This is a genomic window from Parabacteroides sp. AF48-14 (assembly GCF_003477465.1).
Lineage (GTDB): Bacteria > Bacteroidota > Bacteroidia > Bacteroidales > Tannerellaceae > Parabacteroides > Parabacteroides acidifaciens.
Genome location: NZ_QUDI01000017.1, coordinates 1 through 101,989, shown reverse-complemented (window position 1 = coordinate 101,989; position 101,989 = coordinate 1). Strand labels below are relative to the sequence as shown.

Genomic DNA, 101,989 nt, shown 5'->3' with positions numbered 1-101,989 from the left:
TTCGCGAACTGCCCGGGTAGCGACGATGGATATATTTGTTGACATGGAGGGCGGTTCGCGAACCGCCCCTACGAGGCCTGTTTGTTTCATATTTGGCAAATAATGAATCAATAACGGATAAACATCGGTCCTCTATTGTATGTTACGGCTGTATTCTTTCTATGTCACAACTGTCTTCCTTCTATGTTACAGTTGGATTTCTTTTGTTTCACGGCTGTAACATGAATAGCGGGTAGGTATGGAAGTAGTACACATCCCGTATCGTCTATTCTATCTGCCGGGTTATTCATTCCTTTACGGAACTATAACCCCATGAAGTACTGCAATACCATTTCTCAGGCAATCTTGGCAAATCAATTCAAGTGGTTCGGAAGTGTGTGGGGGAGAGAGTCTTTTTGTCTGGGTTTGCTCTCTTCTTCGTTAAGTAGCTCGTTATTGTACAAGGGAGTATTTAGGTGCGTTTATCGTGTAAGAAAATGAGGCTTGTTTGAAAAAGTGTAGGGAAAATATTGCGGTCAAATTGTCCTTTTGCAGGGGCGGTTGCTTTCAATATGTTGATATGTAGTGTGTTGGAAGATAAGAGGGGCGTCTTTAGACTGTACACACTTTTCCAAGGTTTCTTAATGAAAAAGGGGAGCTAAAGCAACCGCCGGTGTTTATGATGGGCAGGCAGAGGGGCTAAGGAGTGGTTGTACTATGAGTATCGTAAACGCAGGGGCGTATCGGGAAGCCATCGCAGGGATAAAATGTGTTCTTTGGTCGGATATAGCTTCCCCCTTGCGCGTCTTTACGAGCGAATTCAAAGTTGTACGAAGCATTGTCATCGCCATTCACATTTCCTGCCGTCCACGAATAGCCGATAGGTTCGCCTATGTTTGCTTGATATGCGTTGGCCCAATCATTCCAGTCACGATAGCCTGTCTCCGGAAATATGATTGACTGAAGTTTGTCGGGATTGGTATAGAATTCGTACAAGCCTTTTGAATATATCCCGTTTTTCCCGCATGCATCGATATTCTGATCATAATCCGCAATGTTTGCAACTTGCACGTCATACCACTCGAAAGGTGTGTTTGTGTTGTCTCCTGTGGTAGTAAAGCCTGTAAAGGCATCAAGTAAGGTACTTGATAACCTACAGGACATGGGTCATAGACCGTCTTGAGACTGGGAATGTTGGGATTCGCCTCAATTCGGCCTTGCCACAAATTGCGATATATATCATTGTCGCTAAGGTAGGGATATGTAATGTTCGGATTGGAATTATCGTTCACTTTACGTTTGGGATTATGCCATTTTTGTGGATTCTGTATGAGGAGGCCTGCGTCTATGGCCGATCGTGTAGTGTAGCGTGCATCATCGGCAACCGTTTCGGCTGAGAGCATTGGAGGATTCGATGGATCAGACCAGGAACCATCACTATTATGAGAATAGTATCGAAGTTTATTAGTTATATTCGCTGTTGCACCAACGAAAGGATCCTTTCGCCCCCATTGATAGTAGGGGTTGTTGCCACGCGTAAAGGCGATGTGTGATTTTTGTTCAAGTTCTATGGTCTTTACCAGTGTACCGGCAGTGAATTTCACCGTACACTTGCGCGCTTTGTAATATTTTATTGTATCGCCGTGATCGGAACACCATCCTAAGTTCACCGGCATGAACAAATTCTTATGAGAGCCATGGTCGGTAACTTCTATATTCTTATCATCTTCCTTAAGATAGCTGAAATTGGTAACCCAAATGTGCCAGCTCCACATCACTGGTGGAAAAGTTATTCCATTTACATTGCCAGAACCCAGTGCTATCACTGCATTCCCTTGCTTTATATTCGATTTGTCAATGCGGAATTGGATTCCTCCATGTCCTCCATAGGCCTCTTGTATATATTTTATATCAGTATTCGGATAAGCCCAGCAATTATATGGTATTAAATTATCCTCATCCTGCCATACCAAGAATGCGCTTTGGGGGGTGTACTCCGTTTTGGTGAGGTCTTGAATATAGGGGCTTGTTATTTCATTACCCAAATAATCCTTAAACTTCTTAAGAATTTGCTCTCCTGTATAATTGCCGGTGTATTTATAGGCATTTTCGTTTGGTTGAAAGTTATGATAAGCGTTACCATACACCAACGGTAAAATGTAGTACCCCGGAGCATCTACTATATAGCAGTTTGCCGTGCATTTTATTGTTGCATTGGCTGGAGTGGCTGTCTGTCCCGGATTGGCGAGGTTGTAAGGATTGGTCTCCGAACCTTTCTGAGGTGCGTTTCGGAGCAGATCATCTATATTTATTTCCTCCTTGTTTAAAGATTTGGGTTTGAATGTGACATGCTTTATGTAAGGAAGGTAACCGTCCGTAATGACAGGGGTAAACCATTTGCTTTCTTTAGCGGGTTTATACCCTTCTCCTTCATCAATTTCCATTTTCCAGTCCACCATTGTGTTGTTTTCCTCTATGTAACTGGTGACTGCGATGGTATTGTCTTCGAAATGATGTCCATAGTTATAATTGACAGTTCCCGGGCGGTCCTCCGGTATGAATACTTTTCCCTGGTAATTCATCACATTAGGCTCTGTCACTTCAAGCACCTGTTGCTTGTATTCAATGTGCCAGTCGACATCATTGCCATACCCCTTAAATTTCAAGGTCAGTTTGTAGTGGCAGTTCCGTGTGGCATTGTAGTCTTGTATCACGTCCTGCCCCAGCATGAAACGATATTTTATGATTCCGACTCCCGGCTTTCCCTGATTTTCCGAACGATAAATCGCATCTATCTCGATGTAGGAACCGTAGGGTACGCCATCTTTCAGCCGGTAAGTACCGTCGCCCGGGAGTCCGGGATAATCCAACTTCCCATCTCCGTTTGCATCTTGCCGCTTGTCGGGCATTCTTTCCCCTGCTCCCTGCCTATTCTCGTAGAAGAAGAGGGATTCGGCTGTTTCTGAATGATCCCCGTATGTCTGTGTCGATATTTGATTATTGACAACGGCCTTATATTTGGTTATAAAATCATCAACACCGGGTTGTACATCCCCCACAAAATATTGTATCATTCCTCCGTCATGTATTAGCGAATCAACGTGGTTTGGTGTGTTCTCTGTTCCTAACGGGCACGATTTAGGTATGTCCTTGATAGAGGCAGCCATGATGTAGATGGATACACCATCATTGAGTTGCGTTCCGTCGTATGCAATGGTCACTTTGGATGCTGCTCGGCGTAGCCATGCATGGAGTTTCGTATTGCTTGCATTCAATGTGAGGGACTCGTCACTCGCTGATAGGGCGGGAGTAGAACTGTCTGTGAAAAAGCCTATCATCTGGCCATTGGCAGCTATGTTTTCGGAATCCCATGCCAAGGAAATGTTTTTGAGCCCGTCTACTGTTTGTATGGCTTCGGAATAATGCTTGTCTATAAGTGAGTCGGGGATGTTCGCCACGGCATACATATAATACTTGCCGAAGTCGATTTCTTCCGGTAGGTTGAATTTGGCGCGTTTGGTACTGGTTTCCGCACTTGCTTTGTTTTCTGCGTCCACATCCGTGCGGTTTTCATCGGTTACGGTATATCCTTCTATTTTCCACTTGTTTATTAATTTGCTTTCCTCGTCATACAACAACACATGCAGGCTGTTAATATCCTTTAAGGCATCTCCTGCCGCCTTTGTCCGGGTAAGCGCGGCGGACATGGGTTTGAAGTCTATTGTGGCGGAGACCTTCGCTTTGCCTTCGCCTATGATTTCTTGCTTCATGAAATCATCCTGGCAGTCGGTTGCTGCCAAGGCTATCAGAGTGACAATAATATATTGTATAAAACGATTCATATTCTTCTTACCTTTTATAGTTTTACAATCCGAAGTCCGGTTCAAGGATTACTTCGCTGTAGGGGATTACATCCACTTCGCATTCAATGTCATGATCTGTAAAGACGATACCTACCACGACATGCGTGTTGCGGAAGAGCGAAGCCAGGTGGGGCAAGGTTTGGGGAGGATATGTTTTTTCCTTTTCCTCCGTTCCGTCTGTGGCTTGCTCTTTCGTACGGACGGTTATGTTGTATTCTTGTAGTTGCAAGGGATCGTTTTCGGCTTTCACCGTCTTGCTTTCCGGCAGGTAGATGGCATCGGATGCTTCGGCCGACGGGTAAGGCCCCGTGCCTGTTGCTGCCGGCATAGATAGCGAGGTGAAAGGGACCGTGGCGGTTCCTGGCATGGCATTATCCGGCACCTCATAGTCGGTCAGCCATTCATTGTCCTTGTCTTCATTTGACTTTTGGGCTTCGTCTCCCATCCAATCGACCCAGTCTTGATTTACCAAGGGTTTGCTGGCATATTGGGGCGTACCGTCCGTTTCCGTTTCCTCGACCACCCAATACTTGTCCTCGCTGTTCTTGTTCACATGAGGCATCAGGTACATCCGGTCGGTGATCACCTGCTGGATGTCGATGCCGGTCACGGTGACTGCTTTCCGGGTCGATTGGTTGGTGAACTCGAAAGATAATTTGGTGGCGGCCCGTACCAGGTAGAGCGGGTTGGGCCATGCAAACTCGCCGTTTGTGATTTGGTCGGCGGACGGTACATCTGTCTCATACAGGGCGGTCATCGGCAGGGCGGAAGGTGTGTATGGATAGCGGGGAGAGGATATGGCAAATACATGATCATCCACTGGCGCTTTGTCCGTAGCGTCCGGGATGAACTGCTCGTCGGAGAAATCAAGCGGTGTTCCTTCGGTATTCACCAAGCCGCTTTCGTTCGCGATCAAATAGATCCTTTTCCGGCTGTCCGCCGCTACCTTGAAGGTGTATTCGAGCGGCCGTTGCGGACCTACGGAAGTGAAGCACGTGTTATGCTCCACCTCCCACTTCGTATCGGCGGGATTGCTTCCCGTTCCTGCTTCCGTAGCCTTCGAAACAATGACGATACGCAGCATCTCGACACGATCATCCGCAGCAGTCTCCGCACCACGGGTGGAAGCTCCTGCCACGTCTGCCTGGAACGTGAGGAATATAGGGGCGTCCTCTTCTTTACGGGGGAGTTCGGGCGATTCGTCCGTACAGGCGACGAACCCCGACAGGCCGCAAAGGAGGAGGCATATACCGATGATATGTCGATGTTTCAAATTCATTTGTTATTGTTTTACAAGTCGAAATCGTTCAGCCGGATCACCCAGTCTTTGACCTGGATGACAAAGCATCTGTAACCGATGATGGGGGCGTCCGGATCATCGGGATTGTCGGGGTTGTCCGGATTGTCCGGGTTATCCGGATCAACGGGATCAACGGGATCGACGGGGTCTACCGGATCTACAGGCGGGCAATCGGGGCAGTAGGTCGGGGTCAGGAAGAAGATGATGGAGTATTCGTCCTGGCGGTCGAGGTATTCCTGCGCCGAGATATTGTGTCCTTCCATCTGCGTGAGGAGGAGGTAGTTGTTGAGGTTGACGTTGATCACGTCGTCTTTCCATTTCTTGTGGCGCACGATGAGGCGGTAGTTCCGGCGGGCCATCAGGCGCATGGTGTTCATCTCGGCGACGGCGACGGTCTGCGTCACCGGTTTGCCCATGAGGCTGTCGCCGGCGGCGATGTCGACGTTTTCCATCAGGTAAGGCAGGTAGGTGATGGCGGGGTCGGCGAGCAGTTGGTTGTCATAGTCCATATAGCCGTTGTCGGCCACGATGCGGAACGTGAAGTCGCGCACGTCCATGCAGTTGCCGTCGGTGTCTTGCAGCACGAGGCGCACTTTGTTGGTGTTCTTGGCGAGCGAGATGGTGTCGGCTTCCGGAGCGTCGCGGGTGACGGTGAGCGTGTCGAGGCTGTGCCACAGGGGCGTCAGCTCGTCGGGGAGCGTCGCGTCGTCGCGCCGGAGGGTCTTCACGCGGCAATCTTTGTCGGCCGAGGTTTCCTGCGGTGCGGGCCATTGGTAACACTTGTCGTCCAGCCCTGCCCAGGTGACCACCCGGTAGGTGCCCGGTTCGAGGTCGAGGGCGATGGAGTTGCGGCTGTCCAGTTCGCTTTTCTCGATGCGCTGCTGGAAGAGGAAGCGGCCGTCGGCATCGTGGAAGAAGAGCGTCAGGTAGTCCACTTCGTGCTGCAAGGCGTCGGCAAACTTCATGTTGTAGTCATATTTGAAATGTAGCCGGTATTCGCATTCGGGCAGCGAATCGTCGTGGATGTAGTTGCACGCACAGAAGCCTGCCACCCAGACGGCTGCCGCGACCAGCCCTTTACAAGTATGAAATATACGGTCCATAATCTTGAATCTTTTTCTTGTTTCTTATTTGTTCCTCCTCCCGGCGTCTCTCCGGCGGGGAGGTGAGGGCTGAAGCCTCCAAAGAGTGAGTTGTGCCAAATGGGGCACAACTCACTCTTGATTGGGGTTGGGGTTATAGGGTGATATCCTGGTTCTTGCGAAGTATCCAATCTTTTACATAAAGATGAACTAAGATCGTGTATGCTTCTTCTTTTTCATCCGGAGTATCCGGGTCGTCTTTTCCCGGTGTATAAGGCAGTGGATCACCCAAGTCGCGGATACCGGTTACGTTCAATTGGTACACGTTGTTACGGACGATGCCATATTCCATTACGCCTAACACTTGGTCTTCACGGGCATTATCTACATTAGATGATGGGTCATGCTGGATCCAATATTTATGATAACTCTTACCTTCTTTGTAGCAAGATACGCCATAACCTTTATAAAGAGTTGCGATATACGTATCGTCTATTTCTCCTGTTGGTTCTTGCAAGGCAGTTTCAGAATCAATAAATTTGTTGTAATTCAAGTTATCTTTTACGTTATCGAAAGTAGCGTCAGTTCCTGCTTTGTCAAGAACTTCTTTCAAGTACTCCTTGAATTTCTTTTCAATACCGTTCTTCTCACTCATGTACTGAACAATTGATCGGACCTTATCTATTGTAGGAGCAGTTGCTGGCCAATTGCTATCCATAAATCCTTTCAGTAAATCTGATGTTACTTTATAATCTACTCCATCGGCTGCTTCTGCAAGTTCTTTGAATGCTGTTGCTGCAATTGTTTTGAAGCCGTCAAAAGTAACATTACCATCATGATTTGCAACGTAGAATGTACCATTGTTTCCAGCAGGTAATGCGGCGGCTTCAACATTACCATTAGTACTATTATAGCTGCTAACTGTTGCGTCGTCTTTAAATGTAAATTTAGATTCAAAAATAAGCCCTGTTGTATAGCCGTTCATTTGAAGAGGTGCAGACATGGTATTCTCGCGAGTGTAGAATATCGGAGTGAAATTATCTGCGGATGTATAAGTACCTTCTTGCCCAAGGGTTGAAGTTTCTTTCCATTCGGTAGATTTTGTATCGTAAGGAAGATCAGCGTCTTCAGCCGCTTGATAAAAGAAGTTATCATATTTGTTTGTAAACTGACTATAGTTACCTCTCGTTTTATTTCTCATATCAACGGAATATACATAATTATATTTGCCAGTCTCCCATAATTCATCGCCCAGCCATTGGTATTCGCCAGAGGAATAATTAGTCTCTGTAGGGAGAGATATACTTATTTCTGTTACTGACGGAGAAACCTGTTTGAACATATTGGTATTACCTTTCCACAAGTTGATAGGCAAATAGCGTAGGACTTTAAATGTACCATCTGTTCTGATGTTGCCTGCCATTGTTTCTGACACTTTTAAGTCGACACGTGCTGCCAAACGTTCAACATAAACGGTTGTTCTGGCTGGATCATCCTTTGATTTGTTTGCTTGTGAGATGTTGACTAAGGAGGCGGAGGCCACTTGCCCTTTCATCATGTGAGTGGACATGACAAACTTATCGTAAGAATTAATTCCTGAAGCTCCACCTGTCCAAGCCTTGCTGGAAAGGTTTTCTCTCAAATCTGAAAGAGTGGTTGGGGTTATTTGTGATCCATTATTCACAACGGCCAATACCCAATAGTCTTTTGATTCAGTCTCAGTGAATGTATCGTCTAATGTGATAGTAACAGTAACCTCTTGGTGATCGGGTTCTCTACCTCCGGAAGGTGTTTCATTTATCCCGGCAAGATAACCATAGCCGGCAATTTGAGTAGTCGTACTGGACTCATCTCTGTTTACAGCTTCCAATCCACCATTCACTTCATGTTCAGTATCTTTTTTCTCAAACAAAAAGATATTGATATCATAGACCTGGTCTTCATTTAACCCTTCAATCTCCGGTAAATAACCATCTCCCTCTTCTCCATAACCTTTAGTGGACACACCTTTTGTTCCGGTGGCTATCTTTACTGCCAGATAAGCCCTTTGTTCGCTCTCTTCCGGCTGGTTGTTTTTGCCCGAATTCTCTAAGTCGTCCGAGCAGGACACCGCCGCGAATGCGAGGGCGAGTGCCCATAATGAATAATGTTTAAGTTTCATATACTTTGTTTTTATGAATGAATATTTTAATATCTCTGTTAATCAGTTGTTTAAGTACTTCGAGAAGTATCCCTCCGGCCATTGCCGCAGTGGCCTCTTGACGACTGCCGCAGTGGTTACCTGACGACTGCCGCAGTGGTCGGAACACGACTGCCGCAGTCGTCAGAGGCCTTCTTCCGGGGTGGCTATCATTCGATTACCGGACGATCGCTACCCCCTCCTTCACGTGGCGGGCAATGTGGCGAGGTAAGCGGTCGAGACACGATTTGACATCGGCACTGGTCAGGGTTGTTTCCTCTGCGATAGCTTCGCATAATTCTTCGAAGCCTACGGTTCCGTTGTTGACCAACTGGGCATAAAGCTTGGTTGAGCCTTCGGGCGCATCCTTCGAAAAGTCTTTGCGCAGAACTAATTTGTACTTAGCACTCATGGCATTACTTTTTTGAGGTTAATAATGTGTATTCAATCATCTGCTTGACTTGCTCCAAATTGGCGGTTGCGGCATCTGCCACTTCGGGGTTGTCGGTCAAACGTGTGAGAGTCTTTTCTGCTTCCGTCCATTGTTCGCCGAGCATCAAGAGGATGGCTTCCGCCAGTTCCTTATGTGCCGAAGGGGTGGCCTTGGCCAGGTAGCGGCGGGCGCGGTCGGGTTGCTTGTTTTGCAGGGCGATGTTGGCGGCGTTGAGGTTCGACACCGGGTCGTCGGGATACATGCGGACGGCTATTTCGAACACTTCCTTGAACTCGTCGCTGCCGGCCGGGTAGCTCAGTGCCACGCGGTGCATCTCTTCGAGGCTCAGTTGCGAAGGGTCGCGATGGATCAGTTCGCGTGCCTCTTCGACGGTAAAGTTGCGTATGTTGTATTCCACCACATAGTCCGAACGGCGCAGGGCGGGATAGATTTCTGCCAGTATCTGCTTGTAGGCGGGTAGCTGTTTCAATTTCGCTTCGCGGGCATCGAAGTCGGCCGGTTCATCGGCACGCACGATGGCGAGGGCTTCCGCTTTCCCGTTGAGCGACGAGGTTTCGAGGCGCGCCTCCAACCCTTCCCAGTCTTCCGGCTCGGAGGTGACGTCGTAGGTGGTCTGGTTGCTGAACTTGTACAATCCCATCACGTAGTTGAGCAATGCCTGTGCACGTCCTTCCGCCAGGCGGCGGTTGTTGGCGTAGGTGCCTTCGGGGGACGCGAAGCCTTTGATGGCCAGGCGGGTGATGGTGGCGTAGTTGTTATCTTTGACGGCATCGATAGTCTGCCGGATGGCGGCCAGTTCGCTGGGGTTCTTGCGGTAGTCGGGGTATATCTCGGTGCGGTTGATCGGGAAGTCGAGATATGCCTGCCCGTTGAGCGTACGGCGTTTCACCTCTTCTGCAGCGGGTGCAAGGAAGGCGGGCACGGGTTTCAACACGATCGGTTCGATGAAGTTGATCGGGAAGAGCGTCGAACGGTCGTTCTGCAACGTTTCCCATCCGCAGCCGCATTCGTCGGTGATGAGGGCGATTTCGGCACGTTTCATCCAGGGGGCCATCGGGGTGCGGGCGGTGTAGCCGAAGGTCTGCTCGTGGCCGTTCGTGCGGCGCAGGGCGTATTCGCCGTGGGTGGCAAAGGTGCGCCCTGTGCGTTCATACAGGATCTGGCGGTCGCGCCCGTTGAGGAGGATCGGGGGGAGCGGGCGGATGCTGTCGCCTGAGGCGACGACCGGGGTGCAGACGACGCTGCGGCCCGCGGGCACCTCCACTTCGCTGAAGTCGAGCGTCATGCCGACGAGCAGCGTGCCTCCCGATTGCTCGACGTTCCGGTCCTTGACTTTGATTTCCTGTGCCTGCAGGGCGGTTGCCGCCAGCAGGCTTGTTGTTATGAGTAAAGATTTGTTTATTTTCATAAGGCTGCGACGGATTAGAATTGGTAAATCAGGTTGACGGCTGCCTGGGTGGGGCCGACGTAGTGCTTCTTTTCGTACCCTTGCCGGCGTCCGCAGTTGGCGCAGGGGTATTTCTCCGATTCGAGGTAGAGGTAGCCCGCGCCGACGGTTGCTTCCAAGTTCCAGTGCTTGGAGAGCAGGAACGAATAGCCGTAGCTCAGTCCCACGCCCGTGCCCCAGCCCTGACGGCGTTTGCCTTCGAGACCGAACATCCGGATGTCCGATACATTATATAATAGGTAGGGGACGTGCAGTCCGATGAAGTGCTTGTAGCCCGTTTCGCAGAACCAGTAGCGCAGTTCGGGATGCAGGCGCAGGTGTTTGAGCGACTTGCCGTAGTTGCCGTCGCCGTTCTTCCCGTCGAACGGGTTGAGGCCCGCTTCGATGTCGAGGCTCCAGCGGCGTGCCAGGCGGAACTCCGCGCCGGCATTGAATGTTCCCATTGCTCCCCAGTAAGGGAGGTTGGTTTTGATTCCGACGGCGGAACCTTTTTGTCCGGCCAACCTGTTTTCCTGGGCGTGGAACAGCAGGGGGAGTGCCGACAGAAATATCATGATGATCAGTTTTCGTGTCATGCCTTCTATCATTTGATTGTTATTGGATTTTCTTTTTCTTTCCGAACCGCCCCGCCGTTCGAGCATCAGGTCGCGGTGCCATTTGCGCAGGTGGTTGCGGAAGCCTTCGAGCGTGACGCCGGTACGGGCGACGACCTCCCGGGCGGTCAGGTCGGTCGTACGGTAAAGCTCGATCGACTCGCGGTATTTCTCATACGTGCCGAAGGCGGGTTCGGAGGCGCGTCCGTTGCCGGCCGGCTTGTCCGGTTTGCGGCTGCCTACCGCTTGCCGGTAGAGGGCGCTTTTCTGTTTCACCAGGTCTTTGTGGTAGAAGCGGAGGTACTGGCTGAGTCCTCCGAGCGAGACTTCGCATTCTTCGGCGATGGAGGGCAGGTTGCGGTCGGTGGTGCGGAACAGTTCGACGGCGCCGGCATATTCTTTCACGCTTTCGGGACGGACGCCGCGCAGAAAATTGTCTGCGAGCCCGAGCCGTGCCCTTGCCTTTTCGCGCCGTTCGAGGATTTCCGGATAGTGCAGCCTCAACTGGTTGCGCAAGGCGGTCCCGTCGTGCCCGAACATGCGGGCGATCTGCGAGACGTTGTATTCGATGTAGTCGAAGTTGTCGCAGGCTTCGATGGCCTGCTTGTATTTTTGGTAAGCGGCAGGTGTCTGGCCCCGCGTGCTGCGCAGTTTGCCGTCCTTCGTGAAGCAGGCGCTTTCTGCCGGTTCGGCATTGTTCCGTTTGAGCACCAACTCGCGGTAATGCCGCCTTAAGTAAATCCTGAAACCGGACAGGCTGACGCCGCATTGCTCGGCAATCTGCTTGCCGGTCAGGTCGGTGGTGGCATACAACAGGACCGCTTGTGAATATTTTCCGTAAGAAATGTCAATGGAAATGTGCTGTTCTATGTTTTTCTTTTCTTCCATCCGAGACCTTTGGGTTGTAACTTATTTATGAAATAAGGTAAGAAATTCCTTATGAAGATATTAAGCAGAAAAATCTGTTGTATTCAAGTATTCAGCCTGTTCTAATTTAGCATTTGAAGTCTTTATATGTCTATTAAAGATTAAATGTGATTAATTTTGATTCTAAAATGTTAAATAATGAAAGGGATGACAGGGATGTTATGTCCATAAATTTCCTATGATCATCAACATAAATTATAATTGAAAAATTAGGCAATAAGAGAGTAAGATGACCTTATTTAGAGTAAAAAAGGCCTTTATAAATTGTATTTTAATATATAGATTTGTACTGTCTTTAGTGACAAAAGAAAGGTTTTTTATTAATCTAAAGGTTGATAAGCCTATTTCATAACTATATGGCTGTCCTCTTTAGATTATAACTTCCTTATTTCATAAATAAGGACAGAATCTCGTCCTATCCTCCTCTTAACAGGCAATTGATCGGAGCTGAAACTATCCGGTTTGCCTTCGTCAATTCCGATACATCCAATTCGCTTAAATAATAACGTGTCGTCTTTTCCGAGCGATGTCCCAATCCTTGGCTGATGATGGCGACGGATACGCCCGATTGCAGAGCTGCTGACGCCCAGCTATGGCGCATTACATAGGAGGTGAAGGGAACGGGGAGGTGGAGTTTGTCGCCGACTGTCTTCAACTCCCGGTTGTGCATCGCCAGGCAATGTTTGTATTGCGAGTGGGTAGGTGAACCGGACGGAAGGATGGGAAAAAGGAACTCACGTTTCCCATCCGCCGGCGCATACTTGTGGATGATTTGCCACATGACGGTGGTGATTTCCATACGGATTTGCGTTCCTGTCTTCCGGCGGTTATAGATCAGTTCGCCGTTTCGGATGTTGCTTGCCGTCAGGTGGGCCATATCGACAAACGGCATTCCGCAGGCCAAAAAGCTGAACAGGCACAGGTCGACCGCTAATTCCTGGCTGTGTGAACCGTCTGTCTTGAGACTTGCCAGTTCGCGGATATGTGTGACGGATATGGCCCGCTTGATGGTGGGTTCGCGTTTGAGCTTCAATCCTTGGAAAGGATGTTCGGCAGGGCGTAGCAGGCCGTCGTAGCAGGCGGTGTTGTAGATGGCGCGCAGGCTGCTCTGGTAGGAGTTGATTGTGTTTGTCGCCAGTCCCTTGCATTGCAAATAGGCGGCAAAATCGGAAATCAGGGTCCGGCTCAACTTTTCCATGCGAAACGCTGTATTTCCTGTAAACCGGAGGAAATGGTTAACGGCGACCTGGTAAAGTTCAGCCGTGCTTGCCTTGTTTAACTTTTTCTTCAGTTCGATACGCGTATTGGCGTATTCGAGAAGGGATAATGAGGAATGCGTTTTCTTTCGTGTCATATCTGTATCTTGTTAAAATGATGGTCAAAATAAGCAAAATACAGTTGACTCGGTTGATCACGTACAAGGAGGTAGTAAAAAAGAGAAGGAGTGTAGAAAAACAAACTGGACGCAGATGTCGCGGATTTCTGTATACCTCTGCGACCTCTGCGTCCGATAAATATCAAAAAGGAGAAATATTCCGATTACATGATACCGCGTTCGCGCAGCTTCAGCTGCCATTTCCAGGCGGAAGCCAATGTATCGGCCAATGTTTCTGTCGCTTTCCAGCCTAAAACTTTATTGGCATGTTCGGGGTTTGCCCACACCTTTTCGATATCGCCTTCGCGACGGCCTACGATCTTGTGCGGTACTTTTACGCCGGTGGCAGCTTCGAATGTGTTGATCAGTTCCAATACGGAAACGCCGTTACCGGTTCCGAGGTTGAAGATTTCCACATTAGCCAGCGACTTGCCTCCTAACATACGGTCCATTGCGATTACGTGGGCCTTAGCCAGGTCTACAACGTTGATATAGTCGCGGATACAAGAGCCGTCAGGTGTGTCGTAATCGTCACCGAATACGCTCAACTCTTTGCGGATACCCATAGCGGTCTGTGTCAGGTAAGGAATCAGGTTCTGCGGAACGCCGTTAGGCAATTCACCGATCTCTGCCGTCGGATGTGCTCCGATCGGGTTGAAGTAACGCAAGATAATGCTCTTGAAAGGAGCGCCTGCGTGGATCGTGTCGCGGATAATCTCTTCGTTGATCTGCTTTGTGTTTCCGTAAGGAGAAGTAGCCGGTTTGATCGGTGCGTCCTCTGTTACAGGCAGGTTTTCCGGATCAGGCTGTCCGTAAACCGTGCAGGAAGAAGAGAACACAATCCCTTCAATGCCGGCTTCCGGCATCAATTCCAGTAGGTTGACCAGCGTAACGACATTGTTGCGGTAGTATTTCAACGGCTGTTGTACGGATTCGCCCACCGCTTTGCTGGCGGCGAACAGGATGATACCTTTGATTCCCGGATGGGCTTTCAACGCTTCGCGGGTTGCTTCTTTATCTTTCAGGTCCAGCTTGATGAATTCAGGACGGATGCCTGTGATGCGTTCGATACCGTCCAATACTTCTATATTGGAGTTAGAGAGGTCGTCGATAATGACTACTTCGTAGCCTGCATTCTGCAATTCTACTGTGGTGTGTGATCCGATGTAACCAGTTCCACCTGCTACTAAAATCTTCTGTTTCATCTTCCTTTTTTATTTAGATTAGTAATTACACAATCCCGGAAAATCCCATGAATGCCATTGCCAGCAAGCCTGCTGTGATAAGGGCGATGGGAGTGCCTTTCATGCCGTCGGGAACTTTTGTCATTGCCAATTGTTCTCTGACACCTGCAAAGATAATCAAAGCTAACGCAAATCCAATAGCAGTTGAGATTGCATATACCACCGATTCCAATAAATTATATTCTTTTTGAATTACGAGGATGGCTACACCCAGGATACAACAGTTGGTCGTGATCAACGGGAGGAACACCCCAAGCGCTTGGTAGAGAGCCGGTGATACCTTTTTCAGGATGATTTCCACCATCTGTACCAAAGCGGCAATGACCAGGATGAAGCTGATGGTCTGCATAAAGCCCAGTCCGAATGCATCCAGAACATATTTCTGTATGAGGAACGTCACAATGGTAGCGATCGTCAATACGAAAGTCACGGCTGCACCCATGCCGGCTGCCGTTTCCACCTTCTTGGATACGCCCAGGAACGGACAGATACCCAGGAATTGTGCCAGTACAACGTTGTTTACGAAGACGGCGGCGATAAAGATCAATATATATTCCATATCATTCGGTTTTTAAGCTTTACGCAGTTTGTTTACAATAGCGACCAGATAACCTAATGCGATAAAGGCGCCCGGGGCCAGTACGAAGATCAGCGAACCGTATTCTTCGGGCATCAGTGTCAAGCTGAACAGTTTGCCTGTTCCTAACAATTCGCGGGCCGCGCCCAGCAATGTCAGAGCCAGGGTAAAGCCCAACCCCATTCCTAATCCGTCGAATGCTGAAGGGATAATGCCGTTCTTGGCAGCGAACGCTTCGGCACGCCCTAATACGATACAGTTTACAACGATCAACGGAATGAACAAGCCCAAGCTGGCATACAAGGCCGGCACGAAAGCTTCCATACACATCTGGACAACAGTTACGAATGTTGCGATCACGACGATGAAAGCCGGAATACGCACCATATCGGGAATCAGATTCTTCAATGCGGAAATCACAATGTTGGAACAGACCAGCACGAACATGGTGGCAAGTCCCATACTCATACCGTTCAGTGCCGAAGAGGTCGTTCCTAACGTCGGACACATCCCTAAAAGCAGTACGAATGTCGGGTTCTCTTTGACGATACCGTTCATCAATATTTTTAGATTACTCATTGTCGTTTCCTCCCTCTTTAGTTGTGTTATCGGATGAAGTGGTAGCTCCGGTCAGTCCGTCGGCACCGGAGAATGCGCTGTAGGCACGGTTCACGGCGTTCAGGAATGCGCGGCTGGTGATCGTGGCGGCTGTGATAGCGTCTACATCGCCACCGTCCTTGGACACTTTCAACTGACCGTCGGCCAGGTTACGCCCCAGTACACTCTGGTGGTTCTTGTCCGCCCGGAACCATTCCTGCATCTTGGCGCCCAGACCCGGAGTCTCGGCATGTTGCAGTACGGAGTAGTTCAGCAGCTTTCCGGCGGCATCGAAACCGACGATTACTTTGATCTCGCCGCTAAAGCCTTTCTTGGTGTTGCTTTCTACGGCGGCACCTACGAATTTACCGTCTTTGGTGGCCGGATATATCTTCAGTGAATCGCCGTCAGCCGTAACAGCCATGTAGGCTTCTTCCGAAGGTTTGTTATCGAAATCCGGCGTGACTGCTTTGATCGCCTCTTCCAGCGCAGCGGCTTTGGTGGCGGCAATCGGGCCGGTGGTGTACATATTCACACCTGCTAATATAGCTCCTGCCACGACACAGATGACCGTGAGCGAAAGGAACATATTGGGTAATGTTGATTTTAGTTTTGCCATGCTTATTTTCCTCCGAAATGTTTAGGTTTCATATAACTGTTGATTAGCGGAGTAACTCCATTCATGATGAAGATGGCAAATGACATACCTTCGGGATAAGAACCGAACAGACGGATCACCGTTGTCAGGATACCAATGCCGACACCGTAAACGATCATCCCGCTCTTGCTCATCGGCGAAGTCACGTAGTCGGTCGCCATAAAGATAGCTCCCAACATGAGACCGCCGGACAGCAGATGGACGAACGGGCTTGCATATTGAACCGGGTTCACCAGGTGCATGATACCGGTGAATACAAATACCGTGGCGAAAATAGACACCGGAACATGCCAGGTGATGATCTTCTTCCATAACATATAGCACATACCCAACAGCAGTGCGATCGCACTGACTTCACCCAGGCTACCGCCCATATTACCGACCAACATATCGCTGAGTGTCGGCATCTTGTCGAGTGCGCCCTCGTTCATCAATGACAGGACGGTTGCACCCGTCGTGGCATCTGTATAGGAAGTCAGTTGTCCGACAACCGGCCACGTAGTCATCTGTGCCGGGAAAGAGATCAGCAGGAAGATACGTCCTGTCAGCGCCGGGTTGAAGATGTTGTTACCCAGTCCGCCGAATGACATCTTACCGATGCCGATTGCGGCCAGTGCGCCGAAGGCGATGATCCATACCGGAAGGTTCGACGGCAGGTTGAAAGCCAGCAATACGCCGGTCAGGATAGCCGAACCGTCGCAGATGGTCGGTTCCTTTTTCATCAGGAACTTTTGAATCAGATATTCGAACAGGACACAGAAGAAAACCGAAACGACGGTTACGATCAGCGCACCCAATCCGAAGAAGTAGAGTGATACCAGAAAAGCCGGAACAAGGGCAATCAGCACACCGTACATATTTTTGCTTATGCTGTCGCCACCATGAATGTGGGGCGAAGGCGATACGTATAATTTGTTTTCCATATTGCTCTTTGTTTTATGACTTTCTTGCACGAATAATACCCATTACTTTCCCCTTGCCCAAACGGATTTGGTCCAGCAACGGACGGTTGGCCGGGCAGGTGTAGCTACAGGAACCGCATTCGATGCAGTCCTGGATGTAGCCCGCTTCCGCCTTGTCCCAATCCTTATACACGGTAAACTTCATCAGGAAAGCCGGATTCAGCCCCATCGGACAGACGTTCACACATTTGGCACAACGGATGCAGTCTTGCATCGGCTTGCGGACGGACTCTTCCTTTGTCAGCAGCAAGACACCCGAACTGCCTTTGGTCACCGGAACTTCGGCGCTCACTAACGCTTTACCCATCATCGGACCACCGCCGATAATCTTGCCTGTATTCTCCGGAATACCGCCGGCCGCTTCGATCAGCATATTGATCGGTGTCCCCATGCGAACCAGGAAGTTCGATGGGTTGGCAACAGCCTTTCCGGTTACGGTCACGACACGTTCGAACAACGGCTTGTTCTTTTGGACCGCCTCATATACGGCATAAGCGGTACCCACGTTCTGTACGACCGCTCCGGCAGAGATAGGCAGTGCACCACTCTTCACCTGACGGCGTATTACGGCGTCGATCAACTGCTTTTCACCTCCTTGCGGGTACTGCACCTTCAGCGGCATGATTTCGATGCCGGAATAGCCGGCTGCCAGCTTCGTCAAGTGGGCGATTGCGTCGGGTTTGTTATTTTCAATGCCGATAACAGCTTTGTTTACGTTTACGGCTTTCATCAGCAAGGTCACGCCTACCAGAATCTGTTCGCCCTTTTCCATCATCAGGGAATGGTCGGAAGTCAGATAGGGTTCGCACTCGACAGCATTGATGATGATGATCTCCGCCTTACTTCCGGGAGGAGGCATCAGCTTCACCTGTGTCGGGAAAGTCGCACCACCCAAGCCAACGATACCGGCGGCGGCAATCTTGTCGACAATCTCTTTGGATGTTAGCGTACATTCTTTTACCAGTGTTTCGCTGCGGTCTATCGTTTCTTCCCATTCGTCTCCTTCCACGTCGATGTAGATGGCCGGGCGTTTGTAACCGCTTGCGTCGAGAGCGCTGTCTATTTTGTTCACTTTACCGGATACCGACGAGTGGATGTTGGCCGAGACGAAACCTCCAGCCTTGGCGACGAGCGTTCCGGCCTTTACCGGATCCCCCTTCTTGACCACTGCCTGGGCAGGAGCCCCGATGTGCTGACTGAGCGGTATGATTACCTGCTTAGGAGCAGCCAACGCGGTAATCTTCTTACCGGCAGACAATTTATTTTCGGGCGGATGGATACCTCCGATTCGAAATGTCCTTAGCATACTATTAGATTTTTATTTTTGATTTGTTTCTTCTTTTGTTTCAACTTTGGGAGCTTCTGTCTTCGGTGTCGCGCTTACTTCCGGAGCTTCTGCTTTCGGGGCAGCCGGTTTCGGAGCTGCAGCGGGCTTCACTTTGTCGGCGTCCACGGCGGGAGCTGCTTCTTTACGCGGCGGGAAGTTCAGTTCGTGGATAGCGCCGGTCGGACATACGGCAACACACTTGCGGCACAGGCGGCATTTGGTGTAATCGATGTAAGCCAGGTTGTTTTCCACGGTAATCGCTTCGAACGGGCATTCCTTTGCACATTTGCCACAGCCGATACAGGCGTTTGCGCATGCTTTCTTGGCGACTCCGCCTTTGTCTTTGTTTACACAGCTGACGAAGATACGGCGGGATTTCGGTCCCTTCTTGCGCAGTTCGATGATACTCTTCGGGCAAGCCTTTACACAAGCCCCGCATGAAGTACATTTTTCTTCGTCTACTTCGGCGAGCCTTGTTTCCGGGTTGATGTGGATAGCGTCGAAGTTACAAACCGACACGCAGTCGCCATAACCCAGACAACCGAATGAACAGCCGGTTTCTCCGCCATACAGGGTGGAAGCAATCGCACAACTCTGTACGCCGTCGTATTGGTTGACGCGCGGACGGGCTGCACAGGTCCCGTTGCATCGTACAACGGCTACCATCGGTTCTGCACTTCCTGCTTCCATACCGAGGATGGAAGCGACCTGGCTCATGACCGGTGCTCCACCGACGGGACATAAGAGTCCGTCCAGCGTGTCGGCCTTTACGCAGGCGGCCGCAAAACCACCGCATCCGGGATATCCGCAACCTCCACAGTTGGCCCCAGGCAGTACCTCCTGGACTTGTGCGATACGAGGATCTTCGTATACTTCAAACTTCTTGGAGGCGGCGTATAGAAAAACTGCACCGATGGCTCCAATCGCTCCTAATGAAATAACGGCAATTAAAATCATGATATTTTTGTCAATTAAGTTTTTTCAAGGTGAAAATGAATCGTCTTTTTAGTTTATCGCGTAAAAAGTATAATATGCAATAATAAGGAACTAAGAGCAGTAGTCCGGTTAACCCGCTTGTGGTTTCTTCCCATTGCATACTGGTACCTGTTACAATAGCCGCAAGTACAATAATCAGCGGAAATACAAATGCCAGAAGTACGGCCAGCAGTCCTAATGAACTTTGCCCGCATAGCTGGACTTCTTCATTGGCATGGAACTTTCCTGAGTTGTCGGGAACCTCGATAATCTTTACCTTACTTTCGGATGCCGCACACATGCTTTGCGCATGGCATCCGGAACAGGCCGATTGCTGGATGATCCGAACGTAGACCGTACCGCCGTCGATCTTCTCTATTATCCCATTGTGTTTGATACTTTCGCTCATATTTGTAATCTCGACATTGCAAAACCGAGGCAAAAGTAAGTAATATTTGGATATTATGTCACGATTAACAAAGTTTATTATGGAAATAATAGACTTTGTCTTACCATTTGTAATTAAAGCCGAAGCTCAACAGCTCGTTGATCTGCAGATAACTGTCAAAATCATCTTTCTTGGCCACCGCATCATCGTAACGCAAATTCAGCGATATGGTAGTCGAGAAGAAACGGCTGATCGCCATCGTCAGACGGTTTTCAAACTCTCCCAACATACGGTCGTAACTGGTAAAATAATAGAAACGGGAATACCAGCTTACGTTCCGGTTGAACTGGAATGTCATGGTCGCGTTGATCGTGGAACCGAACTGGCTCAGTTTGCGCTCGTATTCGTCTGTCCCTTCTATCTTTTTGAAACCGTGACGGCCCAAGTCGATATTTTTGTTCGTGCTATACATAAATGTATAAGAGAGTGGAGCCAAGTTGGCAGACAATGTCAGTTTCTTATGGCGGCTGTTTGCAAAGCTCTTGTTCAGGTCGTATTTCATACCAAGACCGAGGTTGATGCTGAACGGCGAAAGGAACCCTGCCAGCTTGTTGTCTGTGTTTTCGGCAAAATTGCTGAACATCTGCGTCTGGAATGTGGCATCGAATGTGTAGAACCATTTGTTGAAGGCCTTATAACCGATGTTGCTGTGCAGACGCAATACGTCGTCACCGATCTTATAATCGCGCAACGTATCTTTCGGCGCCGTATAGACGTTCGTTTTCCATTCCAGCTCGTTGGTAAACTGTATCTTGTCTTTATTATAATTGTACACGAAATACTGGCGGTTGGTCAGGTTCAGCGTACTCACACCGCCCTTATGCCAGTTCGGGGAGATGTAATTCTGGGCGAACTGTATGGCGCTTTCGAAATGCGAAGTCCAGTAGCGGCGTTCCGGAATGAATTTGACCGGAGCGTCTACGTCGCTGAATGCATTCGGGTCTTTTTCTATTTTGATCAGTTCCGGTTCGTATGTTGGTTTCTTTATTATATGCGTTTGCACGATATCGGTCGGCAGGTCACGTTCCGAGTAACGGAAATATTCCGGATAGTTTATGCGGACATAATCATACGCCATATTCTGCAACTTGTTTTTGAGCACTTCATCCTGGAATAAGGTCGTGTCCGGTTTGAACAATGAATAGTTCGGACGCAGTTTGCTGACGAAGTCTTTGTCGGAAAGCCGGAAATCTTCCGGTATAAGTCCTCCCCTAAACAGGAGCGGGGTGAACAGCGGGTTGACAATCATTGTGTCCCGGAATGTCATCCAGGGACTGATAACAGTCGAAGGGTCCCGTACCCAATCGACCCAATATTGAGCTTCCGGCGAAAGTTCAACCTCGTCTTTTTTCAAAAAACGAAGCAAGTTCTCACTGGGGGCAACGGGAGAAGAGTAGCTGCTGTTCAGCTTCTCAAACTGTGTTCTTAGATCCGGAATTTTCTCCAGTTCGACTTCATCTATCTCCAATAAAGGGAAAGTATCGGGAGCAGCCACCTGAACCGATTTGTTCAACTGGTTTCCACCGATTATATTAACGTCTTGTGCTCCTACCCGGTTACTGCTGAATAACAATACAATAAATAACGCTAAAACAGATCTCTTTACCATTGCCGTATCTTTTTTACATTCATTTAAAATATTGGTGCGAAATTAGTGAAAAGTTATGAGATAGACTAATCTTTGAAAAGAATGCCCTGAACAATTTTGAAAAAAGTATATTTGTAGTCAAAATTCAGTTGCGTAGTTAAGAACTTATAAAATAACAGGATTATGGATTATTTAGAATATAAAGGATACAAAGGTTCTGTTGAATATAGCAAAGCTGACAACTGCCTTTTCGGAAAAGTTCTTGGTATGAGTAAGGATTTGATTCTTTACGAAGGAAATACAATAGATGAACTCCGTGCCGATTTTGAAGCAGGAGTTGATAGCTATCTTGCCGGTTGTGAGGCTGATGGAGTTCAGCCTCGTAAACCTTATAGTGGTACGTTGAATATTCGTATCTCTCCGGAAGTTCATAGCCGGATTGCTATGTTGGCTCAGGAGGCTGGAACTACAATTAACGGGTATATAAAAAGTGCATTGGAGAATCAATTAAAAACGGCTCATTAATATGATTCTCATTTCCGTTAGGGAGGATAATAGGAGGGGACTTATTGTAAAAAACGTCTCGAAAACCTCCTTTAGAGGCTTCATGAAGTGTCTCCCGAACGATTGTTTTCCGGTCGAAAAAGTGCTTTCGGACCGGTTATTTTAGTGAAATATGCGATTTTTTCAAAAGACGACCGTCCTAATCGCCACCGCGACCGTGCTAATAGGTAGTGCACTCGGCACCTCGCGAAGATTAGGACGGTCGTAATGGCGATTAGGACGGTCGTAATGGAAAAGAGCTGCCAGTTTACCGAAAAATAGCCTCCGAATCCTTGCCATATTCCTGTCCCTTCCCCTTCATGCTTTCAAATATTCGATTCTCCGGGAGTTAAGCTTTATCGGAATGTCGGGAAGTCTCTGCTCCGGTTTGACAAATGTCATCCTTTTTGAACGGGCTGCGCAGGCCACCGGCTCGTTTGTCACGAAAAGGGCTGTTTCGGTAGCGAAAAGTCAAATTGAAATCGTTCATTTTTTGAGGTGAAATAGAAAAATAAGGGGTTATTGTAAAAAACGATATGAATGGATGTTCTTGTTGTGAATCTCTTGAAGTAGAAATAAGGATAGTTTCATATAATAGTTTTATCTTTGTGTAAGTAGAAACAAACAAAGACAAGATTTTTATGAAACCGACTCGTATTATCGAAATTTGTGCAAACTCTGCCCAGAGCTGTGTGGAAGCGGAAGCCGGCGGAGCCAAGCGTGTGGAACTTTGTGCCGGCATCCCGGAAGGGGGGACGACACCCAGTTACGGAGAGATCCGGACGGCGCAGGCACTGACTTCGTCTATCGATATAAATGTGATTATCCGCCGCGCGGGGGAGATTTCCTCTATACACCGGCTGAGGTGCAATCGATGTTATTAGATATCGAGATGTGCAAACAACTGAAAGTGCATGGTGTTGTCTTTGGCTGCCTGACGAAAGAGGGAGATATAGACGTTCCCTTGATGCGCCGGCTGATTGAGGCTGCCAAGCCACTGTCCGTCACTTGCCACCGTGCCTTCGACGTGTGTCGTGATCCGTATGAAGCCTTAGAGCAGTTGATTGAACTGGGCTGCGACCGCATCCTGACATCCGGCCAGCAGTCTGACGCCGTGAAAGGTATTCCGCTCATTGCCGAGCTGGTCAAACGGGCGGCAGACCGTATCATCATCATGCCCGGCTGCGGCGTGCGCGAGAATAATATTGCCCGGATCGAGGAAGAGACCGGAGCAAAGGAATTTCATACTTCCGCCCGCAGTATTGTGTATAGCCGGATGGAATACCGGAACGAAAATGTCCCGATGGGCAGCAGCATTGTTTCTTCCGAGTTCGAGACGGTGGAAACGGACCGCCGGAAGGTGGCGGCCTATTTGTAAAGCATATCATTCTTAATACTTAAATATAAACATGAAAAAACAGTTGTGGGGGATATCCCTGTTCTCATTATTTCTGACCGCTCCTGCCTTTGCCGCCGTGCAGCCTTATAAACAGGTCGCGGGAGATTGTAAAGTGGAGTTGAAGCAAGATACGCTGACGCTCGAAAACAGCCTGATCAAGAGATGCTGGCTCTGGAATAACGGTAATCTGATTACCTGTAAGTTAAAAGATAAGAAGAATGGCTTGGAATGGCAGACGCGGAACAGCCAGCCTGATCTTGCTCTTCCCGGGGAGAAGAAGGAGGGTGATGGCGCGACTATCCGTGCCGAGGAAATACCTGCATCTTTGCAGTTCACCCGGCATCTGCGTGTCTTTGTGGAGTATGCAATCGGAGATCTGCAGGTGAGAAAGGTCTTTAAAGTGTACCCGGACTGTCCGGCTATCGCTTGTGAACTGTATCTGAAAGGGAAGGCGTCGCAGAAATGGGTAAAGACTTTGGATAATCCGGCTGACTTGCAGAATATAGAGAAGCTGACGCAGAACTCGCAGGGAGGCAATGTCCCGGTGATGGAACAGCTTGTGCTGGAAGGCAAGCACTGGCAGTTGGAGGCTGTGGAGTTTTTTGATGTCACCGACCGTTTCAATACGTTAGTTCGTCCGGTGCGTGCACTTTCCTACAGGGATTGCCTCTACCGGGGTAACCTGTTGTTTGCGGAGAATACGGAGAAGGAAGCCGGCTTTTTCATGTTGAAGGAGGCGCCTACTTCCAACGTGCAGCTCTATTATCCGGGAGGAGATTTCATGGTTAGTGAAGGAACTTTCCGTATGGTCGGGCTTGGTATTGACAGTGCGGATGTGAAGGCAGATGAATGGACAAAGGCCTATAGCTATGTGACCGGTACCTACCGTTCCGGCGAGAAACAGAAACGGATGGCCCTTCGGAATTACCAGATGCGCATCCGTCCGTTCCTGCAAGACCGCGATGAGATGGTGATGCTGAATACCTGGGGAGACAGAGGGCAGGACACGCGTGTGAACGAGGCTTTCTGTCTGAAGGAACTGGAATTGGCTTCCCGCTTGGGCATTACGCATTTCCAGATAGACGACGGATGGCAGGCGGGGCGCAGTGCCAATTCCGCCTATGGGGGCAGTTTTAAGAATATCTGGGATAATCCGGATTACTGGACGCCCGATCCCGGCCGTTTCCCGAATGGCCTGGCGCCGATTGTAGAGCGGGGGAAAGAGTTAGGTATCGAGGTCTGCCTCTGGTTCAACCCCAGCATCCAGCATGATTATGCCGACTGGCAGAAAGATGCCGATGCATTGATCGCTTTGTATGAGAAATATGGCATCCGGACTTTTAAGATCGACGGTACATTCTTTGATAATAAATTGTCCGAAAGCCGCCTGCGCAGCCTGTACGACCGGGTGATGGAGGCGACCGGATGGAAAGCCGTGCTGAACCTGGATGCAACAGCCGGACGGCGGGGCGGTTATTTCTTCTTTAATGAATATGGAAATATCTTCCTGGAAAACCGGTACACGGATTGGGGTAACTATTATCCGTACTGGTCCTTGCGTAATTTATGGATGCTTTCGCGTTATGTCGCCCCTCAGTCCTTACAGATCGAGTTCCTGAACAAATGGCGTAACGGCGATAAATATAAGGGAGACAGGTTTGCTCCGGCAACTTATTCTTTCGATTATCTGTTTGCCATAACGATGGCGGCCCAACCGCTGGCTTGGTTCGAAGCTTCGAATCTGCCGGATGAGGCTTTCCCGACAGGCGAGGTAATCAAGAAGTATAAGGCAATCCAACACGACTTTCATACCGGCTCCGTTTTCCCGGTTGGGAATGAGCCTTCGGGCAAGTCTTGGTGCGGCTTCCAGTCGATAAAGGAGAAGAAAGGATATTTCCTTGTGTTCCGCGAATACAATGACGCTGAATCCTTCGATATGGATACTTTCTTCGAACCGGGCGACGAAGTCGAGTTCAAACCCGTCATCGGTGCCGGAAAAGCCTTTCGCTCCATCACCAGCGGAAACGGACGAATCCGTTTCTCCCTTCCGCAACCGAATAGCTATGCGTTGTATAGTTATCGGGTTTTATAAGTATATTTGCCGGTAGAATATTATAAAACTAAAATAAAGAAGACGATGGAAGAATCTAAAAAAAGACTTTATCGTTCCAATAAGGGGATGATTGCAGGTGTTTGTGGCGGGATCGCGGATTATTTCGGCTGGGACCCGACATTAGTGCGTATCGGATACATATTATTGAGTATCTTTACGGTGTTTTCCGGGGTGATCGCCTATCTGATCCTCTGGATGGTTATACCTAAACAACCTTATTAATAAAGAATGAATTTTGAATTATCTTCTCCATTCAGTCCGACGGGCGACCAGCCGGAAGCGATTGCGGCTCTGTCCGACGGTATAAAGAGTGGTGTGCCTTTCCAGACCTTGTTAGGGGTAACGGGGTCCGGAAAGACGTTTACAATTGCCAATGTGATCAAGGAGGTGAAGAAACCGACCCTGATCTTGAGTCATAACAAAACGCTTGCAGCACAGTTGTACAGCGAGTTTAAGGCGTTCTTTCCGAATAATGCCGTCGAGTATTTTGTTTCTTATTACGATTATTATCAACCGGAAGCCTACTTGCCGAGTACGGATACTTACATCGAAAAGGATTTGCAGATCAATGACGAGATCGACAAGTTGCGTCTGCGGGCTACTGCTTCGCTGCTCTCCGGGCGGAAAGATGTCATTGTCGTCTCTTCCGTCTCCTGCCTCTATGGTATGGCGGACCCGACTGCTTTTGCCGAGAAGGTGACGCATCTGGAAAGGGGTATGCGCATCGATCGGGACAAGCTATTACGGCGTTTCGTGGATGCCCTTTATGTCAATAATAAACTGGAATTTAACCGGGGCTGCTTCCGGGTAAACGGAGACACGGTCGATATCTTCCCGGCGATTGAAACCTTTGACGGGGCGGCTTACCGCATCGAGTTCTGGGACGATGAGATAGACCGCATCTCTTCGTTCGACCCACAGACCGGACAGGAGATTGACGAGCAGGACGAACTGAATATCTATCCGACGAATCTTTTCGTCACTACGCAGGAACGTATCAATATGGCTATCGGGCAGATCGATGTAGACTTAGGTACGCAGGTGAAATTCCTGCAAGAGATCGGCAAACCTTACGAGGCAAAGCGTTTGTATGAACGGGTTACTTTCGACCTGGAGATGATACGCGAACTGGGACATTGTTCCGGTATCGAGAACTATTCCCGTTATTTCGACGGCCGCCAGGCGGGTGAACGTCCTTTCTGCCTCTTGGATTATTTTCCGAAAGATTTTATGCTGGTCGTGGACGAGAGCCATGTGACAATCCCGCAGATACGGGCGATGTACGGGGGTGATTATTCTCGTAAGAAGAACCTGGTGGAATATGGCTTTCGTCTGCCGGCAGCGATGGATAACCGGCCGCTTACGTTCGACGAGTTCGAATCGTTGACCCCGCTGGCTATTTATGTCAGTGCGACGCCTGCCGATTACGAGTTAGAGAAGAGCGAAGGTATCGTGGTCGACCAGGTGATCCGTCCGACCGGACTGCTTGATCCGGTGATCGAAGTGCGTCCGACGCTGAACCAGATCGACGACTTGATGGAAGAGATAACGAAACGTTCTGCTGTGGACGAACGTGTCCTGGTTACGACACTGACGAAACGCATGGCGGAAGAGTTGACCACCTATTTGATGCGGATGGGAGTCCGTTGCAACTATATCCACAGCGATGTCGACACGCTGGAGCGTATTCAGATTATGGATGACCTCAGGAAAGGGTTGTTTGATGTGCTGATCGGTGTCAATCTGCTTCGTGAAGGGCTCGACCTGCCGGAAGTTTCGCTGGTCGCCATTCTGGATGCCGACAAAGAAGGCTTTCTCCGCTCGCACCGCTCCCTGACGCAGACTGCCGGACGTGCGGCCCGAAACGTGAACGGAAAGGTGATCTTCTATGCCGACAAGATAACCGACAGTATGCGTCTGACAATGGATGAAACGGCACGCCGCCGTGAAAAACAGCTTGCCTACAATGAGAAACATGGCATCACGCCTCGCCAGGTGATCCGGAACAGCGTCTCTCTGATGGCGGAAAAGCAGCAACCTGTTACGGGCGAACCGTATGCTTATGTGGAGCCGGAACCAAGTCTGGTCGCAGATCCGGTGGTTCAGTATATGAACCGTACGCAGCTTGAGAAGGCTATCGAGCGGACGAAGAAGCAGATGATGGAAGCGGCTAAGAAGCTGGAATTTATCGAAGCAGCCCAGTTCCGTGACGATTGGTGAAGTTAGAGGATCTGTTGGGAACAAAAAAGGAATAAAAAGAGCGTTATGAAACTGAAGTATCTGATATTGTTGCTGTTGCTTCTCTCTTTCTCTGCCGGAAATGCGCAGTCTGTCGAAGACAAGGCGGTTTATGACCGGTATTGCCGGGCTATGGAATCGAAGAAGGCTTTACCGACAGGCGAGCTGATGGTGGAAACGGCTCGTTTCTTCTTAGGAACTCCTTATGTGGCCGGCACATTGGAGAAGGAACCGGAAGGACTGGTTGTCAACCTGCTCGGACTGGATTGCATGACTTTGGTCGAGAATACGGCTGCTTTAGTTCGTTCTTTGAAGGAGCAACATCCGTCATTCAATCTTTATATGTCCGCTCTGAAAGGGATGCGTTACCGAAATCCGGATAAGGCTACACAGGATTATACAGACCGCCTCCATTATACTTCCGACTGGATTTATGAGAACGAGCGGAGAGGCTACCTGAAAGATGTCACGAAAGAGATAGGAGGAGAACCGCTTATGTTGGACCTCTTTTTTATGTCTATGCATCCGGGTAGTTACAAACAGTTGAATGGGCACCCTGATCGTGTGGTAATAATGGCGGCGAAAGAGCGGGAGATCAGTGCCCGTCCGTACTATTACATTCCGCAGGATGAGATCAATGCACATGCCGGAGAGATCCGGAACGGCGATATTGTTTGTTTTGTGACGACTATAAGGGGATTGGATATTTCTCATGTCGGCATTATCTGCCGGGAAGGGGAGAAGCTGACCTTTATCCATGCCTCGACTTCTAAGAAACAGGTGATTGTGAATGAGGAACCTTTGCAGGAATACGTGCAGAGCATCAAACGTAACAGCGGCATAATGATTGTCCGCCCGCAATTCTGACGGTTACTGGAAGAGTTCGAATGCAAACTTGAATCCGATGCCGTCATATTTCAGTTTGTCGAACCCGACGAAGGCGGCGACGTTGAATATATGGTTACCGAAGCCATATCCTATTTCCGTATAGCTTGGTTTGATCGGCATCCACAACTGGCTGAGGTAGAAACGTTCCGAAATGATATGTTTGGTTGCTTCCGGTTTGAACAGCTGGATGAGCATAAACGGGCTTTCATACATGAGATGGCCTTGCACGTATTTGTCGGAGGCGTTGAACCATACACTTCTCAGCTGATGGAAGACACCCCCGAAATCATCTCCTCCCCACGACTCAGGGAAGTTATGCCGGGTGAAATACCGGTAATCGGCAAAATAGGTTGATTTCTGGTTTGTGTACATACCTCCGCTGATGTGGTAGTTAAACCGGCGGGACAATCCCAGGTAAATGCTTTGGTGGATGTCGGCTTCTATGCGTCCGTAATTTCCGCTACTCTTCCATACGCCGGGTATGGATTGTCCGAATTCCAGGGAAATAGTAGGATAGTAGGAGTAGAGATACTCTTTACGATAACCGTCCATCCAGTAATACTGCCTGGGTGTATAGGAGAAACCGATCGTTGGTATGAAGTCGTGATAGTTTTCATTGATAATTTCCGTTACGCCGTCTCCCGGATCGATCGCGCTTTTCCGGGTTGGAACACGGCGGTGGTATGAGACACCGGTCGTTAGTTGAAAACCGTTGAACAACTCGATCTGATTTTTGAGCTCGACGTAGTAGTGCTTAAAGTATTCCAGATCCAGATTGTCGAAGTTGAAGGCGGAGTCTTTCAACTGCTCGTTGATTTCCTCCATGATCTTGGATGAGTATCCCTGGTTGGTGTTCCCGATGCTGAGACTTAGGGCGCCTCGCTTTTCCGGAAGATATTCCCAGTCTCCTCCAAACTTGAAAAACAATTCTTTTCGTTTGAAGACGAAACCGATCTCCGGACGGAAACGTAGCTGGCGGTCCCGTTTGAATGTCTTGCTGAAGCGGACCTGTTGCCTGTAGGTAATGCCGTTTCGTCCTGAATAGCCTAACTGAAAAGGATTCAGTATGCCGGAATACTTCAGACGAGTGGTCTTGTAATCCAGATTGATCGTATTGGTTAGCTTTTCCGTTATTTTCAGATACCTCTGGATATTGCCGGTATCGCTTTTTTGCAGGACTGCAATGTTTTTCTTTTCGTATTTTATCGCTTCTTCTTTGGTCAACGGTATGTCCCGTTTCTTGTTCCAGTAGCTGCTGTCGCTTATGATCGGGATCGTGTCGGATGATAGCCGGTAATATCCTGTCAAGTCGAGCGGCTTGTATTTTTTACTTTCGTAATCTTCTTCCACCCATTCGACTGCATTGTACTTGAAAGAGGTGTGATAGGAGCTGGCGATGGCATTCCCTAATACGTGATACCGGAGAAAGAGGTCGGCTTTTTGCGGCAGGATGAAATGGCGGTAATCACGCCCGAATGTCATGACGAGGTTGAACTCGGCAAAGGAGAAGCGTCCGTTTACGTCGATCTTGTCGATACGCCAGTTTTTATCTGTGATATAAAGGTCCCCGCATATGAGTTTCTGGCTCCATAATTTGGGCATGAAGCGTATCTTGTATATTTTCAGATTATCGACAATTTCAATACTCTCCAGGTTGAAGTTGTAGAACTTGAATGCTTCGTTAGCGACCGGCATAATGATTCCCTCATTATAGATGGTTGGTGAGTAGACATTCAGGTTCAGGAATGTCAGGACTTCCTGTTGCTTAGCCCCATTCGGGATGCTGTTACCGTATAGCGCCTCGAAATTGTGTTGGTAATTGTTGGGTGCGTTGAATTTGGATTGACTCACCATCTCGAAAATCATGTCCTTATTCCTTCTGTCTACCGGAAAAAGATGATGGGCAAAGCGCATTAAAATGTTTCGTTTGAGGATTTCCGTTTTGCCTTTGATGTAGATTTCGGCTTCATACCGGTTAACGGCAGTCCTATATTTATCGGCATTTTCGATTACCATTCTCATAATAGAATCTCCTTGCTGGGATGAGACTGTTTTAGGTGTTCTTCCCAGCAATAAAAGATTTCCATAACTACCGTCAGGGTTAGCTAAGGCATTCGCTGCGATAAAAAGCAGAATGATTATATTAATATACTTTTTCAACAAATTATCGTCCCTTTCTTTACAAACGTAATTAATAAAATCGAATTTCCAGGCTAAAGAGTGTAAAATGTTTATGAATTTAGTAAATTATCAGATTAAACATATTATGCTTTTAAAAGAAAAGTATTACATTTGTGCTTCACAAGTATGTTATATAGCAGTCGTGGTTAAACAACAAAAAGAAGAGGTCGATCTATCGGCCAGTTTGGCAGAAGTATGGAGAGTCCTGACCGAAAAGGAACGGGATGTGCTCCGTAATAATTCGACGATCCAGCATTTCAAACGTAATGAGTTGATATATTGCGAGGGCGACGAACCGAGGGATATGATGTGCTTATTAAAAGGCAAGGTGAAAATCTTTAAGGAAGGTGTAGGCGGTCGAAGCCAGATCATCCGGATGATTAAGCCTGTGCAGTACTTTGGTTACCGGGCAAATTTTGCTCAGGAAAACTATCTGACGAATGCTTCTGCTTTTGAGGCTTCGACAGTATGCCTGATTCCGATGACGATTGTTACTGACCTTTTAATGGGAAATGCGAATCTTGCAATGTTTTTTATCCGCCAACTTTCTCTCGATTTAGGAATCGCTGACGAACGTACGGTCAACCTTACCCAGAAACATATCCGGGGTCGTCTGGCAGAATCGTTGTTGTTCCTGAAAGATAGTTACGGCTTGGAAGAAGATGGGGCAACGTTGAGTATTTACCTGTCTCGTGAAGATTTGGCAAATCTCTCTAACATGACAACATCCAATGCTATCCGTACATTGTCTACATTTGTCGCTGAGCGTATTATCGCAATCGATGGTCGAAAGATCAAGCTGATAGACGAAGATAAGCTCAGAAAGATAAGTAAGATGGGATAATGGAATAAATTGAAGATTGAGAGTTGAAAATTGAAAATTAAAAGACTGAGAGGTCTCTGTAATAATTTTCAATTTTCAACTCTCAATTTTTAATTATAAAGCTTCCCTGATACGGACCAGCCGTGTCAGTAATCCTTCCAGTAAATCGAGTTGCAGCATATTAGCCCCGTCTGATTTGGCCTTGGATGGTTCCGGATGGGTTTCGATGAATAATCCGTCGGTTCCGACAGCAATGGCTGCTTTGGCTATTGTCTCAATCAGAGCCGGAAGTCCGCCTGTTACGCCGGAAGTCTGGTTCGGCTGCTGCAGGGAATGGGTTACATCCATGATAACCGGATACCCGAACTGCTGCATTTGAGGAATTCCCCGATAATCCACTACCAAGTCGGTATAACCGAATGTTGTGCCTCTTTCCGTAATCATAATATTGTTATTTCCGGCGTCGGCTACCTTTTGTACGGCAAACTTCATGGCTTCCGGTGAAAGGAATTGTCCTTTTTTGATATTGACGATCTTGCCTGTTTTGGCTGCAGCAACCAATAAGTCTGTCTGGCGGCAAAGGAAAGCCGGGATTTGCAGGACTTCGACATATTCGGCTGCCATTGCGGCTTCTGTCGTTTCATGGATATCTGTGACTGTCGGGATATCGAATGTCTCACTGACTTTGCGCAGTATCTTGAGCGCTTTCTCGTCTCCTATGCCGGTAAAGGAATCCAGGCGTGAACGGTTGGCTTTCCGGTATGATCCTTTGAATACATACGGGATGTTCAGTTTATTCGTGATGCCGACCACTTTTTCGGCAATGCGCAGTGCCATATCTTCTCCCTCTATCACGCAAGGGCCTGCCATCAGGAAGAAGTTATCGTTGTTTTTTAAATCGTTTATTGTTATCATAATCGTTATATGTTGTTTTGTCTCAATAACTCCAATGTCTTCTCGATCTTTTCCTCTGTCGGCAATGTTGCGTCTATCCAATGGATGGTGCTTCCCCGGCGTTCCATTCCGCGGAACCATGTCATTTGCCGTTTGGCGAATTGGTGGATGGCGATTTCCAATTGTGAAACCATTTCCTCATAAGACATTTCGCCTATTATATATAGTGTTAGGTATTTATATTCCAGTCCGTAATAAATCAGGTCTTCCGGCTTTACGCCCGAATCGATGATGCCGCGTACTTCATCTACCATCTTCATCCAGACGGGTGCGCAAGCGGCGGGAAATCTTTTCGCGCCGTAACTCGCGGTCAATGTCGATACCGATGATCAGGCTGTTGATCGGGTCGTATTCGTTTGCATCCGGAGCTTCGTTCCTGTAATATTCTTCAATCTCGATAGCGCGGATGGCGCGTTGGGCCGTATCTACGTCTGTCTTGTTGTGTAAAGTCTTATAGCTGGCAAGTATTTGTTCCAGTTCCGGGAGTGATTTGTCTTTTAATGACTCACGCAGTTCCGGGTTCTGGGGAACATCCAGCAGCTTATAACCTTTCAATACGGCTTCTATATACATTCCCGTACCTCCGCAGAGAACAGGCAGTTTCCCTTTCTCCCGGATTGATTCATAAGCCCGGAAGAAATCGTGCTGATATTCGAATACGTTATACTTGTATCCCGGATCGCATATGTCGATCAGGTGGTAAGGGATTGCTTTTCCGTTTACCGTATAATCGGCCAGGTCTTTCCCTGTCCCGATATCCATCGAACGGTAAATCTGTCTGGAGTCGGCGCTGATAATCTCCGTGTCCAGTCGGGCGGCGAGTGCGGCGGCAAATGTTGTCTTGCCGGAGGCTGTCGGCCCTAAAACAGTGATAAGTTGATAGGCATCCATAGTGGTACAAAGGTAGACAAAAAAAGCCGCAACCCGAAGGATGCGGCTTTTAAACTATATAATCTTATGATTATCCGTTTACAGATGCCATGTGAGCTACCAGGTCAAGAACCTTGTTAGAATAACCGATTTCGTTATCATACCAAGAAACAACCTTTACGAATGTATCTGTCAAAGCGATACCAGCTTTAGCATCGAAGATAGAAGTACGAGCGTCGCCCAGGAAGTCAGAAGAAACAACTGCATCTTCAGTGTAACCCAGGATACCTTTCAGTTCGCCTTCAGAAGCTTCCTTCATAGCTGCGCAGATTTCTGCGTAAGTAGCCGGCTTAGCCAAGTTAACTGTCAAGTCAACAACAGAAACGTCCAGAGTCGGAACACGCATTGACATACCAGTCAATTTGCCGTTCAAAGCCGGGATAACTTTACCTACAGCCTTAGCAGCACCTGTAGAAGAAGGGATGATGTTGCCAGAAGCAGCACGACCACCTCTCCAGTCCTTCATAGACGGACCGTCAACAGTCTTCTGAGTAGCAGTAGTTGAGTGAACAGTTGTCATCAAACCGTCTGTGATACCGAACTTGTCGTTCAGAACCTTAGCGATAGGAGCCAAACAGTTAGTAGTACAAGAAGCGTTAGAAACGAACTGAGTACCTTTAACATAAGTTTTTTCGTTTACACCGCAAACGAACATTGGAGTGTCGTCCTTAGAAGGAGCAGACATTACAACATATTTAGCGCCAGCTTCGATATGAGCCTGAGCTTTTTCTTTTGTCAGGAACAGACCTGTTGATTCAACAACATATTCTGCACCGATTGCATCCCATTTCAAATCAGCAGGATTTCTTTCTGCAGTTACACGGATAGCTTTACCGTTTACAATCAGTTTGCTGTTTTCAACGTCAGCTTCAATAGTTCCGTCGAACTGACCGTGCATAGTGTCATATTTCAGCATATATGCCAAGTAATCAACCGGGCAAAGGTCGTTAATACCTACGATCTGAATATCGCTTCTCTTCTGAGCAGCACGGAAAACGAAACGTCCGATACGGCCGAAACCGTTAATACCTACTTTAATCATTGTAATAAAACTTTTATGGGTTTATTAAAAATAATAATTTTATATCCGAATTAGCGTCTACAAGGAGTAGCACACGAGCTTGAAAAGTTTGTTGTATCTCATTCCTTGTTTTTAACGACTGCAAATTTAGTCATTTTTTTTATTGTTTGGGAAATAGAACGAGAAAAATATGCCCTCTAACATAAATTAATTGTTGAGGCTTATTTCTTTTTCTTAAAAAGTTTCTTTATTATCCATGTCTGGACCTTTTGTATCCCCCAAGCGGTTAGTAATGGGCGCGCAACGTCCCAAGCTACGGGTAGTAAACTCTGTGCAACAGAAAGATAATCGGAAAATCCCAACGACAGGGAGGGCACTTCCGAAACCGGTTGCACGGACTGGCTGTTTTCTGTTCCTTTGGATTTAGCTTTTGTGTTTGGGAATAAAAGAGCGGAGACACCCGAGAGTAGCAGGCTACCGGCATTCTCTTGTATGTATGAGAAATCGGTATTCAATTTCTGTTCCTGTAGCACGCATGCCTGTTGGATGCGGCGGCGGTCAGAAATCAGTTTCTCCAGCGGGGTCTGTTGCTGCTTGTTCATTGTCTGTCGCGTTTGTTTTATCGTCATTTGTTGTCAATGCAGAGATCACAACGTTCAATACCTTGTTGCTGATTCTGTCTTTGTTCATTATAATAATTCCGATCAGTATCAGATAGAGGATGGCGACCACGCCAAACCCCGAGCCGACCGACCCGAACAGGTCACCGAGGAAGAAACCTAAAGCCAGGAAGATGAACAGAATTGCAAAGAAAGCCAGAAACAACAAAATAACACCATACGAAAGGACAGCGATCACTTTCCCCGTCCTCTCGTATGTGTTTAATTTTAGGAGTTCGAGCTTCAACTCCACGTAAGCCGAAAGGTCATCTTTCAGCTCCCGGAAGATTTCTCCTGAGTCTTTCTCCATACAAACTTATTCTGCTACGATTTCTTCTGTAGTTTTTGCAACTTCGGCTTTACCCTCTTTGTATTTAGCAAGAGCAGAATTGAAGCCTTCTTTTACTTTTCCAACTACACCATTCAATTCTTCTAATAGTTGTTCTCTTTTATCTGTTGCTGCCAGATAACCAACTGCAGCGCCAACGGCTGCACCAACTACTAATCCCAGTAATAATTTAGAATCTACATTTTTCATAACTCTTTCTTTTTATAATGTTGCTACTAAGATAACGAATATACTTGAATGATAGTTTACTTCGGCCTTAACTTTTAGGGTTAATTAATGTTATGGTTTTTGAACTTTCACCGCAACCCAATTATTCTTCTCTGTGTGCGACAACAAGGTGAGTCCGTTGCGTTTGCATTCTTCCTCGATAGCAGGAATGTCCTGTGTATAGAAACCACTCATGAAGAGTAGCGCACCCGGTTTCATGCAGTCGTTGTAGTGGCGGATGTCATTCAGCAGGATATTCCGGTTGATATTGGCGAATACGATATCGAATTGTCCGGCAGTTGCGATCTGTTCGGCGCCGCCGAGCGCGACCTGTATGTCGTCTGTATTGTTGAGGCGGATGTTTTCGAGCGCATTGTTATAGGCCCATTCGTCAATATCGATGGCGACAACACGTCCGGCTCCTTTCATGCGGGCAAGGATGGCCAATACGGCTGTTCCGCATCCCATGTCGAGCAGTTCTTTCCCGGCCAGGTCCAGTTTGAGCATTTCGCTGATCATCAGGTAAGTCGTTTCGTGGTTGCCGGTTCCGAAAGCCATTTTCGGATCGATGATAATGTTATAGGTATAGCCCGGTTCGTGTTCGTGGAAAGAGGCGCGTATGATGCAGTCTTTGCCGATGCGGATCGGTTTGAAGTAATTCTTTTCCCACTCTTCGTTCCAGTCCTTGCTTTCCACCAAAGATTCGGTGTAATGGATCTCGACATTTTCCAGCGGGAAAGCGGCAAGTTTCTCCTGCAAGCTCTTTACATTATATAATTGATCGGAAATATACCCAAGCAGTCCGTTTTCGTTTTCGGTAAAACTTTCAAAACCGATTTCTCCCAGTTCGGCGGCCAGCACGTCGTTAATGATGGAAGTCTCGATAGGAGAGTCGTAGGTGAAAGTAAGTTCGTAATAATTCATATCTTTTTGTTTAACCTGTTTATACTGACAAATATAGTAATTATTATCAAAAACATAAGATATAAAATCATTTTTAGGAATGGAATAAGGCCTGAAATCTTTTTCTTTGACTGCAAAAGTCATGCTATTAACAGATTAAATCGCAACGATATGAAAAAGACAACACTATTGCTTTTGATCGCTTTGATTTTCGGTTGGGCGGGATGTACGTCCGATTCGACAGTAAAAGTAGAGAATCTCCGGTTGGAGATGAAAGAAAATCCATTAGGAATTAATGTGACGCAACCTCGCTTCTCCTGGCAAATCGTTTCCGATAGGCCGGATTTGGCACAAGTCTCTTATCAGATACAGGTGGCCGCATCTCCCGAACAGTTAGAATCAGGAGAAGGCCTTTTGTGGGATTCGGGCGTAGTCCGTTCGGATCAATCGGTGCTGGTTCCGTATGCAGGGAAAGCGCTCAAATCGGGAAAGCCTTATTTCTGGCGTGTAAAGTTAGCGACTAATCAAGGCGACAGTCCCTGGAGCGATGTCGGAAGCTGGTCGATGGCCCTGCTCGATGACTCGGAATGGAAAGCGACTTGGATCGGTGAGGATGCCCTTTCCAATCCGGGCGAAGAAATAGGAGTGGCCGGTGGAAACAATAAAACCCGTCTTGCCGCCCGTTACCTGCGTAAAGAGTTTACGGCAGACAAGGCGGTGAAGCGGGCTGTCCTGTATATCTCCGGTCTCGGCTCGCACGAGGCTTATCTGAACGGAAAGAAGGTGAGCGAAGATGTTTTTGCCCCGATGCCTTCCTTATATTATAAGCGTGTATATTATAATGTATATGATGTGACGGATTTACTGGCTGCCGATAAGAATACGCTGGGCGTGATATTGGGTAACGGCCGCTTCTTCTCCATGCGTAATCCGGGTATGAAAACGTTTGGTCTGCCCCGTTTGTTGGCACAGCTTCAGATTGAATATGCCGACGGGTCGCAGGCAACAGTTGTCAGCGATGCTTCCTGGAAAATCACTTCAAAAGGACCGATCGTTGCCAATAACGAGTTTGATGGCGAAGAATATGACGCCCGCTTAGAAATGGCAGGCTGGAACACGAATGGTTATGACGATGGCGCCTGGAAAACTCCCGACGTAATGGAAGTTCCGGCCGGAAAGCTGACGGCACAGCAGAATCCGAATATCCGGGTACAGGAAACCTTGAAACCGGTTGCCATCTTTGAACGTCCCGACGGCAAATATATCCTGGATATGGGACAAAATATGGTCGGTTGGTTGTCCATAAGCCTGAAAGGGAAAAAAGATCAACCTGTCTCTATGAAGTTTGCCGAACTGTTGCAGAAAGACGGTTCGCTCTACCTGGCAAACCTGCGTAAAGCATTGGTGACAGATACTTATACGCCAGCCGAAGACGGCGATTTCAGTTGGCAACCCCGTTTTGTCTATCATGGTTTCCGTTTTGTGGAAATCTCCGGGCTTGATTATAAACCCGAGCTGTCTGCTTTTACCGGCCATGTGATTTATGACCGGATGGCGACGACCGGACGTTTTGAGACATCCAATCCGTTGGTGAACCAGATACATCAGAACTCTTATTGGGGAATCCGCAGTAATTACCGGGGCATGCCGACCGATTGTCCGCAGCGTGACGAACGCCTCGGCTGGCTGGGCGATCGTGCGACGGGCGCTTATGGCGAAGCCTTTATCTTCGACAACTCCCGATTGTATAATAAATGGTTGCAGGATATCGAAGACTCCATGAGTCCGGAAGGCAGCATCTCGGATGTTTCTCCGAACTATTGGACGATTTATGCAGACGATGTGACCTGGCCGTCCGCCTTCTTCTATGTCGCCGATATGCTGTATCGCCAATATGGTGACGACAGTGCGATCCGCACGCATTATCCGGCCATGAAACGTTGGATGGCGCATATGGAAGCGACGACCATGCAGGATTATATCATGACGAAAGACCAGTATGGCGACTGGTGTATGCCTCCCGAATCACAAGAGCTGATCCATTCAAAGGACCCGGCTCGTAAGACAGACGGGGCGATTCTCAGTACGACTGTTTATTATGATTTGCTAAATAAGATGATCGGTTTTGCCCGTATCTGCGGACAGGAAGCCGATATCCCTGGATTCGAGTCGCTTGCCGCTAAGATGAAAGAAGCCTATAATGCTAAGTTCTTTGATAAAGAGACGGCGCAATATGGAAATAACACGGTGACAGCCAATATCCTGTCCTTGCGTCTCGGACTCGTGCCGGAAGGATACGAAGGCAAAGTGTTCAAAAATATAGTGGATAAGACGGAAGGCGACTTCGGCGGCCATGTCAGTACCGGAGTGTTGGGAATCCAGCATCTGATGCGCGGACTGACCGAATACGGACGTGTGGATATGGCTTATAAAATCCTGACAAACGAAACATATCCGAGTTGGGGCTACATGATCAGGAATGGCGCAACGACGATCTGGGAACTTTGGAACGGTGACACGGCAGATCCAGCCATGAACTCGGCCAACCATGTGATGCTGCTCGGCGACCTGCTCATCTGGTATTACGAAGACTTGGCCGGTATCAAATGCGCTCCTGATGCTGTCGGGTTTAAAAAGTTGGTGATGGAACCTGTGTTTCCCGACGGCCTGGACGAAGTCTCCGCTTCCTATCGGTCTGTTTACGGCGAGATCAAGAGCGCTTGGACAAAGAAGAACGGCGACTTTAGCTGGGATATCACATTGCCGGGCAACACGACGGCGATTGTCCGCATACCGAAAGAATACGTTGTGACGGTCGGTAATCTGCCGGGCGTACGGCGAGTTTCGGCGACGGAAGGATATACAGAGATCGAGATCGGTTCCGGAAGCTATCATTTTGGAAAATAGTTTCAAAAAGATTTGGATGATAAATTAAGAAACAGTAATTTTGCACACTGAATTCCGCAGAGGGTAAACAAGTGATGCTTAGATGTGTATCCACCCCCGGGACATAACCTGTTTAAATAGAAAAAAGACAGATGTACGTAATCGTAGAAATCAACGGACAGCAGTTCAAAGCTGAAGAAGGCAAGAAGTTGTTCGTTCATCACATTCAGAACGCAGAAAGCGGTGCTGTTGTGGAATTTGACAAAGTGTTGTTGGTTGACAACAATGGAGAAGTTAAAGTAGGTGTTCCTACTGTAGAAGGTGCAAAGGTAGTATGCGAAGTACTGTCTCCGCTGGTAAAAGGTGATAAAGTGCTGATCTTCCACAAGAAGAGAAGAAAAGGTTATCGTAAATTGAACGGTCACCGTCAGCAGTTCACTGAAGTGAATGTAAAAGAAATTGTTGCTTAACGTTTAAAGGAGAAAAGAAGAAATGGCACATAAGAAAGGTGTGGGTAGTTCTAAGAACGGCCGTGAATCACAAAGTAAGAGATTAGGTGTTAAGCTTTTCGGTGGCGAAGTAGCTAAAGCTGGTAACATTTTGGTTCGTCAGAGAGGAACTGTTCATCATCCGGGTGAAAACGTTGGTATCGGTAAGGACCACACGTTGTACGCATTGGTTGATGGCGTAGTTACTTTCCGCAGAGGTAAAGAAAACCGTTCTTTCGTTTCTGTAAAAGAAATCGTTGCAGAAGCATAAGTACCGGTATTATAGAATAAGAAAAAAGGATATTCGCTTGGCGGGTATCCTTTTTTTGTGTCTGATTATACGGTTTTATCTTTTGTATTCGATAAAATTAGCCTATTTTTATCGAGTATAAAAGATAAAACAGTTCTTTCTGTCCGGTGAATTATCCAGCATCAGCTAATATGTATGTTTTATGCGTTCGATAGCCCATGTTTTGGGTGATTTCGTTGGTGAGGAATTTATCTTTACGAGACCGGTCATATTGTTTATATTTGCCAGTTTTGAACCTTCTGCAAACCTGAATAATTTACAATAACCCCCATTTCTGACATTTTTCTATTTCGTCCAAAATCTTGATCGATTTTGGATTGACTCTTTTCACGGTTTAAGCTCCCCTTTCTGACAATAGGAAAAACGAGGTGCGCAGTCCATTCCGAAAAGCGTGCAATTTGATTGCCGAAAGACGGAAACACCGGCAAAGTGATAAACCTTAACTCCCGGAGAATCGAATATTTGAAAACAAAACGGACGGCGTTCCAAATATCTCAAGGAAATTCAGGTGCTTTTTTGCCTTAAAGACGGTCCTCTTTCCAATTACGACCGTCCAAATCTCCATTACGACCGTGCTAATCTTCGCGAGGTGCCGAGTGCACTACACATTGCACGCGTAATGGCAAAGAGGACGGTCATAATTGCTGGGAACACTCAAAAAAGGCGAAAAAGTCCCTTTTTGAGGTCAAAAAAGCGGATTAACATTTATTTTGTTTCAGATGTCTTTTGGACCTAAAAAATACGTTTTATACAATAACCCCCCCCCTGCGGTTGGGATGATACTTATTGTGTTATTACACTTAAACTTGTGTTGTTAGGTATGTAATCGAAAAAAATCCTATCTTTGTATAAACTGCAAATTAAAACTTGAAATGTAATGACTTACACACCTCCTTTCACCATCAGCGCAAAAGCGATCAACCTGATAGCTGAAATTGCGGCGCAGATTGAGCGTTATGCAATCCGTATGGAGCAAGGAGATGCTCTTATAAAAGATGTCGGTGTAAATGTCGGTGTAAACGAGGGTAAGATTCTTGCCTTGATTCATCTTAATAATCGTATTTCTGCAAAAATGTTGGCAGAACAGTTGGTTTTAAGTATGCGTCAGGTAGAACGTCTCATTACTGGATTGAAAAAGAAAGGATATCTTGTTCGTATGGGAAGTGCCAAAGGCGGATATTGGATCGTGAATAGGTAGATTACGGTATCTGTTGGGTGATATTGAGTAATATATATTTAAACGTTCTAACATTATGAAAACAAAAAAACTCCTTTTATTGGCAACATCCCTCTTTTTAATGGGGAGCCAGGTTGTAAGTTCCCAGTCAAAAACAGGAGACTTGCCAGTATTTGATTTCTCAAAAGATTATCCTCAGAAGAAGGTACGCCTTCAGGAAATTGCAGATATTGAATATGTTCCGTTGGAGACAACCGATGATATTTTGTTAGGCGGGTCATCGTCGCTCTCTGCTGTTACCGATAAATATATTCTTGTGCATGAATCTCGGTTGGGTGATATTTTTGTTTTCGATCGTAAGACAGGGAAACTTTATTCTCAGTTCAATCACACGGGGTCAAGCGGTATGGAATATTCATGGATTAAAAACGGTACGATTCTGGATGAAAAAGCAGGAGAAATATATGTATGCTCTCAATATATTCAGGTTTATTCGCTGAAAGGAGAATACAAGCGGACATTGAAGATTAATGGTACCGAGAATGGTATGAAGATTCTTAATTTTGATGATGAATCTTTACTTATTTACGATGATGTAGTTCTACAACCGGGTCGTGAAAAAGAGACTAAAAAAGATCCTTACCGCCTTGTTTCGAAGAAAGACGGCAGTCTGATTTCTGTATTGGATATCCATTTCTCTAAAAGATATTCAAATGCGATAGTGCAGAAAGATGGTAATATGTATAGACCTTTTAAATTCTATTATCTCCATAACATGCATTATGGATCAGATTTGATGATTATGGATATATCATCCGATACGTTGTATCAGCTATCTGCAAATAGAGAGTTGGTGCCTGTCTTAACCCGTAAACCATCGATTCATGCTTCCGAACCTCGGAATATATGGACGCCCTTTTTAACAACTGATAAATTTATACAGTTTGGAACGCTTCTTTTGGATTTTAATTCGAAAGGAGGAAAAATCCCTACATTTATGTATGACTTTAAAACCGGTGAAATAAGTAAGCTGTCTATCTTGGATGCTGAATTTGCAATTAAACCTTATGGTTTGGGAGAATGGGAAGTCGGATCGACCCCGTCTATCGCCAAAAATATGGCAGCCGAAATGATTCAGGCGTCGTCTATGATAGAGGCTTATCAAAAGAAAAGACTGGTAGGAAATGGGAATGAAGTTGCGAAGAAACTTGTTGAAGATGACAATCCGGTGGTGAGGATTCTTAAATTCAAATAACAGAAAGTTTGATGTGATTCACTATATTTGTACAATTATAATATGAGGCCGGATTTAAAAATATAGCTGTTTATTGATATGGAAGATTTGGTAAATACAAATAGAAAGCAATCGTTTCCTGATGACTATGATGTTTGGCGTAGAGATATTGAGCGATTGATAGAAACCTCAAAGTTACAAGCAGCAATTAATGTAAACGCAGAAATGCTTATGCTTTATTGGAAAATAGGGCATGATATTTTGGAGAAACAGCAGTTACAGGGATGGGGATCGCAAGTTATAGATCGATTGTCCAAGGATCTTACTCACCGCTTTGAGGGAGATAGAGGATATTCTGTTCGTAACCTTAAGTATATGCGAAGTTTTGCTGAAGCTTATCCTGATTTTCCAATTGTGCAAGTGCCGCTTGCACAATCGGGTGAAGGTAAATTAATGCAAGTGCCACTTGCACAAATTACTTGGTATCATCATATCTCATTGCTTACTAAGGTGAAAGATACGTCAGAAAGAGCTTTCTATATTTTAGAAACGGCTCGTAATGGATGGAGCCGGGATGTGATGCTTTTGCAAATAGCCAATGGTTATATCAATGCTAAAGGTAAGGCAATCAATAATTTCGATCATACATTGCCTCCTTATCAATCCGATTTGGCTCGTAGTGCATTTAAAGATCCTTATAATTTTAGTTTCTTAGGTACAATAGCTTTGCAGCGTGAGTTGGATATCGAAAAGAAGCTGGCTGAGAGAATTACTGATTTCTTACTCGAAATGGGGCGCGGATTCGCTTTTATCGGTCGTCAATATCATATTTCGATAGATGGGGATGATTACTATATCGATATTCTGATGTATCATTTGCAACTTCATTGTTATGTGGTTATAGAGTTAAAAGCCGTTGAGTTCATTCCTGAATTTGTCAGTAAGCTCAATTTTTACATTTCGGCGGTTGATGAATATGTTAAAACACAGCAAGATAATCCTACTATCGGACTTTTACTCTGTCGTTCAAAAAGTGATACCAAAGCTCGTTTTGCCTTGCGAGGCATTACTCAACCATTAGGCATTGCTCAGTATGAAACGGATAAATTATTTGCAGATGTCGCTTCGGTATTGCCGGAAATAGACAATATAGAAGAATTGGATGATAAAGACAAAGAAGAATCATGACACGTAGACACTTTATCACATCCTCTCTCGGAATGCTTCTTTTTATCCTGGCGCTTACTTCCTGCGGCGGTAGGAAGCAGCGGGTCGCGTTGCCTGCGGACTTTAAGGGGCCGAAGGAGCTTTCACGGTTGTATGGCGTCCGTTTGACTCCGGATGATAATATTTTCCTTTATAATGAAGGGGCGAGATGGTTGGGTGTTCCTCACCGGATGGGCGGAATGACAAAGAAAGGAGTGGACTGTTCCGGATTTGTAGCGATTGTATATCGCGAGGTGTATGGGAAGCAGTTGGCACGTTCGTCGGCCGATATGCTGAAACGTAACTGTAAGAAAGTCAGCCGGGCCAATTTGAAAGAAGGCGATCTGGTGTTTTTCCGGACAGGGAAAGGAAAGAAGAATGTGCCCAATCATGTCGGGATCTATCTGAAAAACGGAAAGTTTATCCATACCAGCACATCGAACGGCGTTGTCGTGAGCAGCCTGAGTGAACCTTATTATCTCCGGGCGTGGCTTACAGGCGGACGGGTGAGATAAATGTACACTTGTCGTCAATTTTGACTTTTAATTCTTAATTCTTAATTCTTAATTTAAGAACTCTATGTATATTTGCAGCTCAATTAAAAAAACATCATTAGAGTATGTTGACGCTTAAAGTAATTACGGAAGAAACAGACCGTGTGATTCAAGGTCTGGAAAAGAAACACTTTAAAGGTGCGAAGGAATGCATTGCAAAAGTGATCGAGCTGAATGATAAAAGACGTAGTGCACAAAATCAATTAGATAAGAACCTGGCAGAGGTGAACTCCGCTTCGAAAACCATCGGCATGCTGATGAAAGAAAGGTAAAAAGGAGGAGGCCGAGACTGCCAAGCAACGTGTTGCCGAGATCAAGGAAGCCAACAAGGCGATCCAGGCAGAAATGGATCAGGCGGCTGAAGATATGCAAAACCTGCTCTATACGATCCCGAATGTCCCCTATGATGAAGTGCCCGAAGGTGTTGGTGCTGATGATAACAAAGTGGAAAAGATGGGCGGAATGGAAACGGAGCTGCCGAAAGACGCGCTGCCCCACTGGGAATTGGCGAAGAAATATGACCTGATCGACTTCGACCTGGGTGTGAAGATCACAGGCGCCGGTTTTCCGGTCTATAAAGGACAGGGCGCCCAGTTGCAACGTGCGCTGATCAACTTCTTCCTCGATGAAGCCCGTAAATCAGGTTATATGGAAATCATGCCGCCGACAGTGGTAAACGCCGCTTCCGGTTATGGCACAGGCCAGTTGCCTGATAAAGAAGGTCAGATGTATCATTGCGAAGTGGACGATCTCTATCTGATCCCGACAGCCGAAGTTCCGGTAACCAATATCTACCGCGATGTGATCCTCGATGAGAAACAGTTGCCGATCAAGAATTGCGCCTATACGCAATGTTTCCGCCGCGAAGCCGGTTCTTATGGTAAAGACGTGCGCGGGTTGAACCGCCTGCACGAGTTCTCTAAAGTGGAACTTGTCCGTATCGACAAACCGGAACATTCCAAACAGTCCCACCAGGAAATGCTGGATCATGTGGAAGGCTTGCTCCAGAAGTTGGAACTTCCGTATCGTATCCTGCGTCTTTGTGGTGGCGATATGAGCTTTACGGCTGCCCTCTGTTTTGATTTCGAAGTCTATTCGGAAGCACAGAAACGTTGGCTGGAAGTCAGCTCCGTATCGAACTTCGATAATTACCAGGCAAACCGTCTGAAATGTCGTTATCGTGACGAAAACAAAAAGACACAGCTTTGCCATACGTTGAATGGTAGCGCATTAGCCCTGCCGCGTATTGTTGCTGCTTTGTTGGAAAACAACCAGACACCGGAAGGAATCCGTATTCCGAAAGCATTGATTCCGTACACTGGCTTTGACATGATTAAGTAAAAAGGCTTTTTATAAAGTGCGAACGGATGAGTCGCACTGATGAAGACGGGATAAAAGTAAAAAATACTTTTATTCCGTTTTTCTTTTGGTTAATTCTTATTGATATCTAATCGGATTTATATAAGTTTGCGTCTTGAACTTTGAATTGGAATATGGTCGAGAGTAATGCCGGAAAAATACAAGATGACATGTTTATGGTCAGATTAATCAGGGCAGGGGATCAGCAAGCCTTTGAGTATCTGTTCAAAACGTATTTTGTCCCTCTTTGCCGTTTTGTCCGTATCTATGTAAAAGATAATGGAGTCGCAGAAGAGTTGGCACTCGATGTTTTTACTTCTGTTTGGGAGAAACGGGAGAATCTGGACATCAAATTAACTTTGAAATCTTATCTTTTCCAAGCGGCCCGCAACAGGGCTATGAATTATTTGAGAGATAACGATCGTTTTGTAGCCGTATCCGACTGGTCGTTACTCGAACGTTTTGAGATAGACGACTCCCTGGAGTTGAAAGAGTTGGAACGTCTGATTGCCGAAGCCGTTTGTTCCCTTCCCGACAGATGTCGCGAAATATTCCTGAAAAGCCGTACCGAACATCTTTCCAATAAAGAGATTGCCGAGAGATTAGATGTCTCCGTTAAAAATGTGGAGGCGCAAATCACGAAGGCGTTAAAGCTGATAAAGGCGTATTTGGGAGACTCTTATACTTATTTCTGGTAAAAAGATTTAATTTTTTTTGATTTTAGAGTAGGGTTCTCTCTCTTTGATGTGTCATACATAAAAGGAAAAGTGTATGACGGACAAAATAATTCCCTGGGATTTAATTATTTCTCATCTGAAGCAGGAAACAGATAAGAAAGAGGAAGCTGCCCTGAATGAATGGAGAAATTCGGACGGGAATGAATCTTTGTTCATGGAGCTGGAGTCACTTTGGAGGGAGGTACAGGCCGAAGCCGGGGAATATGATCCGGACGTGTCATACTACTGGAAACGGATGGAAGCCCGTATGCAGGTGAAACGGAAAGTCTATACGATTCCGGTTTTGAAATACCGGATTGCAATGGTTGCCGCCTCTTTATTACTTGTCCTGTCTGTATCAATTTCTTTTTTTGCCGGCCGGATAACGGGAAGGCCGGAAGTTGCCTCGCAGACCTATTCGGCTTTGAATGGAAAATCGCAGATGGTCTTGCCGGATGGCAGTTCTGTGTGGTTGAATATCGGTTCCACACTTTCCTATAAAACTTCTTTTACGGGAAAGCGTGAGGTCTGGCTGGAAGGGGAAGCTCTGTTTGATGTTAAGAAAGACCGGGAGCATCAGTTTACAGTCCGGACGGAAGATTTCAGCGTAAATGTCTACGGGACCCGCTTCAATGTAAAGGCATATCCTGATAGTCCGGACTTGAGGGTTGCTTTATTGGAAGGAAGGATTTCCTTGCAGAAGGGGAAAGAAGAAACGTATATGAAGCCGGGAGAACTGGCTATGATTGATAGAAAAGCAGATAGAATCCGGGTGAATCCGGCAGATGTACATTTTGAGTCATGCTGGGCAAACAAGTCCTGCTCGTTCGAAGCCAAGCCGCTGGATTATATCTGTAAGTATCTGGAACGTTGGTATAGTATAAGTATTGACCTGGATCCTGCCATTGCTCAAACGAGTTATACTTTTACCATAACGGATGAGCCGCTTGAAACAATTCTGCAGATTATGTCGCGGATTAATCCGATACAATACTCTTTCGAGGAGGATAAACATGTAATTATATCGGAAGTCAAACCATTAAAAAGATAATGCCTATGAAGTAATACGAATTGAATGACACAAATAAGGCACGGAACGAAATCCATGCCTTACGCGGAGTTAATCTCCAACAAGAAAACAACGTGAGTTCATCTCTGATTTGGTCGTCTGATACTGAACTCATTAATGTTAACTTTAAATTCACGCAAAGATATGAATAATATAAAGATGTTATCGAAAAAAAGGATATCTTTTCTGTCCTTTATTTTTCTGCTGTTAGTCTCATCCTATGTGCACGCCGATAATGCAAACGAGAAAATAACAGTGTCTTTTTCTAAAATCCCTTTATCGGAAGCAATCAAAAAAATAGAATCGGTCAGTGGTTATACCTTCTTTTATGATGTGGATAAAACTGATCTGAAACAGGAAGTCAGCCTTCGGGTAAACAACCAGGAGATTGAAATGGCCGTAGACCGTATGTTGAAGCCGACCAATCTGCAATTCGAAATCAATAATCGTCAAATCGTCCTGATGCCTAAACAGGTTCGGCAAGCAGGGCTGGTACAAAATGTGCGTGGCCGTGTGGTCGATGAAAACAGCGAGCCTGTTATCGGAGCTAATGTTTCGGTTAAAGGTACGGTAAACGGTACTATTACGGATGCGGAAGGACGTTTTAACTTGTCAAATGTACCGGCTAATGCGATCTTGCAGATTTCATATATTGGAATGGAATCGCAGGAAATAGCCTTGAAAGGCAATACGGCAATCAATGTCGTGTTGAAAGAAGATGCCGTCGCCCTGTCTGATGTCGTGATTGTAGGCTACGGTGTGACGAAGAAAGCAGACCTTACCGGTGCCGTATCTTCCGTTTCCCTCGACGATGTTTCCCGCCAGCCTGTACTTCGAATAGAAGAGGCATTGCGCGGTAAAGCGCCGGGTGTCCAGATCACGCAGACTAACGGTGCGCCCGGTTCCAATATGAGGATCCGTATTCGTGGTACGAACTCAGTAAACGGCAGCAACGATCCGCTTTATGTTGTGGACGGTTTCCTGGGAGCCGATTATTCAATGCTTAATCCGAACGATATCGAATCGATTACGATATTGAAAGATGCTTCGGCCACTTCCATGTACGGATCGCAGGGTTCGAACGGGGTTGTTTTGATAACAACAAAGTCAGCTAAAGAAGGCGAAATGAAGGTCGAATATAATGGTTTTGTCAGCTTCGATCAACCTTTCCGTAAGTTGGATGTGCTGGATGCAACCCAATATAGGAGAGTCTTTAATGAACGGTTGGTGGCACTTGGCAACAATCCTTATTATTCTGAGGCGGAATTAGCTGCTACGGGGAAAGGAATCAACTGGCAGGATGAAGTGTTGCGTTCGGCTGTTTCTCAAAACCATCAGTTGGCGATTAGCGGCGGACAGAGTAAAATCAAATACTATCTTTCTGCCTCTTATGTGAACCAGGAAGGTGTTGTAGAGAATTCTTTCCATAAGAAATATGGTTTTACCGGCAATATTACTTCCAAGGTGAGGGATAACTTTGATGTCGTGTTTAACCTGAATGGCAATTATTACGAGTCTAAGAATCTGAACACGGCTACTTACAATGGTCATCCGGTGAGCGCTGCCCTGCTGTATCCGCCAGATGAACGGATCTTTGATGATAATGGTAAATATGAAACTCCAGGAGGGCTTTATGGAAATGTCGGAACCAATCCCGTTTGGCTGCTGCATAACGGAGATGAAGACGGATATGGCTTTAAGGTGTTGGCAAATTTGCAATTGAACTGGACGATTATCGACGGATTGAAACTTTCCGTAAGCGGTGGTGCCAACTTGATATCTACCAAAAGCACGTCATTGGATTTGAATAACAAAAATGCATCCGTGACAACTGCTATTGCACAAGCTTATGACGGAATGGTTGTCTCTTACCAGAATACGAACCAGTTGGCATACAGTAAAACGTTTAATGGCATTCATAAATTGGATGCAACGTTGGTCTATGAGCAACAGAAATATATCAATCGTCAATTAGGTGCATATGTGACCGGCTTTTCGACAATAGCTTTAGGAGTGAACAATTTAGGGTTGGGTTCTAACCAGACAGCTTCCAGCGGTTATACGGAATGGTCGTTACAGTCTTATCTGGGACGTGTCAACTATACTTTGATGGATCGTTATTTGTTTACGGCTTCCATGCGTATAGACGGTTCTTCCAAATTTACTAAAGGGAATAAATACGGATATTTTCCTTCCGGTGCAGTGGCTTGGAGACTTTCGGACGAGCCGTTCATCAAGGATTTGAATATTTTCCGGAATTTGAAGTTACGCGGAAGTTACGGGCATGTCGGGAGCCAGGCTATCAACCGTATGCAACCTTGCAGAAAATGTCGAGCGGAAATGGCCAAGGGATGAATTATCATTTTGATAATACATCGACTTCGATTGGTGTTGCTCCGTCTACGCCTGCCAATCAGGACTTGAAATGGGAGACGACGCAACAGACGAATGTCGGTCTGGACTTTGCCGTATTGAATGGACGGTTGAGCGGTGCGGTGGATTATTATTACAAAAAGACTGTCGACTTGTTGTTTAATGTCTCTGTTCCGGATTATCTGTACGGAGGTTCGGTTTTGAAGAATGTCGGTTCCATGCGGAATAAAGGATGGGAGTTTATGCTGACAGGCGTTCTGGCCGATAGTAAGGATTGGTTTGTCGAGACAAGCGCTACTCTTAGTTTGAACCGCAATAAGGTGTTGAATATGGGTGAAGAAGAAGAGATATTCGTAAATTCGAGCTATGGCTCTCGTGTTTATACCGGATATTCGGTCTTGCACGTAGGTGAACCGATCGGACAAATGTACGGATTGCAGTATCTGGGTACCTGGAAAAGCAGTGAAGCGGCGGAAGCGGCTAAATACGGAGCTGTTCCGGGTGATAGCAAATATGCCGACCTGAACGGCGATAACACGATCAATGGGGAAGACATGTCGGTGATCGGCCATGCACTGCCCAAGTTTACCTATTCCTGGAATACGACTGTTTCCTATAAGAACTGGGATTTGAATGTCCTTTTCAATGGAGTACAGGGAAATGATATCTGGAATTTTACGCGTGCAACTATGAATACAGCCTATGTTCCTACCGACGTAGCCGTATTGGATCGCTGGAGCCCGACAAATGAAAATTCGAATTACCCGGAATTCAGCAACTCAAACAGGAATGAAACGCAATCGGATCGCTGGCTCGAGAATGGCAGTTATTTACGTTTAAGTAACCTGACTTTGGGCTATACTTTCAATCAGTTGAAAAGAAATACATTCGTACAGGAAGCAAAATTGTATGTAAGCGCGCAGAATCTGTTTACGATTACGAAATATTCCGGATATAACCCGGAATCCAATATGAGCGGAAACAGTGATACTGCTTTCGGGTATGACGCTTCCGGTTATCCGGCTGTCCGTTCGTTTATGGTCGGTGTCAAGTTTGCATTTTAATAAATCAACTTTAAATTATTGAGATATGAATACATTAAAATATATAGTTTCATCTATTCTCGGAGGCGCTTGCTTCTTGGGGTTGTTTGGCGGTTGCCAGAGTTTGGATGAGAATCCTGCGGGAACGTTGGTTGCCGATTCTTATTTCTCTACGGAAGAGGATTTGGATGCAGCACTGACGGGAGTTTATGCACAGTTGGCTTCCAACCGTTGGGGCGGATTGGGGCATACGAATATTTGGGTTCCTCTGATGGGGGCGGACGATTTGACTTCGCAAGCTGGTAAACCGGATTATGTACAGTTCGATACCTTTAACCCTTCGTCTACGAATGACGGTTTGAAAGCTGCTTCGTGGACAGCTCCTTTCAGGGTTGTTTTCGCAGCCAATAATCTGTTGAATAATGTCGATAATATGACCATTGCTGAATCTGCAAAGACGAAGGCTAAGTCGGAAGCGCGGTTCTTGCGTGCCTGGTCTTATTTCTGGATGGTTCGTGTTTTTGGTGAAATACCATTGCAATTGGATAACACAATGAATTATAATTTGCCTAAGTCTCCGATCAAAGAGGTCTATACGCAGATTATAGAGGATTTGCAGTATGCGATCGATAATCTCCCAGACGAATTGCCGGCCAGTGTCGGACGTCCGTGTAAGATGTCGGCCAAAGGTGTATTGGCACAGGTCTATCTGATGATGGCAGGTTATCCGCTGAACGAAACGGATAAATATGCCTTGGCTGCTAAGGAAGCGAAGGATGTGATCGACAGCGGTCTTTTCTATTTATTGGAGAATTTCGCTGATTTATGGAAATGGGATTCGGACGGAAACCCTGAAATCCTGTGGGCTATTATCTTCTGTAATTTTAATGATTGCGGAAATCAGAATATGAATACGTTCACGGGCCTGAATACACAGCCGAGCGAGGAAAATGGATGGGACCAGGTGTTTTGCGAGATTGGTTTCTTTAACCGTTTCCCGGAAGGACCGCGTAAGGATGCAACTTACCTGACACTCTTCACAAGCCGTACGATGGTGCGCAAACGCCTTGGCAGGAAAGTACTTTCAAGCATCCGTTCTTAGCTAAATATCGCGACGGGATGGTTCCGAACGAACCGAACTACAGCGGTAGTGACCATATGGGTGGCCGCGACCTGAACTACCTGCGTTTCGCTGAAATCCTGCTGATTTATGCCGAGGCGCAGGCAATGGCTGACGGGGCTCCGAATGCGATGGCATACGATTGCGTGAATAAGGTACGCCGTCGTGCCGGACTGGAAGATTTGCCGGCAGGCTTGAACCAGACAGCTTTCCGGAATGCCGTGATCGACGAGAAGGGATGGGAATTCTGTGGCGAATACTGCCGTTGGTTCGATCTTGTCCGCACGGAGAAAGTCGAGGAGATGAATCAATATAAAGATGCCGACGACCTGAAACCGCAAGGTTCGATCGACAAGAGCAAATATTTTGCTCCGATTCCTTATACGGAAGTCTTGCTGAACCCAGCTCTGGGTGATTGATAAAAAGAAAAAGGCTGTCGGGATTCCTAAAAATCAGTTGCAGCTTTGCAACGAGTTTTTTGAAGTTCCGGCAGCTTTTTTACGTTAAAAGATGCTTTCCGGATAACTCATTCGGATAAACCTATTACATTTAGGGAGAAATTCCTGTAAATATTACAATTATGAATAAAACGGTTTTAATTCTCTTACTCGTTTGCCTGTCCGTTTGCGGTGCACAGGCACAGATTTCCTGGCCGGACGGTAAAAAAGCTGCCATAGTATTGACCTACGACGACGGGCTGAAATCCCAGCGCGATATCGTGATGCCCCAACTGGAAGCGAAAGGTTTCCGGGGAACCTTCTTCCTTTATGGCCAGGTCGTGAAAGACAGCGACGTCCCCGAATGGCGCGAAGCTGCCCGGCGCGGACACGAATTGGGCAACCACAGCCTTTTTCACCCCTGTCTGGCCGGAACTGTTGAAACATCATCTTCTTCACTCTGCCGCTCCCTCGAATGCTATTCGGTGAAAGACATGCTGACGGAGATCGGGATGATGAACAGTTTTCTCTATGCCATTGACGGGAAAAAGGAACATGCCTATGCCTATCCTTGCGGACAAAGCGTAGCCGGGGGAGAGGATTATTCCCGGCCTTTGCTGGACTCCGGACTGGTCAAGTATTGCCGTGGAGCTGCCGGACGGCATGTGGTGGAAGATGCGAAGACGCTGAATTTTGCCTTGATCCCGACTCTTCCCGCCTTGACCGGATGCAAGGCTGACGACCTGATCAAATATGTACAGGATGCACTCGACAAACACGGACTCGGCATCATCGTCTTTCATGGCGTTGGCGGCGATTATCTGACGGTCGATGCGGCTGAACACCAGAAGTTAGTGGACTTCCTGGCTGCCCATTCCGATGAAATCTGGGTCGGAACATTCTCTGATGTGCTCGATTATGTAGCTGAACAGGCTAAGAAATAGAAATCAATTTTATATTTGAAAAAACCAATGTATATACGAATATTCCTGATAATTGTCTCTTTATTGTTCCCTGCTGTCCGTTCCGGTCTCAGGGCACAGGCCTCTATTATAAAGATAACGGAAGATATGGTGACGGATGAATCCGGCTCGGGCGACTATATGTCATGGTTCGATGAGCAGGATATGAGTAAAAAACCGATTACCAGGTGGATCACTTCCGGCAATGTGAATTGCTGGCCGGCCGGGTTGGTGATCGATTTGAAACGGATGTACCGCATCGACGCCGTTTATGTGTTCGACGCTCCGAAGTCTTATCGTGTGGAAGGCGGCTATCTGAAAGTTTCGGGCGGGCGTCCTTTCGAATGGTGCGACTCGGTCAGGCAACCCCTCCGCAATGGCGGGAAGTGGGTGAAGATCGCTTGTCCGATGCAAACTCGCTATATCCAGTTGCAGAAGAATGCAACCGTCATGTGTAATCTCGACGGGCAATACCCGGAGAATTGCGACCTGGCCATCAATGAGATTCTGATAGAAGGCGAGCCGCTCGGTGATCTCGAACCTGTGGCCAAGCCTGCCGGAAAGCGTCCCGAACCTTGTCCGATGGATCTTTTCATCGGTATGAATTCCTATATCAATACCCCGGATAAGGCACACGAAGCGGTAGGTTGTGTCCGCGAATACCGGCCTTGGGGTTGGAATGGCGTGACGGATCTCCAAACCCCTATTTCATGGGCGACTTTGCGGGATGGCAACAGTGATGATTATTACAGGAAACTGAAAGACATGGGTGTCGATTGCGTCCCCTGCATACACCGCCATGTGGATGCGAAAAACCAGGCCGAGCGCATCCCAGATTTCGGAGGTGATCCCGCTAATCCCGAGACATACCGTGTCATGGCCGATTATTCTTTTCAATATGTCGCACGCTATGGTTCCCGGAAGATACCCGACCGCTTGTTGCGTACCACAGAAGCCGCCCCGAAGAAAAGCGGACTCGGCTTGATCCGGTATTTTGAGAACTGGAACGAAGGAAACCGTGAATGGGGCGATCCCGGGGAGCATTTCAATCCTTATGTGTTTTCCGCCTTTTGCAGTGCCTCCTACGACGGCCATTTAGGAACAATGGGCGAGGGCTTCGGGGTAAAGCAGGCCGATCCGGATATGAAGTATGTATTCGGCGGCTTGGTCGGTTTGTCCCTTAGTTATATCCAGGCCATGAAGCTGTGGTCGGATTACTACCGCAACGGTTCTTTTCCTGCCGATGTCATCAATGTGCATCATTACTGTAACACACGTGGCAAGCAGCATCCGAAAGAAACAGCCTACGGGATCAGTCCGGAGGAAGACGGGTTGAAGGAAAAACTGGAAAAGTTAGTGAAGTGGCGGAATGCCAACCTGCCGGACAAAGAGATCTGGCTCACCGAATTTGGTTGGGACACCGATCCGAACACTTACCAGTCCGCAGCCAAAGGCCATAAGCTTTATCCGGGCGGAATCACCATGAACGAGATACAGGGGCAGTGGCTTGTCAGAGCTTACCTTGCCGGTTCGGCTGCCGGGCTGGACCGCATGATGATGTTTCTGGCCAACGACATAAAAGGCTATACCCTGGGGGTGTACGGAAGTTGCGGATTCTTTACGGTGGATGGCGAATACAAACCATCCTGGTATTACGTCAAAACAATGAAAACAGCTCTTTCCGGTATGGTGTTCGATGCCGAATGTGCATCGGGTAATAAGGATATTTGTGTGTATCGCTATAAAGACCGGAACACCGGAAAGCTGGCATATGCCTCTGGTGTCCGACCAGCGACGGGACACGCAAAGACCGCTACCGGCTTCGCCTTGATTATCCTTCTGCCAAAGAGGCTGTACAGGTTTCTTTGGAGGATAAGAAAGAATTTGGTGAGAAACGAACGCTTTCCGTCAAAGCCGGCAAGGTGGAAGTCGATGTCAGTGAGCGCCCCGTCTTTATCCTTGTTGATCGGCCGGAGGAGGACGCTTCTCATGTAAAGGTGGACACTTCCGGAGATTTTATCACCTATGTTTCCCCGTATTATGCCCTTTCCTGGGCAAAAGATTTTCCGATGATGTCTTATTTCAATGTCGAATCGGGCGGAAGGAACAGGCGTTATCAGGACAAGTCGCTGTTGCGTCCCGGAAAAGGCGGATGCCTGATAGGAGAGGGTGAAAGTTCTTTCGATAAACAGGCGCCTGCGGTTTGCGACGGTTGGAAAACGGTTTATGAAGATGTGCCTCTTGGGGGGAAGAACCGGCTGGATTGTGTTGTCGAACCTTCGGGTGACAGGCGTTTCAGCCTGTCTGTCCGGAGTGTGTCGGATGCTATTGAAGGCGAGTTTTTCCGTGTGTATACTGCTCCCGATATTTCTCCGGTTTCCGTATGGGCGGAGAAAACAACGCGGGAACCCTCTTCTCAATATGATACTCCTGTTTCTATCTATACACCGGAAATCATAAAAGCCTCTTTCCGTCTTCCTGCCGTTTTGCATTTCCCCGACTGCGGGTTGGTGAAAGTAGAAGCTGACGATCCCGCCATTTATTTGCAGGAACATTTCGTGCCGGACTACGACAATACCGGGCTCAACCTCGGCCCTTTCAATCGTGGAGGGCATGCCTGGCGGAAGTCCGTCCACACAGGTTCGGTCATCCTGTCTTTCCATTCGGAGAAACCATTGAAGGAGGCCGGATTAACCTTTACGGTGCTCGAAGAAAACTATCCGCAGCTTCCGGGCTGTGACTTCTCGGACGCCCGCTTCGACGGTTTGAAGCGTTGCTGGCAGAACACATTTACGGTCAATCCTATCCATCAGTCGATGGGCGATAACATCCTTCTGGAAGGTGTCGGACATCTGGCTTTGGCGTTTAAGGCGGATATGATTCCCTTCACGCCCGCTTTGTTCGGGACGTATTCGGTATGCGACGCTCTGCGTACTTCCATCGAAGTGGCTTTGCGCGAACGGATCGGCGAAAACAACCGCCTTGGCGGAGGTTACGGGTGGGAAAGTACTGAAGTGACGCTGATCTCCCTCTATGACTACCTGTTAGCGACGAACGATTGGACTTTTATCCGGCGCTATCAGGATGAGATTTCCCGGCTCGTACGCGGTGTCTTGGCTACTGATACGGATGGAGATGGTATTTTTGAATCTCCTTTCCACGGGAATTATATGACTCCGAACCGCGAAAGCCTGAATTGGTGGGACGATTTTGCATTCGGGCATAAAGACGCTTATGTCAACCTGCACGCCTATCGTGCTTTGACCGGAATGCAGAAAGTGCTAAACCTGCTTGGTCTGCCGGATGAAGCCAAGGCGGTCGGTACTCAGCTCGATAAGTTCCGTTCGGCCTTTGATTCCACATTCTATAATCCGGAAACCGGAATGTATGCCGGATGGATCAGCCGTGACGGGAGAGTGCACGATTACCAGTTCACCTTTATCAGTTCGATGGCGATCAACGAAGGCTTGGTGCCCGAAAAGCGTGCCCGCCAAATCCTGCAAAAGATGTTGAAGAAGCTGAAGGAGGAGGGATATGATTATGTCTACGGCATACCCGGCCCGCTTGTTCCCGTAGCCAAAGAGGACTTGGGAACCTGGGAGGAAATGACTCGCTGGGGACGCTACGAAAATGGCGGCCTTTGCGGTCAGGCGGCTTATCATTTCATTCAGGCATTATATAACGTCGGAATGCGCCGTGATGCCGACGAGATTCTTTTCACCATGATGGCGACTTACGAGCGCGAATATACCCATTCCGGCGTATTCACCGGCTATCTGCAAAGTGTAGACTGGCGGACAAAAGGAGGGGCTCCTACCGGATATAATTACCTGGCTGATAATTACTACTTCCTGCTTGCCGCCGTTACGGGATATTACGGAGTTAAATACCCTGAGCTGCAGGCTCCGTCTACCGATCCCGCTTATGCCGCGACACTCTACGGTGACCGCCTGTTTGACGAAGACTGGAAGTTCTGCGAAGATTCCGTGGTGGATGCCTCCGGTATCTCCTTCGACGACTCCGGTTGGCGCACACTCACGCTTCCGCACGATTTCAGCATCGAACGCCGCTATCCGAGGACGACCGACACGTTGGCCCGTTTGTAAAAGGGATCAAGGATTCGATCTCCACCGGTAATATTCCGGGCGGGACAGGTTGGTATCGCAAGCGTTTCATATTGGACGAATGGACTTCCCGGCAACAGGTCGGCATCCGTTTCGATGGTGTGATGGAACGTTCGGATGTCTGGATCAACGGGCATCACCTCGGTTTCCATCCGAATGGATATATGCCTTTCGGATACGATCTGACTCCATTCCTGAATCCTGCCGGAAAAGAGAACTTGATTGTAGTCCGCGCCTTTAATCCTGGCGATAACAGCCGGTGGTATCCCGGATCGGGCATCTACCGGCATGTCAGGCTGGCTGTCTCTGGTAAGCTCTTTATTCCGGATGATGAGGTACAGGTACAGACACCCGAAATCACGCCTGCACAGGCAAAAGTGGACATCACTCTTCCTGTCCGGAACCTGACGGATACAGAGGCGGATGTGGTTGTGCAGCTTACGCTTGTGCAACCCGACGGAACTGCCGTCGAGACGAAAGAATGTCCCGGCAAGATCGGTGCAAACGGGTCGGAGACTTTCCGGCTTACAGCTGAAGTGGAGCGGCCGGAACTATGGTCGGTCGACTCTCCTGCCTTGTATGAAGCCCGCATTCGGATTCTCTCTTCAGGTGAAACGACCGATTTCTACCGGACTGCTTTCGGCATCCGTTCGCTGGATTTCTCTGTGAACAAAGGTTTTTTGTTGAACGGCATCCCTGTCAAGTTGAAAGGGGCTTGTCTGCATCACGATAACGGTCTGTTAGGGGCAGCCGCTTATGACGGTGCGGAAATGCGCAAGGTGCGCCTGCTGAAAGAAAACGGCTTCAATGCCATCCGCACCAGCCATAACCCGCCTTCCGAACAGTTTCTCGATGCCTGCGACCGTTTGGGGATGCTGGTGATTGACGAGGCTTTCGATATGTGGGAACATCCTAAGCGCGACTTGGATTATCATCTCTTTTTCCGGGAACATGCGGCACGGAACCTGGCGTCGTTCGTGAAACGTGACCGCAATCATCCCAGTGTCATTATCTGGAGTATCGGCAACGAGATATACGAGCGTGCCGATAGCTCCGGGCTCAGGATTGCAGCCGAATTGGTTTCGGTTGTGAAGTCCCTCGATACGACCCGCCCCGTCACGCAGGCGATTTGCGCTTTCTGGGAACAGAAAGGGCGTGTGTGGGAAGAATCCGCCCCTGCGTATGCCCTGCTGGATTTGAGTGGCTACAATTACGAAAAAGGGCGTTACCTTTCCGACAATAGGGCGCATCCTTTCCGGATAATGGTCGGCACCGAAAGTTTCCCTATCGAGACGCTTGAAAACTGGCAGGCGGCAAATCTTTATCCCTTTGTGTTGGGGGATTTTGTCTGGACCGGAATGGATTATATAGGAGAGGTCGGAATCGGTAATTTTAGTTACACCCGTGACGACAGGCCCTATTCGACGCCCACCCGTTCGTGGCCCTGGTATCTGTCCAACTGTGGTGACCTGGATATAAACGGAGATAAGAAACCGCAGTCTTTCTTCCGTGATGTGGTGTGGGGAAGGAGTGATCTGGAACTGCTTGTCCATGCTCCTGTCCCCGCAGGTGAGCGCGAAGTGATCAGCAAATGGGGCTGGCCGGACGAACAGCCTCATTGGAACTGGCGGGGGCATGAAGGGGAAACGCTGAATGTCCGTGCTTACTCGCGCTGTGACTCCGTGCGGCTGTATCTGAATGGGAAGTTGTTGGAGACGAAGGCCGTAACCGGTAAGTTAGTTGCAGCCTTTGATGTCCCCTTCTCTGCGGGCGAACTTCTTGCTGTCGGTATAAAAGAGGGGCGGGAGGTCGTACGTAAATCGTTGCGAACAACCGGCCGGCCGCATCATATCGTGCTGGTTCCGGAGAAGACAACGGTAGCAGCCGATCCGAATGACCTGGCTTTTGTGCAGGTTCGCGTCGTGGATGAGGAGGGACGTGTAGTACCTGATTGTCCGGCTCGTATTCGGTTCTCAGTGGAAGGAGAGGGCACTTTGCTTGCCTCCGGTAATGCTGCGCCGGATGATATGGAGAGTTTCCGCAATCCGGCCTGCACTACGTATCAAGGAAAGTGCCAGGTTATTTTGCAACCTGGCACGAAGAGCGGAACAATGCGACTGAAAGTTTCAGCAGAAAGAATGCCCGCTGTGGAGATGGAAATCAACGTTGCTTCGGTCAGATATGAACCGATGTTTGTCAGATGAACAGGTTCACATTCGCTTCCTCCGCCCGTTCGAGGTAGGAGCTACGCCGCCCAGCGTGACGTTGTCCAGCAGTTCCTCTTTCTGTATGCCCATAACGTCCATGCTCATGGTGCAGGCAATCATTTCGATGCCATTGTCTACGGCTTGTTGTATGAGGCTTTCCAAGCTGTCGATCCGCTTCTTTTTCATGATGAGGCGCATCATCCGGCTTCCGGCGCCGCCCATATTCATTTTCGACAGTTTGAGCTTTCCGCTGTGCGCCGGGAGCATCCAGCCGAACATTTTGCCGAAAAGGTCTTTTGAGACGGTTGGTTTTCGGGGTTTCTTGATGATGTCCAGTCCCCAGAAGGTGAAGAACATTGTCACTTTCCGGCCTGTCGATGCCGCTCCGTTGGCAATGGCGAAGGAGGCCAATGCTTTGTCGAGGTCGTCACTAAAGACGATCAGCGTCTTGTTGTCGGCCGCCTTGCCCGGAAGGTTGCAAACCTCCTGCTTCTCCTGTTTGCGGATTGTGGCGGCAACTACTCCGTTTTTATTTTCCAGTGATACCAGTTTGGCACCGGTCATTTTGCACCAGGAGGCTACATCTTTGCCGAAAGCCTGGTCGGTGGCTGTAATCAGAAGCTGTTCGCCTGCGCCGAGTGTCGCATAGTTCTTCTTAAGTTGCATCACGGGCCCCGGGCACATCAGTCCGCAGGCGTCTACTTTCAGGGTGGTGGCTTGAGACGCCGCACATCCGCAGTTTGCAGTCTGCGACGAGTTTGCCGGGCAATCGTCTATCTCTTTAACAGGGGCGGTCGCTACGCTCCATGTCTTGTAACCTCCGGACAGGTTGCGCACATTTGTAAATCCGTTCTGTGTCAGGATGCGATAGGCCAAGTAACCACGCAACCCGACAGCACAGGTCACGACGATCTGTTTCTCTTTCGGCAGTTCGGCAAGATGTTCGCGCAGTTCGTCTACCGGGATATTGATAAAACCGGGGATCGTACCTAATTTGTATTCCTCGCGTGTACGGACATCAAGCCGTATCGTGTCGGCGGATAGTCCGTCTATTTCGCGCCAGTGGATGATCCGGGATTTTCCCTTCAGTATATTCTCGGCAACGAACCCTGCCATGTTCACCGGGTCTTTGGCAGACGAGTAGGGGGGAGCATAGGCGTGTTCCAATTCAATCAGGTCGTAGACCGTTCCGCCGCGCTGGATCACCTGTGCCAGCATCTCGATCCGTTTGTCCACTCCTGCAAAGCCGACTACTTGCGCCCCTAACAACTTCCCGCTTTCCGGAGCAAACAGTATCTTGACAGACAGCGGAATGGCGCCGGGATAGTAGCCCGCATGCGACGCGCTATGTGTGTAGGAGGACAGATAAACGATCTTCTCCCGTTTCAGCAACTTGGCATTGGCGCCGGCAGTGGCAACCGTCAGGTCGAACACTTTGGCGATAGATGTACCCATCGTTCCCGGATACACTTCTTTGTTTCCGTATACGATATTATCGGCTACGATCCGGCCTTGTTTGTTGGCCGGTCCTGCCAACGGGATGAGGGCCGGCTTGCCGGTCACGAGGTGGCGTACCTCTACGGCATCGCCAAGGGCATAGATGTCCGGGTCGGAAGTCTGCATATATTCATTGACGGCAATGCCTCCCAACGATCCGAGAGACAGGCCGGCCTCTTTTGCCAGTCTGGTTTCCGGGCGTACGCCGATGCTAAGCAATACCATGTCGGTCGCAATTTGTTTACCGCTACGCAGGTGTACGGTCACACCGCCATCCTTTTCCTCGAATCGGCTGACGCCATCCTCAAGATGCAGGCCGACTCCTTTGTCTGCCAGTTGCTGGTGTACGATTGCTGCCATCGAGAAGTCTAACGGAGCCATCACCTGGTTTGCCATTTCCACTACATCGACGTGGATTCCCTGTTCATGCAGGTTTTCTGCCATCTCTAAGCCTATGAATCCGCCGCCCACTACAACGGCGCGTTTAGGCTTTTCTTCGTTGACGTATGCCTTGATCGTGTCTGTGTCAGGCACGTTGCGGAGGGTGAATATCTTTTTGCTTCCGATTCCTTCGATGCCCGGGCGGAGCGGTTCGGCACCCGGCGAGAGAACCAGCTTGTCGTAACTTTCCGTATAGGTTTCGCCGGTGGATAGGTTCTTCACTTCGACCTCTTTTTTGTCCGGATGGATGGCGGTCACCTCCTGTTCGGTGCGGATGTCGATGCGGAAACGGCTTGTAAAGCCTTTTACCGTTTGTACGAATAGTTTCTCACGGCTGTTGATCGTGCCACCTATATAATAAGGTAGTCCACAGTTTGCATACGATACATATTTACCTCGTTCAAACAGGATGATATTGGCCTTTTCGTCCATCCTGCGCAGGCGTGCTGCTACGGTAGCACCTCCGGCTACACCTCCGATAATTAAGTACTTCATGTTGCTATAATTGTTTATGTTTATTATACATATTTGCTAATAGAAAATATTTGGGTAAAAAAAGGGATCAACCCTTTTCCATACAAGCTTTCAGTTTCCCGAACAGTCCGTCGAAGCGTAACTCCGCGTTCATCATTTGCCGTATTTTTTCTTTCCCGTCAGGGGTGAGGGAGAAGAACATCTGCCGTTTATCGTTTTTATTGATATTGCGGCGGATATAGCCTTTGTTCTCAACTGCTGTTATCACTTTCGAGACGCGTGAGTTCGACAGGCCGATGTATTCGCTGATCATTCCCGCTGATTTTGTCTCGCCGTCTTTCAGGCAGCAGAGCAGCATGGCCTCGTTGATTGTAATATCGTGTACTTCGGCAAATGCTTTCTCGAATTGATATAATGTTTTGTATATATCTTTAATCGCACAAATTGATTCCATGTCTTTGTTTATTGTTGATGTGTGCAAAGATATATATTATTTTTAATATGAATATTGTTTAGTGGAAAATATTTATCCGGATATAAATATTTCTTTTTGAAACCGTCTGGAACTGTCGGAAAACAAAAAAGAGAATAGATATGCTCCATTCTCTTTTTTGTGTGATAAGTTAAGAATACGTTTAGTCTCTGTTAGAGAAGTATTTCATAAACTGCGACCGTTCGTACATGGCCGGATTCGGGATGTTGGCATAGTTCAGTTTGCCTTTAAACTGGTCGAGCGACTGGTAGTGTGCCTGGTGCATCCATTCTTCTATGCAGGTAAGCACTTGTGAGATGATTTCTGCTCCATGCGTGTAAACTGCGCTACACATCTGTACGGCAGATGCGCCTGCCAGCAGGCATTTGACGACATCTTCCCAGTCGTGTACTCCGGTAGAGGAGGCGATGCTGATTCCGGGTATCTTGCCGGAGACAATGGCTGTCCAGCGCAACGTATCGCTCAGGTCGGAATGGTTGCTGAATACGTTACCGGATACGATTTGCATGTTGTTGATGTCGATGTCCGGTTGGTAGAAACGGTTAAACAGGACGATGCCGTCTGCGCCGTTAATCGTCAGCGTATGGGCAAGTGCCGGAATATTTCCGACCATTTTGCTTATTTTAATCATCACCGGAATGGAAATGGTTTCCTTGACTTTACGGATGATGCTGACATACAGGTCGCGCATGTTTTCACTGCTGTAGTTCAGATCTGTCTCTAAAAAGAACACGTTCAGCTCGAGGGCGTCGGCTCCTGCCAGTTGGATCTGGCGTGCAAATTCGATCCACGCATCCGATTTGTAGCAGTTGATGCTTGCAATGACGGGGATGGTACATAGCTCTTTCGTTTTCTGGATCAGTTCCAGATAGCTGTTTATCTGATTGGCTTTTACATAACCGTGTATGTAATCGGCTGCTTCGGGATAATCCGAATCCTGCATCAGTACGTCGCTCTGCATTTCAATCTGCTCTTCGAAGAGTGATTTCAATACGATAGCACCGGCACCGGCTTTTTCAAATTCTTTATTCCGTTCAGGGCTGTTTGTTAATCCTGAACTGCCAACGATCAGTGGATTACGGAGCGTAAGGCCCGCATATTGGGTTTTAATGTCAATCATGTCAGATTCAATTATGTTCAACAATTACAAAAGTAAATATTTATTTTGTCGTATATCCATTCATGCTATTTAAAATGGTTAAAAGCTCAATACTCCCTTTCTCCGAAAATGCTTGTGCCGACACGTATCATTGTGCTGCCTTCACGGATGGCGATAGGGTAGTCGTGGCTCATTCCCATGGACAGTTCACGAAAATGGCTGTCCCCTTTAAAAACAGATTCTTTCAGCTCAGTGAAAAGAGCGTGAAGCGCATGGAACTCCTGTTGTATCAGCGTCGTGTCGTCGGTGTTGGTAGCCATTCCCATGAGTCCGGAAATACGGATATGCGGGAGGGTGTCGGGCGCCAGTCCCCGCAATAGTTCGCGGCATTCGTCAGGGCTGAACCCGTGTTTGGCTTCTTCCTGTGCGACGTGTATCTCTAACAGGATGTTGACGATGCGTTCGTGCTTGGCTGCCTGTTTGTTCACCTCCTGCAGCAACTTCAGCGAGTCGATGCTGTGGATGGTGTGGATGAACGGCGCGATGTCTTTCACCTTATTGCTTTGAAGCGGGCCGATAAAATGCCATTCTATGTCACCGGGCAATACTTTTTGTTTCGCTGTCAGTTCCTGGGCCCGGCTTTCACCAAATACACGTTGTCCGGCATCGTAGGCTTCCTGCAGGGCCTCGACGGGATGAAACTTGGAGACCGCCACCAGCGTGACACCTGCCGGCAGCGATGCTCTCAGTCTTGTTATATTTTCGGTGATGCTCATGCCTCTCTTGCTTCCGCCTGTTTTTTCTGTTCGGCTATCAGTTCTTCTCCGGATTTCTTCTCTGCGGGGACGTTGTTGGCGTCAAAGGGGAAGACGTCCATAAGCTGGGTTTCCGCAACGGATGCGATGGTATAATCGGCCAATGTGCCTTTCATGCCGTCTTCCAATACGGCAATGGCATCTTTCAGGTTGGAGGCTTGCGCCAGCATTTGTGCAGCGGTTTTCTTTTCGGCTCCGCTCTTTTCGTCGAGCGTGATGAAGTAGACTTTGATTTTATAGAAACGGTCGCCGTTTTCGTTGAAAAACAATTCCGACAGGCGGGCGCGTTTGATGTCTGTCACTGTAAATTCCCCGGATATGAAGGGACGGATTTCTTCGATGATGCGGGCTTCCGCTTCCGTGAACGACAGGGCGTCAACCAGATAAGGTTCCGTCACTTTCTTTTGCATTCCATTCTCCAGCACTTTTTCGAAGGAGACTTTACATTCAAACCAGTTGTGCATATTTTATATGTTTAATAATGTCCGTACTTATATTACAAATACAGTACAAATATAGCGGCAATTCGGGAATTAAACAACCGGAACCGGTTTCTTTGTCAATTATTGGAATCCTTGTGAACCTTTCGATGTATGCTTTGGTTATATAAATGTAGTGTGTTTTTTCATGGTATTAGATTTTTAGATTAGTAATTAGGTTGTTTTGCCCGGTTCGTGAAGGATAGGGCAAAGGTTCTAAAATATCAGAGCCGGTGTGTTTCGGATTTATCCGGTGCATGCCGGCTCTTTTATTTTTCAGAACTCGTCGTTGGCATAGAGGGCCAGGAGGTTGTTCATCTCGTAATTGAAAATCTCATCGTCGTTGAAGAAACGTTTCAGTTCGATAGCTGCCGTTTCAGGCGAATCGGAGGCATGCACGATGTTTTCCTGGACACTCATGCTGTAGTCTCCGCGTATCGTTCCCGGCTGGGCATTCCTGCCGTTGGTGGCTCCCGCGAGTTGGCGCACGACGTGGATGGCGTCTACCCCTTCCCAACAGCATACGATTACGGGACATACCGACATGGCGTCTTTGATGCGCTGGAAGAATGGTTTTTCTTTCAGGTGCGCATAGTGTTCACTGAGGATCTCGTCTGTCAGCCAGGTCATTTTCATACCGGCCAGGCATAAGCCTTTTCTCTCGAAACGGGAGATAATTTCCCCAATCAGTCCTCGCTGAATGGTACATGGCTTCAGGATAACAAGTGTCTTTTCCATTCTGATTTGTGTTTAAAGATTTGTCGTGATTGTCAAAGATAAGACATTTATTTATAATAGGTTAATTTATAGTATAATTTTCTATAAAGAATATTGGAATAGAGGGTGGAAAAGAATACGAATGTTATTTTTTTTGGACATAACAAATCTTCTGCACACGATGCCGTTTGTGCGCAGAGAGATTGTATTATTTAGTATGCGGACCCTTTTCCCCGCTGGGAACAACCGTATTGACTGACAATAGATTATCTCAAAAACAGTTCATTAAGGTTACATTGATTAACATTCAGACAAATAAAGCTATCAAGGTCCGATTACTTAATATATCTATATTTCCTCCAATCAGGGAATGTATCCCGAAGGAAGTCCCGGAGTGTTTGACGATTGACTCCGAATTTCTCAGCGATTTCGTTCATCGAACATTTTTCGTTGATCATTTTCCGGATGACATTTTCCTTCCCGGACAGCTTCACCTGTACTGGTTTTTTCCCTTTGGGGCGTCCGAGTTTCGTGCCCTCCACTTTTTTACGTGCAAGCGCCTCACGGGTCCGTTGCGAAATCAGATTACGTTCGATCTCCGCGCTCAGGCTAAATGCAAAAGCAAGAATTTTGCTATTGATGTTATTGCCTAATTCATAGCGCTCTTTGACGGTAAGAACGATGATATCCCGTTCCATACATTGATGAAGGAAACTCATAACCTGCATCAAATTACGTCCTAACCTTGATAATTCTGTCGTTACAAGTGTGTCCCCTTTACGAACTTGTTTTAATAATCTGCCGAGTTGGCGATCAGATACACTTGTTGTCCCACTGATTGTTTCGTCTACCCAACGATCGATACGGAAACCTTTCGCTTTTGAATAGTTTTCAATCTCGAAACGCTGATTTTCAGTACTCTGCTTATCTGTACTGACTCTTACATAACCGTATATCATACTATCTGAATATTAAATGAATAACTAAAGATACATCAGAATAAGGAATGAAAGGGTGGGATTAGTATTTACCAACTTTTTTTATTGTCGTATGATTATAAGAGAGCATCCCTTGTACAAAGGTGAATATAATAATTTAAACGAAAGACGCCCGTAATCCAAAAATTAAATTAAAATTTACGTAGAAAAGGTGGAAAGGAGTACATTTGCCGGAAAGAATTATAGAATATGAAGAAATTATTGTCGCTGCCGCCCAATCTGGTAGGCAGTTTCCATGAGATAACACATACAGGTATTTCCGACTGGTTTTGCACATCCGATCCTGTCGGTGCCCGGCTCGGCTCGGGCGGAGGTACGACTTGGCTGTTGGAAGCCTGTCGCACCGCTGAGGATGGCGGAACGGCTGTTTCCGTGCAGGAATGGCTGGCAAAGGAGAAACGCATATTGCTGCATGCCGGGGGGCAGAGCCGCCGTTTGCCGGGATATGCGCCGTCGGGCAAGATACTGACGCCTGTCCCCGTATTCCGGTGGGCAAGAGGGCAGAAATTATCGCAAACGCTCCTTTCATTGCAGCTTCCGTTGTACGAGGAGATCATGCGGAAGGCTCCGGATTCGCTGCATACACTGGTTGCCAGCGGCGATGTCTACCTGCGCAACAGCGAGCCGCTGCAGGCGATACCCGAAGCGGATGTCGTTTGCTATGGCCTGTGGGTCGATCCAGCCCTGGCTACCCGTCACGGTGTATTCGTATCGGACCGCAAAGCTCCCGACCAGCTCGATTTTATGCTTCAGAAACCTTCTCTCGATGAGTTGGGACATCTGGCCGGCACACATCTCTTCCTGATGGATATCGGCGTATGGCTGCTCAGCGACCGGGCGGTGGAACTGTTGATGAAACATTCCTATACGCCGGACGGGAAGCAGATGAAGGAATATGACCTGTATTCCGAGTTCGGGCTTGCCCTCGGTGCGCATCCGCGCATAGAGGACGAAGAGCTGAACGCACTTTCCGTCGCTATCCTGCCTCTGCCGGGCGGAGAATTTTATCATTATGGCACGAGCCGCGAACTGATCTCGTCTACGCTGGCGGTACAGAACCTCGTGCGCGACCAGCGCGCCATCATGCAGCGTAAGGTGAAACCCCATCCCGCCATGTTCGTCCAGAACGCCGAAGTATGCCGGCCACTAACGGCCGATAACTCCGAGCTATGGATCGAAAACAGTTTCATTGGTAAGGGCTGGACACTTTCCGACCGCCATGTCATCACGGGTGTTCCTGAGAATGACTGGACGCTCCGGGTTCCCTCCGGTGTCTGTATCGATGTGGTTCCGGTGGATAGCGAAGGCTGGGCGGCACGTCCGTATGGTTTCAACGATCCTTTCAAGGGAGATGTGGCCGATGAGGAGACGCTCTTTATGGGGTGCCCGGTCGGGGAGTGGGCTTCGGAAAGGGGAGTCAGCTTGCCGGCATGTGGTGATATACAGAATGCACCGCTGTTTCCCGTTTGCCGTAACGTGGACGACTTGGGTCTTGTGATGCGCTGGATGGTGTCGGAACCTGAGTTGAAAGAAGGGCGGAAGATTTGGGAAGAAGCCGTCAGGATGTCGGCCAACCGGTTGTCCGATGAGGCTGATCTCCGCCGTCTTTTTGCCCAGCGTGAAACATTCAGGCAAAAGAACTGGCCCATGCTTGCAGCTAATCACGATAAAAGTATTTTCTATCAGCTGGATTTGGCTGATGCCGCTTCCGAGTTTGTTGCCGGAGGCCTTGCGCTGCCTGAAGCATTGCCGGAAAATGCTCCCTTGATGAAGCGCATATACGACCATATGTTCCGTGCCCGTGTCATGCAGCTTTCGGGTGACAGCCGTTGTGATGAGGAGCAACAGATGGCCTTTTCATTGCTGCGCGAGGGACTGACCGGCACGATAGCCGATGAGAAGCAATCGCCGCACCTTAACGTTTATCGTGACCAGATTGTCTGGGGACGTAGCCCTGTGCGCATCGATCTTGCGGGAGGATGGACAGATACGCCGCCTTACTGCATGTATGCCGGCGGAAACGTGGTAAACGTCGCAATCGAGCTGAACGGACAACCGCCCTTGCAGGTTTATGTGAAACCGGCAAATGAACCTCATATTATCCTCCGTTCCATCGATATGGGTGCGAGGGAGTGTATTTCCACCTGGGACGAACTGCGGGATTTTAAGAAAGTAGGTTCGCCCTTCTCCATCCCGAAAGCTGCATTGGCGCTGGCTGGTTTCATCCCCGAATTTTCCTCCGGACGTTTCCACTCTCTGGAAGAGCAGTTGAAAGCATTCGGCTGTGGGCTGGAAGTGACGTTGCTCGCCGCGATCCCTGCCGGTTCCGGATTGGGTACAAGCTCGATCCTGGCGGCTACGGTGTTGGGTGCGTTGTCGGATTTTTGCGGTCTGGCATGGGATAAGAACGAGATTGGCAACCGTACGCTGATTCTCGAGCAGCTACTCACGACAGGTGGCGGCTGGCAAGACCAGTATGGGGGTGTGCTGCACGGGTTGAAGCTGTTGCAGACAGGCGAAGGTTTCCATCAGAATCCATCGGTGCGCTGGCTACCCGAGTATCTTTTTACCGAACCGGAATACCGGGCTTGCCACTTGCTGTATTACACGGGAATCACGCGGACGGCAAAGGATATCCTGGCCGAAATCGTACGTGGAATGTTTCTCAACAGCGGCACACATCTTGGCTTGCTTTCCGGGATGAAAGCGCACGCTCTCGATATGTACGAAGCAATCCTGCGGGGCGATTTTACAGCGTACGGCAAGCTGGTCGGCAAAACTTGGGAACAGAACAAGGCGCTCGATGCCGGAACCAATCCTCCCGCTGTGGAACGCTTGATATCGCGCATACAGGATTACACTTTAGGATGCAAACTTCCCGGCGCCGGTGGCGGAGGTTACCTCTACATCGTAGCCAAAGACCCCGAAGCCGCCTTACAGATACGCCGCCTGCTCACCGCAGAACCGCAAAACGGGAACGCCCGCTTCGTCGAAATGAGTCTTTCGGATAAGGGGTTGCAAGTGAGCCGGTCATAGGAATCTTAAGTTCGGTCGATATTTTGTGGTTTTACAGAGAATATTCGGTCGGAAAAATGTGACTTTTTGCGTAATATTCGGTCGGAATATTGTATATTTGCATGGAAAGTGCTATTAAATAATAGATTGCTATGTACAGAAACATTATAGAACAACTCAAGGAATGGAAAAATAAGGAGCGTAGGAAGCCTCTTATATTGGCGGGTGCACGTCAGGTTGGCAAGACTTATATACTCAAGAAGTTTGGTGAGCAGGAGTTTGCCAACGTGGCTTACATCAATTGTGATGATAATGAGTTGGCAAAAGATTTGTTTGTGCAGGATTATGATATGCAGCGTATTATCCTTGCGATTGGAGCTATCACGCAGCAAAGCATAGAAGCCGGCAAAACACTGATTATTCTTGATGAGATTCAAGAGTCGCCCCGTGGGTTGTCGGTTCTGAAGTATTTTTGTGAAAATGCGCCTCAGTATCATGTGGCTGTAGCAGGATCATTGTTGGGTATCTCTATGCACAGAGGGGAGTCATTTCCTGTCGGCAAGGTAGATATTTTGCATATTTATCCTATGACATTCGATGAGTTCTTATTGGCAAAGGGGAAAAGCCAAATGGTAGATATTCTTCGTTCAAAAGATTGGATCACTATAAAACTTCTTAGGGGTGAGTTTATCAAGGCTTTACGTGAATATTATTTTGTGGGCGGCATGCCTGAATCTGTAAATGAGTTCATTGGGACCAATGATGCAATGAAAGTGAGAGAGATTCAAAACAATATTCTCTATACTTATCAAAAAGACATATCGAAGCATGTACCAATCTCGGAATCCAACCGCATTAATATGGTGTGGCGTTCTATGCCTTCTCAGTTAGTAAAGGAAAACAAGAAGTTTATTTATGGTGTGGCCAAACCTGGAGGAAGGGCTAAAGATTTTGAGGTGGCTATACAATGGTTGATGGATGCCGGATTAGTATATAAAGCAGAAAGAATATTACAGCCTAAAATGCCTTTGAAATTTTATGTTGACATTTCCAGTTTTAAGTTGTTTCTATTGGACTGTGGGTTGTTAGGAGCAATGAGTGAAACACCTCCGGAGAATTTATTGGTGGCGGATAACGGTATGGAGGAATCCAAAGGTGCTTTTACGGAAAATTATGTGATGAGCCAGTTGGTATCTACTCACAACACTTCTGTATTCTATTATAGTAATGATGCGAAGTTAGAAATCGACTTTTTAATTCAGCATGGCAGTAAGATAGTTCCGATAGAAGCGAAGGCCGAAGAGAATCTTCGTTCAAAGTCACTTTCTATTTTTGTTGCTGATCATCCAGAGTTGCACGGATTACGCTTTTCTATGTCGGACTATCGTGAACAAGATTGGATGACAAATGTACCACTCTATGCAGTTTCTACCTATTTTTAGTTCGGTCAGAAAAATGTGATGACAGTTGACTTTAAATATGTTAAAACTTACAATAACCCCCTTTCCGGGATGTTTTTCTATTTCGTCCGAAAAGTTGATCGATTTTGAATTGACTTTTTTCATGGTTTTAACCTGTTCGACTGACAATAGAGAAGATGAGGTGCGCAGCCCATTCCGGAAAGCGTACAATTTGATTGCCGAAAGACGGAAACGCCGACAAAGTGATAAAGCTTAACTCCCGGAGAATCGAATATTTGAAAATAAAACGGACGGCGTTCCAGATATCGCAAGGAAATTCAGGTGCTTTTTTGCCCTAAAGACGGTCCTTTTTCCAATTACGACCGTCCAAATCGCCATTACGACCGTGCTAATCTTCGCGAGGTGCCGAGTGCACTACACATTAGCACGGTCGCAGTGGCAAAGAGGACGGTCGTAATTGTTGAAAACGCTCAAAAAAGAGGAAAAAGTCCCTTTTTGAGGTCAAAAAAGCGGATTAACATTTGTTTTGTTTCGGATGCCTTTTGGGCCTGAAAAAATGAGTTTTATACAATAAGTCCCTGAAATTTCATGCCTGTTCGCCGGATCAGTGAATCTTCTTTATCACCAGATATCCGCTTCCGCCAAGGAAAGTTAGGAAGGTGAAGGCGACCAGGATCAGCAGTTTCTTCGGGGATGATGCTTTGAGGGGGACGGAGGCTGGTTCGATGATGGTGTAGACGGGTGTTTGTTCCTGTACCCGCAGCTTGTCTTGCTCCAGCTTTTGTGCCAGCGTGTTGTAGACGTTGAAGGTGAGAGTCATTTCGTTGCGCAGCCGCTCCTGTTCGGTGCGGTAGCTGGCGGAGATGATGTTTTTGTTGCCGTCCTCAAAAGCGGCGTAGGCCTGTTGCGCCTTGTAGTAGGCGGCACGGGATTCTTTCAGCACCTTTTCTGTGAATTCCAGGTCTTTCTTTGCTTTCTGTGTCCGGTAGCGCGTGATGTAGGTCTGTAGTTTGCCCGCGATGTTGCGTGCCACTTCGGCAGAGATAAGCGGGTCCTGCATCTCGACTGCGAGGGTGACGACCATCGTTTTCTTATCGACGAAAACAGTGGTGCGTTGGCGCAGGTCACGGAGTACGGCTTCCTGCTTCCGGGTGAGGAGGAAAGGGTTGAGGACACTGTCGTTTTCCTCCGTGTGGGAGAAGAGTGCGCGGAGGGCCGTCAGTCCCTTTAAAGGTGCTTTCACGACGCTGACCACCATGCGGCATGCTGATGGTCAGCCATGTAATCGTACAAAGACATCGTGTGCTTCTTTTCCTTTTCCGTTACCTTTTCGGGGAAAAGTTCCAACAGGAAAGGGGTGCTGTGTACGATGTCGGGATAGAGGTTGGGCGACAAAGCATCCTGCCCCGCAGCCGATCCAAGGTCTATCCCCGCCATTGCTGCCAGTCCGCCGAGATTGCCCATCTTGCTTGTTGCGTCGGTCGTTTCGGGGGCTAACTTCACTGTCGTGGTGTATTCTTTGGGCAGGCTGAAGGCGACGATCAGCCCCGTAATCACCGAGATTCCGCAACATTTCAGGAGCAAGCGTTTCCTCTTCCACAGATAAGCGGCAAGGGCGATGAGGTCGATCTCTTGCTGGGGAGACGACAGGATATGATTGTTGTTGTCCATCTGTTTACTTTAAAAGGTTGATCATTGACGTAATCATGGCTGCCATCGAGGTGACGGAGCTGCCGACACTCATAATCTCCGCCAGGCTTGTCCGGCGGTCGCGTTGTGTCTTGGCGGGTACAACGATCTCGCAGCCCGGTTCCACTTTCGGGTAACGTTTGAAAAAGATCATCTTGCGTTGTGTCGTCGCTACCTTCCCGTTCATGTAAATGACGATGGGATACTTGCGGGCGATGTCGTTGTAACCTCCCGCTTGGGAAAGACAGTCGCGCACGTCCATTCCTTTCGTGTAGGTCACGCTGTTGGGGTAGGTGACGGCGCCTCTGACCTTCACCGTGCTTTGTTGTTGCGGGATGTATAGCTCATCGCCGTCGCGCAAGACGAGGTCATCGGCACTGCCCGGATGCGCCAGCGCTTTTTGCAGGTCAATGCCCACAGGGTATTCCTTCAGGTTAGCGAGCGAGACAGAGATCGAGTCGCGTCCCTGCTGGTTGTTGTTGCTTAGCTGCAGGAGGGTTTCTATCTGGCGCAGTTCGTCGGTGGTGAGCTTGCGCTTCAAGCTGGCTCCCCGTATGTAGGCGTCGGGGGTGACACCACCGGATTGTGCGATCAGTTCGCTGAGGCGGGTGTTCTTTTTCTTCAGGGCGTAGTTACCGGCAAAGGTGATCTCGCCTCCGACTTTTACCACTTGTTGTTCTTGGTATCCGGGAGAGAAGCGGACGAATACTTCATCGAACGGTTCGAGTGTGAAAAGCGTGTCGCCGGCGATGACGGCTAACCCGTCGCCGAGGGTGAAGCTGTACGTTTCGGCCATCTGGTTGCTGCTCTGTGTGGCCGACGGATTTTTAATCCGGCGGGCGACTTCCACGTTGACGGTCGCGGCCGCTTCACGTAATCCGCCAGCCAGGATGATGGCATCCTCTACGGTCAGGTTCTTGCGGTAAGGCAATACGGTGTCGGGCTGGTTGACGGCTCCGCTCACTTTGATGGTGTAGGGCTCGCGGAGGTCGAACAGGGAGGGAATGTACAGTTGGTCTTCCTTTTGCAGTTCGACATCGGGAGCCTGGCCGTTCAGTATGTCCACGATGTTGATGGCGATCACCGAATTTGTGAAATCCGGGTTCAGGCGCGTGATCTGGGCCCGTCCGGCAAACTCATCCCCCTTAAGCCCCGAAGCCTGTCGGATCAGCTGTTTGACGGTGTGGACATCCGAACTCAGCTCATACTCGCCGGGTCGCCAGACAGCTCCCGATATGATAATCCGGTTGTCGTAGTAGGGGATGACGGAGTCGACCATCAGCGAGTCGCCGTCCTGCAGGACAAACGTCGGGAACTGTTCTTCGTTGACGGTTGCGATCTTGTAACGGTCGCCGGCTTTCCGTTTTACTCGGATGTTCTGCGTGTAGGCGTCTCCTGTGAAACCGCCTGCCATGCCGAGCAAATCGGCCAGCGTCTCGCCCCCGCGAAGTTCGTACGTCCGTTCACGTTTGACCTTGCCGCCTGCGTTGACAAGTTGCTCGTAAGGACCGATGATGATCATGTCATTGTCTTCGAGGCGGATGTTGGTGTCGTACTTGCCGTTAAGCAGGTAGTCGTACACGTCGAGGTTGGCGATCTCCTTGCTGTTCCTGTACACCTTTATATTGCGCAGTGAGCCGATATCGTTCACTCCGCCTGCCGCATAGAGGGCGTTGAAGAGGGTGGCGAGTGACGATAGGGTGTATGTGCCCGGTGCGACGGCCTCGCCCACAATGTTGACTTTTATGCTGCGTATTTGTCCCAGTCCGACGGAAACGAACGTGTTAGGTTCACTGCCGTCGAGTGTCGCCATGATCTTCCTTAGTTCTTGCCGGATGCGTTGCTCCGCCGCTTCGATGGTCAGCCCGCTCAAAGGTACGGGACCGACATTGGGGATGAGGATCGTTCCGTCGGGCGAAAGGGTGAGTTTCAGGTTTAGTTCCGAATCTCCCCAAACATTGATCAGCACTTCATCGCCTGCCGAAAGGACATAGTTCTTGGGTGTCGGAATGTTGAGTTCCGGCTCGAAGGTCAGGTTTTTGTCGGAGAATATCTCTCGTCCGAAAACGATCTCCTCGAGCGGTTGCTTCGGTTGGTTGTCGTCGCGTTGGTCTTCCAGTGGGGGAAGTACCTGGTGCGACAAGGCCGCCCGATCGCTCACCGTGTTTTCCGTTGCCGGCTTTATCATTTGGTTGATGCCGGACTGTTCTTTTCCATGTTTGGCAACTTCTTTCTGTATCTGCTCCTCGGTCATGCCGGCGGCGCGGGCTTTTTCGAGCAGCTCCTGCGGAATTTGCGCACTTATCGTGACCGATACCAGCAGAAGCAGGATACCCATAACATATTTGGCGTTTTTTCTCATATTACTTTTTCTATTGTTTGAACGATTCGTTGGCTTGCTGTCCCGTCACCATAGGGATTGATTGCCTGGCTCATACGGTTATAGTAGGCGTTGTCATCCAACAAACGGGATACTTCGTCCACGATCCGGTCGCAGTCTGTTCCCACCAGTTTGACCGTTCCTGCCTCCAGTGCTTCTGGCCGCTCCGTCGTGTCGCGCATGACGAGCACCGGTTTCCCCAGGCCCGGAGCTTCTTCTTGTATGCCTCCGCTGTCGGTCAGGACAAGTGCCGACCGTTCCATCAGATAGACGAAGGGCAGATATTCCAAAGGCTCGATAAAGAACAGGTTCGGCTGGTGAACCTTCCCGAAGACTTCGTTAATCGGTTCGCGCACATTGGGATTCAGATGCATGGGATAAACAAAGTCCACATCCGGATATCGTTCCGACAGTGTCTTGATCGCCCGGCATATCCGGATGAATCCTTTGCCGAAGTTCTCCCGGCGATGGCCTGTTATTAAAACCGATTTACGCCGGCTTTGTTTGATTGTTCCGATTGTTTTATAGCCAGCCTCTTTCAGTTCGTTTATCAGCCGTTTTTGCAATGACGGGTCTTCCCTGATAGTTGCAACGACGTGATAGAGGGCGTCGATCACGGTGTTGCCGGTAATCCGAATCTGCTTTTCATCAACCCCTTCCTGCAGTAAATTGTTTCGGCTCAACGCAGTAGGAGAGAAGTGCCAGGTGGCGATCCTTCCCGTGATCTGTCTGTTTATTTCTTCCGGCCAGGGGCTGTAGATGTTATGCGTGCGCAGCCCGGCCTCCACATGTCCAACCGGTATTTGCCGGTAGAAGGCGGCAAGCGCTGATGCTGTGGAGGTTGTCGTGTCGCCATGTACCAGAACGAGGTCGGGTTGTACCTCCTGCAGGATATTACGCATACCTGTCAGGATACGGGCGGTCACATCGTAGAGGTCCTGCCCTTGCTTCATGATGTTCAGGTCATAGTCCGGCTCGATGTTGAAAAGCCTCAATACCTGGTCCAACATCTCCCTGTGTTGCCCGGTCACACATACGATAGTCTCGAACTTTTCCGGATATTTCCGGAACTCCTTCACTAACGGAGCCATTTTGATTGCTTCGGGGCGTGTTCCGAAGACGAGCATTATTTTGTGCATATTGTTATAGATTATATCTTTCCTGCTTTAACGAGGATCAGGAATTTGATTAAATGAATTTGCCGTTTAATACGGGATGGTTGTTTCAACAGACGGTATGCAAATTCAAGGTTATGTTTCACCCACCAATCGGGAGCCCGTTTCACGTTCCCGGTATAGACATCGAAACTTCCCCCTAACCCTTGATAAATGGCGGGATATGCTTTGAACATCTCATCCATTAGCAACTCCTGTTTGGGCGATCCCATTGCAATGAAGACTACATCTGGTTTTTTCGCTTTGATGTCAGCGATGAGTGCCGCCTTCTCTTCCTCCGTTCGTATATATCCATTCCGGTAGTTCGCAATCCGGATACCGGGAAAATCCTGTTGCAACCGGGAAACAGTCTTTTCAATAACCTCTTGTTTGCTCCCGACAAGATAGAACGTTTTGTCTTGTTTATATAAAGCGGCTGTGAGTTTTAGCCATAATTCGCATCCCGGAATTTTTATTGCGTTCCGTACGCCATGCCGGCGCATTGCCATAACCGCACCTATACCGTCGCAATACCCGATATTCCTGTTAATAATATCCCGTACTTGCTGAGTCGCATGCAGTATCTTCTCTGCATTGATCGCCACCAATATCCCCTTATGTTCCCTCACATATTCCAGAAGGTTGGCTTCAGAGGGGAAGGGGTGGACTTTTATTCCGTTTATCAAGATCGTTTTATTTCTCATCTCGTAATTGTGCTAATAAATAATAAGATAAAGCATTAAACATGAATGCATTGCTCCAACGCATATAAGAAATGTAGGAGCTGAAGGTCTGTTTAAGCTGATAGTAAAAATATCCTTTGGAGTCTTGCATATTCGTAATAGTCCAGTTTACAACTCTGTTGGCTAATTCTTTGTATTCCGGATACTTCCTCAGTTTGAATAAAGTGACGAGCAATTGCCCTGGACAGTGGATGTCAATGGGGTATGTTTTATCATTATAATACTTGGGAGTCCCGTCTCTTTTAAAAAAATTATGCATGTAATATTTAAAGCCGGTTTCTATATGGGTAGAAAAAGTCATATCTCCCGTTAAAGTCTGGTATTCCTGTATGCAATCAAGATTATAGCCGGTATGGAAACTGTCTTTCCAAGCTTGTACAGGCAGTATTCCATATGACCATGAACCATCTCTATTTTGTGCATCGCAGCAAGCCTGAACAGATTCTCCTGCTAATTCTTTGTATAAATCCTTGCCAGTATATTGATAGCAGTAACTAAGGATTTTACTTCCTAAAAGTGAGGCGTTATACACTGTGTCGTTACCGGGTATCGGGCTGTATGAAAAAAGAAATCCTCTTTTCTGAGGGGTTCTGTGTAAATCCTGTATAACAAAGTCGGCAGCCGATAATGCTGTTGTAAGATAGCGCTCTTTTTGTGTGATTCTGTAAGCACTTATAAGTGCAGTTGTGCAAAAGCTTGTTGCCACAACTGTCGGAGTATTCTTTGGAAAAAGAAACAAACGACGTGCCTGCCAATCAAAATTATATCCCCAGCATGAACCACTATATCCTTCAGTACGGAGTGTTATTAGGAGTTCTGCCAGTTGGTCAATATAGGATAGGACAACCTCTTTTTTCCCGAATAAATCTTCCTTACCAGTCTTTTCTATCATAGAATATAGGTTACAATATCCTTGTAGGAAAAGTCCGATTCCTTTTGAATTATATTCTTTCGGGACGAGAAACAAGCTGCGCATGTTAAAAGGCATGCGTTTGAATCCTTGTATCATAATCAATCGGCATATGGCTGACCTATTCAGAAAAGGTATGCTTTGGAAAACCTTGGAGTTTAACCCGTCGTATGGGTCCCAGCCTTTGAATTGTTCGGCTTCACAGTAAAGACGGAGCTTGTTGAATGCCTTTAGTTGTTCTATATCCATACTGTTTATGTATTAGTTAGCAACTGTTTGTAGAAGTAGACAACAGAACTTTTACTATAATTCTCACGAACAAATTCTGCCGGAGTGTATATGTCTTTATTCTTGGATATTATTTCTATTTTATTCAATATCTCATCAATATCAGGAGAGAAAGATATTAATTCACCACTTATACCTGGTCGAACCAATTCCGGCATGGAAGTTGTATTTCTGGCGATGACCGGAATATTACATGCCATTGCTTCGAGTACAACGAGTCCTAAAGATTCTCTTTTAGAGAACATCAGGCAAATATCGAGTTCCTGGTAAAATTTGTACATTAGGTATTGGGGATAGGGCACATGCCTGATTAGTTGTATCGGATATTCATAGAATGCTTTTTTCCAATGGTTATCTTCATCTCCATAATCAATATAATGGATATAAATATCTTTTTTTAGTTTTTTTTGTAGTTCTGGTACCTTCTGTATTAGTTGATAAAGGTATTCAACTCCTTTGTTTTTGGTTAGGGCAGATGGAAAACCGAGATGCAGAGAATGCTTTTCCCATTTCGATTCTCCCGGGCAAAATAAACTTGTATCAATACCGCCACTTGGTGAAATCTGTATTCTTTCCGGATTGATATCTAATTGCCTCGTGATAACAGAACGGTAATAAAAAGAGGGTGATATATGGATGTCGTTTTTCTTCAACGTTTTTTTTATTAAAAAGCGTATGGCTTTGAAGAAAAGGGTGTTATGTACTAATTCTTCTCCATGCCAGTGAAAGATGATTTTGTTTTTCTGAAACGGGATACGGATGAACAAAGGAAGCATGAGCGTATAATGGTTGATATACAGCACATCATACTGTTTTAAAGGAGCAGACAACAGTTTAAGGTAGAAAGATGCGTAATCTTTGATTTTTTCCTTCAATTTAGTTCCGGAAGAGTATAACACCAGCATATCTACTTGAAATCCTGCTTCTTCCAATCTCCCTTTGATTGATTGTACATATGTCCCGCTATTTGGTCTTTGTGGAGACGGATATGCGTTGTTAATGAGTAAAATTTTCTTTGTCATGTTAATCATCGACTGTTAATATCTAATACCTTTTTTTAGTATATAACGATAGGTCAACATTAGTAACTCATTAATTTTGTTTTTTGCAAATATCCATTCTCCGTTATATGGAATAGGATAGCCACCTGATGATTGTTTGAATAAATAAACTTGGTTACTATTAGTAAGCCCTGGACCAATTCTTCCAAAATCGAAAAAAATTATGTTTTCATTAGAAAGATAGTCCAATATGTTTTCTATAATAAAATAGCTGGCTCCGTTTTCCCTGGACTCATTACTATTAGCAGCAAATACATCCCATGCATGCTTGCCGTTGATATAAATAATCCTACCGGCAATGATAGAGCCTGTGGCGCTATAAACGAAAAATAGTTTGTAATCCGGGTCTTGAAGCAAATTGTATATATTTTGTTTGTTAAGGATATATGATAACTGTTTTTTGGTAGCCATTTCTTCAAAAATTCTCACAAAAGTTTCACAATCTTTTAGTGTGGGTTGCGATATTATTTGGAAGGAACATTTGGCAGCTATTGCTTTTTTTATGTTTCTTTTCCAGCTTCTGTGTCCGGCTGGTCTGTCAAGCGTATTAATCAAGATAGTCAATGGACATGTAGTCTGATGAAGTGGACGGATAAAACCTGCTTCTCTTATTCCTATTTCATATTCAATATCATAAGGGGAAAGACTGGATATAAGAACTAAAGAATAACCGATTTGAGCTATTCCTTTATAGAAGTTTTGAATCGTCTCTTGCTTTGGCTGCTTTACCGCTTCTCCCTGTATGCGAAGGACGGAACCAATAAATGGTTTATTGTAGAGTTCTCCTCGGCAACAGATACTGGGATTAGAATAATTGTCGACAAAGTAAAGACTATCGCTTTTATTGCCAATATAATTGTCCCAACCTTTTCCCTGGGTGAAAGGGGTTATTTCCATTTGTTTCTCTATTTCGAAGAATGACTTTCTATCGATTATTTCCATATCATTGTTTTATTATCGAATATTTTAAGAATGGTGAGTTTCTTTGTCGTTTTAAAGCCGGCCTTTGTTTCGGCTTTTAGCGCAGGGCGATTGCCGGTCAGTATAACTACAACTCCCTTATTTTTGCCATATCTGTAAAGTTGACCTAATCTGTGTCGTAATACGGCACTATGCATCCCTTGATTTCTAAACTCAGGTGCGCAATAGTCATCAAACAGAGCACCTTCGTTTTCTTTTAAATTTAATTCGAAGCCATAAGGAAGTGGGAGTGTCTTCAAACTTATCCATGCAGAATAAGCCAGTTTCTTGTTTTTAATGATTCCGTAAGGTATATATGTCTTGTCGAGCAGTTGTTTTTTTATGTTGATGAGTTTTGCCTTAGTAAAGTAGGATATGTCACCTTTCTGAAAATCATCGAATGTAAGTACTTGTATCGTATAATTTGTATTACATGCCGCTTCTGCATCATTGAGTGTTAGCTCTTTCTCCAAATAATAAAACCTTTCCCAAACGACACCGACTTGGCGGAATATGAAATGAAACATGCGTATGATACATCCTATATATCCGTACTGCATTCTATTTGATCGTATTTTGTGAAGTGATTTCATTTGAAGAAAGATAATTTTCTTTTTATTTTAAGCATTGGACTATAAATGTATTTTAGTCCGTCGACAACACATATACCGTCTTTATAATCTAATGTATGTAAGCCATATTTATATTTGGAATCGGGCATGATACAACTCGTTTTTTCTTCTTCAAATCTGTTTTTTTCAATAGATTCTACTTTGCAGATGTTAAGAGAAGCACCATAACCGGTTTTAGAGTTTTGAGTACATCTGTAGTAGTTGCTGTCCAAGTTATAAAAACCGCCTCCAGGGCGAGCTGATGTGATATCTTGCTTCATTGGATTTCCCAAAAAGGTTTATAAGGACCGGTTAGCTTCTCGGAATAATAAAGGAGTAAGTCTTTATCTTTATCAAAATCCAGAGAAGTACATAGTAGATAATAGAGATCACAGACTTTGATGATAACCGGATCTACGATCGGCGCTTGTATCATTATTTGAGGATTTTCCAATATTTGACTGTTATAGTTATATTCATAAATAGAGAGCGAGCCGCTTTGACTGTTCTCCGGAATGACATATGTTTGATTACCCTCTTTGTAAATATAAGGAAAGGATAGATGAGTCTCTTGTTCCAATACGGTCTTTCGATTGATTAGTTTGTAGTTCTTACGCGAAACGGTTAATAATGAAATGTTTCCTTTCCATTTATCATAAAAAAACTCTTCAACCAGAACTTCTATTATGTCATCTGTTACTTTCAATATAAAAGGATCAGCAAAGAAGCGATCCCGATATGGGTGCTGAAGCCATTGAATGGGTAAACGATAAGAGCTGGAGTTTAAGATCATATTTAATGAAGACTCTATAAAACCAATATTCCAATGGAATATCCCAAGTTTTTGTTCTAATGTTTTGATTGAAAATATATTCATGTTCATTTAAGTTTGTTCCCACCAGAAATGGTAAGTTGCTTTCATTCTTTCCTGATCTCCCAAATAGATTGTAGTTCCGAAATTAATAAGTTGAACGGCAATAATTAGGAGGAAAGCTGCTGTATGTAAAATGCTCTTACCTCCGTATTTCCACAGATATACCAGTAGATAGGAAAACACAATAATATTCATATTGACAAAAAACAACAATGGTCTTTGTAAAGCATGGTTACCTACAAGCAACAAATTTATACAGCTACCTATAAAATACAAGTTATAATATATCTTTATATTTGAAGAAGAAAATGTGTCTTTAACTTTATTGCTGTATAATATAAGTATGATATTTAGTAGGAAAATAAGCCATGTTCGTGGCCCATAGACATAATCTTCGTCAAGAGTCAAAACACTCTCTACGTTATTGTATCTGTCCCCTAATCCGATTAAATTTAAAATAACATCGATGTTCTTTAAGTATTGGCTCCATATTGAGACCCCACTTAACAGTAAAGACATAAACAGCAATGAGAGTTGCAAAGGTATATTTCTAAAAAAATCCTTTCCCGATTTGAAGATAAAATATAAAGGTAACAGCAGGAGCGCTGTTCTATGAAGGGTGTATCCTGCTGCTATGCATAACATATAAGGGATGAACTTTTTTTGTTTGATAAATGGAACTGCGTATACAAACAGGCACCAGACTAATGACTGCCTGATAACGCTCATCCATCCTAAAAAAGCTCCTGACATTATCATGAATGCCAGAAATGGAAAAAGATATCCTTCTTTTCGGAAGGTATAATAGATTAGAAATATTTGAAGAAAAGCAATCAAGCTGAAATAAAAAGAATAGTGCATACCGGATTCTGCCATGAGTTGGGTGATCAGTTTGAACCCGACTTCCAGATCATCTCTGACAACAGAATGGTGTGAATATCCGTCGTAGATTTCTAAATAACTCTCATAATCGTTGCCCACATCATATCTGACTCCGAAAAGCAAAGCAAAGCAAATAATGGGTAGTAAAAAATCAACATTAAACCAAGCTGTTCTGATATTTCTGTCTCCACAGCTCCTTTTCATGTAAATATAGCCGGAAAGGATCATAATCAACATTAATGATGAATATACATATGTCGTTTGGAACATATTATATTTGTTCTGATAATGTATGGTAGATACTTCTTAAACCAGAATAGCAGTTTGCATACAATTTACTTTTTTGCAATAGTAAATAATGTATTGCAAAGTATAGATTTACGTGATTCCGTGCAGAAGTAAATGTGTAAAGTTTTTTATCCAGCAATGTAAATTGCTGGATATCGTTGAATTTATATCCTATTTCCAGCAAATAACGGATTCTATAAAGATGGTAGGATAGTACATACCCTGAATAAACACCAATTTTTATAAGGTATTGATAGCACCAATCGTTAGAGAACATAATATTTTTCAAAAGATGTTCGGATATTCTGGGGTGTGAATTGGATTCATTATTCAGGCAGTAATTGTAACAGGAAGAAGAAACTGAGCTGAATCTTTTCGCTTGAGACACCAATTGAACCAGCAACATTCTGTCTTCAGCATTTGTCATACCTGGATAGGCTGCAGGCGAATAGTCTCTAAACAAATTTACCGAATAAATATTCCCCCATAAAGTATAGGGTAGTTTTCGCTTCAGAAATAACGTTTGTATTTCTTCAGATGAACTGTTGATTTGTATTTGACGGGTTCTTATCCTTTCAGATTGACCGTTATTGATAATCGTATATCCTCCGAATACAATATCGGAATGATCTGCAGTTATTTTATCATAAAGGATTTGAAAGGCGTTTTTAGGAAAATAATCGTCAGCATCGCTAAAAGTGATGTATTTACCTTGTGCTTTTTGATAACCGCTTTCTCGGGCGGACATTGTCCCCCCATTTTTTTCTTTATTGATGATGACAATACGGTTGTCTCTCCGTGCATATGCCATCGCTATTTTCAGAGAATTATCCGAACTGGCATCGTTGACTATCATTACCTCAAAGTTGTCAAATGTCTGTTGTCTGATAGAGTCTAAACAGCGAGGGAGCCATTTCGCCGCATTATATACAGGAATGATGATACTGATATCTGGTCTAATAATGATACTCATGTGCTTGATTTACAGCTTTAGTAATACGTTTAAAGTTCCATCTCCTTATTTTGAATAATAAATTCTCAGGCAATGATTGCTTGATTATCCCTTTTATTTGGTGGCTGATTATAAATTTATAATATTCCAGCTTCCACTGGGGGGTATGCGAACGTCCGGATATAATACCGAATTCCCGTTCACGTGCAATTCTGTTTACAGATGACAAACCGTTTCGAGCATCGAAAACAGAGATTGTATGTGGAATATATTGGAATGTTTTTCTTTCTTTCAAGCAAGAGTAGAAGAAATCATAATCAGCACATATTTTATATTTTGTATTATAGTTCCGTTTTTTTAATAGGTCGGCTTTGACAAATGACGATTGGTGGCAAAAGATCATTCCATATTTTAACTTTTCAAGTTCTGCCGGTTGTCTGACATATCTTCCGAATGCGTAAATAAATTCGGTGTCACCATATATGATATCGATGCCAGAGTCGGGCTCAGGTATGAATAATAAGTTTAGAGATGTATCACAGAAAAATGTGTCTCCGGCATTCATGAAATTAATCCAGTCTCCAGTAGCCATACGAATACCTTTATTCATTGCATCATAAATACCTTTATCCGGTTCACTTACCCAATAAGATATTTTGTTTTGATACTTTTTAATGATATCGACAGTTCCATCGTTGCTTCCACCATCTATGACAATATATTCGATATTGGGATAAGTCTGGTTGATAACCGAAAGTATTGTTGGTTCAATGGAAGTAACAGCATTGTATGAGACTGTGATAATTGTGATTTTTGAGTTACTTTCTTTCATATCAAATTATTGCCCCTGTTTTATATTTGAAGTAATACTTGTTGTATATTCCTAAATGCCATAATAGATTACGTATCTTCTCCCTCTTCCTGAATGCTTGTGGCTCGACCCGACGGTTACTGACTATTATTCTTGGATAAGGAGAATTTGGATATTTTTTTTCATTGTATGTCCATTGTTTTTTGTCGGCATATTTTTTATTCCAAGCATATTGCCATGGTCTGTCGCCAAACTGGGAGGGATCCCTGAAGGGAATAATTCCGTTTTTCCTGCAAATTAGTGAGAATACGGATTGGTCTTCACGATGCTCGATGAAATCCACCGGATTCTTTTCTTGAGTGAATTGGTTTGGAGAGGCACAACGCTCATCTTGCATATAGTTTAGCCATTCCTCGATAATTTTTCTTGAAAAGTCATTCTTTTTAAGCAATATATAGCTGGCACAAATTTGATTGGAGGAAAGATCATCATACCCCATGATGGAAAAAACTTCTTTTTTAGTCCATTGCCTTTCTAATAAAGGCAGTTCGAAAGGCATGACAGATATATCCTCTTTTTCCAGAACATCAATCAGACGACTTATTTTATTATCATAAAAAGCTCCGGAATCGCAGTAGAACAGATAGTCTCCTTCTTTTATTTGCACCAGTGTTTTCAGAATAAAATAAGGTTTCCAGAGCCATAGGCCAGCTCCCCGGCGATAAGCGAAAATGCGTGAGTTTTTATGATAGAACTCTTTATCGATATCTTTGGGTGTATATTCTATCACCTTATCTGCTTTTCCTGTCTTGTAAGCTGTCAAGGTGTTATATTTCCTTTGCGTCTCAAAATTAGCATCGGAGAAATTGATTGCAATTATATTGTGATTGTTATACATCTTGAAACTGTTAGCCGGTTATTATTTACTATAAATTCCATAATCCTTATTCATAATTATTTTAGTTAATTGTTTTCGCCCCATTATAACCTGGAAAAGGCAGACGACTGTGGGAAATAACAAAGCTCCTATAATTCCCATTTTCTCACATCCGTAATTGATAACAGGCAATGCCGAAATTGAAAAAAATAGATAGATAAGCATCTGTATTCTTACTTTACCTGTTCCGTTTATCAATGTGGTATAAACTCCTACCAATGTTTGTGCCAGCACATAAATAGCAACCATTGAAGATACAGATAGAGATATCTTGACGTCATTTCCTATCCACCATTTATATATTTGGTTTGAACAGATAAGCATGAACGCTGAAACAGGTAAGATAAAGATTAGCCACATTCTTTCCAGTTTACGATGTACTTGCTTCATCCATCTGAAGTCTTTTTTTGTATAGGCATCCGTGAAGGCGGACCAGAAAGGTGTTAATATAATAGTTGCGAACATATTCAGAGTGTTGAAGTATTTGTATGCTATATTGTATTCTGTTACAGCCTCAGGTCCTTTTACGCGAGAAATAATAATATTCATAAACTGATAAATAAACATCATCGCTATCATGATTATAAAAAATTGTCCGCCCAATCCTATTATATTTTTGGTCAGGGAAAAACGGATGAAACGGGAGGAGGGAGCTATAGGTTTGTACCTTTCTGTCCTGAATATAAAAAAGGAGACTATAAACAGCAGGATACAAGGAATACCTGAAAAAGCGATAGCCAGGTTGACCAAATTTCCCGCTGTTGTTTTTGTCAGTACATAAATTGTAATAAAAGCAAGTACCTGCCCTCCTGTTTGTATGAGGGAAGCCATAGCTGGTTTTTGATCAGCCATAAGCATGGTGGTGAAGACACTCCCTACTATATTCAGGCAAAAAAAACAGGCCAGCAGGCCGAAAACCGTATGCAGTTCGGCGTTGTACTGCCTGTCTATAATCAATATCTCACTCCAATGGATATAGTGATTGGCAACAGTAATACCAATAAATATGAGTGTAAATAAAATTGATAAGACAGCATATGTCGTGCTCAGATATTCTTTTGCAGTCTGCATATCTCCCTTCGCTTTTGCTTCTGCAAAGCGATTTCGGAATCCATGTGCAAAGCCTAAGTCAAAGAAAGATAGCCAAGAGATAATGGAACTTAGTGTCAGCCAAATACCATATTTAACGGTGTCAATGTATCCTATGGTTAGAGGTACAACTTGCAGGGATATTAATATACTAATGCATTTCAGCCCTAACGATGCAATTATATTTTTCTTTGCTAAAACAGTTCTTTCATTACCTTGTAAGAGGAAAGATTGAAATTTGCTTAGTAAATGCATGTTTATGAATTACTACCTGAGCCGATAATCGTTATTTATACACCCCGCAAAAATCCAGTATCACCTTGTTCCCGTCGTAAGGCAAGGATTTGAATTCCTGGTGGGCGACGAGGAAAGCGACGATGTTGGCGCGGGCGTAGGCTTCCTGGTAGGGAGTCAGTTTGAAGACCGGGTGGTTGTGGACGTTTGGCTCAACGATCAGGATATCGGTATCGGCGGAGCGTTGGAGGACTTTGGTAGCGATGTATTTGGCAGGCGATTCGCGCAGGTCGTCGATGTTGGGCTTGAGGCCAGCCCCATCAGAGCGACAATCGGCATGCGATGATGGTCCAGCAGGAAACGGAGAATGGCGTTTTCGATTTTTTCGGCACACCAGAAAGCCTTGTAGTTGTTGATCTCGCGGGCTTTCGAGATGAGTTGTGACTCATAGGGGAACTCCGAAGTCAGAAAATAGGGGTCTACTGCGATGCAATGGCCTCCAACGCCTGAGCCCGGTTGCAAGATGTTGACACGCGGATGCTTGTTTGCAAGCTCGATCAGCTCCCAAACGTTGATTCCCGCCTTGTCGCAGATAAGCGACAGTTCGTTGGCAAAGGCGATCTGCACGTCGCGTGAGGAGTTTTCTGTCAGCTTACACATTTCCGCCGTCCGCGCATTTGTCCGGTGGAGAGTCCCTTTGACGAAAAGACTGTAGAACTGCACCGCCTTTTCGGTCGATTCCTTGTCGAGCCCACCGATCACCCGGTCGTTGTGTACCAACTCGTATATTACGTTTCCCGGCAAGACACGCTCCGGACAGTAAGCGATGAACACTTTTCCCGTCAGCTCCGGACGGAGAGCATAGATCAGATGCCCCATCTTCTCGGTCGTTCCGACAGGTGAGGTCGATTCGATCACGAACAAATCTCCCTCCTTAAGTAAAGGTGCCACCATGCGCGTCGCCGCTTCGACATACGAGATGTCCGGTTCATGGTTCCCCTTGAACGGAGTCGGGACGACGACCAGGTAGACATCGCTTTCTTCGGGAGTTCCCGAAGCCTTCAGTTTTCCCGTTTTGACTACCTCCGAGCACAATTCCTGTAAACCCGGTTCCACGATGTGGATCACTCCCCGGTTTGTCATTTCCACTACTTTCGGATTCACATCTACGCCGATGACATCCACGCCGTTCCCGGCGGCTATGATTGCGGTAGGCAGGCCGATGTAGCCCAGCCCCATAAAACATACTTTCATTATTTGTATTTTTTCTAAAATCGTTTGACAAATTCTTTCCCCTTGAGCGATTCCTTTTTGCAGCCAGTCCTTTCGAACCAAATGCTTAAACCAACCCAGATCAGGATGTCACCCGCGAATACGATATTGATATTCACGAATGACACCAGCAGGATATTCAGGCTGCTGAACAGGCAGGCAATGATGACGATGCTGATCATCGCTTTGTGCGGTGTCATTCCCATATCAAGGAATTTATGGTGTATATGGTTGCGGTCCGGTTTGAACAGCGGTTTGTGGTTGCGTGCACGTACGACCATCACCCGGACAACGTCGAACATTGGCACGATCAGTGTCGAGAAAGCTACCACGATAGCTCCAGCGGAATAGTGGGCGATGTCTGGATTATAGGATGCATAGCGGACGGCGAGGAACACGAGGATATATCCTAACGTCAGACTCCCGGTATCGCCCATGAAGATTTTCCGTCCCTGTTTCACCTGTCCGAACACATTATAATAAAAGAAAGGGATTAATACACCTAATGTGGCGAACGACAGCATGGCGTATATCCACATCCCGTTTATCAGGAAGAGGCTTCCGAGCACCAGCAATGCCGACCCGCTCAGTCCCGAAGCCAGCCCGTCGATCCCGTCGATCAGGTTGATGGCATTGGTGATAAACACGATCACAAGGATGGTGAGCGGAATCCCGATCCAGGGCGCCAGCTCGTAAACCCCGAACAATCCGTACAAGTTATTGATCCACAATCCCGACAATGGTAGCAGCAGGGCTGCCACTATCTGTATCATGAACTTGGTCGTATAGCGCATTCCCACCAGGTCGTCTTTGAGTCCGGCAAGGTACAGCAGGATAACACCGCATGCCAATAGGTAGAACTCCGACAATATGTGTGTGAACAACCATTGCGGAATCTGGTATCCGTATAAATAGCCCGTACAGTAAAGGGCGGAGACGAACGATACGGAGAACAGGATCGCCGGAGCGAAACACAGCCCGCCTAACCTCGGTATGGCTCCCTCGTGTATCTTCCTGCTGTCAGGCATATCGAACAGCCGTTTCTTCAGTGCCACAACCAATATCCTCGGAATTATCACCATCGACATCAGGACGGAAATCAGAAAGGCTAATAAAATCAACAGATATATCATATTTTATCAATCAGGTTTGTATGCGACAAAGTTCGTCAGTCACATAGAAATGTTCTGGCGATTGTCTGCTTCTCTTTTAGCTTGGGAAGTAACAAGAGGAGGGGAAAAAACGTTTTCTTTTTTGAGTGTAATTGTGCTATTTTAGAAACCATTTCCTAAAAAATCATTGTGCTGGAAGGATGGAAAATGTGGAGGAATAATGAGGATTGGACGTTATATTTCATTCATTATACCTTGATTGTATCCGGATTAAAGAACGTTAAGAAAAGTGAGCTTGAATAATAGGTAATAACACAATAAGCCGCTATGTCCGGTGAGAGAGAGATATGCTTATTTATGATAATTTCTTGAAATCTTACTATCAGAACTGTTCGATATTCAGATCCGCTGCCAGCATATCGGGGATAGCTGCTGCGAAAGCTTTGAAGTGATCGGAGTTCGCGTGGAAATCAAAGGCGGCATCGTCTTTGTATTCTTCATAAAAAATGAATGATTTGGAGTCGAAGGGTGACTGGTAGAGGTTATAACTGATATTGCCGGCTTCCTGGCGCGTTGCGTCGACCAATGTTTTGGCAACATCGACAAATGCGGCCTCTTGTCCTTCTTTCACCAATACACGGCAAACAATCGTTTTCTTCTCTTTCTGCGGTGAAACTGTTTTTTCCGTACTTGCCTGGGCGGTTTCACCTTGCTTTGCATTGCCACTGCATGAAATACAAAATGCGACCATCATGATGGTCGACAAAAATCCAACAATCTTTTTCATTTGACTAATAATTAGAAATATAAAATCAGAATATCAGCGCAAATATACTGTGATATTTGGAAATATATATTAAAATGATATTGTATTTTTCTCTCCTTTGCAACTAATAGCGAAATGCTGCGTCTTATGTAGAAAAAAGAAAAGTTATGAGAGTAGAGAAAGAACGTGAACAGGCGTTTTTGGCTTTGGTAAAAGAATACAGGAGGCTTATTTATAAAGTTTGCTATCTCTATGCCAAGGATGAAGAGCATTTGAAGGATTTGCATCAGGAGGTGTTGGTCAACTTATGGCAGGGGTTTGGCAGTTTCAAGGGAGATGCAAAAGTCTCGTCGTGGATTTATCGCGTGAGCTTGAATACCTGTATTTCATTCTACCGCAAACACGATAAAATAACGGACACGCTGCCGTTGGAAAACCTGTTCGGGCTCGTATCGGAAGAGGATGAAAAGGCGGCACACCTGCGTGAGATGTACCGGCTTATCGGTCAGTTGAACCGTTTGGAAAAAGCCATTATCATGTTGTGGCTGGATGAACGGTCGTATGAGGAGATCGCCGAAATCACCGGATTATCGCGCAACAATATCGCTTCTAAATTGAAGCGTATCAAAGAGAAATTAAACGTATTAGCAAATCAATAGAAAGGAATAATCATGGAACTGGAAGATTTAAAAAAAGGATGGAGAGAGATCGATGAACATATCGACCGGATGGATGAGAATAATGAAATGGCACAAAGAGTGGTGAGGGAACATATTGTTTCAGTCCGCGAACGATTGAAAAACAGATTTAGGAGGATGACCTTGCTATGCCTGATGGCTCCGGGTGTTATCAACCTTCTTTTTCTGGAGATCGATGGCATTGGCTCGTGGACGAAGTTTGCTTTTCTGTTTTTCTTTATTGTGATGGCAATTCATAAAGGTTTTCTGTGGAGGGGTCTGGCAAAGACGGACTATAAATGGATGACGAGCAAGGAAGCCCTGATTTCGACTTTCAAACTGGAAAAGTTCCAGAAAGTGGGTATCCTGATCGGTTTTCCTTTAGCCTTGGTCGTAATAGCCTTATTCATGCTGGACCTGTACAGGGCGCAAGAAATGTATGCCTTCTATGGTGCTTGCTGCGGAATGGTTGTCGGTTTCTTCGCCGGCTTTCGTATGCAAAGACGTATCAGAAAGGAATTTCAGCAGTTGCGTGGCGCACTGGAGGAAGAATTAAGTTGAGAGTTCGGCTGATTTCCTAAACACAAAAAAGGCTGTCAATCTTTCGATTGGCAGCCTTCGTTGCGGAAGCGGGGGGATTCGAACCCCCGGTACCCTTGCGAGTACGTCAGTTTAGCAAACTGGTGGTTTCAGCCACTCACCCACACTTCCATGGGCTTCGCGCTTCATTTCCTTGAATTGCGCTGCAAAGATAGGCTGAAGTTTTTGAATATACAAAGCATTTTGACGATATTTTTTAAGAAAAAGGTGTTACTTTTGTGCCCGGTTCTGATATTCAGAGAATTATTAAGTGAAATATGAGTGGAAAAAAGTTTTCGAAGCGAACAGTTATCATAGGAATCCTGTCTTTTATCGTCCTGTTGCTGGCGGGAACGGGCTTTTGGGCCTACCGTCTGTTACTGGCGCCGGATTTCGCACCGCGCAATACTGTGTATGTATATATCGACACCCGCAAAGATTTTGATGATCTCTGCCGTCAGTTGCAAGATTCTGCCGGATGCCGGCGCATCGGAAGCTTCAAACAACTTGCCGGTATGCTGAAATACCCTGCCAATATGCGTACCGGACGTTATGCCGTAGAGCCGGGCATGAACAATCTGACGTTGCTTAACGACCTGCGCCGGGGGCATCAGGTGGCAACCCGCATTACTTTTAATAATATCCGTTTTAAGAAGGACCTGGCGGAACGGCTCTCGGAGCAGTTGATGATAGGGGAGGACGAATTGCTCCACCTGCTTACAGATTCCGCCTATTGTGACTCGCTGGGTTTCACGACCGAAACGATCAATACGTTGTTTATTCCCAATACATATGAGGTGTATTGGAATATATCAGCCGACAAGTTGATGCAGCGGATGAAACGCGAGTATAACAATTTCTGGACGGACGCCCGTCTTGCCAAAGCGAAAGCCATCGGGTTGACACCGGCGGAAGTTTCTATCCTTGCCTCTATCGTGGAGGAAGAAACGGCGGCGGCAGATGAATATCCGATTGTGGCCGGACTGTATCTCAACCGCCTTCACCGGGGAATTCCCCTTCAGGCTGATCCGACTGTAAAGTTCGCTATCGGTGACTTCTCGTTGCAACGCATCCTTTTCGAACATCTGGAGGTCGATTCTCCTTATAATACTTACAAACACACCGGGTTGCCGCCCGGACCGCTTCGCATCCCGACAATCAAGGGGTTGGATGCCGTTTTGAATTATATGCAGCATAATTACTTATATATGTGTGCGAAGGAAGATTTTTCCGGGCGTCATAACTTTGCCGCCACCCTTGCTGAACATAACCGCAACGCCAATCGCTATCGGGCGGAATTGAACAGACGGAAGATCCGATAGGCATGAAAAAAAAGTTTCATGCCCATGAAACTTTTGTTCCATGAGGACGAAACTAAAGTTCCATGCCGATGAAACAAAATCCAATTGCGGAGATATTATTGCGGATATAGGTAAAAGTCTTATCTTTGTAGGTTAGATAACACAGAAAAATCGATTAAAAACAAATAAACATTACATGGAAAAACATCTATTTTTAGGGGATGAGGCAATCGCGCAAGCTGCTATAGATGCGGGCTTGTCCGGTGTTTATGCCTATCCGGGAACCCCTTCGACCGAAATAACCGAGTATATCCAGGGATCGGCCGTGGCAAAGGAAAGAGGCATCCACTGCCGCTGGAGCGCAAATGAGAAAACTGCGATGGAAGCCGCTTTAGGTATGAGCTATGCCGGTAAGCGCGCGTTGTGCTGTATGAAACATGTGGGGCTGAACGTGGCTGCCGACTGTTTCATGAATGCTGCCATGAGCGGTATCAATGGCGGTATGATCATCATAACTGCCGACGATCCTTCCATGCACTCTTCCCAGAACGAACAGGACAACCGTATGTTCGGCAATTTCGCCATGATCCCGATGCTCGAGCCGTCCAGCCAGCAAGAGGCTTACGATATGGTATATGAAGGGTTCGAACTTTCCGAAAAGTTGGGCTATCCGGTTCTGGTCCGCATCACAACCCGTATGGCTCACTCTCGCGCAGGCGTGGTTACCCGCGCACAGAAGCCTGAAAACGAAATGCATACGCCCGAAGACGGTCGCCAGCGTTTCATCCTCCTTCCGGCTCTTGCCCGCAAACGTTTCAAGACGTTGATCGCTGCACAAGATACATTTGTCGCTTCTTCCGAAGCCTCTTCCTATAACAAGTATTTCGATGCTCCCAATAAGGAATTGGGAATCATTACGACTGGTATCGCGTTCAACTACCTTTCGGAAAACTATCCGGACGGGTTTGAACATCCGGTGCTGAAGATCAGCCAGTATCCGCTGCCCCGCAAGATGGTGGAAAAGATTATGAGCGAATGCAAGGAAATCCTTGTGCTCGAAGAAGGTTATCCGGTAGTGGAAGAACAACTGAAAGGATTCCTCGGTATCGGCGTTACGGTGCATGGCCGTTTGGACGGTACGCTGCAACGCGATGGCGAGCTGACGCCCGATGCAGTAGGCAAGGCATTAGGTAAAGAGATTGCCGGCTACTATGCCACTCCGGAAGTTGTGGAACAGCGTCCGCCTGCATTATGCCAGGGTTGCGGACACCGTGACGTGTATGAAGCGCTCAACGAAGTCTTGGCCGAATATAAGGGTGCAAAGGTGTTCGGCGATATCGGCTGTTATACGTTGGGAGCTTTGCCTCCTTTCCGTGCGATCGATACCTGTATCGACATGGGAGCTTCCGTCACGATGGCGAAAGGTGCGTCCGATGCGGGTGTTTTCCCGGCTGTATCGGTGATCGGCGACTCGACGTTCACGCACTCCGGTATGACCGGCCTGCTGGACTGTGTCAATGAAAATACAAATATCACGATCGTAATTTCCGATAACGAGACGACTGCCATGACAGGCGGACAGGATTCTGCGGGAACAGGACGGCTGGAATCGATCTGTGCCGGTATCGGCGTAGACCCGGCTCACATCCGTGTGATGATTCCGTTGAAGAAGAATTACGAAGAGATGAAGACGATCATCCGCGAAGAGATCGAGTATAAAGGCGTATCGGTGCTGATCCCGCGTCGCGAGTGTATCCAGACATTAACAAGAAAGAAAAAAGCAAGCAAGAAATGAAAGCAGATATTATATTATCCGGTGTGGGAGGACAGGGCATCCTCTCCATCGCTGCCGTTATCGGAGAAGCCGCATTGAAAGAGGGCCTGTATATGAAGCAGGCTGAAGTACACGGAATGAGCCAGCGTGGTGGCGACGTACAGTCGAACCTCCGCCTCTCAGACCAGCCGATCGCTTCCGACTTGATCCCGCAGGGACACGCCGACCTGATCATTTCGCTCGAGCCGATGGAGGCGCTTCGCTACCTGCCGTACCTGAAAAAGGACGGATGGTTAGTGACGAACTCGCAGCCGTTTATCAACATTCCCAACTATCCGGAGATGGAAAAGGTGAATGAAGAACTGGACAAGCTGCCGCATAAAGTGGTGCTGGATGTGGAGGCCATCGCCAAGGAAGTGGGTTCCGTACGTGCAGCCAATATCGTGATGCTGGGCGCCGCCGCTCCTTTCATCGGTATTGAATATGACAAGATTGCTGACGGTATCCGCCGTATTTTCGGACGCAAAGGGGAAGAGATCGTGGAGATGAACCTCAAAGCGTTGAAAGCCGGCTACGATGTAGCACAAAGCATGCAATAACATGGGGTGCGACCCGCAAGGGCCGCACTTCTTTAAACACAAATAATATGAAGAAGTACTTATTCCTTTCCTTTTTTGCTCTCCTTGCCTTCGTCTTGAAGGCGCAGGATGAGAGTGGTGACATCGTCAAGGTGGGTGAGCAGATGCCGGCTTTTACGATTGTGAACGATAATGGAACCGAGACGCCTTCCTCTTCTCTGAAAGGGAAAGTGGTGTTGGTGAACTTCTTTGCCACCTGGTGTCCGCCCTGCCAGAAAGAGCTGGCTGAGGTGCAGAAAACGCTTTGGCCGAAATACAAGGACAACAAGGATTTCGCCATGCTGGTAATCGGCCGTGAGCATTCGGATGCGGAGTTGCAGAAGTATAACGAAAAGAAAGGTTTTACCTTCCCTCTTTATCCGGACAAGAACCGTGCGGTGTATGGCGCTTTCGCCAACAGCCTCATTCCGCGCAGCTATTTGGTGGATAAGACCGGTAAAGTCATTTACGCTACAAAAGGCTATACAGACGAAGAGTTTGCCGAGCTGATGAAGAAGATTGAAACGGCTTTAAAATAAAAGATATGGAATACAGTCATGTGCATATAGTTTATTTTTCTCCGACGCATACATCGGCTAAAACAGCTTATGCGATCGCAGAAGGATTGGATGGAGAGATCCTGCTGGAATCCGATATTACATACGGATTGCCGGAAGAACCGGTAGAGATCGCCGGTGACGAGCTGACGATTGTGGCTGTCCCTGTGTATGGGGGACGTGTGGCGGAAACAGCTATGGAACGTCTCCGCGCGTTTAGTGCACATCAGGCTCCCGTTGTTCCGGTTGTCGTCTATGGCAACCGCGATTATGAGGATGCCTTGAAAGAATTGTCCGATACGCTGACCGCTGCAGGTTTTGTCCCAGTTTCTGCCGGTGCTTTTATCGGCGAACATTCGTTCAGCCGGAAGGATATGCCGATTGCAGCCGAACGTCCTGATGAAGCCGACCATGAGTTGGCTACCCGTTTCGGACGCGAAATCAGGATGAAATTGCAGCAGGCGAAAAGCCTTTCCGACCTGAAGCCGCTCGAGGTGAAAGGAAATTACCCCTATAAGGTGAAAGGTCCGTCTACGCCGCAAGCTCCTGTGACGAACGAAGACCTGTGTACGCAATGCGAATATTGCATAGATGTCTGTCCGGTATCTGCCATTTCGATTGTCGACGACCGGATGTTCAGTGATCCGGCGATCTGTATCAAATGTTGCGCCTGCGTGAAGGAATGTCCGGAGGCGGCCCGCACGTTCGATACTCCTTATACGGCGATGCTGCACAAGAACTTTAGCGCCCGTCGCGAACCGGAATTGTTTATTTGATTTTCTAAAATATCAACTTGTAGCCGATTCCCCGGATGTTCAGTATCTGAACGGTGGGATCGGCTTTTAGTTTTTTACGGAGCTTGGTGATAAAGACGTCCATGCTGCGGGCGTTGAAAAACGTATCGTCTCCCCAAAGTTCGAGCAGGACAGGTTTGCGGTGCAACACGTCGTTGGCATGCTGGCACAACATACGGAGAATTTCCGCTTCCCGGTGGGAAAGGGTTTCCGTATGGTCGTCCATTTGTAAGGTCTGGTGCGGATAGTGAAATGTGTATTGTCCGATCGTATAAACATCCGCCTGCTTAACGGTGGAAGCCTGTATGGGACGGTGCAGCAAGGCCTGGATGCGGACGATTAGTTCCTCCATGTCGAAAGGCTTCTTCAGGTAGTCGTTTCCTCCCAGATGGAAACCTGTCACCAGATCGTCGACCGAAGAACGGGCGGTCAGGAACAGAATTGGCGTTTTGCTGTCGGTCTGCCGGATCATTTTGGCGAGGTTGAATCCGTCTAATTGAGGCATCATACATCCAACACCAGGATGTCCGGCTTTTGCCGATGGTAACATTCGAGTGCTTCGTTACCGTTGGCGGCCAGGGTGATCCGAAACTCCTGGCGGCTTTCGAGGCTGTCTTTTATAATCTTAGCCAATGTTATTTCGTCTTCTGCTAATAATATATGTATCATTTCCGGATGGGTATTAAGAGTGTGAATGTACTTCCTTGCCGTTCCTTGCTTTGAAGGGTGATGCTGCCGCCGTGCCGCTCTACGATGTCTTTGACGTAACTGAGCCCGAGCCCGAAGCCTTTTACATCGTGGATGTTGCCTTTCGAGACACGGTAGAAACGTTCGAACACACGCGATTGCTGGGCCTGCGGGATGCCGATGCCATTATCCGTGACACTGAGTTGCAGCCATTCTTCGCTTTCGCGTGTCCGGATGTCGATATCGACGCTTGTTCCCGAATATTTGATGGCGTTGTCCAGCAGGTTGCTGATCATGTTCGTGAAATGTAGCTTGTCGGCATATATTGTAATCTCTTCCGGTTGCATATCCAGGTGGAAGCGTACTTCTTTATTTGCCTTTAGCATAAATTGGCGGATCAGGCTGTCCATGAGCGGGCGGAGCTGGAATGTCTCTTTCTGTAAACGGAAATTCTTGCGTTCGTCCACTGCCATGCTGAGTATCTTCTCGACTAATCCTGACAGGTGTTTAAGCTGCTGGCGGCAAAGGGTGAAGTATTCTTCACGCGTCTCTTTCTGTCTACGAAATTGAAGGTTTGCAGTGCGTCAATGGCCGAGTAGGTGATGGTGATCGGCGTCTTCAACTCGTGTGTCATGTTGTTGACGAAGTCATTCTTGATCTGTGCGATTGTCTTTTGCCGGAGGATTGTCCGGATCAGATAGGTATAGCAAGCCGTCGTGATGGCCAGAAGCAGGAGAGAGGCAAAGAGCAGCGTACCCATTTCCCGAAAGACCGTTTTGTCCGGAGAGACGATGAAGCCTTGTATCCCGATGCTGTCGTCGGCATTCACACCGATCTTCTGTGTCGGCATCAGCTGTGCCGGATTCTCGTTGTCAGGAAGGGAAGAGGCCAGCAAGGTGTCTTTTCCGAGCGTGAAGTCTATGAAATGCGGATTCCGTATGCCTTCCTGCCGGAGATAAGTGCCCCAAAGGCTGTCTAACTTCTGGATGTCTACCGGTGATAATCCGTTTATAGCCTGCCAGATGCCTTTGAAGGCCATGCGCATCATAGGGGTGTTTTCGGGTTTGTATAAGCCGAAGACAGTACTGTCGGCTGTTGTCTCAACCTTTAAACTGGTGCGATTATAGACTCTTCGGGGCTTTTGCCGGGAAGATGCGTGCGAGGTGCTGTCGAGTGAGAAAGTAAATTCGATCTGCCCGTGAGGTGCATCGTGAGCTGTGTCTTTCTCTAATGTTTCCAAGCGGAAGGTCAGGTCTTCGTTTATGGCCTGCTGGAGGGTTTCGTTGATCCGGCTTTGGAAGTGTTTCTTTTCGATCCGGTAACTATTCCAAAGCCAGTAACCCTGGAAAAGGAATGTCCCCAGAACCGAAAGTGTAACGAAAACCAATATGAGCCGTATCCGTAGTTTCATTGAGGCAAATATACAACTGATCTCAAAACCTTTTCCGCCCGGTAACACTAAATAACAGAACAAAATATTATCTTTGCCTCTATCCTTATTTGTTTAATATCTAATACCCCTGTATCAAATGAAGACACGCGTATTGATTTTGCTATCGTTGCTTTGCAGTTTATCACTCAGTGCCCAAATCCGCTTGGAGGGCTACAGGCAAGCCGACGTAAATCCTGAATTACTGGCGGGGCGCTGGAAAGCGCGCTGGATCTCCATGCCCGGTGAACCGGCTAATGTGTATGGTGTCTACCATATGCGTAAGACATTCGATCTGGCCGAAGTGCCGTCACGTTTTATCGTCCATGCGACGGCGGATAACCGCTATAAACTCTACGTGAACGGACAGTTCGTTTCGCTCGGGCCGTCGCGCGGGGATATCTATAACTGGAATTTTGAAACAGTCGACCTCGCCCCTTATCTGAAAAAGGGAAAGAATGTGCTGGCTGCTGTTGTCTGGAATTATGCCGAACAGAAACCGGTCGCGCAGGTCAGTTTTAATCAGACCGGATTCTTGTTGCAAGGAAATACGGATGCGGAAGCGGTTGTTAATACCGGTGATTCATGGCTTTGTATGAAGAATGAAGCCTATGCGCCTTGGCACAAACCTGTGTTGGGCTATTATGTGGCAGGTCCCGGCGAACTGCTTGCTGCCGCCAAATATCCTTGGGGGTGGGAGCAACCGGGTTACGATGATAGTCGTTGGCAGAAAGCCCGTTCCGGTATCGAGGGAGGGGCGAAAGGTTCGCGCGACTATCCCGGTCGGCTGCTCGTTCCTTGTCCGATCCCTCCGATGGAGATGCAGCCGGAACGTTTCGAAGCTGTCCGCATAGCCGAAGGGGTGAAAGCTCCTGCCGGTTTCCTGAAGAGTAAAACATCCCTGACGATCCCTGCCAACAGTAAAGTGCGTCTGCTGTTAGATAACGGGAAGCTGACGACGGGCTATCTTTCTCTTTTGTTCAGCAAAGGCAAAGAGGCCGAGATTGCGATCGGTTATGCCGAAGGGCTTTATGAGGGAGAGGAGAAAAGCACAACCAAGTCTTATTCGCTTCCGGAAAAGGGAAACCGGGACGAGGTGAAGGGTAAAAGGCTGATCGGTTACGAAGACAAGGTGATTGCCGACGGCGGTGAGGGGCGCAATTTCACCACCCTTTGGTGGCGCACATGGCGGTATGTGGATCTGACGATCTCTACGGCTTCCGAACCATTGGTGCTGGAAGATGTATATGGCACTTTCTCTGCTTATCCGTTCCGTCGCGAGATCGCATTCTCCGCTCCCGGACATGAGGATCTGAATAAGATGTTGGATATCGGCTGGCGTACGGCACGGCTTTGTGCGAACGAGACGTATATGGATTGCCCGTATTACGAGCAGTTGCAGTATTTCGGTGATACGCGTATCCAGGCAATGATTACCTTATATAATACACATGATGCATATATGGTGAAGAATGCGATCGAGCAGGGACGCCAGTCAATTGTGGCGGATGGGATTACGATGAGCCGTTATCCGTCCAGTCTGCACCAGTTTATTTCTTCTTTCTCCTTGTGGTGGATCTGTATGGGACATGATTATTGGATGTACCGGGGAGATGAAACCTATATGAAGACCTTGTTGCCTGCCTACCGGGGAGTACTTTCATGGTATGAGCAGTGGCTGAAGCCGGATCACAGCTTAGGGTATGTACCTCACTGGTTTTTTGCCGATTGGTCCGCCGGTTTTGAGTCTGGCGAGCCTGTGCGTGAGAAGGAGGGTAATTCTTCTTTCCAGGATTTGATGTATATCTTGACACTCGAATCGGCTGCCGAAATGGAACGGGCTTTTGGTATTCCGTCGATGGCGGACCACTATACGGAGATTGCTTCCGCCATCCGCGCTACGATCCGTTCCAAGTATTGGGATGAGGCGCGCGGCCTGTTTGCCGATACCTACGACCACCGCAGTTTCTCACAGCATGTCAATTCGTTGGCTATCCTGGCGGGTATTGTTACGGGGGATGAGGCTGCTACCGTGATGAAGCGTACTTTGAGCGACACTTCCCTGATCCAGGCGACAATCTATTTCCGTTATTATGTACATCAGGCATTGAAAGCGGCGGGGATGGGCGACCTGTTGCTCGACAACCTGCAAATCTGGCGTGATCAGATGGCGCTTGGCTTGACGACTTGGGCAGAAATGCCCGAGCCGACCCGTTCGGACTGCCATGCCTGGGGAGCCAGCCCGAACATCGAGTTCTTCCGTATCCTGTTGGGTATCGATAGCAAGGCTCCTGGATTTAAGGAAGTTCGTATCGCTCCGTCGCTGGGCGATTTGAAAGAGGTATCCGGAACAATGCCGCATCCGGCAGGCAGCGTTACCGCTGCTTATAAGATCGGTAAGGATGGAAAACTGACTGCCCGCCTTGTATTGCCTTCCGGTACCACCGGAGTGTTTGTCTGGAATGGGAAAGAATATAAACTCAAATCGGGAGAACAGGTGTTGACGGTAGAATAGGGGAACTAAGGATGAAAAGAATGTAATTCGGGGGGCTTATTGTAAAAAACGTATTTTCGCCTTTCACGCGGCCTCCAAAAGCGAACAAATGTTAATCCGCATTTTGGCCGTCAAAAAGGGACTTTTTCCTCTTTTTTGAGCGTTTTCAGCAATTACGACCGTCCAAATCGCCACCGCGACCGTGCTAATGTGTAGTGCACTCGGCACCTCGCAAAGATTAGGACGGTCGTAATGGCGATTATGACCGTCCTAATTGGAAAGAGGACCGTTTTCATGGCAAAAAAGCCCCTTAATTTCCTTGCGATATTTGGAACGCCGTCCGTTTTGTTTTCAAATATTCGATTCTCCGGGAGTTAAGGTTTTCCACTTTGTCGGCTTATCCGGCATTCGGCAATCAAAAAGAACGCTTTTTGGAATTGCCCCGGCACCTCATTTCTCCTGTTGTCAGAAATAAGGTCCAATCCCGTACAAATAGTCAATCCAAAACGGATCAACTTTTCAGGTGAAATAGAAAAACGGCCGAAAAGGGGGTTATTGTATAATTTGATT

The 101,989-nt window shown here is 46.9% G+C and carries 80 protein-coding genes, 1 tRNA gene and 9 pseudogenes; 36 read left to right on the top strand and 54 right to left on the bottom strand.

The window, feature by feature from the left end; translation table 11 throughout:
• Nucleotides 1-869: 869 nt before the first annotated feature.
• From DW083_RS09930 to DW083_RS09850, 17 genes are all read right to left on the bottom strand, one after another.
• Nucleotides 870-3,821, bottom strand: a complete 2,952-nt coding sequence (locus DW083_RS09930; protein ID WP_122332267.1) for a DUF4906 domain-containing protein — start codon at nt 3,819-3,821, stop codon at nt 870-872.
• A 22-nt stretch (nt 3,822-3,843) separates the two neighbouring features.
• A complete protein-coding gene (locus DW083_RS09925) occupies nt 3,844-5,121 on the bottom strand; it encodes a hypothetical protein (RefSeq protein WP_122332266.1) in 1,278 nt (425 codons plus the stop codon).
• Nucleotides 5,122-5,132: 11 nt separating this feature from the next.
• Nucleotides 5,133-6,245 (bottom strand): FimB/Mfa2 family fimbrial subunit, encoded by a 1,113-nt coding sequence (locus DW083_RS09920; RefSeq protein ID WP_122332265.1) that lies wholly within the window; start codon nt 6,243-6,245, stop codon nt 5,133-5,135.
• A gap of 133 nt (nt 6,246-6,378) precedes the next feature.
• Nucleotides 6,379-8,385: an Mfa1 family fimbria major subunit gene (locus DW083_RS09915; RefSeq protein WP_122332264.1), complete on the bottom strand. Its 2,007-nt coding sequence runs from the start codon at nt 8,383-8,385 to the stop codon at nt 6,379-6,381.
• A gap of 196 nt (nt 8,386-8,581) precedes the next feature.
• The gene (locus tag DW083_RS09910; RefSeq protein ID WP_233552093.1) at nt 8,582-8,815 is read right to left on the bottom strand and encodes a hypothetical protein; all 234 of its coding nucleotides are present in this window, start codon (nt 8,813-8,815) and stop codon (nt 8,582-8,584) included.
• 4 nt (nt 8,816-8,819) lie between these two features.
• Nucleotides 8,820-10,265, bottom strand: coding sequence for a DUF3868 domain-containing protein (locus tag DW083_RS09905; protein ID WP_122332263.1), 1,446 nt, complete (start codon nt 10,263-10,265; stop codon nt 8,820-8,822).
• A 14-nt stretch (nt 10,266-10,279) separates the two neighbouring features.
• Nucleotides 10,280-10,879: a DUF3575 domain-containing protein gene (locus tag DW083_RS09900; protein ID WP_122332271.1), complete on the bottom strand. Its 600-nt coding sequence runs from the start codon at nt 10,877-10,879 to the stop codon at nt 10,280-10,282.
• A 1,360-nt stretch (nt 10,880-12,239) separates the two neighbouring features.
• Nucleotides 12,240-13,178, bottom strand: coding sequence for a site-specific integrase (locus DW083_RS09895; RefSeq protein WP_122332262.1), 939 nt, complete (start codon nt 13,176-13,178; stop codon nt 12,240-12,242).
• A gap of 185 nt (nt 13,179-13,363) precedes the next feature.
• Nucleotides 13,364-14,404: a UDP-glucose 4-epimerase GalE gene (gene galE, locus DW083_RS09890; RefSeq protein WP_115499099.1), complete on the bottom strand. Its 1,041-nt coding sequence runs from the start codon at nt 14,402-14,404 to the stop codon at nt 13,364-13,366.
• A 25-nt stretch (nt 14,405-14,429) separates the two neighbouring features.
• Entirely contained in the window at nt 14,430-15,002 is a 573-nt protein-coding gene (gene rsxA, locus DW083_RS09885) for an electron transport complex subunit RsxA (RefSeq protein WP_115499098.1), read from the bottom strand.
• A gap of 12 nt (nt 15,003-15,014) precedes the next feature.
• Complete coding sequence (locus DW083_RS09880; protein ID WP_115499097.1) at nt 15,015-15,599, bottom strand: RnfABCDGE type electron transport complex subunit E; 585 nt, start codon at nt 15,597-15,599, stop codon at nt 15,015-15,017.
• A complete protein-coding gene (locus DW083_RS09875) occupies nt 15,592-16,236 on the bottom strand; it encodes an RnfABCDGE type electron transport complex subunit G (RefSeq protein ID WP_115499096.1) in 645 nt (214 codons plus the stop codon). The genes DW083_RS09880 and DW083_RS09875 overlap by 8 nt, the downstream gene beginning before the upstream one ends.
• A gap of 2 nt (nt 16,237-16,238) precedes the next feature.
• Nucleotides 16,239-17,198 carry an RnfABCDGE type electron transport complex subunit D gene (locus DW083_RS09870; RefSeq protein ID WP_122332261.1) on the bottom strand — a complete coding sequence of 320 codons (960 nt, stop codon included), beginning with the start codon at nt 17,196-17,198 and terminating at the stop codon, nt 16,239-16,241.
• Between the two features lie 13 nt (nt 17,199-17,211).
• A complete protein-coding gene (gene rsxC / locus DW083_RS09865) occupies nt 17,212-18,543 on the bottom strand; it encodes an electron transport complex subunit RsxC (RefSeq protein WP_122332260.1) in 1,332 nt (443 codons plus the stop codon).
• Nucleotides 18,544-18,555: 12 nt separating this feature from the next.
• A complete protein-coding gene (locus DW083_RS09860; protein WP_122332259.1) occupies nt 18,556-19,521 on the bottom strand; it encodes a Fe-S cluster domain-containing protein in 966 nt (321 codons plus the stop codon).
• 10 nt (nt 19,522-19,531) lie between these two features.
• Complete coding sequence (locus DW083_RS09855; protein ID WP_122332258.1) at nt 19,532-19,948, bottom strand: SoxR reducing system RseC family protein; 417 nt, start codon at nt 19,946-19,948, stop codon at nt 19,532-19,534.
• 100 nt (nt 19,949-20,048) lie between these two features.
• Complete coding sequence (locus tag DW083_RS09850; RefSeq protein ID WP_122332257.1) at nt 20,049-21,596, bottom strand: DUF3078 domain-containing protein; 1,548 nt, start codon at nt 21,594-21,596, stop codon at nt 20,049-20,051.
• A 162-nt stretch (nt 21,597-21,758) separates the two neighbouring features.
• Here DW083_RS09850 and DW083_RS09845 point away from each other — a divergent pair, with 162 nt between their 5' ends.
• The 6 genes and pseudogenes from DW083_RS09845 to DW083_RS09820 all read left to right on the top strand — a co-directional run bounded on the left by DW083_RS09845 (nt 21,759) and on the right by DW083_RS09820 (nt 28,735).
• Nucleotides 21,759-22,100 carry a type II toxin-antitoxin system HicB family antitoxin gene (locus DW083_RS09845; RefSeq protein WP_122332256.1) on the top strand — a complete coding sequence of 114 codons (342 nt, stop codon included), beginning with the start codon at nt 21,759-21,761 and terminating at the stop codon, nt 22,098-22,100.
• A gap of 659 nt (nt 22,101-22,759) precedes the next feature.
• Nucleotides 22,760-23,496, top strand: a pseudogene (locus DW083_RS09840) (copper homeostasis protein CutC).
• 31 nt (nt 23,497-23,527) lie between these two features.
• Complete coding sequence (locus tag DW083_RS09835; RefSeq protein ID WP_122332255.1) at nt 23,528-25,609, top strand: alpha-galactosidase; 2,082 nt, start codon at nt 23,528-23,530, stop codon at nt 25,607-25,609.
• A gap of 45 nt (nt 25,610-25,654) precedes the next feature.
• A complete protein-coding gene (locus tag DW083_RS09830) occupies nt 25,655-25,852 on the top strand; it encodes a PspC domain-containing protein (RefSeq protein ID WP_115499086.1) in 198 nt (65 codons plus the stop codon).
• Nucleotides 25,853-25,858: 6 nt separating this feature from the next.
• Nucleotides 25,859-27,850 (top strand): excinuclease ABC subunit UvrB, encoded by a 1,992-nt coding sequence (gene uvrB / locus DW083_RS09825; RefSeq protein ID WP_122332254.1) that lies wholly within the window; start codon nt 25,859-25,861, stop codon nt 27,848-27,850.
• Nucleotides 27,851-27,895: 45 nt separating this feature from the next.
• On the top strand, nt 27,896-28,735 hold the full coding sequence (locus DW083_RS09820) for an N-acetylmuramoyl-L-alanine amidase-like domain-containing protein (RefSeq protein WP_122332253.1): 840 nt from the start codon (nt 27,896-27,898) through the stop codon (nt 28,733-28,735).
• Nucleotides 28,736-28,738: 3 nt separating this feature from the next.
• On the opposite strand, the gene DW083_RS09815 is transcribed toward DW083_RS09820, so the two are convergent.
• A complete protein-coding gene (locus tag DW083_RS09815) occupies nt 28,739-30,916 on the bottom strand; it encodes a DUF5686 family protein (RefSeq protein WP_233552104.1) in 2,178 nt (725 codons plus the stop codon).
• Nucleotides 30,917-31,079: 163 nt separating this feature from the next.
• Between DW083_RS09815 and DW083_RS09810 the strand changes: the two genes are divergently transcribed.
• A complete protein-coding gene (locus DW083_RS09810; protein ID WP_115499112.1) occupies nt 31,080-31,781 on the top strand; it encodes a Crp/Fnr family transcriptional regulator in 702 nt (233 codons plus the stop codon).
• A 93-nt stretch (nt 31,782-31,874) separates the two neighbouring features.
• On the opposite strand, the gene kdsA is transcribed toward DW083_RS09810, so the two are convergent.
• From kdsA to prmA, 7 genes and pseudogenes are all read right to left on the bottom strand, one after another.
• Complete coding sequence (kdsA, locus tag DW083_RS09805) at nt 31,875-32,675, bottom strand: 3-deoxy-8-phosphooctulonate synthase (protein WP_122332251.1); 801 nt, start codon at nt 32,673-32,675, stop codon at nt 31,875-31,877.
• 5 nt (nt 32,676-32,680) lie between these two features.
• A pseudogene (gene miaA / locus DW083_RS09800) lies at nt 32,681-33,605 on the bottom strand (tRNA (adenosine(37)-N6)-dimethylallyltransferase MiaA).
• 70 nt (nt 33,606-33,675) lie between these two features.
• Nucleotides 33,676-34,686 carry a type I glyceraldehyde-3-phosphate dehydrogenase gene (gene gap / locus DW083_RS09795; protein WP_115499080.1) on the bottom strand — a complete coding sequence of 337 codons (1,011 nt, stop codon included), beginning with the start codon at nt 34,684-34,686 and terminating at the stop codon, nt 33,676-33,678.
• A 200-nt stretch (nt 34,687-34,886) separates the two neighbouring features.
• The gene (locus tag DW083_RS09790; RefSeq protein WP_122332250.1) at nt 34,887-35,267 is read right to left on the bottom strand and encodes a hypothetical protein; all 381 of its coding nucleotides are present in this window, start codon (nt 35,265-35,267) and stop codon (nt 34,887-34,889) included.
• Nucleotides 35,224-35,634: a phage holin family protein gene (locus DW083_RS09785; RefSeq protein ID WP_115499078.1), complete on the bottom strand. Its 411-nt coding sequence runs from the start codon at nt 35,632-35,634 to the stop codon at nt 35,224-35,226. The genes DW083_RS09790 and DW083_RS09785 overlap by 44 nt, the downstream gene beginning before the upstream one ends.
• 6 nt (nt 35,635-35,640) lie before the next feature.
• Nucleotides 35,641-35,862: a YtxH domain-containing protein gene (locus DW083_RS09780; protein WP_115499077.1), complete on the bottom strand. Its 222-nt coding sequence runs from the start codon at nt 35,860-35,862 to the stop codon at nt 35,641-35,643.
• Between the two features lie 90 nt (nt 35,863-35,952).
• Nucleotides 35,953-36,804, bottom strand: a complete 852-nt coding sequence (gene prmA, locus DW083_RS09775; RefSeq protein ID WP_122332270.1) for a 50S ribosomal protein L11 methyltransferase — start codon at nt 36,802-36,804, stop codon at nt 35,953-35,955.
• Nucleotides 36,805-36,954: 150 nt separating this feature from the next.
• On the opposite strand from prmA, the gene DW083_RS09770 reads away from it, so the two are divergent.
• The 19 genes and pseudogenes from DW083_RS09770 (at nt 36,955) to DW083_RS09685 (ending at nt 60,045) form a co-directional block, all read left to right on the top strand.
• A complete protein-coding gene (locus tag DW083_RS09770; RefSeq protein ID WP_122332249.1) occupies nt 36,955-39,690 on the top strand; it encodes an alpha-L-rhamnosidase in 2,736 nt (911 codons plus the stop codon).
• Between the two features lie 131 nt (nt 39,691-39,821).
• Nucleotides 39,822-40,139, top strand: a complete 318-nt coding sequence (gene rplU / locus DW083_RS09765; protein ID WP_115499075.1) for a 50S ribosomal protein L21 — start codon at nt 39,822-39,824, stop codon at nt 40,137-40,139.
• Between the two features lie 22 nt (nt 40,140-40,161).
• A complete protein-coding gene (rpmA, locus tag DW083_RS09760) occupies nt 40,162-40,428 on the top strand; it encodes a 50S ribosomal protein L27 (protein ID WP_115499074.1) in 267 nt (88 codons plus the stop codon).
• 916 nt (nt 40,429-41,344) lie between these two features.
• A pseudogene (locus tag DW083_RS23600) lies at nt 41,345-41,455 on the top strand (Fic family protein); the annotation flags it as partial.
• Nucleotides 41,435-41,665, top strand: a complete 231-nt coding sequence (locus DW083_RS22715) for a transcriptional regulator (RefSeq protein WP_370038965.1) — start codon at nt 41,435-41,437, stop codon at nt 41,663-41,665. The pseudogene DW083_RS23600 and the gene DW083_RS22715, both read left to right, overlap by 21 nt.
• 55 nt (nt 41,666-41,720) lie before the next feature.
• The gene (locus DW083_RS09750; protein ID WP_122332248.1) at nt 41,721-42,899 is read left to right on the top strand and encodes a 6-bladed beta-propeller; all 1,179 of its coding nucleotides are present in this window, start codon (nt 41,721-41,723) and stop codon (nt 42,897-42,899) included.
• A 78-nt stretch (nt 42,900-42,977) separates the two neighbouring features.
• On the top strand, nt 42,978-44,066 hold the full coding sequence (locus DW083_RS09745; RefSeq protein ID WP_122332247.1) for a YhcG family protein: 1,089 nt from the start codon (nt 42,978-42,980) through the stop codon (nt 44,064-44,066).
• On the top strand, nt 44,063-44,599 hold the full coding sequence (locus DW083_RS09740) for a C40 family peptidase (RefSeq protein WP_122332246.1): 537 nt from the start codon (nt 44,063-44,065) through the stop codon (nt 44,597-44,599). The genes DW083_RS09745 and DW083_RS09740 overlap by 4 nt, the downstream gene beginning before the upstream one ends.
• 104 nt (nt 44,600-44,703) lie before the next feature.
• A pseudogene (gene serS, locus DW083_RS09735) lies at nt 44,704-45,979 on the top strand (serine--tRNA ligase).
• A 194-nt stretch (nt 45,980-46,173) separates the two neighbouring features.
• On the top strand, nt 46,174-46,695 hold the full coding sequence (locus DW083_RS09730; protein ID WP_233547667.1) for an RNA polymerase sigma-70 factor: 522 nt from the start codon (nt 46,174-46,176) through the stop codon (nt 46,693-46,695).
• Nucleotides 46,696-46,768: 73 nt separating this feature from the next.
• Nucleotides 46,769-47,764: a FecR family protein gene (locus tag DW083_RS09725; protein WP_122332245.1), complete on the top strand. Its 996-nt coding sequence runs from the start codon at nt 46,769-46,771 to the stop codon at nt 47,762-47,764.
• Between the two features lie 135 nt (nt 47,765-47,899).
• Nucleotides 47,900-50,137, top strand: a complete 2,238-nt coding sequence (locus DW083_RS09720; RefSeq protein WP_122332244.1) for a SusC/RagA family TonB-linked outer membrane protein — start codon at nt 47,900-47,902, stop codon at nt 50,135-50,137.
• Complete coding sequence (locus DW083_RS09715) at nt 50,134-51,219, top strand: TonB-dependent receptor (RefSeq protein WP_158582105.1); 1,086 nt, start codon at nt 50,134-50,136, stop codon at nt 51,217-51,219. Before DW083_RS09720 ends, DW083_RS09715 begins: the two co-directional genes overlap by 4 nt.
• 25 nt (nt 51,220-51,244) lie before the next feature.
• Nucleotides 51,245-52,300: a RagB/SusD family nutrient uptake outer membrane protein gene (locus DW083_RS09710; protein ID WP_122332242.1), complete on the top strand. Its 1,056-nt coding sequence runs from the start codon at nt 51,245-51,247 to the stop codon at nt 52,298-52,300.
• A gap of 8 nt (nt 52,301-52,308) precedes the next feature.
• Nucleotides 52,309-52,737: pseudogene (locus DW083_RS09705) on the top strand (RagB/SusD family nutrient uptake outer membrane protein); the annotation flags it as partial.
• Between the two features lie 161 nt (nt 52,738-52,898).
• Complete coding sequence (locus DW083_RS09700; protein WP_122332240.1) at nt 52,899-53,699, top strand: polysaccharide deacetylase family protein; 801 nt, start codon at nt 52,899-52,901, stop codon at nt 53,697-53,699.
• Between the two features lie 27 nt (nt 53,700-53,726).
• Nucleotides 53,727-55,712 (top strand): hypothetical protein, encoded by a 1,986-nt coding sequence (locus DW083_RS23595; protein ID WP_122332239.1) that lies wholly within the window; start codon nt 53,727-53,729, stop codon nt 55,710-55,712.
• 74 nt (nt 55,713-55,786) lie between these two features.
• Nucleotides 55,787-57,823: a hypothetical protein gene (locus DW083_RS09690; RefSeq protein ID WP_370038963.1), complete on the top strand. Its 2,037-nt coding sequence runs from the start codon at nt 55,787-55,789 to the stop codon at nt 57,821-57,823.
• Nucleotides 57,742-60,045 (top strand): glycoside hydrolase family 2 TIM barrel-domain containing protein, encoded by a 2,304-nt coding sequence (locus DW083_RS09685; protein WP_122332237.1) that lies wholly within the window; start codon nt 57,742-57,744, stop codon nt 60,043-60,045. The genes DW083_RS09690 and DW083_RS09685 overlap by 82 nt, the downstream gene beginning before the upstream one ends.
• Here the strand turns inward: DW083_RS09685 and DW083_RS09680 are convergent.
• The 7 genes and pseudogenes from DW083_RS09680 to DW083_RS09650 all read right to left on the bottom strand — a co-directional run bounded on the left by DW083_RS09680 (nt 60,038) and on the right by DW083_RS09650 (nt 67,022).
• Nucleotides 60,038-62,481 (bottom strand): annotated as a pseudogene (locus DW083_RS09680) (FAD-dependent oxidoreductase). The gene DW083_RS09685 and the pseudogene DW083_RS09680 overlap by 8 nt on opposite strands.
• A 67-nt stretch (nt 62,482-62,548) precedes the next feature.
• Complete coding sequence (locus tag DW083_RS09675; RefSeq protein ID WP_115499064.1) at nt 62,549-62,914, bottom strand: MarR family winged helix-turn-helix transcriptional regulator; 366 nt, start codon at nt 62,912-62,914, stop codon at nt 62,549-62,551.
• 181 nt (nt 62,915-63,095) lie between these two features.
• Complete coding sequence (locus DW083_RS09670; protein ID WP_122332269.1) at nt 63,096-64,073, bottom strand: dihydroorotate dehydrogenase-like protein; 978 nt, start codon at nt 64,071-64,073, stop codon at nt 63,096-63,098.
• Between the two features lie 86 nt (nt 64,074-64,159).
• Nucleotides 64,160-64,828, bottom strand: a complete 669-nt coding sequence (locus DW083_RS09665) for a YggS family pyridoxal phosphate-dependent enzyme (protein ID WP_122332236.1) — start codon at nt 64,826-64,828, stop codon at nt 64,160-64,162.
• The gene (locus DW083_RS09660; RefSeq protein ID WP_115499061.1) at nt 64,825-65,331 is read right to left on the bottom strand and encodes a DUF4494 domain-containing protein; all 507 of its coding nucleotides are present in this window, start codon (nt 65,329-65,331) and stop codon (nt 64,825-64,827) included. Before DW083_RS09660 ends, DW083_RS09665 begins: the two co-directional genes overlap by 4 nt.
• Nucleotides 65,332-65,622: 291 nt before the next feature.
• On the bottom strand, nt 65,623-66,084 hold the full coding sequence (gene ndk, locus DW083_RS09655) for a nucleoside-diphosphate kinase (RefSeq protein WP_122332235.1): 462 nt from the start codon (nt 66,082-66,084) through the stop codon (nt 65,623-65,625).
• A gap of 314 nt (nt 66,085-66,398) precedes the next feature.
• Nucleotides 66,399-67,022, bottom strand: coding sequence for a master DNA invertase Mpi family serine-type recombinase (locus DW083_RS09650; RefSeq protein ID WP_115499059.1), 624 nt, complete (start codon nt 67,020-67,022; stop codon nt 66,399-66,401).
• Nucleotides 67,023-67,250: 228 nt separating this feature from the next.
• Between DW083_RS09650 and DW083_RS09645 the strand changes: the two genes are divergently transcribed.
• Together DW083_RS09645 and DW083_RS09640 are read left to right on the top strand one after the other, a co-directional pair.
• Nucleotides 67,251-70,097 (top strand): bifunctional fucokinase/fucose-1-phosphate guanylyltransferase, encoded by a 2,847-nt coding sequence (locus DW083_RS09645; protein WP_122332234.1) that lies wholly within the window; start codon nt 67,251-67,253, stop codon nt 70,095-70,097.
• Between the two features lie 131 nt (nt 70,098-70,228).
• A complete protein-coding gene (locus DW083_RS09640; protein WP_122332233.1) occupies nt 70,229-71,518 on the top strand; it encodes an ATP-binding protein in 1,290 nt (429 codons plus the stop codon).
• 583 nt (nt 71,519-72,101) lie between these two features.
• On the opposite strand, the pseudogene DW083_RS09635 reads toward DW083_RS09640, so the two are convergent.
• From DW083_RS09635 to DW083_RS09550, 18 genes and pseudogenes are all read right to left on the bottom strand, one after another.
• Nucleotides 72,102-73,168: pseudogene (locus DW083_RS09635) on the bottom strand (Wzz/FepE/Etk N-terminal domain-containing protein).
• 4 nt (nt 73,169-73,172) lie between these two features.
• Nucleotides 73,173-75,548, bottom strand: a complete 2,376-nt coding sequence (locus DW083_RS09630; protein ID WP_122332232.1) for an SLBB domain-containing protein — start codon at nt 75,546-75,548, stop codon at nt 73,173-73,175.
• The gene (wecB, locus tag DW083_RS09625; RefSeq protein ID WP_122332231.1) at nt 75,545-76,705 is read right to left on the bottom strand and encodes a non-hydrolyzing UDP-N-acetylglucosamine 2-epimerase; all 1,161 of its coding nucleotides are present in this window, start codon (nt 76,703-76,705) and stop codon (nt 75,545-75,547) included. The genes DW083_RS09630 and wecB overlap by 4 nt, the downstream gene beginning before the upstream one ends.
• A gap of 11 nt (nt 76,706-76,716) precedes the next feature.
• On the bottom strand, nt 76,717-77,424 hold the full coding sequence (locus DW083_RS09620) for a WecB/TagA/CpsF family glycosyltransferase (RefSeq protein ID WP_122332230.1): 708 nt from the start codon (nt 77,422-77,424) through the stop codon (nt 76,717-76,719).
• A complete protein-coding gene (locus DW083_RS09615; RefSeq protein ID WP_115499051.1) occupies nt 77,414-78,622 on the bottom strand; it encodes a glycoside hydrolase family 88 protein in 1,209 nt (402 codons plus the stop codon). Before DW083_RS09615 ends, DW083_RS09620 begins: the two co-directional genes overlap by 11 nt.
• Before the next feature lie 5 nt (nt 78,623-78,627).
• The gene (locus DW083_RS09610) at nt 78,628-79,593 is read right to left on the bottom strand and encodes a glycosyltransferase family 4 protein (protein ID WP_233552089.1); all 966 of its coding nucleotides are present in this window, start codon (nt 79,591-79,593) and stop codon (nt 78,628-78,630) included.
• Between the two features lie 105 nt (nt 79,594-79,698).
• Nucleotides 79,699-80,664 (bottom strand): GNAT family N-acetyltransferase, encoded by a 966-nt coding sequence (locus DW083_RS09605; protein ID WP_122332228.1) that lies wholly within the window; start codon nt 80,662-80,664, stop codon nt 79,699-79,701.
• The gene (locus tag DW083_RS09600; protein WP_147382122.1) at nt 80,655-81,155 is read right to left on the bottom strand and encodes a hypothetical protein; all 501 of its coding nucleotides are present in this window, start codon (nt 81,153-81,155) and stop codon (nt 80,655-80,657) included. The genes DW083_RS09605 and DW083_RS09600 overlap by 10 nt, the downstream gene beginning before the upstream one ends.
• A 116-nt stretch (nt 81,156-81,271) precedes the next feature.
• The gene (locus DW083_RS09595; protein ID WP_122332226.1) at nt 81,272-81,574 is read right to left on the bottom strand and encodes a hypothetical protein; all 303 of its coding nucleotides are present in this window, start codon (nt 81,572-81,574) and stop codon (nt 81,272-81,274) included.
• Entirely contained in the window at nt 81,571-82,170 is a 600-nt protein-coding gene (locus DW083_RS09590; RefSeq protein WP_147382121.1) for a hypothetical protein, read from the bottom strand. The genes DW083_RS09595 and DW083_RS09590 overlap by 4 nt, the downstream gene beginning before the upstream one ends.
• Nucleotides 82,171-82,176: 6 nt before the next feature.
• The gene (locus tag DW083_RS09585; RefSeq protein ID WP_158582103.1) at nt 82,177-83,286 is read right to left on the bottom strand and encodes an EpsG family protein; all 1,110 of its coding nucleotides are present in this window, start codon (nt 83,284-83,286) and stop codon (nt 82,177-82,179) included.
• Between the two features lie 34 nt (nt 83,287-83,320).
• Nucleotides 83,321-84,310: a glycosyltransferase family 2 protein gene (locus DW083_RS09580; RefSeq protein WP_115499045.1), complete on the bottom strand. Its 990-nt coding sequence runs from the start codon at nt 84,308-84,310 to the stop codon at nt 83,321-83,323.
• On the bottom strand, nt 84,294-85,121 hold the full coding sequence (locus tag DW083_RS09575) for a glycosyltransferase family 2 protein (protein ID WP_122332223.1): 828 nt from the start codon (nt 85,119-85,121) through the stop codon (nt 84,294-84,296). The genes DW083_RS09580 and DW083_RS09575 overlap by 17 nt, the downstream gene beginning before the upstream one ends.
• Before the next feature lies 1 nt (nt 85,122).
• Nucleotides 85,123-85,998, bottom strand: coding sequence for a hypothetical protein (locus DW083_RS09570; RefSeq protein WP_122332222.1), 876 nt, complete (start codon nt 85,996-85,998; stop codon nt 85,123-85,125).
• 21 nt (nt 85,999-86,019) lie between these two features.
• The gene (locus tag DW083_RS09565; RefSeq protein ID WP_122332221.1) at nt 86,020-87,381 is read right to left on the bottom strand and encodes a lipopolysaccharide biosynthesis protein; all 1,362 of its coding nucleotides are present in this window, start codon (nt 87,379-87,381) and stop codon (nt 86,020-86,022) included.
• Between the two features lie 31 nt (nt 87,382-87,412).
• Nucleotides 87,413-88,614 (bottom strand): annotated as a pseudogene (gene wecC, locus DW083_RS09560) (UDP-N-acetyl-D-mannosamine dehydrogenase).
• Between the two features lie 14 nt (nt 88,615-88,628).
• Entirely contained in the window at nt 88,629-89,765 is a 1,137-nt protein-coding gene (locus DW083_RS09555; protein WP_122332220.1) for an MraY family glycosyltransferase, read from the bottom strand.
• 361 nt (nt 89,766-90,126) lie between these two features.
• Nucleotides 90,127-90,531 (bottom strand): putative quinol monooxygenase, encoded by a 405-nt coding sequence (locus DW083_RS09550; protein ID WP_233552087.1) that lies wholly within the window; start codon nt 90,529-90,531, stop codon nt 90,127-90,129.
• A gap of 146 nt (nt 90,532-90,677) precedes the next feature.
• Here DW083_RS09550 and DW083_RS09545 point away from each other — a divergent pair, with 146 nt between their 5' ends.
• Both DW083_RS09545 and DW083_RS09540 read left to right on the top strand, forming a co-directional pair.
• The gene (locus DW083_RS09545) at nt 90,678-91,169 is read left to right on the top strand and encodes an RNA polymerase sigma factor (RefSeq protein ID WP_122332219.1); all 492 of its coding nucleotides are present in this window, start codon (nt 90,678-90,680) and stop codon (nt 91,167-91,169) included.
• A gap of 12 nt (nt 91,170-91,181) precedes the next feature.
• A complete protein-coding gene (locus tag DW083_RS09540; protein ID WP_122332218.1) occupies nt 91,182-91,748 on the top strand; it encodes a hypothetical protein in 567 nt (188 codons plus the stop codon).
• 63 nt (nt 91,749-91,811) lie between these two features.
• Here the strand turns inward: DW083_RS09540 and DW083_RS09535 are convergent.
• Nucleotides 91,812-91,898, bottom strand: a tRNA-Ser gene (locus DW083_RS09535).
• Nucleotides 91,899-92,044: 146 nt separating this feature from the next.
• On the opposite strand from DW083_RS09535, the gene mltG reads away from it, so the two are divergent.
• From mltG to DW083_RS09510, 5 genes are all read left to right on the top strand, one after another.
• Nucleotides 92,045-93,088, top strand: coding sequence for an endolytic transglycosylase MltG (mltG, locus tag DW083_RS09530; protein ID WP_122332217.1), 1,044 nt, complete (start codon nt 92,045-92,047; stop codon nt 93,086-93,088).
• A 175-nt stretch (nt 93,089-93,263) separates the two neighbouring features.
• Nucleotides 93,264-94,862, top strand: a complete 1,599-nt coding sequence (locus tag DW083_RS09525; RefSeq protein WP_115499036.1) for a thiamine pyrophosphate-dependent enzyme — start codon at nt 93,264-93,266, stop codon at nt 94,860-94,862.
• Nucleotides 94,859-95,440 (top strand): indolepyruvate oxidoreductase subunit beta, encoded by a 582-nt coding sequence (locus DW083_RS09520; protein WP_122332216.1) that lies wholly within the window; start codon nt 94,859-94,861, stop codon nt 95,438-95,440. The genes DW083_RS09525 and DW083_RS09520 overlap by 4 nt, the downstream gene beginning before the upstream one ends.
• 47 nt (nt 95,441-95,487) lie before the next feature.
• Nucleotides 95,488-95,997 carry a TlpA disulfide reductase family protein gene (locus tag DW083_RS09515; protein ID WP_115499034.1) on the top strand — a complete coding sequence of 170 codons (510 nt, stop codon included), beginning with the start codon at nt 95,488-95,490 and terminating at the stop codon, nt 95,995-95,997.
• 5 nt (nt 95,998-96,002) lie between these two features.
• Complete coding sequence (locus tag DW083_RS09510) at nt 96,003-96,791, top strand: 4Fe-4S binding protein (protein WP_122332215.1); 789 nt, start codon at nt 96,003-96,005, stop codon at nt 96,789-96,791.
• Nucleotides 96,792-96,795: 4 nt separating this feature from the next.
• Here DW083_RS09510 and DW083_RS09505 read toward each other — a convergent pair.
• From DW083_RS09505 to DW083_RS22705, 3 genes and pseudogenes are all read right to left on the bottom strand, one after another.
• A pseudogene (locus tag DW083_RS09505) lies at nt 96,796-97,478 on the bottom strand (response regulator transcription factor).
• Nucleotides 97,475-97,969 (bottom strand): sensor histidine kinase KdpD, encoded by a 495-nt coding sequence (locus DW083_RS22710; protein ID WP_233552081.1) that lies wholly within the window; start codon nt 97,967-97,969, stop codon nt 97,475-97,477. The pseudogene DW083_RS09505 and the gene DW083_RS22710 overlap by 4 nt, the downstream one beginning before the upstream one ends.
• A 17-nt stretch (nt 97,970-97,986) precedes the next feature.
• Nucleotides 97,987-98,907, bottom strand: coding sequence for a hypothetical protein (locus DW083_RS22705; RefSeq protein ID WP_233552074.1), 921 nt, complete (start codon nt 98,905-98,907; stop codon nt 97,987-97,989).
• A gap of 118 nt (nt 98,908-99,025) precedes the next feature.
• On the opposite strand from DW083_RS22705, the gene DW083_RS09495 reads away from it, so the two are divergent.
• A complete protein-coding gene (locus tag DW083_RS09495; RefSeq protein WP_122332214.1) occupies nt 99,026-101,440 on the top strand; it encodes an alpha-L-rhamnosidase C-terminal domain-containing protein in 2,415 nt (804 codons plus the stop codon).
• Nucleotides 101,441-101,989: the final 549 nt, after the last annotated feature.

What these genes read in the sequence shown, in the direction of transcription:
- DW083_RS09895 (WP_122332262.1), bottom strand. Translation starts at nt 13,178, where the DNA reads ATGACACGAAAGAAAACGCATTCCTCATTATCCCTTCTCGAATACGCC.
- DW083_RS09750 (WP_122332248.1), top strand. Translation starts at nt 41,721, where the DNA reads ATGAAAACAAAAAAACTCCTTTTATTGGCAACATCCCTCTTTTTAATG.
- DW083_RS09645 (WP_122332234.1), top strand. Translation starts at nt 67,251, where the DNA reads ATGAAGAAATTATTGTCGCTGCCGCCCAATCTGGTAGGCAGTTTCCAT.
- DW083_RS09745 (WP_122332247.1), top strand. Translation starts at nt 42,978, where the DNA reads ATGGAAGATTTGGTAAATACAAATAGAAAGCAATCGTTTCCTGATGAC.
- DW083_RS09585 (WP_158582103.1), bottom strand. Translation starts at nt 83,286, where the DNA reads ATGTTGATTATGATCCTTTCCGGCTATATTTACATGAAAAGGAGCTGT.
- DW083_RS09740 (WP_122332246.1), top strand. Translation starts at nt 44,063, where the DNA reads ATGACACGTAGACACTTTATCACATCCTCTCTCGGAATGCTTCTTTTT.
- DW083_RS09650 (WP_115499059.1), bottom strand. Translation starts at nt 67,022, where the DNA reads ATGATATACGGTTATGTAAGAGTCAGTACAGATAAGCAGAGTACTGAA.
- DW083_RS22715 (WP_370038965.1), top strand. Translation starts at nt 41,435, where the DNA reads ATGGAGCAAGGAGATGCTCTTATAAAAGATGTCGGTGTAAATGTCGGT.
- DW083_RS09660 (WP_115499061.1), bottom strand. Translation starts at nt 65,331, where the DNA reads ATGCACAACTGGTTTGAATGTAAAGTCTCCTTCGAAAAAGTGCTGGAG.
- DW083_RS09670 (WP_122332269.1), bottom strand. Translation starts at nt 64,073, where the DNA reads ATGATTGACATTAAAACCCAATATGCGGGCCTTACGCTCCGTAATCCA.
- DW083_RS09820 (WP_122332253.1), top strand. Translation starts at nt 27,896, where the DNA reads ATGAAACTGAAGTATCTGATATTGTTGCTGTTGCTTCTCTCTTTCTCT.
- DW083_RS09710 (WP_122332242.1), top strand. Translation starts at nt 51,245, where the DNA reads ATGAATACATTAAAATATATAGTTTCATCTATTCTCGGAGGCGCTTGC.
- DW083_RS09545 (WP_122332219.1), top strand. Translation starts at nt 90,678, where the DNA reads ATGAGAGTAGAGAAAGAACGTGAACAGGCGTTTTTGGCTTTGGTAAAA.
- DW083_RS09550 (WP_233552087.1), bottom strand. Translation starts at nt 90,531, where the DNA reads ATGAAAAAGATTGTTGGATTTTTGTCGACCATCATGATGGTCGCATTT.
- DW083_RS09860 (WP_122332259.1), bottom strand. Translation starts at nt 19,521, where the DNA reads ATGATTTTAATTGCCGTTATTTCATTAGGAGCGATTGGAGCCATCGGT.
- DW083_RS09880 (WP_115499097.1), bottom strand. Translation starts at nt 15,599, where the DNA reads ATGAGTAATCTAAAAATATTGATGAACGGTATCGTCAAAGAGAACCCG.
- DW083_RS09640 (WP_122332233.1), top strand. Translation starts at nt 70,229, where the DNA reads ATGTACAGAAACATTATAGAACAACTCAAGGAATGGAAAAATAAGGAG.
- DW083_RS09540 (WP_122332218.1), top strand. Translation starts at nt 91,182, where the DNA reads ATGGAACTGGAAGATTTAAAAAAAGGATGGAGAGAGATCGATGAACAT.
- DW083_RS09555 (WP_122332220.1), bottom strand. Translation starts at nt 89,765, where the DNA reads ATGATATATCTGTTGATTTTATTAGCCTTTCTGATTTCCGTCCTGATG.
- DW083_RS09615 (WP_115499051.1), bottom strand. Translation starts at nt 78,622, where the DNA reads ATGGATATAGAACAACTAAAGGCATTCAACAAGCTCCGTCTTTACTGT.
- DW083_RS09925 (WP_122332266.1), bottom strand. Translation starts at nt 5,121, where the DNA reads ATGAATTTGAAACATCGACATATCATCGGTATATGCCTCCTCCTTTGC.
- DW083_RS09850 (WP_122332257.1), bottom strand. Translation starts at nt 21,596, where the DNA reads ATGGTAAAGAGATCTGTTTTAGCGTTATTTATTGTATTGTTATTCAGC.
- wecB (WP_122332231.1), bottom strand. Translation starts at nt 76,705, where the DNA reads ATGCACAAAATAATGCTCGTCTTCGGAACACGCCCCGAAGCAATCAAA.
- DW083_RS09580 (WP_115499045.1), bottom strand. Translation starts at nt 84,310, where the DNA reads ATGAGTATCATTATTAGACCAGATATCAGTATCATCATTCCTGTATAT.
- gap (WP_115499080.1), bottom strand. Translation starts at nt 34,686, where the DNA reads ATGATTAAAGTAGGTATTAACGGTTTCGGCCGTATCGGACGTTTCGTT.
- DW083_RS09510 (WP_122332215.1), top strand. Translation starts at nt 96,003, where the DNA reads ATGGAATACAGTCATGTGCATATAGTTTATTTTTCTCCGACGCATACA.
- DW083_RS09520 (WP_122332216.1), top strand. Translation starts at nt 94,859, where the DNA reads ATGAAAGCAGATATTATATTATCCGGTGTGGGAGGACAGGGCATCCTC.
- DW083_RS09690 (WP_370038963.1), top strand. Translation starts at nt 55,787, where the DNA reads ATGATGTCTTATTTCAATGTCGAATCGGGCGGAAGGAACAGGCGTTAT.
- prmA (WP_122332270.1), bottom strand. Translation starts at nt 36,804, where the DNA reads ATGAATTATTACGAACTTACTTTCACCTACGACTCTCCTATCGAGACT.
- rsxC (WP_122332260.1), bottom strand. Translation starts at nt 18,543, where the DNA reads ATGCTAAGGACATTTCGAATCGGAGGTATCCATCCGCCCGAAAATAAA.
- DW083_RS09845 (WP_122332256.1), top strand. Translation starts at nt 21,759, where the DNA reads ATGGATTATTTAGAATATAAAGGATACAAAGGTTCTGTTGAATATAGC.
- rpmA (WP_115499074.1), top strand. Translation starts at nt 40,162, where the DNA reads ATGGCACATAAGAAAGGTGTGGGTAGTTCTAAGAACGGCCGTGAATCA.
- DW083_RS09620 (WP_122332230.1), bottom strand. Translation starts at nt 77,424, where the DNA reads ATGAGAAATAAAACGATCTTGATAAACGGAATAAAAGTCCACCCCTTC.
- DW083_RS09590 (WP_147382121.1), bottom strand. Translation starts at nt 82,170, where the DNA reads ATGAATATATTTTCAATCAAAACATTAGAACAAAAACTTGGGATATTC.
- DW083_RS09930 (WP_122332267.1), bottom strand. Translation starts at nt 3,821, where the DNA reads ATGAATCGTTTTATACAATATATTATTGTCACTCTGATAGCCTTGGCA.
- DW083_RS09730 (WP_233547667.1), top strand. Translation starts at nt 46,174, where the DNA reads ATGGTCAGATTAATCAGGGCAGGGGATCAGCAAGCCTTTGAGTATCTG.
- DW083_RS09595 (WP_122332226.1), bottom strand. Translation starts at nt 81,574, where the DNA reads ATGAAGCAAGATATCACATCAGCTCGCCCTGGAGGCGGTTTTTATAAC.
- DW083_RS09565 (WP_122332221.1), bottom strand. Translation starts at nt 87,381, where the DNA reads ATGCATTTACTAAGCAAATTTCAATCTTTCCTCTTACAAGGTAATGAA.
- DW083_RS22710 (WP_233552081.1), bottom strand. Translation starts at nt 97,969, where the DNA reads ATGGCAGTGGACGAACGCAAGAATTTCCGTTTACAGAAAGAGACATTC.
- DW083_RS09855 (WP_122332258.1), bottom strand. Translation starts at nt 19,948, where the DNA reads ATGAGCGAAAGTATCAAACACAATGGGATAATAGAGAAGATCGACGGC.
- rplU (WP_115499075.1), top strand. Translation starts at nt 39,822, where the DNA reads ATGTACGTAATCGTAGAAATCAACGGACAGCAGTTCAAAGCTGAAGAA.
- DW083_RS09495 (WP_122332214.1), top strand. Translation starts at nt 99,026, where the DNA reads ATGAAGACACGCGTATTGATTTTGCTATCGTTGCTTTGCAGTTTATCA.
- DW083_RS22705 (WP_233552074.1), bottom strand. Translation starts at nt 98,907, where the DNA reads ATGAAACTACGGATACGGCTCATATTGGTTTTCGTTACACTTTCGGTT.
- DW083_RS09830 (WP_115499086.1), top strand. Translation starts at nt 25,655, where the DNA reads ATGGAAGAATCTAAAAAAAGACTTTATCGTTCCAATAAGGGGATGATT.
- DW083_RS09700 (WP_122332240.1), top strand. Translation starts at nt 52,899, where the DNA reads ATGAATAAAACGGTTTTAATTCTCTTACTCGTTTGCCTGTCCGTTTGC.
- DW083_RS09525 (WP_115499036.1), top strand. Translation starts at nt 93,264, where the DNA reads ATGGAAAAACATCTATTTTTAGGGGATGAGGCAATCGCGCAAGCTGCT.
- DW083_RS09780 (WP_115499077.1), bottom strand. Translation starts at nt 35,862, where the DNA reads ATGAAAAATGTAGATTCTAAATTATTACTGGGATTAGTAGTTGGTGCA.
- DW083_RS09915 (WP_122332264.1), bottom strand. Translation starts at nt 8,385, where the DNA reads ATGAAACTTAAACATTATTCATTATGGGCACTCGCCCTCGCATTCGCG.
- mltG (WP_122332217.1), top strand. Translation starts at nt 92,045, where the DNA reads ATGAGTGGAAAAAAGTTTTCGAAGCGAACAGTTATCATAGGAATCCTG.
- DW083_RS09835 (WP_122332255.1), top strand. Translation starts at nt 23,528, where the DNA reads ATGAAAAAACAGTTGTGGGGGATATCCCTGTTCTCATTATTTCTGACC.
- DW083_RS09725 (WP_122332245.1), top strand. Translation starts at nt 46,769, where the DNA reads ATGACGGACAAAATAATTCCCTGGGATTTAATTATTTCTCATCTGAAG.
- uvrB (WP_122332254.1), top strand. Translation starts at nt 25,859, where the DNA reads ATGAATTTTGAATTATCTTCTCCATTCAGTCCGACGGGCGACCAGCCG.
- DW083_RS09515 (WP_115499034.1), top strand. Translation starts at nt 95,488, where the DNA reads ATGAAGAAGTACTTATTCCTTTCCTTTTTTGCTCTCCTTGCCTTCGTC.
- galE (WP_115499099.1), bottom strand. Translation starts at nt 14,404, where the DNA reads ATGAAACAGAAGATTTTAGTAGCAGGTGGAACTGGTTACATCGGATCA.
- DW083_RS09905 (WP_122332263.1), bottom strand. Translation starts at nt 10,265, where the DNA reads ATGAAAATAAACAAATCTTTACTCATAACAACAAGCCTGCTGGCGGCA.
- rsxA (WP_115499098.1), bottom strand. Translation starts at nt 15,002, where the DNA reads ATGGAATATATATTGATCTTTATCGCCGCCGTCTTCGTAAACAACGTT.
- DW083_RS09770 (WP_122332249.1), top strand. Translation starts at nt 36,955, where the DNA reads ATGAAAAAGACAACACTATTGCTTTTGATCGCTTTGATTTTCGGTTGG.
- DW083_RS09785 (WP_115499078.1), bottom strand. Translation starts at nt 35,634, where the DNA reads ATGGAGAAAGACTCAGGAGAAATCTTCCGGGAGCTGAAAGATGACCTT.
- DW083_RS09630 (WP_122332232.1), bottom strand. Translation starts at nt 75,548, where the DNA reads ATGAGAAAAAACGCCAAATATGTTATGGGTATCCTGCTTCTGCTGGTA.
- DW083_RS23595 (WP_122332239.1), top strand. Translation starts at nt 53,727, where the DNA reads ATGTATATACGAATATTCCTGATAATTGTCTCTTTATTGTTCCCTGCT.
- ndk (WP_122332235.1), bottom strand. Translation starts at nt 66,084, where the DNA reads ATGGAAAAGACACTTGTTATCCTGAAGCCATGTACCATTCAGCGAGGA.
- DW083_RS09570 (WP_122332222.1), bottom strand. Translation starts at nt 85,998, where the DNA reads ATGTATAACAATCACAATATAATTGCAATCAATTTCTCCGATGCTAAT.
- DW083_RS09675 (WP_115499064.1), bottom strand. Translation starts at nt 62,914, where the DNA reads ATGGAATCAATTTGTGCGATTAAAGATATATACAAAACATTATATCAA.
- DW083_RS09790 (WP_122332250.1), bottom strand. Translation starts at nt 35,267, where the DNA reads ATGAACAAGCAGCAACAGACCCCGCTGGAGAAACTGATTTCTGACCGC.
- kdsA (WP_122332251.1), bottom strand. Translation starts at nt 32,675, where the DNA reads ATGATAACAATAAACGATTTAAAAAACAACGATAACTTCTTCCTGATG.
- DW083_RS09575 (WP_122332223.1), bottom strand. Translation starts at nt 85,121, where the DNA reads ATGAAAGAAAGTAACTCAAAAATCACAATTATCACAGTCTCATACAAT.
- DW083_RS09920 (WP_122332265.1), bottom strand. Translation starts at nt 6,245, where the DNA reads ATGGACCGTATATTTCATACTTGTAAAGGGCTGGTCGCGGCAGCCGTC.
- DW083_RS09875 (WP_115499096.1), bottom strand. Translation starts at nt 16,236, where the DNA reads ATGGCAAAACTAAAATCAACATTACCCAATATGTTCCTTTCGCTCACG.
- DW083_RS09665 (WP_122332236.1), bottom strand. Translation starts at nt 64,828, where the DNA reads ATGAGCATCACCGAAAATATAACAAGACTGAGAGCATCGCTGCCGGCA.
- DW083_RS09720 (WP_122332244.1), top strand. Translation starts at nt 47,900, where the DNA reads ATGTTAACTTTAAATTCACGCAAAGATATGAATAATATAAAGATGTTA.
- DW083_RS09715 (WP_158582105.1), top strand. Translation starts at nt 50,134, where the DNA reads ATGAATTATCATTTTGATAATACATCGACTTCGATTGGTGTTGCTCCG.
- DW083_RS09605 (WP_122332228.1), bottom strand. Translation starts at nt 80,664, where the DNA reads ATGGAAATAATCGATAGAAAGTCATTCTTCGAAATAGAGAAACAAATG.
- DW083_RS09900 (WP_122332271.1), bottom strand. Translation starts at nt 10,879, where the DNA reads ATGACACGAAAACTGATCATCATGATATTTCTGTCGGCACTCCCCCTG.
- DW083_RS09910 (WP_233552093.1), bottom strand. Translation starts at nt 8,815, where the DNA reads ATGAGTGCTAAGTACAAATTAGTTCTGCGCAAAGACTTTTCGAAGGAT.
- DW083_RS09870 (WP_122332261.1), bottom strand. Translation starts at nt 17,198, where the DNA reads ATGGAAAACAAATTATACGTATCGCCTTCGCCCCACATTCATGGTGGC.